This window comes from Ornithinimicrobium sp. CNJ-824 (assembly GCF_001942405.1).
GTDB classification, from domain to species: domain Bacteria; phylum Actinomycetota; class Actinomycetes; order Actinomycetales; family Dermatophilaceae; genus Ornithinicoccus; species Ornithinicoccus kibberensis.
Genome location: NZ_MKKA01000062.1, coordinates 1 through 115,343 on the forward strand (window position 1 = coordinate 1; position 115,343 = coordinate 115,343).

Sequence of the window (115,343 nt, forward strand, 5' to 3'; positions counted from 1 at the left end):
GCTGGGCTGCTCGTCGACCACACCAACATCATCCCGGCCAACCGCCCACCAGCCCCGCACGCCACCCCGGCACCGCGAAATGATCAGCGCTTCCCTAGCCATCGGCGGGTAGCCTGCGGCAGGTGGAGGACCGGACCGACGACCTGCGGCGGGCGCTGCGTGCTGCGCTGCACGAGGACCCCAACGTGCGGCAGGAGGCGGCGCTGCGGCTGGGCACCCTCGCTGGTCCGGACACCGCCGGCGAGCTGGTCGCCCTCCTCGTCTCCGAGCCGGACCTCGGTGTGCGGGAGACCCTGACCTGGGCCGTCGTCCGTCAGGCCGACGCCGCCCTGCCCCACCTGCTCGCCGCCCTGGAAGGCGAGGAGCCCTCCCGGGTCCAGGTGCTGCACGCGCTGAGCAAGATCCAGGACCCGACCGCCGTCGCCCGGATCCTCCCGCTGGCCGACGACCCCGACCCGGCCGTGGCCGCCAAGGCCTGGTGGGCCCTGGGGCGCACGGGCGTCCCCGAGGCGGTCCCGGCGCTGATGGCCCATCTCGGCGACCCCGACGAGGCCCGCCGGCACGAGCTGACCCGGGCCCTGGAGCAGCTGGGCGCCCCGGCCGTGGACGCCCTCGCGCACCGGTTGCGTTCCGGCGACCCGGTGGAGCGACGGCACGCCGCCGAGGTGCTCATGGTCGTCGGCGACCCCGACGCGCGCCCCGCCGTGGACGCCCTCGTCCACGCCGTGGAGCACGACGACAAGGACGTCGCCCTGGTCGCGGTCGAGGCGCTGGCCCGGCTCGAGGTGCCCGAGGTCGACGAGGCCCTCCGCCAGCTGCGCGGCTCCTCGGACCGCTGGCTGGCGATCATCGCCGACTGGCTGCTCTTCGACCGGGCCGAGCGGCAGTAGGTCGTTCGCCCCACCTGTCGGAGGCTGCTCGTAGCGTGGGGCCCGTGTACAGCACCGTGGCGATCAGCGGCTACCGCTCCCTGCGCGACGTCCGCCTGCCGCTGGGCCGGCTGACCGTCGTCACCGGGGCCAACGGCTCGGGCAAGTCCAGCGTCTACCGGGCGCTGCGCCTGCTCGCCGACTGCGGTGACGGACGGGTCGTCGGCTCGCTGGCCCGCGAGGGCGGGCTGGGCTCGGCCCTGTGGGCCGGCCCGGAGACCCTCGGCGGCGCGCGCCGGGGCCACGACGTGGAGGGCACCGTCCGCAAGGGCCGGATCTCCCTGCTGCTGGGGGTCGGCGGCGACGAGCTGTCCTACCTGGTCGACCTCGGCATCCCGGTGCAGGGCGGGTCGGCCTTCGACCGGGACCCGGAGGTGAAGCGGGAGGCGGTGTGGACCGGGCCGGTGATGCGCCCCTCCACCCTGCTGGCCCGACGGCGGCACCACCGGGTCGAGGTCCGCGACGACAGCGGCAGCTGGGTTCAGGCACCGGTCAGCGTGCAGGCGTGGTCGAGCATGCTCACCGAGGTCGTCGACCCGGTCGCCGCGCCCGAGCTGTGGGCGGTGCGGGAGCAGCTGCGCTCCTGGCGGTTCTACGACGGCTTCCGCGTCGACGCCGCCAGCCCTGCCCGGCAGCCGCAGGTCGGCACCCGCACCTGGGCGCTCGCCGACGACGGCGCCGACCTGGCGGCCGCCCTGCAGACCATCGCCGAGGACGGCCGGGCGGCCCTCGACGACGCGGTCGCGGACGCCTTCGACGGGGCCCGGCTCGAGGTCGCCGCCCAGGACGGCCTGTTCGACGTCCGGCTGCACCAGCCGGGCATGCTGCGGCCGCTGCGCACCGCCGAACTGTCCGACGGCACGCTGCGCTACCTGCTGTGGTTGGCCGCCCTGCTGACGCCGGTGCCGCCCCGCCTCATGGCGCTCAACGAGCCGGAGACGAGCCTGCACCCCTCCCTCCTGCCGGCCCTGGCACGACTGGTCGCCACCGCCTCCCGTCGGACCCAGGTGGTCGTGGTGACCCACTCCGAGGCCCTCGTCGAGGAGCTGGCCGGTGCGCTGACGGTGGACGGCGAGGACCCGCGGGACATGGACCCCGTGCCCGGGGAGGTGCCGCCGCTGCGGCTGGTCGAGCTGGCCAAGGACCTCGGCGAGACCCGGGTGGAGGGCCAGGGGGTGCTCACCACGCCGGCCTGGGAGTGGGGCCGGCGCTGACCGGGTCCGTCAGCCGGCGACTGCGAGCGTCGGCACGGGCCGGGCCCGCGGTCGAAGCACCACCCGGCGCGGGTCAGCCGGGCCGGACACCCGAAGATGCCGTGAGGACCCAGATATTTGGGGGGTCTCACGTCTGTTCGGGGGGTTCACCGATCTCCGCGTGTTTCACGGACCTCCGGCGGGAGTGCGCGGCGCCCCGGCGCGGTCACCCGCCGTCGAGGTCCTCGGCGGCCGGGTCGACGGGCGCCAGGTCGGGACGCTTGCCGGTCCGGCCGTCGCCGGAGCTCTGCCCGCGCAGCCGCCGCCCGACCCACGGGCCGAGGTGCTGCGACGCCCACGCCCGGTGCTCGCGCAGCGCCTCGCGCTGACCGCGCAGCGCCTCGCGCCGCCCGTGGGCCGGCACCGCCGCCGGCGGGTCGACCCAGCCGTGCTGCCCGACGGGCACCCCGAGCGTCCAGAGCACCTGCGCGGCCACCAGCCGGTGGCCCTCCGTGCTGAGGTGGATCCGGTCCTCGGCGTACATCCGGGGATGGCGCAGGGCACCCAGGGTGTAGAGGTCGACGACGAACGACCCGGTCCGCTGCCCGATGGCCCACAGGTGGGCGTTGTGCTCCACGAGCCGCGGGGTGATCCGGCTGACCACCGGGATCCACGAGACGTTGGCCGAGGTGAAGAGCACCACGTCGGCCCCGTCGGCCCGCAGCCGCTCCACGGCCCCCTCGAGCCTGGCCATGACCTCGGGGATGGAGACCCGGGGACGGAGCACGTCGTTGCCGCCGGCCGACAGGCTGACCAGGTCGGGCCGCAGCTCCACCGCGGCGGGCAGCTGCTCGGCCAGGACCGCGTCGATCCGTCGCCCGCGGACCGCGAGGTTGGCGTAGCGCAGGTCGAGACCCGCCCGCGCGTTCCGGGCCGCGAGCGCGGCGGCGACCCGGTCGGCCCACCCCAGGTGCTCCCCGGGCCGTGAGGGGTCCTCGTCGGCCAGCCCCTCGGTGAAGGAGTCGCCGACCGCCACGAACCGCCGCCAGGTGCGCAGCTGCGGAGGGTCGGGACGGACGGGCACCGCGCCAGCGTATGCCGCCCGCCCTCGAGGATCCTGCGCGGAGGTGCCCATCCCTGCCAGAGTGGCCGGATGAGGATCGCCGTGCCGACCGAGGTCAAGAACAACGAGTACCGGGTGGCCATCACCCCGGTCGGGGTGCACGAGCTGGTGCGCCGCGGCCACGAGGTCCTCGTCCAGCGGGGACCGACCGAGGTCAAGAACAACGAGTACCGGGTGGCCATCACCCCGGTCGGGGTGCACGAGCTGGTGCGCCGCGGCCACGAGGTCCTCGTCCAGCGGGGAGCCGGGGAGGGCTCGTCGATCCCCGACGACGACTACGTCGCCCAGGGGGCCACCCTCGTGGACGGGGCCGAGGACACCTGGGCCGCAGGCGAGATGGTGCTCAAGGTCAAGGAGCCGGTCGAGGAGGAGTACGGCTTCCTGCGCGAGGACCTGACCCTGTTCACCTTCCTGCACCTGGCCGCCGACGAGCCGCTGACCCGACGCCTGCTCGAGGCCGGCACGACCGCGATCGCCTACGAGACGGTCCAGCTGCCGGACCGCAGCCTGCCGCTGCTGTACCCGATGTCCGAGGTGGCCGGCTGCCTGGCGCCCCAGGTCGGTGCCCACACGATGATGAAGGTCAACGGGGGACGGGGCGTGCTCATGGGCGGCATCGGCGGCGTGGCCAACGCCAAGGTCCTCGTGCTCGGCGGCGGCGTCGCGGGGCAGAACGCCGCCAACATCGCCCTCGGCATGGGGGCCGATGTGACCATCCTCGACACCGACCTGGCCAAGCTGCGCACCCTGTTCTGGCGGTTCGACAACCAGGTGCGCCAGCTGGCGTCCAACACCCTGACCATCTCCGAGCTCGTGCCCGAGGCCGACATGATCATCGGCACGGTGCTGGTGCCCGGCGCCCGCGCCCCCCAGCTGGTCACCGACGAGATGGTCGCGTCCATGAAGCCGGGGTCGGTGCTGGTGGACGTGGCGATCGACCAGGGCGGCTGCTTCGAGGGGTCCCGTCCGACGACCCACGCCGACCCGACCTTCCCGGTGCACGGGTCGATCTTCTACTGCGTGGCCAACATGCCCGGCTCGGTGCCGCACACCTCCACCTGGGCGCTGACCAACGCCACCCTGCCCTACGCGGTGCAGCTCGCCGAGAAAGGGTGGGCGCAGGCGCTGCGCGACGACGACGCCCTGGCCCACGGCCTCAACACCCACGCCGGGCAACTCACCTACGCAGCGGTCGGGGAGGCGTTCGGGATCGCGGCCACCTCCACGGAGGAGGTGCTCGCCTGAGGCAGGTCGGCCCGACGGTCCCTGGACGACGGCCCTGAGGATCCCGGACGACGGACCGGATGGTCCCCGACACCGACGACGCCCGGCCCCTGGCAGGGGACCGGGCGTCGCGACGTGTGCGGGACGTCAGCCGTTGACGCGGTCCTTGAGCTTGGAGCCCTGCTTGAAGCCGACGGACTTGCTCGCGGCGATCTGGATCTCCGCGCCCGTCTGCGGGTTGCGACCGGTACGGGCGGCGCGCTCGCGGACCTCGAAGGTGCCGAAGCCGGGGAACGAGACCTTCTCGCCCTTGGCCAGCTCGGCGGAGACGGCGTCCAGGACAGCGCTGACGACCTTGTCGGCAGCAGCCTGCGTCATGCCGGCCTCGCGGGCGACGGCCTCGACAATGACCTTCTTGCTCATGGGTACAGCCTTTCATCGCATGGATGGGTCGCCTCACGGTAGGCAGATGGCGGGCCGGATTGCCAAGCAACACGCCCGAATCCGCGTCGTGGAGCGGAAAAACGGCCCCAGAAGCCCCCCCCCCCCCCAGCGACCCCTCGCGGGGCCTCCGCGGGGCCTCCGCCGGGCCCGACGACCTCCCTCGGCGGGCATCCACCGGCCGGGGGGCGGTCGCCCCGGGGGTGCGGTGACGAGGTCGCGCAGACGAAGTCCGGTGACAAACCGGCACTGTCCCGCAACGGTGGAGCCCCGCAGCACCTGCTGACGGAGCCGAGTCCGGTCAAACTGCACGGCGATCCGCACCACACGCCCTCGAGGACCCAGGCCGGTTCGGACGACGGCCCGCTGGATCCCAGGCCCCGTCGCTCGAGCGAAACCCCACCTCGACCGACAGAAGGACCTGATGACCGACCCGCGCCCACCGCATACCCCCCACGCCCCCCTGCCCGCCCGCGCCCACCGCACCCGCAGGGTGCTGGCCGCCTCGGCCGTCCTCGGGCTGCTGCTGGCCGGCTGCACCACCGGCACCGACGACGACGCCTCCGCAGGGCGACGGCGACCGGCCCGGACGACGTGGAGAGCGGCTACGACGACATCGCCGCCTACGGCCTGCTCACCGGGCACGTGGACGAGACCGCGGACGTGGTCGCGCAGATGCGCGCGGAGCTGGAGGAGGCGTATGCCTCCGCGCCCCAGGACGCGGGCGTGCGGGTCTACCACGAGGTGGACGACACCTTCTTCGCGGCCAGCAGCAACAGCTTCATCGGCTCGGTCTACGCCGAGCTTGGCGCCGAGAACGTCGCCGACGAGGCGGACACCGACGCCAGCGGCTACCCCCAGCTGACCGAGGAGGCGGTCGTGGCCGCCGACCCCGAGCTCATCGTCATCACCGACGAGATCGGCTACGGTCCCGAGGACGTCGCGGCGCGCCCCGGCTGGTCGGAGGTCACCGCCGTGCGCAACGACGCGATCGTCGTCGCGGACGCCGACATCGCCTCCCGCTGGGGGCCCCGCCTGCCGCAGCTCGTGCAGACGCTCGCCGACGCGGTCGCCGCGGCGGCCGCGGTGCCCGCCGGACGCTGAGCCCGATCCGCAGCACCCCGACGAGTCCGAGGAGACCGTGGCCACGACGACCGCACACCGCCCGGGCGACCCCCTGGACCAGGCGGCCGCCCGGGCGTTCCGGCTGACCTGGCCGGCCGTCCTGGGGGCCGTCGCCCTGCTGGCCCTCGCGGCGCTGGTGTCGGTCACCCAGGGCGCGGCGGGGCTGTCGGTCGAAGGTGTCCTGCGCTCGCTCGTGGGAGCCCTTCCAGGTCTGTCGGTGGAGCAGACGCTGACCGACCAGCGGCAGGCCGTCCTGTGGCAGATCCGGCTGCCCCGCACGGCGCTGGCCGCGCTGGTGGGGGCCTCCCTGGCGGTGGCCGGGGCCGGCTACCAGGGGGTCTTCCGCAACCCGCTGGCCGACCCCTACCTGCTCGGCGTCTCCGCCGGCGCCGGCCTGGGGGCCGTGCTCGCGCTGGGCTTCGGCCTGGACCTGTCGTGGGGGCCGGTCGGCGCGCTGCCGGCGGCGGCCTTCGTCGGGGCGCTGCTGGCCGTGACCGGGTCCGTCGTGGTGGCCCGCGGGTCCTTCCGCGACCCGGCCACCCTCCTGCTCGCGGGGGTGGCCATGGCGGCCCTGTTCTCCGCCTCGCAGACCTTCGCGCTGCAACGGTTGGACCAGACCAGGGCACGGGAGGTGCTGTCCTGGCTGTTCGGCCGGCTGGCCACCCACGGCTGGTCCCCCGTCCTGCTGCTGCTGCCCTACGTGCTCCTCGCCGGGCTGGTGCTGCTGCTGCACGCACGGCACCTCGACGTGCTGCGGCTCGGCGACGACGAGGCCCGGGCCCTGGGGCTGAGCCCCGCACGCTCCCGGCTCGTGGTCGTCGGGGCCGCCACCCTCATCACCGCGACCGCCGTGTCGGTCAGCGGGCTCATCGGCTTCGTCGGGCTCGTCACCCCGCACGTGGTCCGGCTGCTCGTGGGCCACTCCTACCGCGTCCTCGTGCCGCTGTCGGCCCTCGTCGGCGCGGCCTTCCTCACCATCGCCGACGTCGGTGCCCGCACCCTGGCCGCCCCGGCCGAGCTGCCCGTCGGGGTCATCACGGCCTTCGTCGGCGCCCCGTTCTTCTCCTTCGTCCTGTGGCGCGGAAGGCAGGATCCATGACCCCCGCGAACCCTCCGTCGTCGACGTCCCCGCCCACGACCGCGGTGTCGCGGCCGTCGGCCCTTCCCCCGACCACCACGGCGGTCCCCCTGCGTCCGGTCGACGCCCTCCGGGTGCGTGACCTGCGGGTCGTCTACGACGGCACCGAGGTGCTCGGCGGCACCGACCTGGACCTGCGGGCCGGCGAGTGGCTGGGGCTCATCGGGCCCAACGGCTCGGGCAAGTCCACGCTGCTGCGGGCCCTGGTCGGGCTGGTCCCCTCCACCGGCACCGTCGAGCTGGGCACCGGGTCGCCCCCGGGCCCCACCGACCTGTCGCACATGCCGCAGAACCCCGAGCTGCCGCCGGGGATGACCGTCGTCGAGTACGTCCTGCTCGGCCGCACCGCCCACGTGGGCTGGCTGCGCTCGGAGTCGGCCACCGACCGCAAGGTGGCCACCGACGTGCTCCGCCGGCTCGGGCTGACCTCCTTCGCGGGGCGGTCGGTCCGCCGCCTCTCCGGCGGGGAGGCCCAGCGGGTGGTCATCGCCCGCGCCTGGCCCAGCAGTCCCCGGTCCTGCTCCTCGACGAGCCGACCAGCGCCCTCGACCTGGGTCACCAGGTCGAGGTGCTCGAGCTGGTCGACGAGCTCCGCCGCGAGGACGGGCTCACCGTCGTCGCGGCCATGCACCACCTGGACTCCGCCGCGCGCTACTCCGACCGGCTGGCGCTGCTCGACCGTGGTCAGCTGGTCGCGCTGGGCACGCCCGCCGAGGTGCTCGAGCCCGCCCTCCTCTCCCGGGTCTACGGCCACGGTGCTGCTCGAGGAGCGGCGGACCGAGCGGACCCGGACCATCTCGTGAGGCTCACCACACCGTGGGGACGGCGGCGAGCGCCGTCAGGGCCGGGTCGGCGGTGACCAGCACCCCGGACCGGGTGAGCGCCTGAGCGGCCAGCATCCGGTCGAAGGGGTCACGGTGGCTCCACGCGAACCCCCCGGCCAGGATCGCGTCCTGGGGGGTGATGTCGACGAGCGTGGCGCCGAGCGCCGCCACCTGCTGCTCGAAGGTCGCCACGAGCAGCTCCCCGCCCGGCAGCTTGCCCACCCGTGACTTCGTCGCCAGCTCCCAGGCGGACGCGGCCGAGACGAGCAGCTCGTGGCGGACGTCGGTGATGAGTGCTCGCGCGTGGGTGGACAACCGGTCCGGCTCGTGGACCGCCCAGACGACGACGTGGGTGTCCAGCAGGAAGGGGGCGCTGCCGCTCACCGTCCCTCCCAGGCGTCCAGCTCCTCCCCCGGGAGCTCGTCGAAGAAGGTGGCGGGGAGCCGGTAGGACCCGAAACCCAGCCGTCGGGGGCGGGGGGTCACGGGGACGAGCCGGGCGACCACGCGGTCCGCCCGGGCGATGAGGACCTCCTCGCCCTCCTCCACGCGCGCCAGCAGCGCCGACAGGTGGGTCTTGGCCTGCTGCACCTTCACGACCTCCATCGTCTGAGACTAGGTTGGTCGACCAGGTTGGTCAACACCTCGACACCAGTGACCGTCGCCGTAGGAGCGGATCGCCGCCAGCGGCGGCTCAGGCGCGCCACCCGGACGCCGGTGGCTGCCGCCAGCGGCCCGGATCGTGGCCCTCGTCCTCCGGGAACCGCCCGGCCGCGTCCGCCCAGGTCAGCTGGGACGCGGGTATCGGCTCCCACGGCGGGCGGTCGTAGTAGTCGTGCGCGGCGAGCAGGACCATGCCGGACATCGGCAGCTCCTCCACCCGGACCGTCCGCCCGGCGACGTCCAGCTGCTCTCCCGGGGCCAGGTCCGAGCCACGCTCCAGGACGCGCTGCGCCGCGCCGTTCAGCACGGCGGACGCCTCTCGAGGTGGAAGACCCAGCACGACGAGCTCGGCGTGGCCGGCACCGAACAGGCCGGTCGTGTAGCAGAACGGGACGCCCACCCGCGGGGGCAGGAGGGCCGGATCGCCCCCGGCCGCCACGAACAGGTCGCGGACGCGTCCTGCGCGTCCTCGGCCTCCTCGGGGCCGGTGCCGAGCGCCCGGCAGCACGCACAGGCCGGCTCGTCCCCCTCGGCCGCCGCGACGGCCACGTAGGTCAGGTGCACGCCCGTACGGCGGATGTTCTCGGTGATCGCACGTCGCTCCTGCTCCAGGAACGCCTCCATGGCAGAGGTGATCTCCATGCCAGCTCCCTCCCCGTGCACCGCTCGCCCTCACGCCCTCCCCCGGCGCGGGCCCCGGACCCTCCGGCCGGTGCACGTCGAGCACGGTACGCCGACCCGCCGACGGAACAGGCCGCCTCGTCCACAGGTCGCGGTAGGTTGCCGCACGTGCCGATGACCTTCCTCACCGGCGGCGCCCGCAGCGGCAAGTCGTCGATCGCCGTCCGCCGGGCGCAGGCCGTCGGGGGACCCGTCGTGCTCGTCGCCACCGGGCAGGCCGACGACGGGGACGTCGAGATGGCCGACCGGATCGCCCGCCACCGGGCCGAGCGCCCCGCGGGGTGGCGCACGGTCGAGGAGCCGACCGAGCTGGTGACCGCCCTCCGAGAGGTCGCCGGTCCCGGAACCGACCCCTGCCCGACCATGGTCGTCGACTGCCTCTCCCTGTGGGTCGCCAACCTCATGGCCCGCGGCGACGACGAGGCCACCACCCTGGAGCAGGCGCACGCCCTCGGCCGGTGGGGCGCGGCATGCCCCGGGACCGTGCTGGTCGTGACCAACGAGGTCGGCTCCGGCATCGTCCCCATGCACCCGCTCCCGCGGGACTACCGCGACCGGCTGGGCCGGGTCAACGCCACCGTCGCGGGGTATGCCGACCTCGCCCAGCTCGTCGTCGCCGGCCGCACCCTGACCCTCGACCCCGTGGAGGGGACATGAACGACCACCCCACGTCCCGCCCGCACCGGGAGGACCACGTGACCGGCCCGTCCGACCCGGAGGCGCTCGCGGTCGTCGAGCGCACGGTGGCCGCCGTCCGCCCGGTGGACGCCGAGGCCGCGGCCGCCGCGGCCGGGGCGATGGACGGCAAGGTCAAGCCGCTGCGCAGCCTCGGCGAGCTCGAGCGGCTGGCCGCCCGGCTCGCCGGCATCCAGGGCACGGCGCAGCCGCACGTCGACCGGCCCGCGATCGTGGTCTGCGCCGCCGACCACGGGATCGCCCGCAGCGGGGTCAGCGCCTACCCCCAGGAGGTCACCGGCCTGATGCTCCAGGGGTTCGCCGCCGGGACCGCGGCCGTGGGCGTGCTCGCCCGCCAGGCCGGCGTCCGGCTGGTGGTCGCCGACCTCGGTGTCGTCGACCCGCCGGCGACCGCGCCGGGGGAGAACGAGGTGCTCGACCGCCGCGTGCGGGCCGGCACCGCCAGCAGCCTGGACGGACCGGCGATGAGCCTGGCGGAGGCCCAGCGGGCCGTGGCGCACGGCATCGCCCTGGCCGACGACCTCGTCGACGACGGGGTCGACCTCGTGGGCCTGGGCGAGATGGGCATCGGGAACACGACCACCGCGAGCGCGCTGACCGCCGCCCTGCTGGGCCGGGACCCGGCCCGGGTCACCGGACCCGGCACCGGGGTGAGCGGCGACGTCCTCGCCGCCAAGGTGCGGGCCGTCGACGCGGTGCTGCGGCGGCACGAGGGAGCCGAGGGCACCTGGGCGGTGCTGGCGCGGATGGGCGGGCTGGAGGTCGCGGCCCTGGCCGGGGTCGCCCTCGGCGCCGCGGCCCGCCGGGTCCCGGTGCTGCTCGACGGCTTCATCAGCACCGCCGGGGCGGTGGTGGCGTCCCGGCTGGCCCCGCGGTCGGTCGACGCGATGGTGGCCGCGCACCTGTCGCCCGAGCCCGGGCACGCGGTCCAGCTGGAGGAGCTCGGCCTGGAACCGGTGCTGCGCCTGGGGATGCGGCTGGGCGAGGGCACCGGGGCGGCGCTGGCCGTGCCGGTGCTCCGGTCGACGGTCGCGCTGCTGCGCGAGATGGGCAGCTTCGCCGACCTGGGCCTGCCCCAGGACCGGCCGACGGTCTGAGCGCGTGCGCACCGGGTTTCTCGACGCCGTCGCCCTCCTCACCCGCCTGCCGGTCCGGCAGGCCGGTGGTGACGGCGCCGACCTCGCCCGGGCGGCGGTCTGGTTCCCCGTGGTCGGGGCGCTGCTGGGCGGCGCTCTCGTGGGGACGGGCCTGCTGCTCGTGGCGTGGGCCGGGCTGCCGGTGCCGGTGGCCGTGCTGCTCGTCGTGTCCCTCGAGCAGCTGGTGACCGGGGCCCTGCACCTCGACGGGCTGGCCGACCTCGCCGACGCGTCCGGCGGGGCGGACCGGCAGGCGCGGCTGCGGATCATGAAGGACCACGCCACCGGTGTCTACGGGACGGCCGCCGTGGTGCTGGCGCTGCTGCTCGAGGGAGCGCTGCTGGTCGAGCTCGTGCCGACGGCGGACCCGGGCGCCGCCGGGATGACCTCCGCCGTCCTGCTCGGCGCGGCCGCGTGGTCGCTGTCGCGGGCGGCCATGCTCCCGGTCGCCCTGGCGCTGCCCTACGCCCGGGAGGACGGCACCGGCCGGGCCGTCGTGGACGGGCTGGCGCGACGGCATACCCTCCTCGCCTGGGTGGCCCCGGTGGTCCTGTGCGCGCTGCTCGGGTGGACCGGGGCGGCGATGCTCGGCGGCGCCCTCGCCGCCGCCCTGCTGGTGGGGGCGCACGCCGGGCGGACCCTGGGAGGAGCCACCGGCGACGTGCTGGGCGCCACCGCGCAGGCCGCACTCCTGGCCGCGCTGCTGGGGGCCGTCGCGGCGCTCTGACGGGGTCCCCGGGGTGACCGTTCGTCCCGTGAGGACGACCGTTCGTCGTCCGGTCGGCGCCGCCGGACGACCTGCCCTCCGCGGGGACTGACGCCGACGACGACGCTGCCCATACCGTGGCGCGGGTCACACCGCCGTGACCCCGGCGGACCGCCCCCGTCCACGAGGAGAACACCCGTGAGTCCCACCCTTCCACCAACGTCGGAGGTCATCTGATGGACATGCAGCAGCGCCAGGCGTACTGGCGACGCAACCTGCGCCTCATGGCCGTGCTGCTCACGATCTGGGCCCTCGTCTCCTTCGGGGCGGGCATCCTGTTCGTCGAGCCGCTCAACAACGTCGACTTCATGGGGGTCCCGCTCGGCTTCTGGTTCGCCCAGCAGGGTTCGATCCTGACCTTCCTCATCCTCATCGCGGTCTACGTGTGGCGGATGGACAAGCTCGACGCCGAGTTCGGGATCACCGAGTACGAAGAGGAGGTGCACCACTGATGGGTGCCGTTCAAGCCTGGACCCTCGTCTTCGTCGTCATCACCTTCAGCCTGTACATCTACATCGCCTACGCGAGCAAGGTGAAGGACACCGCCGGGTTCTACGTCGCCGGCGGCGGCATCCCGGCACCGGCCAACGGGGCGGCGATCGCCGCCGACTGGATGAGCGCCGCGTCGTTCATCTCGATGGCCGGCATCATCGCCTTCAGCAGCAACGGGTACGCCGGGTCCGTCTACCTCATGGGGTGGACGGGCGGCTACGTGCTGCTGGCCCTGCTGCTGGCGCCCTACCTGCGCAAGTTCGGCAAGTTCACCGTCCCCGAGTTCGTCGGCGACCGGTTCTCCGAGACCGCGCGGATCATCGCCGTCATCTCGGCGATCGTCGTCTCCTTCGTCTACGTCGCCGGCCAGATGGCGGGCGTCGGCCTGGTCTTCCAGCGCTTCCTGGGCGTCAACCAGACGCTGGGCGTCGTCATCGGCATGGCGATCGTCTTCGCCTACGCCGTCTTCGGCGGCATGAAGGGGATCACCTGGACCCAGGTGACCCAGTACTCCGTGCTGATCGTGGCCTACCTCATCCCCGCGGTGGCCATCTCCCAGAAGCTCACCGGGATCCCGATCCCGCAGATCGGCTTCGGCCAGATCATGGGCGAGCTCAACGCCCTGCAGACCGAGTTCGGCCTGGACGCCTACACCGGGGCCTTCACCCAGATGAACATGCTCAACATGTTCCTCATGACGGCCACGCTGATGTTCGGCACGGCCGGCCTGCCGCACGTCATCGTGCGCTTCTACACCGCGCGCAGCGTGCGGGCGGCGCGGTTCTCGGCCCTGTGGGCGCTGTTCTTCATCTCGCTGCTCTACCTGACGGCCCCGGCCATCGGCGCGTTCAGCAAGTTCAACGTCCTCAACCAGATCCCCGGCACCGGCGTCGACGACGTGCCGGACTGGTTCGCCTCCTGGCGCGACGTCGGCCTCATCACCGTGGACGACCTCAACGGCAACGGCATCATCGACGTCGTCGGTGGCCTGGGCGAGGGAACCGAGCTGGCCATCAACAACGACATCGTGGTGCTGGCCGCGCCGGAGATCGCGGCCCTGCCGGCCCCGATCATCGGCCTGGTCGCCGCCGGCGGTCTGGCGGCGGCGCTGTCCACCGCCTCCGGCCTGCTGCTCGTCATCAGCTCGGCGGTCGCCAACGACGTCTACTACAAGCGGATCAACCCGCAGGCGACCGAGGCCCGTCAGCTGATGGTCGGCCGGTTCGCCATGGGTGGCGCCATCCTCGTGGCCGGCTACCTGGGCATCAACCCGCCCGGGTTCGTGGCGCAGGTGGTCGCGCTGGCGTTCGGCCTGGGAGCGGCGAGCTTCTTCCCGACCCTGTTCCTGGGGATCTTCTGGAAGAAGTGCACCGCCAAGGGTGCGGCGGCCGGCATGGCGGCCGGTCTGCTCATCACCTTCGCCTACATGATCTGGACGATCCCGATCTACGGCGGCAGCGAGGGCATCTTCGGCATCGCGGCCACCAGCTTCGGGTTCGTCGGCATGCTCATCAACTTCGCCGTCACGATCGTGGTGTCGCAGTTCACCGAGAAGCCGACCGAGGTCATGCAGCAGCTGGTCGAGGAGGTCCGCTACCCCGGGCGCAGCGAGCTCGTCGCCGCGCACGCCACGGGCGCCCTGGACGAGGAGCTCCTCCACGGGGAGCACCACGACCACGACCCCGACGCCCGTCACCCCTGACGGACGTGCGACCGGTCCGACGTCAGCACGAGGACCGGTCCTGCACCGGTCAGCGTCGACCGGTCCCGTCCGGCCGGCACGGTCGCCAGGCCTCGCGCCTGCGGCCGTGCGGCCCGGACCGGCGGACGACCCGGCCCCCGCCCCAGGTGGGCGGACCGGCCGCCCCGCCCCGCTCCATACCCCTGCAGCACCCTCCGCGTTAGGCTGATCCCGATGGCGACCCAGACCGCCCCCGTCCGCACCCGCAGCCGCAGGATGCCCGGGCAGATGCGCCTGCTCGCCGCCAGCCTGATGATCCTGCTCGGGGCGTTCGTCCCGTGGCTCTACACCCCGCTCGGCACCATCACCGGGATGCGCGGTCCCGGCCTGTGGACCGCCACCGTGGCCATGCTCGCCCTCGCCGGCGCCCTCGTGCCGGCCAAGCTCCGGATGATGGCGATCCTGCAGGCCCTCGTCGCCGCCGGCATCAGCATCGTGCTGCCGGTCTGGCAGTTCGTCCACATCTTCAGCCTCGTCGGGATGAGCGGGTGGATGCCCGGCCCCGGCCTGCTGCTGACCTTCGCCGGCGGCATCCTGTCCGCCGTGGCCGCCTGGCAGCTCTGGACGATCCGCCCCGTGCAGGCCTGAACCGACCTCCCGGCCGGTTCGCCCCGACTCTCGGCCGGTTCTTACAGAACCCCGTGAGCTGACCTGCGGAAACGCGCACCGGCCCTGCACAAACCGGACGACAGTGGGCGCCGCGCCGGCGTCGACCGGTCCCGTCAGCCGCGGTAGCGGTGCTGACCCGGCTCCCCCTCGCCGGCCGTGCCGGTCGCGTGCTCGGCGTGCGAGAGGGCCTCGGTGAGCAGCCGGCGGACGTGGTCGTCCTCGGCCCGGTAGAAGACGTACGTCCCCTCGCGGCGGGTATGCACCAGCCCCGCCAGCCGCAGCTTGGACAGGTGCTGGCTGACCGCCGTCGGGCCGGCCTCGACCAGCTCGGCGAGCGCCCCCACGCTGTGCTCACCGTGCAGCAGGGCCCACAGCAGCTTGACCCTCGTGGGGTCGGCCAGCAGCCGGAAGGTGTCCGTCACGGCACGGGCGTGCAGGTCGTCGGGGACCTGGACCGTCCGGACCGGTTGCTCGTGCACGAGCCCACCCTAGCGAATTCACTACCTTCGCAGGTATGCAGATATGCTGGGCGGGTGCGAAGGGACCAGGAGGAGCCGGTGACCGGGGTCGACCCCGCCCCCGAACGGCCGGTCGTCGGCGAGCGCCACGACCACGACCACGACCACGACCACGACCACGACCACGACCACGACCACGACCAGAGTCTGCTCGGCCGGCTGCGGCACGCGGTCACCCCGCACAGCCACGACCACGCCGAGACGATCCAGTCGGCGCAGGAGTCCAGCGCCGAGGGCATCCGGGCGGCGTGGATCAGCCTGGTCGGGATGGGGATCACGGCGGTGGTCCAGGTGGCCATCGTCTGGATCTCCGGGTCGATCTCGCTGCTGGCCGACACCGTGCACAACCTGGGCCACCTGGCCACGACGATCCCGCTGATCATCGCCTTCCGGATCGGCCTGCGGGCGCCCACCCGGCGCTACCCCTACGGCTTCCGGCGGGCCGAGGACCTCGTGGGCCTGTTCATCGGCCTCATCATCGCCCTGTCCGCCGCCCTCATCATCTGGGAGTCCGTCCGCGCGATCGGGCAGCCCCGGGAGCTGACCAACCTCGGCTGGGTGGCCGCGGCGGCGCTGGTGGGGGCGGCCGGCAACGAGGTCGTCGCGCGCTACCGCATCCGGGTGGGCCGGCGGATCAGCTCGGCGGCGCTCGTGGCCGAGGGGCAGCACGCCCGCACCGACGCCCTCACCTCGCTGGCGGTGCTCCTCGGCGTGGGCGGCGCGATGCTGGGCTACCCCCAGGTGGACGCCGTCGTCGGCCTGCTCATCGCCGCGGTCATCCTTCTGGTCCTCTGGGCCTCGATGCGCACGACGCTGCACCGCCTCATGGACGGCGTGGAGCCGCAGGTGCTGGCCCGCCTCGAGGAGGTCGCCGGCTCCGTCCCCGGCGTGCGGACGGTGCGCCGGACCCGCGCCCGCTGGTCGGGCCACCGGATGGAGGCCGACCTGGAGGTCGACGTCGACCCCGCCCTCACCGTCGGCCAGGCCGACGAGGTGGCCCACGAGGTCCGGCGGGCCCTGACCTCCACGGTCCCCAACCTCGACGGGGTCGCCGTGCACGCCTGCGCGGCTCCCGACACGGCGGTGTGAGGCGGCAGGCCCAGGACGACGCCGACGTCAGCCGATGACCGGGACCTTCCCCCCCTCCGGCTCCTCCTCGGGGTCGCTGGAGGCGATGTGCACCAGCGCGTCACCGCTGTTGACCAGCGGCGCCTCGGTGCGGCCGATGACGATGCCGTCCCGGTCGGCCTTGACGATCGCCAGCCGCCGGCCGAACGAGTCGTGCAGCTCCCCCAGCCGCTCCCCCTCGACGACCCGCTGACCCAGGGAGGCCCCCAGGCCGAGGATGCCGGTCCGCCGGGCCCGCACCCAGCCGCTGCGCCAGCAGACCACGCTCGGACCGCCCGGCGGGACCACCTGCTCGTCCTCGGGCAGCATGCCGAGGGCGTGCAGGACCCGCAGGACACCGTCCACGCCGGCGGTGATCGCCCACTCGTCGAACCGCCAGGCCTCCCCCGCCTCGTAGAGCAGCACCCGGGCCCCGCGCTCCCGGGCGGCCGAGCGCAACGACCCGTCCCGCAGCCGGGCGTGGTAGAGCACCGGGGCGCCGAAGGCCTCGGCCAGCTCCCGCGTGCGCGGATCCTCCAGGTCGCACCGGACCTGGGGCAGGTTGGAGCGCCGGTCGGAGGCGGTGTGCAGGTCGATCCCGACGTCGCTCTTGGCCACGATCTCGGTCATCATCAGGTGCGCGATCCGGGCGGCCAGCGAGCCGCGGGCTGCGCCCGGGAAGCTGCGGTTCAGGTCGCGCCGGTCGGGCAGGTAGCGGTCCCGGGACATCACGCCGAGGACGTTGACGATCGGCACCGCGATGAGCGTGCCCCGGATCCGCCGGGCGGACACCTGGGCCAGCACCCGCCGGATCACCTCGATCCCGACGACCTCGTCGCCGTGGATCGCCGCGTCCACCCACACCGTCGGGCCGTCCTCCCGGCCGTGCAGCACGTGCACCGGCAGGCTGACCTCGGCCCCGGTGACCAGGCGGCTGATCGGCAGGGACACCTCCTGCCGCGAGCCGGCGCGGACCCGGACGGACCCGATGGCGAAGGAGGGACGGGGCCGGCGGCGCGCGGCGGCCACTACCGGCCCCAGTTCCGGCGGCGCACGGTCCGCTCGGGCCGCCCGCCGGCGTAGGAGAGCACCGGGTCGACGAGGAAGCCCTGGACGAGGGCCTCCCGCCCGACGAGCATCCGGAAGCCCATCTCGTCGCGGTCGGTCAGCGTCACCTCGGCCTCCACCGAACGGTGCCCGAGGACGAGCTGGAGGAGCACGACATACCGGGTCTCCTCGTGGCCGGAGCTGCTGCGCACGACCCGCTCGTCGTGGACGGGCAGCTCGACCGTGACCGCGTCGTCGGCGCCAACCTGCCAGGGGTGGACGTCGAAGCGGACCCATGGACGCCCCTCGACCTCGTAGGTCCTCAGGTCGAAGGCGTGCAGCGAGGAGGTGCGCGCACCGGTGTCCACCTTGGCCTTGATCCACGGCACACCCACGGCGTCGATGCGCACCCACTCGCGCCAGCCGACGACGACCTTCGGCGGGGTGGTTTCATGGGTCTGCCCAGGCACGTCCCCATCTTGTCAGGAACACCCGATGAAGCTCGCCATCCTCTCGCGGTCGCTGCGCGCCTACTCCACCCAGCGGCTGCGCACGGCCGGCCTCGACCGCGGCCACCAGGTCAAGGTCCTGGACACGCTGCGCTTCGGCATCGACCTGTCCGGCCTCGAGCCGGACCTGCACTTCCGCGGCCGTCCCCTGTCGACCTACGACGCGGTGCTGCCCCGGGTCGGCGCGTCGGTGACCTACTTCGGCACCGCCGTCGTGCGGCAGTTCGAGCAGATGGACGTCTACACGCCCAACACCGCCAACGGCATCATGAACAGCCGGGACAAGCTGCGCGCCAGCCAGATCCTCTCGCGCCACGGCATCCCGATGCCGGCGACCGTGCTCGTGCGCAACCGCTCGGAGATCCCGCACGCGATCGAGATGGTCGGCGGGGCCCCGGTCGTGCTCAAGCTGCTGGAGGGCACCCAGGGGATCGGGGTCATCCTCGCGCCGGAGGCCAAGGTCGCCGAGGCGATCGTGGAGACGCTGCACGGCACCAACCACCAGGTGCTCATGCAACGCTTCGTCAGGGAGAGCAAGGGCACCGACGTGCGGGCCCTCGTCGTCGGCGACCGCGTGGTGGCCGCGATGCGCCGGCGGGCCACGGGCGAGGAGTTCCGCTCCAACGTCCACCGCGGCGGGTCCGTCGAGGCGGTCGACCTCGACCCGGCCTACGCCGAGATCGCCGTCCGCAGCGCGCACATCATGGGCCTGCGGGTGGCCGGCGTCGACATGCTCGAGGGCCGGGACGGGCCGCTCGTCATGGAGGTCAACTCCTCCCCCGGCCTGCAGGGCATCGAGACCGCGACCAGGCTGGACGTCGCCGGCGCGGTCGTGGACTACATCGCCGACCAGGCCGACTTCCCCGACATCGACGTGCGGCAGCGGCTGGCGGTCTCGACCGGCTACGGCGTGGCCGAGATCGCGGTGCTCGCCGGCTCCGAGCTGGTCGGCCGGACCATCGGCGACTCGGGGCTGCGGGAGAAGGACGTGCAGGTGCTCACCCTGCACCGGGGCACCCGCGTGGTGCCCAACCCCGGGGCGACCAAGGTGCTGGAGGACGGGGACCGGCTGCTGTGCTTCGGCCGCCACGAGAGCATGCGCTCGCTCATCCCCGCGCGTCGGCGCCGCCCCAAGCGGGTGCGCCGCCTGCCCAAGGAGCCGATCCACGACGTCGTCCCGGAGCTGCCGGCCGGTGGTTGATCCGCCAGCCCCGTCGCCGCGCAGCAACCGGGGACCGGCGGTCGCCGGACGCAACCGGGCGGCGCTCGTCGACGCCGCCGAGCGGCTCTTCTCCGAGCAGGGGTATGACGTGCCGCTCTCGGCGGTCGCGCGCGCCGCGGGGTGGGTCAGGGCAGCCTGTACCGGCACTTCCCCACGCGGCAGGACCTGGCCGCCGCCGTCGTGGCCCGGAGCATGGAGCGGCTGCGCACCCTGGCCGCCGACCACCCCGGGGCCGACGGCTTCGCCGTGCTGTGGCGGGCGGTGGTCGACCAGCTGGTCCACACCGGCGGCTTCCTCGACGCCGCGCTCGGCCCCCGGGGCGAGGTGGGCGGCACGGTCCCGGCCGAGGAGCTGGCGGCGCTGCTCGCCGAGCCGCTCGCGCTGGCCGCGGCGGAGGGCCGCGTGGACGCGGGCCTGACGGTCCCGGACGTCATGCTCGTGCTGACGATGGTCCACGGCGCGGTGCACCGGCTCGGCGACGAGCGGGAGCGGCGCGCCACGGCATACCGCGCCCTGGCCCTCGTCGGCGGGGACTGGCCCCGCCCGACGGGCCCCAGGTCTGACCGGCCGGGTCAGGCGGAGGCGACCAGGTCCTCCGCGGCGACGGCCATGTGGCGGGCGCCCCGCAGGCCGAAGACCGAGGCGGGCGCGATCGTCGAGCCCGGCCCCGGGTAGGTGCGGCCCATGACCGAGGCGGAGACGTTGCCGGCCGCGTAGAGACCCTCGACGACCGAGCCGTCCTCGCGCAGCGCCCGGGCGTGCTCGTCGGTGAGGACCCCGCCCTTGGTGCCGAGGTCGCCGATGACGACCCGGTAGGCCGAGAACGGGCCCTTCTCGATCGCCCCCAGGCACGGGTTGGGCCGCACGGTCGGGTCGCCGTAGTAGCGGTCGTAGGCCGAGTTGCCCTTGCCGAAGTCGCCGTCGACGCCCGAGCGCGCGAACCCGTTGAACCGCTGGACCTGCTCGCGGAAGACCTGCGGGTCGAAGCCGGCCTTGTCGGCCAGCTCGGCCAGGGTGCGGGCCTTGACGAGCAGGCCGGCCTCCTCGAGCTTCTTGTTGGCCCGCGGGTCGAGGGCGTAGTTGCGCAGGTACCGACGGGCGTGGCGGGCCTCGCTGATGATCCAGTAGGCACCGTCCTTGTCGTGCTCGAGCATGTGGTGGCCCAGGTCGACGTAGGACTCCGCCTCGTTGGCGAACCGCCGCCCCTGCGCGTCGACCATGATCGTGTAGGGCAGCGCCCGCTCCCCGACGATGAAGCCCGGGTCGTGGTCGCCGACGGGGGCCACCGAGGCGCCCCACCAGGCGTCGTCCATGAGCTCCAGCGCCGCCCCGTGGCGGGCGGCGAGCGCGTGGACCTGCCCCAGGTTGCCGGGGGCGCCGGAGGGGTCGCCGTCGATGCCGTGGTGCTTCTGCCGCCAGTCCTCGTTGTGGTCGAAGCCGCCCGCGGCCAGCATGACGCCGCGCCGGGCGCCGATGCGCACCTCCGCCCCGTCCCGCCGGGCGACGACCCCGACGACGCGGCCGTCCTCGACCTCCAGGTCGACGACCGGGCTGTCGAGCCACAGCTCCACGCCGAGCTGCTGCACGGCGACGTCGTAGAGCGAGGCCGCCAGGCCGGCGCCGATGCCGGCGAGCTTCTTCCCGCGGACCAGGCCGCCGAGGATGCGGCCCACGACCCGCACGCCGCGGGTCATGCCGCCCACGGTCGACCAGGCCCGGCCGATCTGCCACACGTCGTCGGTCATCAGCGGCAGCGCCATGAGCAGCCGCAGGGTCTTGGCCGCGTCGCCGATGCGGTCCAGGTCGAAGGGCCGGGCCTCGATGCCGCGGCCGATCTTCCCGCCGGGCAGCTCGGGGTAGTAGTCGGGGTAGTCCTTGGCCCGCGCCCACTGCACGCCGTAGCGCTCGGTGAGGTCGACGAAGTCGCCGACGCCGTCGACGAAGGCCTCCTTGCGCTCCCGGGAGGTGGCCCGGCCCTCGTCCCCCACCGTGGCCTCCAGGTAGGTCAGGGCCTCCTCGCGGGAGTCCCCGGCGCCGTCGCGGCGCATGAGCGGGTTGTCGGGCATCCACAGGCCGCCGCCGGACATGGCGGTGCTGCCGCCCCACTTGTCGGTGCTCTCGAGCATGAGCACGGTCAGCCCGCGGTCGGCCGCGCCGATCGCGGTGGCGAACGCGGCGGCGCCGGAGCCGACCACGACGACGTCGTAGCTGTGCCGGCGCGGGCCCCGGTCTTCAGGTGCGGTGGTGTCCATGGGCGCTTCTCCTCGGGTCGACCATCCGGACAGCCGTGTCCGGATGGTCCACTCTACCGAGGAACGCCGCCGGCCGGGAGGGCGGGGAGGGTCTGCTCCCACGGGGCGGAGGGAGGGACCGCCGGCACCACGGCATACCCCTGGCCCGGGGCCGGCCGGGTGTCGGGCTCGCCCCGGCAGGGCCACATCGACATCGCCCGTTCGGCCTGCGCGGTGATCGTCAGCGAGGGGTTGACGCCGAGGTTCGCCGAGATGGTCGAGCCGTCGACGACGTGCAGCCCGGGGTGGCCGTGGACCCGGTGGTAGGGGTCGACCACGCCCGCGGCCGGCGAGTCGCCGATGACGCAGCCGCCGAGGAAGTGGGCGGTCATCGGCACGTCGAGGACGTCACCGACGGCGCTGCCGGGCCGGCCGGACAGGTGCCGGGCCATCCTCCGCACGGCCTCGTGGGCGACCGGGATCCAGGTCGGGCTGGGCGCCCCGTGGCCGGGGCCCGAGGTGAGCCGGTAGCGGCCCAGCGGACCGCGCCCGGCCCGCACGGTGATCGAGTTGTCGAGGGTCTGCATGACGAGCGCGATCGTCGTGCGCTCCGACCAGCGGGACAGCCCGAGCACGTGGTCGACGAGCCCCCCGGGGTCGGCGGCGGCGGCGCGCAGCCACCGGCCGGCCCGGCGCACCCGGGCGGCGGTCCCCGAGGTCCCGGGGTCGGCGTCCCCGTCGGCCAGGAACGGGGTGCTGAGCAGGCCCATCGCGTTCTGGCCGCGCCCGTAGCGGCACGGCTCGACGTGGGTGTGCTCGTCGGGGTGGAAGCTGGAGGTGATCGCCACCCCGCGGGTGAGGTCGGGTCCGGCGGCGTCCCGCGGGCGGGTGGCACCCAGGAGGGCCTCGGAGTTGGTCCGGGTCAGCTCGCCCAGCCGGTCGGACAGGTGGGGCAGGTCCCCGTCCCGCCGCAGGCGGTGGAGCAGGTGCTGGGTCCCCCAGGCGCCCGCGGCCAGGACCACGTGGTCGGCGGTGCGGGTATGCCGTGCTCCCGGGCGCAGGCGCGTCAGCCGGGTCCCGGTGGGCACGGTGGTGACGACGTAGCCGCCCTGCGGCCGGGGCCGGATCCGGGTGACCGTGGTGTCGGGGACGATCCGGGCGCCGAGCCGCTCGGCGAGGAAGAGGTAGTTCTTGACGAGGGTGTTCTTGGCCCCGTGCCGGCAGCCGACCATGCACTCGCCGCACTCCAGGCAGCCGCGCCGGCGCGGGCCGGCCCCGCCGAAGTAGGGGTCGTCGACCTCCACGCCGGGCTCGAGGGCACCGTCCCGGCCGAAGAAGACGCCGACGGGCGCGGCACGGAAGGTCTCGCCCACCCCCATCTCTTCGGCGACCCGGCGGTAGAGGGCGTCGATGGGCGTGAGGGTCGGGTTGGTCACCACGCCCAGCATCCGCTCGGCGGTGTCGTAGTGGGGGTCCAGCTCGGCCCGCCAGTCGGTGACGTTGGCCCACTGGGGGTCGCGGAAGAAGGCGTCCGAGCGGGGCCGGTAGAGCGTGTTGGCGTAGTTCAGCGAGCCGCCGCCGACCCCGGCGCCGGCCAGGACGAGCACGTCGCGCAGCAGGTGGATGCGCTGGATGCCCCGCAGGCCCAGCGCCGGGGCCCACAGGAAGCGGCGCAGGTCCCAGGAGGTGGCCGCGAAGTCCTCGTCGGCGAACCGGCGCCCCGCCTCCAGGACGGTGACGGCATACCCCTTCTCGCGCAGCCGGAGCGCGGCGACCGAGCCGCCGAAGCCGCTGCCGACGACGAGGACGTCGGTGTGCTCGGGCGTCGGCGCCGGACGGGTCACCGCTGGTGCCCGTCCGCGACCACGGCCTCCAGGCGCTCCAGCGTCCGCTCCATCGACCGGCGCGTGCTGTCGGCCAGGCGACGGACGGCGGGGCGGCCGAGCGGGGCCTCGGTGCTCACGTCCCAGGTCTCGGTGACCTGGGTGCCGCCCTCGACCGGGCGCAGGTCGTAGCGCCAGGTCCGGCCGGTGAACAGCAGCCGCAGCGGGAACGGGGCCAGGGTCCGCCAGGCGATCACCCGGTCGGGCTCGAGCTCGACCACCTCGTTGCGGGTGGCGTAGCGCAGGCCCCACCGCATGTCCATGCCGAAGCTGTCGCCCTGCCGGAGGGTGCGCGACCCGCCGCGGGCGGCGGTGACGGTGCCCGACCCGTCGATCTCGGCGTGGCGTGCCGGGTCTGCCAGGACGGCGAAGATCCGGTCGGCGGGGGCGGGGATGGTGCGGGTGACGCTGACCCGGTCGGTGCTCATGGGTCAAGGGTCGCACCGGCGTCCCGGGTGGAGGTCGTCGGCCCGCTGCGCCACAGTGGAGGCATGGCCGAGAAGAAGAAGGACCAGGACCCCGGGCCCAGCGTCAAGGACCCGGAGATGTACGAGTCGCTCCGCGAGGACGGCGCGAGCAAGTCGAAGGCGGCGGCGATCTCCAACGCGGCGGCCAACAGCTCCCGGGAGGAGGTGGGGCGCCGGGGCGGCGAGAGCGAGGCCTACGAGGAGTGGACCGTCGACGAGCTGCAGGAGCGCGCCCGCGAGCTCGACGTCGAGGGGCGGTCCTCGATGACCAAGGACGAGCTGATCGAGGCCCTGCGGAAGTAGCGCCGGGACGACGGGACCGGCGCCGTCCTCGTGGTCGAGGACGACGCCGGTCGCGTCGGGGCCGGGCCCGTTGCGGGCCCGGTGCGGCTCAGCCGCGCAGGTGCTCCACCGGGCGCCAGGAGGCGCCGGTCCGGGTCAGCACCTGGGTGCCGCGGGCGACGCCACGCCCGAGACCGGCCGGGGAGTGCTCACGGGCGCCGGCGGCGTGGCCGATCGCGAGCAGGGCGACGAGGGACAGGACGACCAGCAGGGTCAGTTCGAGCATGGGTCAACCTCCTTGGAGATGGTCGGGGACGACGGTCGACCACCTCCCGGACCGGCCGGGCGGGTGATCTGTCACCAACCTGACAGGGGTCTGACGTAAGGACAAGTCACGGTTTCTGGTCGGTACCTGTCAGAATCGCTACATGTTCAACCCGGACCACCTCCGCACGCTGCAGGCCGTCGTCGAGGAGGGCACCGTGCTCGCGGCGGCGACCGGCTGCGGCTGACACCTTCGGCGGTCAGCCAGCAGCTGAGCCGTCTGCAGCGCGAGGTCGGACAGCCCGTCATGGTCCGCCAGGGCCGCAACCTCGTGCCCACTGACGCGGCCGACGTCCTCGTCCGGCTGGCCGAGCGGGTGGTCGACCTCGACGAGCGGGCCCGGGCCGAGCTGGAGACCCTGCAGGAGGAGGTCTCCGGCCCGCTCGTGGTGGCCGCCTTCGCCACGGCGCTGCGCGGCCTGGTCGCCCCGGCCGTGACCCGCCTGACTGAGCGGCACCCCCACCTGGAGATCACCCTGCGCGAGCACTCGCCCGAGGAGTCGATCCCCGCGCTGCTGCGCGGAGAGGTCGACCTGGTCGTCGTGCACGACTGGACCGACCGGCACGCCTCGCCGCGGCGTGGCCTGCAGGCCCACCTGCTGGGGCTGGACCCGGTCGACCTGGTCACGCTCCGGGACGAGCCGCTGGAGCTGGGCCCGGACGGCGTCGACCTGGACGACCTCGGCGGGCGCGTGTGGATCGACGACACCCCCGGGGTCTTCAGCGACTGGCTGCTCGAGGCCTTCGCCCAGCGCTCGCTCCCGCACCGGATCGGGGCGACGGTGGACAGTGTGAACACCCGGGTCACCCTCGTGGCCGAGGGGTTCGGCATCTGCCTGCTGCCCCGGCTCGGCCGGGAGGTGCTGCCCGACGAGGTGGTCGCCACCCCGCTGGTGGAGGCGCCGACCCGTCGGATCCACGCCGTCCACCGCGAGGCCAGCGCCCGCCGCCCCGCGGTCGAGGCCGCGGTGGCGGCCCTGGACGCGGTCTGGCAGGAGCGCGAGGAGCTGCCCAACTCGCCGGCCCGCGACGACGGCTGAGGCGTCCCGCCGGCGGCGGTCCCTGCGCCGGGCCGGCCGGGCCGGGCCCACGGCCCCGGGTCCGCGACTCAGGTGGGGTCGGCCACCCGCAGCACCACCAGGGTGTCCAGCGCGGGCCGGGCGGCGTCGGCCACGGGCCGCTCGCGGAGCTCGGCCCGCTCCACCTCGACCTCGACGGGCAGACGGCCCGCCTCGGCCACCACGTGCTCCGGGTCGCGCAGGACGGCCGGGTCCTGAGGTCCGCCCGTGCCCTCCTGCAGGTTGCGGCGCGCGTGCAGCACGACCACGACCCGCCCTCCCGGGCGCGTGGCCGCGACCGCGTGGGCCAGGGCCGCCTCCCACGGCCCCGGGAGCAGCTGGAGGTAGACGAGCAGGACGAGGTCGTAGCCCCCGCCCCCCGTGTCCGCCGGCTCGGTCGCGTCGCCGACCTCCGTGCGCAGGCGGTCCTGCTCCTCGGGGGCAAGGACCTGCCCGGCCAGCTCGCGCATCCGGTCGACCGCCACCGCGGAGAAGTCGACGGCGTCCACCGTCCATCCCCGCCGGACCAGCCAGAGGGCGTGCCGGCCCTCGCCGGCGGCCACGTCCAGGGCCCGGCCGGGCGGCCACGGCCCCACGACCTCCTCGACCCACGGGTTGGGGTCGCTCGTCCACACCTGGTCGGACGCGGCATACCGCTCGTCCCAGTCCTTGGCCTCCACCTCAGTCCTCCTTCTCGGGTCCGGCGGCACGTGGGTCCCGGCCGGCGCCGACCGCGGCCCGCAGGTGCTGCGCGGTCAGCGTGTCCGAGCCGTCGACCATCTCCTGCGGGGTGCCCTCGAAGACGATCCTGCCTCCCTCGTGTCCGGCGCCGGGACCCAGGTCGACGATCCGGTCGGCCTGGGACACCACCGCCAGGTTGTGCTCCAGGACGATGACCGAGGTCCCCGCGTCGACGAGCCCGTGGAGCATCTGCACGAGCCGGTGGGTGTCGGCCAGGTGCAGCCCGCTGCTGGGCTCGTCGAGCACGACGACCTCGGCCTCCCGCAGCTGGGCGGCCAGCTTGAGCCGCTGCCGCTCGCCGCCGGAGAGGGTGGTCAGCGGCTGCCCGAGACGGACGTAGCCCAGCCCCACGTCGAGCAGCCGGCGCAGCACGGTGGCGGCCTTGCCCGTGGTGAACACCGCCGAGGCGTCCTCGACCGAGAGGTCCAGCACCTCGGCGATCGTCAGCCCGTGCAGGCGGTGCTCCAGCACCTCGGGCCGGAAGCGCCGGCCGCCGCACTCCTCGCACGGCGTGCTCACCCCGTGCACCATGACCAGGTCGGTCCAGATGACCCCCTGGCCCCGGCAGACGGGGCAGGCCCCCTCGGAGTTGGGGCTGAACATCGAGGCCGGCACCCCGTTGGCCTTGGCGAACGCCGTCCGGACCGGGTCGAGGAGCCCGGAGAAGGTCGCCGGGTTGGACCGTCGCGACCCGCGGATCGCGGACTGGTCGACGATGAGGACACCCTCGCGCCCGGAGAGCGACCCGTGCACGAGCGACGACTTGCCGGACCCCGCCACCCCCGTGACCGCGACCAGCACCCCCAGGGGGACGTCGACGTCGACGTCGCGCAGGTTGTTGGTGGTGCGCCCCGGATCTGCAGGTATGCCGTGGGCTGGCGCACCTGGGTGCGCAGGCTCGGATGGTGGTCCAGCCACTCCCCCGTCACCGACCCGGAGGCGGACAGACCGTCGGGAGCACCGGCAAACACCACCTGTCCGCCGTCGTCCCCGGCGCCGGGGCCGATGTCGACGACGTGGTCGGCCAGGGCGATGACCTCGGGCTTGTGCTCGACGACGAGGACGGTGCTGCCGCTGTCGCGCAGCTGGAGGAGGAGCTGGTTCATCCGGGCGATGTCGTGCGGGTGCAGCCCGACCGTGGGTTCGTCGAAGACGTAGGTGACGTCGGTGAGGGCGGAGCCGAGGTGGCGCACCATCTTCACGCGCTGACCCTCCCCGCCCGAGAGCGTGCCGGTCGCCCGGTCGAGCGAGAGGTAGCCCAGCCCGACGTCGATCATCGAGCGCAGGACGCCGGCCAGCCCCTTGGTGACCGGGGCGACCGAGGGCTCGTCGAGTCCTTCCACCCAGGCGAGGAGGTCGCCGAGCTCGTCCGAGGAGCACTGGGGCAGGGTGCGGCCGTGCACGGTCGCGGTGCGGGCGGCCTCGTTGAGCCGGGTGCCGTCGCACTCGGGGCACGGGCCGGTGGTGGCGATCCGTTCCTTGAACCGGCGCACGTGCGCCTGTTTGGGCTCCACGTCCCCGAACCAGCTGCGGCGGAACCGGGTGACCAGGCCCTCGTAGGTCATGTTGATGCCGGCGACCTTGACCTTGGTCGCCGGCTGGTGCAGCAGCCAGTCCCACTCCTGGTCGGTGTAGTCGCGCAGCTTCTTGTCGGGGTCGATCCGCCCGCTCTCGGCGTAGCTGCGCCACATCCAGCTGCCCACCCCGAGGTTGGGCGCGTCGATCGCACCCTCGTTGAGCGAGCGGTCCCGGTCGAGGAAGGTGTCGGGGTCGATCCGGGCGATCGTGCCCAGCCCCTCGCAGGCCGGGCACATGCCGCCGATCGTGGAGAACTCGCGGACCTCGGCCTGGGCCTCGCCCTTCTCGACCGTCATCGTGCCGCGGCCGGACGCGGAGGCCAGGTTGAATGAGAAGGCCGAGGTCGGTCCGACGTGCGGCTCGGACAGCCGGCTGAAGATCACCCGCAGGTAGGTGAGGGCGTCGGTGGCGGTGCCGACGGTGGAGCGGGCGCTGGCGCCGATGCGCTCCTGGTCGACGACGATGGCGGCGGTGAGGTTCTCGAGGTGGTCCACCTCCGGCCGGGCCGACGGCGGCATGAAGGACTGCACGAAGGTGGAGTAGGTCTCGTTGATGAGCCGCTGGGACTCGGCGGCGATCGTGCCGAAGACCAGGGAGGACTTGCCCGAGCCGGAGACGCCCGTGACGACGGTCAGCCGTCGTTTGGGCAGGTCGACGTCGACGCCGCGCAGGTTGTTGACACGGGCGTTGCGGACGCGGATCGTGTCGTGGGAGTCGGCGGGGACGGTCATCCCCCGATCATGGCAGCCGGCACCGACGGACGAGGGAGTCAGAGATGTCCGGGACGAAGGACCAGGCCGGAGGCTTCAGCGAGGCCGAGCGGGAGGCGATGAAGGCGCGCGCGGAGGAGCTGCGGGCCGAGAAGGGTGGCCGCAAGAAGGCCACGGACCTGGAGAAGCTGCTCGAGGTGATCGAGGAGATGCCGGGGCAGGACCGCGCGATCGCGGCGGGACTGCATACCCTCGTCTCCCGGACCGCGCCCGAGCTGGACGGCCGCACCTGGTACGGCATGCCCTCGTGGGCGAAGGACGGGGAGATCCTGCTGTTCATGCAGCCCGCGGGCAAGTTCGGGACGCGCTACTCCACGGTGGGGTTCAACGACGGGGCGGCGCTGGACGACGGGGACATGTGGCCCACGTCGTTCGCGGTCACCCGGCTCACGCCGGAGGTCAAGGAGCGGATCACCGAGCTGCTGCGGAGGGCGCTGGGCTGACTGCGTCCCGGCGACGGCGCCACCAGACCAAGAGCTTGTGCCCCTCGGGCAGGACCATCGCGGTGGCGCCGAGGACCGCGCAGGCGGCCCACTCCTGGGCGGAGAGGGGGACGAAGCCCAGCAGTCCGGCCGCAGGACCCCACTCGGTCGCGCCCCAGTGGAGCAGCAGGGCCCCGAGCGCGCTGGCGATGAGCACCCGGTTGCCGACCGGGTTCATGGCGAGGATCGAGTGGTGCTCCGAGCGTGCGGTGCCCACGAGGTAGAAGTTCATCCACACGAACAGGGTGATGGCCAGGGTGCGGGCGTGCTCGAGGTCGTAGCCCTGGGCCAGGGCCCACTGGAAGGTCACCAGGATGGAGGCGGCCAGCCACAGCCCGGTGACGAGCAGGCGCTGCCACAGCGCCGCGGACAGCACCCCCTCGTCCCGCGGCCGGGGCGGTCGGGCGAGCTCGTTGCCCTCGGGCGGCTCGAAGGCCAGGGCGATGTCCTGCAGCCCGTTGGTGACGACGTTGATGAACAGCAGCTGCACGGGCAGGAACAGCAGGGGCCCCTCGGCCACGACGTTCGTGGACACGGCCACGAGGGAGGCCAGACCGGTGGTGAGCAGGAAGAAGGTCGCGTTGCGGATCGCCGCGAAGGTGACCCTCCCCTGCCGGACCGCTCCCACGATCGTGACGAAGTTGTCGTCGGTCAGGACGATGTCGGCGGCCTCGCGGGCGACGTCGGTGCCCGAGCGCCCCATGGCCACCCCGATCGAGGCGGCCTTGAGGGCGGGGGCGTCGTTGACCCCGTCGCCGGTGACCGCGACGACCTCGCCCCGCTCCTCGTGCAGCCGGGTGATCCGCAGCTTGTCCTGCGGGGTCACCCGCGCGGCGACGTCGCTGACGCGCAGGCGGTCGGTGAGCGCGGCGTCGTCGAGCTGGGCGATCTCGTGGCCGGTGACCGGCGGGTGGGTGGTGTCCAGCCCGACCCGGGCGGCGATGGCCGAGGCCGTGCTCGGGTGGTCGCCGGTGATCATCGTGACCCGGACGCCGGCCCGACGCACCTCGCGACCGCCTCCGGCACCCCCTCCCGAGGAGGGTCCTCCAGGCCCGCCAGGCCCAGGAAGGTCAGGCCCTGCGGCCAGGGCAGGTCGGCGGGCACCGGCTCGTCGGCGGCGAGCACCCGTCGCGCCGTGGCGATCACCCGTAGGCCCTCCCGGGCCATCCGTTCGTTGACCTCCTCGACCAGACCGGTGTCCAGGGGCACCGGGCCGTCGGGTCCTGCCATCCGGGTGGAGAGCCCGACCAGGACGTCGGGCGAACCCTTGACGTGCAGCACCCGGCTGCCGTCGTGCGCGGTGCGGACCGTCTGCGACAGCCGCAGGTGCGGCTCGTAGGGCAGGTCGGCCAGGGGTGCTCGCGACCGTTCCTCCTCGGTGACGGCACCGGACCGCAGGGCGGCGAGCGCGAAGGCGACATCGACCGCGTCCCCCTGCAGGTGCCCGGCGTGCTGCTGGTCGGGGACGGCCTCGTTCGTCAGCGCGCCGGTGCGGAGCACGTCCTGCGCGCCGGCCCGGACGGCCGGTGAGGCACCCTGCAGGGCGTGCGCGCCGGCCCGTCCGTCCACGGTGCCGGCCGGGGACCAGACGGCCTGGACGGTCAGCCGGTTCATGGTCAGGGTGCCGGTCTTGTCCGAGCCGATGAGGGTCGTCGAGCCCAGGGTCTCGACGGCCGGCAGGGAGCGGACGATGGCGTTGTGCCGGGCCATCCGGGCCACCCCCAGGCTCATCGCCACGGTGAGCACGATGGGCAGCGACTCGGGGACGGAGGCCACCGCCAGCGCCACCGCGGTGCGGAACATCTCCGAAGGGGTGTAGCCCAGGAGCACGCCCAGGGTGAAGACGACCACGGAGGCCACGGCCACGACCAGGCCGATGCGCCGCTCGAGCCGGTGGGTCAGCACCTGCAGCGGGGACACCGTGTCCGTGATCTGCACGAGCTCGCTGATCTGGCCCAGCTCGCTCCGGTCCCCCGTCGCCACGACGAGACCCCGAGCCCTGCCGGAGGTGACCAGCGTGCCACCGTAGGCCAGGTTGGTGCGTTCGGTGCGTTCGCTGTCGGGCAGCGCCTCCACGCCCTTGCCCACCGGATGCACCTCGCCGGTCAGCAACGACTCGTCGACGCGCAGGTCGGCGGTGTCGATGAGGCGGAGGTCCGCCGGGACCCGTTCCCCGCTCTCCAGCGGGACGACGTCCCCGGGCACCAGCTCGGCGGTCTCGACTCTCCGGACGACCCCGGCCCGGACGACCCGGCACGTGGGGACGGTGAGATTGCGCAGCGCCTGGACGGCCTTCTCCGCCCTGCGTTCCTGCCAGAAGCCGATGCCGGCGTTGAGCAGGAGGATGAAGAGGATCGCCCCGGAGTCGACCCACTCGCGCAGGAGGGCGGTGACGACCGCCGCGATGACGAGGATCCCGATGAGCGGACTGACGAACTGCCGCAGCAGGACCTTCCACCAGGGCGTGGCCTCGGCGACGTCGATGACGTTGGCGCCCCACTCGTCCCGGCGACGGGCGGCCTCGCCGTCGGTGAGACCGTCCGGCGTGGAGGCCAGGTGCACGAGCGCGTCCTCGGTGCCGACCCCGTGCCAGCCGGGCCCAGGAGGGACGGGGGACGGGGCGGACTGCGTCGTGTCGGGCACCGGGCTCAACTCCTCGGGCCCCATTCTTCCAGAGCAGGGTTCGGCGGCGGGCGGCACCCGTCTCGATGGAACGCAATCGGCAGGCCCCTGTCGAGGCCCGCTGGAGACGCGCGACCAACCTCCGCCCACGGCCCCGGGCTGCGCTGTTTGGTCGCCGCGTCGTGGAACCCGTCGGGCGGCCTGCCGCCCCTGGGCCCGCCGTCCCGTCCCTGTGAGTTCCGAGGAGTGCCCCCATGTCCGCATCTGCGCCCGAGGCCCAGAAGAGGAGTTCCGCCCCGCTCGCCCGGGTGATGCGCCCGGTCAACTCCCTGGTGGAGCGGTTCATCCCGAGCGCGTTCGTCTTCGCCGTCGTCCTGACCTTCGTCGTGGCGGTCGCTGCCCTGCTGCTCACCGACGCCGGGCCGGTCGACGTCATCACGGGCTGGGGCGACGGCCTCGCCGGGCTGCTGGCCTTCATGACGCAGATGGCCCTGATCCTGCTGCTGGGCCACACCCTGGCCAACACCGGCCCGGTCCGCAAGCTGCTGGGCCGGCTGGGCGGGGTGCCGAGGACGGTGCTGCAGGCCTACCTCTTCGTCTTCGTCGTCGCCTCCCTCGCTTCACTGATCACCTGGGGACTCGGTCTCGTCGTCGGAGTCCTGCTCGCCAAGGAGGTAGCCGCCCAGGGCCGTGAACGTGGCCTGCGGCTGCACTTCCCGATGCTTGTCGCCGCCGGCTACTCCGGCTACGTGATCTGGCACATGGGCTACTCGGCCTCGGGCCCGCTCACCGCGGCCACCGAGGGGTCCTTCATCGCCGAGCAGCTCGGTCGGACCATCCCCGTCGGGGACACGATCTTCACCTGGTGGAACATCGCCGCCGCCGCCGCGACCATCGTCGTCGTCGGCATCGCCCTGGCCCTGGTCGCACCGCGCGAGGGCGAGGATGTCATCGAGCTGGGGTTCGACGCACGGGACGACGACGCTGACCTGGACGACGAGGTCGTCACGCCGGCCGACCGGGTCGACGCGAGCCGGGTGGTGACGCTGCTGGTGGGTCTGGCTCTCACCACCTACCTGGGACTGCACTTCGCCAACGGCGGCACGCTCACCCTCGACATCGTCAACTGGACCTTCCTGGCGCTGATCCTCCTGCTCGTGCGCAACACCTTCGAGCTGATCGCGCTGGTCAAGAACGCCGCCTCCAACGTCGGCGAGATCCTCCTGCAGTTCCCCCTCTACGCCGGGATCATGGGCATCATGGCCACGACCGGCCTCATCACCGTCTTCTCCGACTGGGTGGTCAGCGTCGCCAACCCGACCACGTTCGGCGTGCTCGCCTTCCTGTCGGCGGGAGTCGTGAACTTCTTCGTCCCCTCCGGGGGCGGCCAGTTCGCCGTGCAGAGCCCCGTCATGCTGGACGCCGCGGCACGCCTGGGCGTGGACCCCTCCGTCGCGATCATGGCGATCTCCTACGGCGACCAGTGGACCAACATGATCCAGCCGTTCTGGGCGCTACCGGTCCTGGCGATCGCCAGCCTGAAGATGCGCGACATCCTCGGCTACACGATGGTCACCCTGATCGCCTCCGGACTCGTCTTCGCCACCGTTCTGCTGCTCATCGGCGCCGGGGTCTGAGAAGGGCGACCGGCTGGCCGGTCGATCAGTCGCCGTACGGCCTCGTCGGGGCGACCGCGCTCAGAAGTTGCTGGCCATGTTCGTGAACCGGGAGTAGTGACCCTGGAACGCCACGACGACCGTGTCCGTGGGGCCGTTCCTGTGCTTGGCCACGATGACGTCCGCCTCCCCCTCGCGGGGTGACTCGCGCTCGTACATCGACTCGCGGTGGAGCAGGATGACGACGTCTGCATCCTGCTCGATCGAGTTGTGGACGGCGATGCCGTTGGCCACGAAGTTGTGGTTGCCCAGGACCGTCGCGTCGAAGACCTCCTCGACGCCGTCCAGCTCGACGGACACGACGTCGTCGAAGAGGACGTCGTTGACGGCGGCGAGATCCAGGTCTTCGCTGTCCAGGACCTCAGCCACCGTCCTCAGCGCGCCACCATCCGTCTCCAGCTGCAGGATCTGGGCCATCTCCTGCCACAAGGGAGCGGGCTCAGCTAGGACCGGGCGCGGTTCCGCCCGGGTGTCGCCCGCTTCGACGAATGCCAGTGCGGGCGCAACGTCCGGCCCGAGGTCGACAAGCGGCGCGATCTCGCGCAGGAACCGCCTCTGGTCGTCCTTGTCCTGGACGGACAGGACCGTCAGTCCTGCCCGGGTCGACAGCCGGGTGCTGATGCCGAACCTCAGCAGCTGTCTGGACATGTCGTCGGCGAGGCCCCGTTCCCCATGCCACTCGACCACGATCCGTGCGTCTTCCAGGCGCACCGACCCGCCCCTCGCCCAGAGCGAACCGATGAGCAGCGCGATCTGGCGTTTCGACATGTGCGCGGCGTTGTCGGGCAGCGCGTCGAACCGTCCGCTGTCGAGGTCTCGTGCCATCGCCAGGACCTGGTCGTCGTGGCTCCACGGCTCGTGCTTGTCGGGGGCGGGCAAGTGCCTGGGCACCGCGATCTTGTCGCACGCACGGAGGTCGCCCAGCTGCTTCCAACCGTCGTAGGTCAGGAACGGGTGGTTCTCGGTGGCGCGGACGGTCTTGCCGGAGGTCAGCGTGAGACGGAAGACCGGCCGTGTGCCCGTCGGGAAGACGTGGGTCAGGTGCCGCCGGACGTAGCGCAGCGACTCGTCCAAGGACCACACGGGCACGTCCCGCTCACCAGACTCGTAGAGCTCGCCCATGGTCACCTCGGCCCCGGTGTCGGCCCGGAGAATCCTTGTGTCGGCCGTCAGGCACCCCGACTCACGAAGGTCGCTCATCTGGGGCTTCTTGTCGGTCCGCTGCTCAGGGCCACGGTTGAGCTGGGACAGGGCGATGAGCGGGACCTCGAGCTCCTTGGCGAGCAGCTTCAGCGCCCGGCTGAACTCGGCGACCTCCTGCTGACGGGACTCGACCCGCTTGCCCGAGCTCATCAGCTGGAGGTAGTCCACGACGACGAGCTTGAGGTCGTTGCGCTGCTTGAGGCGGCGGCACTTGGCACGGATCTCCATCAGCGACATGTTGGGCGAGTCGTCGATGAACAGGGGCGCACCGTGGATGCGACCCTGGGTCTCCGCCAACCGCGTCCAGTCCCGGTCGCGCATGTTGCCCTTGCGCATGTTCTGCAGCGGGATCTCCGACTCGGCCGAGAGCAGGCGCATGGTGATCTCGGTGCGGCTCATCTCCAGGGAGAAGACGACCGTCGGGAGGCTGTGCTTGATCGCCGCAGCCCGGGCGATGTCCAGGGCAAAGGTCGAGTTGTGCGTCGGGATCATCGACCGGCCGGCGAGGAATAGTTGCCGGTCGTTGTCGACCTGCACGCACCGGACGGGCACGCTGCCCACCCGACGGACCGCGGTGATGAACCGGGAGTCGCGACGATGGAACGACCGTGCCCTCCGGTCCTTGTGAGCGAGCCGCTTGCGCTCGAGCCGGAAAACGTCCTCATCAGCGGAAAAGGTCAGCGTGTGGGCCGTCGACGACTGGACCGACCGACCCCGAACCGACTTCCTGCTCCGGCCGCAGCGGTAGCCCAGCCCCACGACAAGTTCGTAGACGTCGTCCGCGAGACGATCGGACGTCGTCGTGAATTGCGGGCAACCTTGGGCCGACACCGTCCCGTCAGTGTCCAGCAGGCCTGCGAGGAGGGCACGACGCTGGGACTCACTCGCCCGCTGGTAGCACGTGGGAATGTGCTTGTTCCCGAGCACGCCAGCCTTGCGAAGGAGCGCCTTGACGGAGCCATGGTCGTGGTAGCACGAACGGCAGCGCCCAGTTCCACTGGATGGCGATCCACAGTCCGGGCAGGAAGGTTCGCGCCGGGGAGCCAAACCTTTAGAGCGGCCACCGCAGCTTCGACCGCAAGTGAGGACGTGCGTCGCACGAGGCACGAACGAGGACCCACACACCAGGCAGACTCGCGGCAGGACCGCTCCCCGGGGCAGGACCATCGAGTAGAGCATGTTGCCTTGAGGACGTACCTCGACGCCTTCGGCTTCGAGATGCACCAGGATCTCGGGGTCGTTGCTGGTGATCCGGGCACCGGCACTCTCACCGTCTCCCAGCCACGCGCCAAGAACATAAGGTGACAGAGGCAGCTCGGCTTGAGGGAGATCCAACGGCCCACCTAGGGCGACGCTGTGGTTGAGCCTGGAGTCCGCCGTCTCACACCTCAAGGTGCGCTCGATCTCAGCGGTCGTTCGGACGCTGCTCGAATGCTCACGCAGACCGCGACGCTCTGCCCGGGTGCTGGTCTCCCACAGGTGCTCGGCGTCGGCCGTGATGACCGACCCGTCCGAGAACTCCACCTCGTAGCAGGGCCGGTCGTGCATGACCTCGGTGGCGGCCACTACGGTGGTCGGTCGCCCATCGGCTCCGAGCAGCTGGTCCCCCACCCGCACCTCGCCCATCGTTGTCCAGCCGGACGGCGTCGGCAGCGGCGTGTCCAGCGCCAGGGCCTTGCCGACAGCCGGCCTGGCCGCCACGATCACCATCTGCCCCGGGTGCAGGCCGTTGGTCAGCTCGTCCAGCTCGTTGAACCCGGTCGGCACACCCACCATCTCCCCGGTGGAGGAGGCGTTGTGCTCGATCTCGTCGGTCGTGGGCTGGATGAGGTCGGCGAGCGCGTGGTAGTCCTCACCGCCCCGCTTGTCGGCGACCGCGTAGATCTCGGCCTGCGCGGTGTTGACGATCTCCTCGACGTCACCGCCGCCGTAGCCGATCTGCACGATCCGGGTGCCCGCCTCGACCAGGCGGCGCAGGACCGCCCGCTCGGCGACGATCTCGGCGTAGAAGGCGGCGTTGGCCGCGGTGGGGACCCCGGCGATGAGCTGGTGCAGGTATGCCGTGCCGCCGATCCGGCTGAGCTCGCCCCGCTTGGTCAGCTCGTCGGCGACGGTGATCGCGTCGACCGGCTCCCCCCGGGAGAACAGGTCGACGACCGCCTCGTAGATCCGCTCGTGGGCCGGGCGGTAGAAGTCGACGGGCTTGATGATCTCCGAGCACTCGCCGATGGCGTCCTTGGACAGGAGCATGGCCCCCAGGGCGCTCTCCTCCGCGGCCACGTCCTGCGGCGGGAGCCGCTCCTCGGGCGACCCCTCCCCCGGAGCCCCGTACGCCCGTTCCAGCTCGCTCAGCGACATGTGCCCTCCTGCTCTCGCCCGTCCGGCTCTGCGACCACGTCACCACGACCCACCGACAGACCCACAGCGCGCCACGGTACGCCGGACGCGGACCTCCCCCAAGACGCCCCTGTGGACAGCCTGTGGAGGGGATGTGGAACGCCGGTGGACGACACGCGACGGGCCTGCGCACAGCTGTGGACGAGGCCTGTGGACGACGGTGCGACACAGCATCCCCACACCTGTTGACCAGCGCCTTCTCCACCCACACCCTGTGGAGAAGAACTCGGCCCAGAAAGTTTCAGGACCGCCCTCCGGCACCACCTCGGGCGTGTCGCCCACACCACACCAGCGGCCGGGAAGAGATGCGCACCCCGCCGACGTTTGGCACTCTAGAAGCAAGAGTGCTAATCCATCGGGAAGCACCCGCACGGTGCAGCACTCACCACCAGGACCGAGGGCGGACCGGTGCCGCCGGACCTCCCTCGACCGCACAGAAGGAGGAAGCATGAACCGTTTCGACCCGTTCCGCGAGATGGACCGCCTGATGTCGGAGACGATGCGCACCCCGGCGGCCTCGGCGATGCCGATGGACCTGTTCCGCTCCGGGGAGACGTTCGTCGCCAAGGTGGACCTGCCCGGCGTCGACCCGAGCTCCATCGACGTCGACGTCGAGGACCGCACGATGACCATCCGTGCCGAGCGGCGCGAGGAGCCCGACGCCGAGCAGTGGCTCTCCCACGAGCGGCCGGCCGGCACCTTCGCCCGGCAGCTCACCCTGGGCTACGGCGTGGCCCTGGACCGCATCGAGGCCGACTACACCGACGGGGTGCTCACCCTGACCATCCCGGTGGCCGAGGAGGCCCGGCCGCGCAAGATCCAGGTGGCCCACCGCTCCGGCCTGGGCGGTGGCGACAGCGTCCGCGGCGAGGTCGCCGAGCACTCCGACGACACCTCCGGCGAGGAGCAGTCCCAGGACGCCTGACCCGTCCTCCGCGCCCCGGCGCACTCCCGACCTCGGCGCACACCTCGCGCCCCGCGCGATCCGGGCCCGGCACCGCCACGGTGCCGGGCCCGTCGCCGTCGGCTGGCACACTTGCCGCTCGTGAGCACCCCCGACCAGCCCTCCCTGCGCCGGGAGGTGCTGCGCCTGGCGGTTCCCGCCTTCCTCGCGCTCGTCGCCGAGCCGCTCTTCCTGCTGGCCGACTCGGCCATCGTCGGCCACCTGGGCACCGCGGCCCTGGCCGGCCTGGGGGTGGCCAGCGCCGTCCTGCTCACCGCGGTCAACATCTTCGTCTTCCTCGCCTACGGCACGACCGCTGTCGTCGCCCGCCGCCTGGGCGCCGGCGACCAGCGCGGGGCGCTCAGCGCCGGCATCGACGGCATGTGGCTCGCGGTGCTCCTGGGCGTGTTCGCCGCGGCCGCCACCGCCCTCTGGGCCCAGCCCGTCGTGGAGGTCTTCGGCGCCACCCCGGGTGCCACCGCGGAGGCGGTGACCTACCTGCGCGTGTCGACGCTCGGCATACCCATGATGCTGCTCGTGCTGGCCGCGACCGGGGTCCTGCGCGGCCTGCAGGACACCCGCACCCCGCTGGTCGTCTCGGTCGTGGGCTTCACCACCAACGCCCTGCTGTCCCTGCTGCTGGTCCACGGGGTGGGCTGGGGGATCGCCGGCGCCGCGTGGGGCACCGTGCTGGCGCAGACCGGGATGGCGGTGGCGATGACCGCGGTCGTCGTGCGCGCCGCCCGACGCCTGGACGCCCCGCTGGGCTTCGCCGCCTCCGGGGTGCTGCGGGCCGCGGCCGGCGGGGTCCCCCTCCTCGTGCGCACCCTGTCCCTGCGTGCGGTGCTCCTGCTGACCACCTGGGTGGCCGCAGGGCTCGGCGAGCCCGAGCTGGCGGCCCACCAGGTGGCGATGACGGTATGGAGCTCGCTCGCCTTCGCGCTCGACGCGCTGGCGATCGCGGCGCAGGCGCTCGTGGGCAAGTCGCTCGGGGCCGGCGACGTCGCCGGCACCCGGGCCGCCACCGCGATGATGGTGCGCTGGGGCGTCTGGTTCGGGGTGGTCCTGGCGGTCCTCATCGTGGCCACCCACCGCGTCGTGCCGCTCGCCTTCTCCACCGACCCCCGGGTGCACGCGGCCCTCGGTGCCGCGCTGCTCGTGGTGGCCCTGGGCCAGCCCGTCTCCGGGATCGCGTTCGTCCTCGACGGGGTGCTCATCGGGGCCGGCGACGCCCGTTGGCTGGCGTGGGCGCAGACGGTGTTCCTGCTGGCCTACCTGCCGCTGGCGCTGGCCGTGCGGGCCCTGGACCAGGTCGGGATCACCGGGCTGGTCTGGTTGTGGCTGGCCTACACCGCGTGGATGGCCGTGCGGGCCGCCGGGCTGACCTGGCGGTCCCGGCAGGACGCCTGGATGGTCACCGGCGCCTGAGCCTCCGGCACCGGTCAGCCACCCTCGGCGCCGGTGCCCGACCGTCGGGCCAGGTGGATGTCGGCGGGCTCGACCTGGCCGGTCCGGAACCCGGCCCGGCCGACCATGTGCGCGCCGGCCGGGATGGTCAGCAGCTGGAAGACGCCGATGAGCAGCAGCATGCCCACGTCCAGGCCGGATCGGGTGCGCAGCCCCACCCCCAGCAGGACGAGCAGCACGCCGAGCACCTGCGGCTTGGTGCCGGCGTGCATGCGGGTCAGCAGGTCGGGGAAGCGCAGCAGGCCGATGCCCGCGGCCAGGCACAGGAGGGCCCCGACCAGCAGCGCGGCCAGGCCGAGCAGGTCGGCGACGTCGGTCCAGCTCACGGCTCCAACCGTCCTTCCTCCGAGCCCGGGTCACGGTCCTTGGCGACGAACCGGGCCACCGCCACCGAGGCCAGGAAGCCCACGAGCGAGAGCGAGATGAGCAGCGGCAGGGTCGTCGACCCGCTCGTGAGCGCGGCCTGGGCCCCCAGCGCGCAGACGACGATCGAGACGAGCACGTCGGTGGCGACCACCCGGTCGAGCACGCTGGGTCCGATGGTGATCCGCACGAGGGTCAGCGCCGCGGCCACCGCCAGCACCGCCCCGACGGTCCACGCGAGCACGCCCTCCAGCACGTCCAGGCTCATCGGGCCTCCTTCCGTCGGCGCGGGTCCAGCAGCTCCTCGGCGCGCGGGTCGAAGGCCCGCAGCACCCGGGCCTCCTGGCCCAGCACCCGGCGGCGGACCGCCTTGGCCTCGCGCGGGGTGGAGACGTCCAGCGCGTGCAGGGTGAGCAGCCGGGTGGACGGCTCGAGGTCGACGACGACCGTCCCGGGCACCAGGGCGGTCATCTCGGCGGTGATCGTCTGCAGCAGCTCGTCGTCGCCGGCCAGCTCGAGGTCCATCACCACGCCGCGCACCGGCGGGCCCGGCCGCACGGTCAGCCAGGCCACCTGGAAGGAGGCCACGACGACGTCGGCCAGGAAGCGGGCGACGAGCACGACGAACGCCCACGGACGCAGCCGCAGCCGCACCCGCACCCTCGGCAGCGGGAAGACGACGAGCACGAGCACCGCGGTGAGCACCCCGCCGGCGACGACGACGGCCGAGGGGCTGCCCCAGAGCAGGATCCAGACCGCGGTCAGCCAGAAGACCGACCACCAGGACAGCCGTCGGGGGGTATGCCGTCGCGCTCCGCCCCTGCTCGTGCTCACGGGCTCACCCCGGGGCCGAGGACCGCGTCCAGGTAGGGCGTGCGGAGCATGAGGTCGACGGCCGCCCGGGTGGTCACGTCGTAGAGCGGTCCGGCCACGACGACCAGGCCGACGCCGACGGCGACGAGGGCGCCGGTCGGCAGCAGCACGCCCAGGCCGAGGGCGCCGTGGTGCCCGCCGCGCAGGGGGCCGCTGCCGGTGATCCCCTCGGGGTTCTCCGACCAGAACGCGCGCCCCCAGACCCGCGCGACGGCATACAGGGTGAGCAGGGAGGTGACGACCGAGGCGACCACCAGGGCCCAGGCCAGCCACCGTCCGTCGTCCACGCCCGCCTGGATGAGCCCGACCTTGCCGAGGAAGCCGGTGAACGGGGGGATGCCGGCGAGGTTCATCGCCGGGACGAAGAACAGCACGCCGACGATCGGGCTGATCCTGGCCAGGTCGCCGAGCCGGGCGGTGTCGGTGGAGCCGCCGACCCGTTCGACGAGACCGGTGACGAGGAACAGCGTGGTCTGCACGAGGATGTGGTGGGCGACGTAGAAGATGGCCGCCGCCAGCCCGATCGTGCTGCCCAGGGCGATGCCGAAGAGCATGTAGCCGATGTGGCTGACCAGCGTGTAGGACAGCATCCGCTTGATGTCGTCCTGCACGATCGCGCCGAGGATGCCCACGACCATCGTCAGCAGCGCCGCCCACAGCAGCAGGTCGTCGAACCGGGTCTGGGGGAACAGCAGCGTCTGGGTCCGGATCATGGCGTAGACGCCGACCTTGGTCAGCAGGCCGGCGAAGACGGCCGTCACCGGCGCCGGGGCGGTGGGGTAGGAGTCGGGCAGCCAGCCGGACATGGGGAAGACGGCGGCCTTGACCGCGAAGCCGATGAGCAGCATGACGTGCAGCAGGGCGGCGGTCCCGGGCTGGATCTCGCCCAGCCGCTGGGCCAGCAGCGCCAGGTTGACCGTGCCCGCGGCCGCGTAGACGAGGGCGATGGCGGTGAGGAAGATCATCGAGGACAGCAGGCTGACCAGCACGTAGGTGGTGCCCGCCCGGACACGCTCGAGCGTGCCCCCGAGGGTGAGGAGCACGAAGCTGGCCGCCAGCAGCATCTCGAAGCCGACGTAGAGGTGGAACAGGTCGCCGGAGACGAAGGTGGTGGTCACGCCGGCCGCGAGGACGAGGATCGAGGGGTGGAAGACCGGCAGCGGCGAGTGGCCGTCGGACTCGTCGTCGAAGGAGCTGGCCCCCTGGCCGACGGAGTAGGCGAGCACCCCCATCGTCACGGTCGTGGAGACGATGACCATGAGTGCGGCCAGCCGGTCCACGACCAGGACGATGCCCTCCCACGGCATCCAGCCCCCGACGAGCATGACCTGGGGGCCCTGGGTGTCGGCCGCCCACAGCAGCCAGCCGGCGAGCACGAGCATGGCGGCCAGCACCGTCATGCTGACGACACGCTGGACGCCGGTGCGGCCGGTCGCGGCGAGCGTGATCCCCGCGCCGATGAGGGGAAGCACGACGAGGAGGGGCACCATCCAGGCCCAGGTGGTCGTCACCGCCGTTCCCCCCTCTTGTCGTGCCCGTGCCCGTGGTGCCGGTCCTCGTCCTCCACGAACTCGTCGTGCGCGTGCTCCGCGCCGGTCTCGTCGTGGTGGCTGCTCTCGGTCCGGTGCCCCTCGGCCTCGATCTCGTCGCTGGTCTCCCGCGCGGACGGCCCGGGGCCGAGGTCGTCGGCCTCGGCGCGCGCGTGGATCCGGGCGGACTCGGTGTCGTCGTCGACGAGGTCGACGCCGGAAAGCTGACGTCCCCGGTGGGCGAGCGCGAGCACGAAGGCGGTCATCCCCAGGGTGATGACGATGGCGGTGAGCACCAGGGCCTGCGGCACGGGGTCCGCCATCCGCTCCCCGGTCGGGGAGGCCCCACGATCGGCGGGGCCCCGGGGGGTCCGGAGGCGATGATGAACAGCAGGTTGATGCCGTTGCCCATGAGCAGGAAGCCCATGAGCGCGCGCACGAGCGAGCGGGACAGGAACAGGTAGGTGCCCGTCCCGACGAGGGCCGCGGAGGTGAGCACGAGGGTGAGGTTGGGGGTCATCGGCCGGCCACCCGTTCCTTCTCGTCGGCGGCGATCTCGTCGATGCCCGAGCCGAAGCTGCGCAGGATGTCGAGCATCAGGCCCAGCACGACGAGGTAGACGCGACGTCGAAGAGGAGCGAGGTCACCACGTGCACCTCGCCCAGCAGCGGCACGGGGACGTCGGTGATCCAGGTGCGCAGGGCGGGCGAGCCGAAGAGCATCGGCAGGACGGCCGAGCCGCCGGCGATGAACAGCCCGGTGCCGAGCAGGGCGGCGGGGCGCACCGGCAGGGCCGCGCTGAGCTCGGCGCCGTAGCCGGCGAGGTAGCGCAGGCACAGCGCCAGCCCGGCCACGATGCCGGCGGCGAACCCGCCGCCGGGCTGGTTGTGCCCGGACAGGAGCAGGTAGATCGACCAGAGGACGATGGTGTGGAAGACGAGGTGGGTGACGATCTCCAGGATCGTGGAGCGGCGGTCGGGGTCGAGCAGGTCCACCCGGGCGATCCACGGGGTGACCGCGTCCTGCCGGTCGCGACGGGGTCGACGCCCGGTCGGGCCCACTGGTCCCGGGCCCGCAGGATCCCCTCGGCCGCCCTGCGCAGGTTCTCGTCCCGGAGGAAGATGAGGCTGGCCACGCCGGTGGCGGCGGCGAGGATGACCGACAGCTCGCCCATCGTGTCCCAGGCGCGCACGTCCACGAGGATGACGTTGACGATGTTCTTGCCGCCGCCGTAGTCGACGGCCCGGTCGGCCAGGCCCGCCCCGGCCGGCTCCTGGACCCGCGACCCGGACGCCACGACCGCGGCGGCCCCGACCACGGCCGCCGCGGCCGCGCCGATGACCGCGCGGACCCGCCGGTTGGCCCGGGTGGGGTCGTCGGGGAAGCGGCCGGAGAGGCGCCGCAGCACGAGGACGAGCACGACGAGGGTCACCGTCTCCACGAGCAGCTGGGTCAGGGCGAGGTCGGGGGCCCCGTGCAGCAGGTAGAGGTAGGCCGTGCCGTAGCCGGTCACCCCGACGAGGAAGACCGCCCGCAGCCGACGCCGCGCCCGGGTGGCCAGGAAGGCCGCGGAGACCACCAGCGCGGCCGTGGCCACCTGGGCGGCCGAGTCGGTCAGCCGCAGGGCCGGCCAGCTGACCTCCCGGGTGACCATCGTCGCGGTCGGGACCACGATGATGACGGCCACGATCGTGCCGAGCAGGACGGGCAGCGAGCCGCGCTGCAGGAACCCGGTGACCTCCAGGGCCACCCGGTCGACCCCCCGCATGAGGTGGTGGTAGCCGCGGCCCGCGTCGAACGGGGAGAGGGGGACGGGCACCTCGACGGGGCGGCGCGACTGCATACCCCACCAGAGGGCGCCGAGCACCCAGACGAGCACCGAGACCCCCAGCGCCGGGGTGAGCCCGTGCCACAGGCCCAGGTGCACCTCGGGGCCGGCGACGTGCGTCACGAGCGCGGTATGCGGTGCCAGCACCTCCTCGAGCACGGTCGAGGTGAGGCCCAGCGCGAGCCCGGCGACGCCGAGGACGACCGGGACGGCCACGAGCACCCAGGTCGGGCGGTGCCAGTGCGGGGGCGCGGGGCGGCCCACCGGGGGGCGGGAGGAGTCGGTGAACGCGCCCCAGAGGAAGCGGAAGGAGTAGGCGGCCGTCATCACCGAGCCGAGCACGACCGCCACGGCGGCACCGCCCTGCAGGGACCACCAGCCGTCGGTGGGGTCGAGCACGGCGCTGACGGCGGCCTCCTTGCCGACGAAGCCGAGCAGCACGGGCAGCCCGGCCATCGACAGCGCCGACAGGGTGGCCCCGGCCGTCAGCCAGGGCATCCGGGCGCGGACCCCGGTGAGGCGGCGGATGTCACGGGTCCCGGTGGCGTGGTCGATCGTGCCGACCGCCAGGAAGAGGGAGGACTTGAACAGCGCGTGGGCCACGAGCATGGTCAGCCCGGCCAGCGTCGCCCCCGCGCTGCCGTAGCCGAGGAGGAGGATCAGGAATCCCAGCTGGCTGACGGTGCCGTAGGCCAGCAGCAGCTTGAGGTCGTTCTGCCGGGTGGCACGGAAGGCGCCCAGCAGCATGGTGGCGCCGCCCAGCACGAGCACGGTCACCTGCCAGGCCGGCAGGGCGGCGTAGGCCGGGGCGAACCGGGCGACCAGGTAGACCCCGGCCTTGACCATGGCGGCGGCGTGCAGGTAGGCGCTGATCGGGGTGGGGGCGACCATGGCCCCGGGCAGCCAGAAGTGGAAGGGCACCAGGGCCGACTTCGTGATCGCGCCGACGAGCAGGAGCACCACGCCGACGCTGGTGGCGGTGCCGGCCGTCGGGAAGGCCACCAGCTCGCTGATCCGGTAGGTGCCGCCCGCCGTGCCCAGGACGACGATCCCCACGAGCATCGCCAGCCCGCCGGCCGTGGTGACGATGAGCGCCTGCTTGGCCGCGCGGGTGCTCGCCGGGCTGCGCGAGAGGTAGCCGATGAGGAGGTAGCTCAGGATCGTGGTGAGCTCCCAGAACACGTAGAGCAGGAGCAGGTCGTCGGCGGTGACCAGGCCGAGCATGGCGCCGGCGAAGGCGGTGAGCGAGGCGGCCAGCAGGCCGACGTTGCCGCGGGTGTCGTCGCGCAGGTAGTGCGCGCAGTAGACGAGCACGAGGGCGCCGACGACGGAGACGACCATGGTGAGCACCCAGGCGAGGGTGTCCACCCGGAAGGTCAGGTCCATGCCGAGGTCGGAGACCCAGCGGACGCGCTCGGTGTGCGGCTCGGCGCCGCCGGCGCCCCCACCTGGGTGGCGGCCCACACGGCGGTGGCGGCCGGGACCAGCGCCAGCCCCCAGAAGACCCCCGTCCCCAGCCGGCGCACGAGGCTGGGGGCGACCAGCGCCGCCCCCAGGTGCAGCAGCAGGAGGGCAGCGATCATGCGGCGGCCCTCCCCGGGTCGGTGGTGTGCGGTCCGCAGAGTCTACCGGCGGACGCACGTCGCCCCGGTCCCGCTGCTGCGGGGCCGAGGCCGTCGGTGCGGCGCGGCGTGCGCCGGGTGGTGCGTCGGGCCTCAGGAGGCGACGACGGTCACCGTGACGTCCGCGGAGACGTCGTCGTGCAGGCGCACGTGGACCGGGTGGTCACCGACCGTGCGGATCGGGGTCGGGACCTCGATCTTGCGCTTGTCGACCTGCGGGCCGCCGGCCGCGACGATCGCGTCGGCGATCTCCGCGGGGGTGACGGCGCCGAAGAGCCGGCCGCCCTGGCCGGCCCGGGCCGAGACGGTGATCTCGGCGTCCTGGAGCCGGGCCTTGGCGGTCGAGGCCTCCTCGGCGGTCTTCACGGCGCGCTTCTCGCGGCCACGGGTGATCGCGTCGACCTGCTTCTGCCCGCCCTTGGTCCAGGGCATGGCCACCTTGCGGGGCAGCAGGAAGTTGCGGGCGTAGCCGTCCTTGACCTCGACCACGTCGCCGGCGGTCCCGAGACCCGAGACCGGCTGGGTGAGAATGAGCTTCATCACTTCTCCTGTCGTCGGGTGGTCAGCGGGCGGAGCTGGAGTAGGGCAGCAGCGCCATCTCACGCGCGTTCTTCACGGCGTTGGCGATGCGGCGCTGCTCCTGCACGGTCACGCCGGTGACGCGCCGGGCACGGATCTTGCCGCGGTCGGAGATGAACTTGCGCAGCAGCGCGGTGTCCTTGTAGTCGATCGCCTCGATCTTGGCGGCCTTGAGAGGGTTCGCCTTCTTCTTGGGCTTGCGCACAACGGGCTTGGCCATCGTGGTGCTCTCCCCTTTCGTGAGAGCCCGAGCGGTGCTCGGGATGGTGTGGTTCTTCAGGTATGCAGCCGGCGGGCGGCGGACCGTCCGTCCGGTGCGGGTGGGGCCGGGTCGCGGGCGACCCGGTCCGGTGCGGCGTCGGTCAGAACGGCGGCTCGTCGTAGGACGGCGCGCCGCCCCAGCCGCCGCCGGACTGCTGACCGCCGCTGGTCGCCCCACCGGTGGCCCACGGGTCGGCGTCGGGCTGACCGCCGGCCTGCTGACCGCCTGCGGGCTGCGCCTGCGGCTGACCGCCGGGCTGACCCTGGGGCTGGCCCCAGCCGCCGGCCTGCTGACCGCCGCCGGGCTGACCGCCCTGCTGGCCGCCCCAGCCGCCGCCACCCTGGCCGCCGCTGCCGCGCTGGGTCTTGGTGACCTGGGCGGTGGCGTAGCGCAGGGAGGGACCGACCTCGTCGACCTGCATCTCCATGACGGTGCGGTTCTCACCCTCGTTGGTCTGCCAGGAGCGCGAGACGAGCCGTCCGGTGACGATGACGCGCATGCCCTTGGACAGCGACTCGGAGGCGTTCTCCGCCGCCTCGCGCCACACCGAGCACCGCATGAACAGCGTCTCGCCGTCCTTGAACTCGTTGGCCTGGCGGTCGAACTGGCGCGGGGTGGACGCCACCGTGAAGTTGGCGACGGCCGCTCCGCTGGGGGTGAAGCGCAGCTCCGGGTCGGCGGTCAGGTTGCCGACGACGGTGATGGGGGTCTCTCCGGCCATGTCAGATCATCCTCGGTCCGTGGTCCTTCGATGGGGGGTGTGCGGGCGACTCAGGCGTCGCGACGCAGCAGCTTGGTCCGCAGGACGGACTCGTTCAGGCCCAGCTGGCGGTCCAGCTCCTGGGCGGTCGCGGGCTCGGCGGTCAGCTGGACCACCGCGTAGATCCCCTCGGCCTGCTTCTTGATCTCGTACGCCATCCGGCGACGGCCCATGACGTCGATGGTGTCGACGGTGCCACCGTCCTTGGGCACCACGGCGAGCATCTTCTCCAGCGTGGGCTGGAGGTTCCGCTCGTCGGTCTCGGGGTCGAGGATGATCATCAGTTCGTACTGACGCATGCGTGAACCCACCTCCTTCGGTCTCGTGCGGTCACGGTCTCTCCGTGACAGGAGGGCTTCATACGTCCCACCTCCCCGAGCCTGCCACGGTCGGTGAGACCGGGACCGGCGTCGTCCACAGGCGGGCCTGCGACGGGGCGGTGAACCCGTCCACGGTACCGGGGACCGCGCGCGGCGGCCTAATCCGCCTCTCACGGAAGGCACGCCATACTGGGGCGGTTCGTCCGAGCTAGGAGTCTGTATGAAGATCGCGATCGCCGGGACCGGGTACGTCGGGCTGTCCAACGCCGCCGTGCTGGCCCAGCACCACCAGGTCGTGGCCCTGGACATCGACCAGGCCAAGGTCGACCTCATCAACGAGCGGCGCTCCCCGATCGTGGACCCCGAGCTGTCGCACCACCTGGCGACCAACCATCTGGACCTGCGGGCCACCACCGACCCGGCCGACGCCTACGACGGCGCCCAGGTCGTGGTCATCGCCACCCCCACCGACTACGACACCGAGACCAACTTCTTCGACACCTCCACCGTGGAGAAGGTCGCCACCGACGTCCTGGCCCACGCCCCCGGCGCCACGGTCGTCATCAAGTCCACGATCCCGGTCGGGTTCACCGAACGTCTGCGCACCGAGCACCCCGGAGCGACGATCCTCTTTTCCCCCGAGTTCCTGCGCGAGGGCCGCGCCCTGCACGACAACCTGCACCCCTCCCGCATCATCGTCGGCGACACCGGCCAGGCCGGCCGGCTGGTGGCCGACCTGCTCCTGGAGGGAGCCCTCGACAAGGACGTCCCCGTCCTGCTGACCGGCTCCACCGAGGCCGAGGCGATCAAGCTGTTCGCCAACACCTACCTGGCCATGCGCGTGGCCTACTTCAACGAGCTGGACACCTACGCCGCCACCCGCGGCCTGGACACGAAGCAGATCATCGAGGGCGTGGGCCTGGACCCCCGCATCGGCGCCCACTACAACAACCCCTCCTTCGGCTACGGCGGGTACTGCCTGCCCAAGGACACCCGCCAGCTGCTGGCCAACTACGGCGACGTGCCCCAGACCCTCATCACCGCCATCGTGGACGCCAACACCACCCGGATGGACTTCATCACCGCCGACATCCTGGACCGCCGTCCCAGCACGGTCGGCATCTACCGGCTCATCATGAAGGCCGGCTCGGACAACTTCCGCGCCTCCTCCATCCAGGGGGTCATGTCCCGCCTCCAGGCCCGCGGCGTGGACATCGTCATCCACGAACCCGCCCTGGACGAGGCCACCTTCCAGGGAGCGACCGTCGTCGACGACATCGCCGAGTTCGCCCAGACCGCCGACGTCATCATCGCCAACCGCCTCGACGACACCGCCCGGTCCTTCGGCGACAAGCTCTACACCCGCGACCTCTACGGCCGAGACTGACGGGATGACGGCTGGTGGGGCGCGCCTGCGCGGGGGCCGGTGGCGGGGTCGGTGCGCCCGGACGGGCGCCGCCCGGCACCGGGTGTGCTCCGGGGAGACATCGAGGGACTGCGCGCGATCGCGGTGATGATGGTCCTGCTCTACCACGCCGGCCTGCCGGGCGTCAGCGGCGGCTTCGCCGGCGTGGACGTCTTCTTCGTCATCTCCGGCTACCTGATCACCAACCAGCTGGTCCGCGAGGCCAGCACCAACCGGCGCATCTCGCTGACCCGCTTCTACGCCCGCCGGGCCCGCCGGTTGCTGCCCGCCGCCACCCTGGTGCTGCTGACCACCACGATCGCGGGCTGGTGGCTGCTGCCCCGCGGCCGGCACGCCGAGCTGGGCATCGACGTCCTGGCCGCCACCGGCTACGTGCTGAACTGGTCCCTGGCTGCCCGGCAGGTCGACTACCTGGCGGAGGACGCCGCCCCCTCCCTGGTCCAGCACTACTGGTCGCTGTCGGTGGAGGAACAGTTCTACGTCCTGTGGCCCCTGCTCATCATCGCCGTCCTGTGGGCCACCCACCGCTACCGGCTGCGGCTGCTGCCCATGCTGGCCCTGGCCCTGACCCTGGTCGTGGCCACCTCCCTGGCCTGGTCCGTCACCAGCACCGCCAGCTCGCCCCAGACCGCCTACTTCGTCACCACCACCCGCGTCTGGCAGCTAGGCACCGGCGCCCTGCTCGTCCTGGCCACCCCCCTGCTGGCCCGCCTCCCCCGCCCCGCCGCAGCCACCGCAGCCTGGGCCGGACTGGCGCTGATCGCCACCACCCTGTTCACCACCACCACAGCCACCCCCTGGCCCGGCACCGCCGCGCTCCTGCCCACCCTGGGCACCGCCGCCGTCATCGCCGGCGGCGCGACCTGGCCCACCAACCCCGCCGCCCGCCTCCTGTCCCACCGCCCCATGCTCTTCCTCGGAGCCATCTCCTACGGCCTCTACCTGTGGCACTGGCCCGCCCTGCGCCTGCTCGCCGAGACCCACCCCGACGCCACGCTGCCCACCCGCCTGGCCGTCGCCGCCGCCAGCATCCTGGCCGCCTGGGCCACGCTGCACCTCGTCGAGAACCCCATCCGGCACCACCCCGCCCTCACCACCGACCACCGCCGCACCCTCCTGCTCGGCGCCACCGCCATGGCCCTCACCGCCACCACCGCCACCACCCTCTGGGCCACCGCCCCCACCCTCGACACCCAGCAGGTCCCCGTCGAGCAGGTCGGGGCGATCACGCTCGTCGACCCGCTCAGCCGCACGGACGACGACCTCCGGCTGGTCGCCGACTGGCGGGCCACGACGGCAGTGGTGGACCAGCTGGTCCCGGATCCGGCGGTCGCCGACGAGGACCTCTCCGTGGCCTACCGGGACGGATGCCAGGTCAACACCGAGGGGACCGAGCTCAAGGACGACGAGGTCTGCTGGTTCGGCGACCCCGACGGCACCGTGACGGTCGCCCTCGTCGGCGACTCCAAGATGGAGCAGTGGAGCTCGGCCCTTCACGCCGTGGGGCTCCAGGAGGGTTGGCGCATCCGGGGTTACACCAAGTCTGCCTGCGGGTTCGTCACCGAGGGAAGGTCGGAGTCGTGCCACTCCTACAACCGGGTCCTGGCCGAGCGGCTCACGGAGGACGAGCACACCCCCGACCTGATCTTCACCTCCCTGGGGTCGGGCTACGACCCCGAGATGGTGGACTCCGCCCTCAGCCTGCTGGAGCCGGTGCTCGACCGGGGTGCGCAGGTCGTCGTCCTGGCGGACAACCCGGGACCCCGGCCCCAGGGGATGCCCGAGGGCACGTCGGTCTACCAGTGCCTGGACGTGCACCGGGACGACTACGGCCCCTGCTGGGCGACCCTGACCAGCTCCGGCAACCCCACCCTCACCGAGCTGGCGGACCGGCTGGAAGCCCCGCTGGTGGACCTCAACCGCTGGGTCTGTCCCGATCCGGGTGAGCCGCAGGGCTGCCCGCCCGTCGTCGGGGGGACGGTCGTGTACCGGCAGGGCAGCCACCTGTCGGGCAGCTACGTCCGCTCCCTCACCCCGGTCCTGCACCATGAGCTCGTCGTCGCGGACGTGGCGACGACCCCGCTGGACCAGATCCGGTGGACCGTGCCCCAGGACCCGCCGCCGAGGGGCTAGCTGTTCTGACCGGCGGCGACCCGGCGGAGCAGGGCGACGAAGCGCGGTGCCTGGACCGCCCAGTCGTGCTCGGCCGCCACGGTCCGGTGCCCGGCACGCCCGGCCACGACGGCCTCCGTCGGGTGCTCGTGCCAGCGCACGATCTGGTCGACGACGGCGTCCACGTCCCCGAACGGCACGACCACCCCGCCGTCGCTGCGGCGGACGAGTCCGGCCGCCACCGGCAGCGGGGTGGTGATCGCCGGGACGCCGTGGGCGAGGTACTCGACCACCTTGGTGGGCATGCTGGGGCGGAAGTTGGCCACGTCGTGCAGCAGTGACAGCCCGGCGAGGGCGCCGTCGAGGCGGGCCAGCGCCTCGTCGTTGGGCACGAAGCGGACCAGGTCAGCAGTCCCTCCTCGGAGGCGCCGCGCAGCAGCGCGGTCGCCGGGCCGTGGGCCGGACCCAGCACCTCCAGCCGGACCCGTCGACCCGTGCGGGACCGGAGGCGCCCGGCCACCTCGATCATCTCCTGCACCCCACGCTCGAGCGTGACGCTGCCCAGGTAGACGACTCGGTGCGGATCCCCGGGGCGGGAGCCGGCCGGCGGGGGGTCCGCCGGGACCCACGTCGTGTTGGGGACGACGGGGTGGGAGCGGCGGAACCGGTCCGCGTACTGGGCGTCGGCCAGGATGAGGGCGAACCGCTTCTCGGCCCAGCGTTCCAGGCTCCGGACACCGGCAGCCGCAGGTCCCCGCAGGCGCTCCGGGAGCCAGCTGCGGACCTCCACAGCGGCCGACGTGTCCTCGTGCACGTCCCACACCACGGGGGGCAGGGACCGGATGCCGACGGTGGCGAGCAGCAGCTCCGGGTCGTGCAGGACGACCACGTCGTGCCGGGGCCCCAGCCTGCGCAGCACCCCTCGGGCGGACCGGATGGCCGCGACCCGGTGGCGACCGACCGCCCGCACGGCCTCGACCGCGCGCAGGCCCGGCACCTCCGACGGGCGGGGGAGGTCGTAACCGGCCCACGGCGCCGCGTAGGTCACCTCCCAGCCGGCGTCGAGGAGCGCGGCGATCTGCCGATGTCTGATGCGCGCGTCGGCGGGATGGTGCACCACGGTGAGGACCAGCGCGCGCAGTGGCCGGCTCACGGCTTCTCCGGTGGGTCCTCGGGTGCTGGCTTCCCCTTGCCGGGCTTCTTGCGCGGTCTGCCGTACTTGGCCGTGTAGGCGTCCACGACCGGCCCCGCGGGACCGTCCATGACGAGCTCGCCGTCGTCCAGCCAGAGCGCGCGGTCGCACATCTTGACGATGGTCCCCGGGTTGTGGCTCACCATGAAGACGGTCCCCGCTGCCCCGCGGATCTCGGCGATCCGGTCCTGGGCCCGCTCGCGGAACTGGGCGTCACCGGTGGCCAGCGCCTCGTCGACGACGAGGATGTCAGGCACGACAGCGGTGGAGATGGCGAACCGCAGCCGGGCCGCCATGCCCGAGGAGTAGGACTTCATCGGCAGGCCGATGAACTCGCCGAGATCGGCGAAGTCGACGATCTCGTCGAACCGCGCCCGCACCTCCTTCGGCGTCAGCCCGAGGGCCTGGGCACCGATCCAGATGTTGTCGCGACCGCTGAGGTTGGGCAGCAGCACGGCGTTGACGCCGAGCAGGGCTGCCTTGCCCCGCAGCCACAACCTGCCCCCCGTCGGCGGGACGAGGCCGGCGATGCTGCGCAGGAGCGTGGACTTGCCGGACCCGTTGCGCCCCACCAGGCCGATCGACTCACCCTCGTAGGCCACGAGCGAGACGTTCTTGACCGCCTTCACCTCGCGGACCCCCACGTTCTGCGTGCTGCGCTGCAAGACCCGCTTGAGCACGCCCATCTCGTCGTCGTCGTCGACCGCTCGTCCGCTGCCGTAGATCCGGTAGGTGATGCTCACGTCCGAGGCGATCACGGTCGGGATCCGGTCCTCCGCGGGACCGGCCACGCTGGTGGTAGGCGGTTCAGGAGCGGCCATAGGTCCCCTCCCCCCGCCAGAACACGACGAACCCGACGACGAACAGACCGACCGCCCACCCGCCGGCCACCGCCCAGGTCTCCCCACGGACGGGATACTCCTGCATCAGCGTCTCCCGCACGAGGGTGAGGAGCACGGCCACAGGTTGATACTGGAGGAGGGCGGCGACCCAGGGTTCCGGGTCCCCCATCCGGGCCAGGGCGGCGTCGACGCTGAAGAAGACGCCCGAGACGTAGCGCAGCAGACGGACCAGCAGGGGCACCAGGTTGGCCGTGTCCCGGACCGCGTTGACGATACGCGCCGTCAGCATCGCCATCCCCAGGCTCACGACGAGCACCACCAGCAGCGCGACCGGGAAGAGCAGCCAGGTCAACGACGGCGGTTCCTTGCTGATCAGGGCGATCAGCAGCAGGATCATGAAGGCGGGCAGCGACGCGACGAACTGGGACAGCACGGTGGTGATGGGCAGCAGGACCCGCGGGAAGCGCAACGAGCGGATCATGCTGGACTTTCGCAGCACAGACTTGCTGCCGCCGGTCAGTGCCGCGGCCACCGGGATGTAGGTGAACAGCCCGATGGTGAGGAAGGCGACGAAGTTCTCGATCCCACCGCGGGTGCCGATGAGCACGCCGAAGATGAGGTAGTAGGCCACGCCTAGGAGGATCGGGTTGAGGATCGACCACAGCAGCCCCAGGTAGTTGTCCTGGTGGGTGGCCACGAAGTCGCCCTTGGCCATCGCCCACATGAGATGGCGATGACGCCAGACGTCACGGACGTAGGCGAGCAGGCCAGGGCGCTGCCCCACCAGTTCCAGTCCGTACCGTCGGGCGAGCTCCTCCGCCTCCTGGGGGGACAGGGTGGGGGAGAGCGGCCCGCGGGGGCCGCCCTCGCTCACAGCCGGGTGACCTTCTCCCCCTCGGTGGCCTTGCCGCGGGTGTCGAAGAAGGCCTGCGAGGCGGAGGCGAGGGCGTCGACGTCGTACTCGCGGTGGTTCTGCACCAGGATGCTCAGGTCGGCCTGCCCCACCCCCGCGGCGGCGTCGCTCACCCGGACGGCCTCGGGCACCGAGGTCCAGTCGCCCACGTGCGGGTCGTGGTACTGCACCACCGCACCCTTGGCCATCAGCCCACGGGCCAACGGCACCGCCGGCGACTCCCGCTGGTCGGCGATGTTCGGCTTGTACGTCACCCCCAGCAGCAGCACCGTGGAGCCGTTCAACGGCTTACCCTCGGTGTTCAGCACGTCCTGGGCCCGCGAGACCACGTACGCCGGCATCTGGGAGTTGATCTCCTGGGCCAGCTCCACGAACCGGAACGGATACCCCAACCGCGCCCGCACGTTGTGCGACAGGTAGTTCGGGTCGATCGGGATGCAGTGCCCACCCACCCCCGGACCCGGGTAGAACGCCTGGAACCCGAACGGCTTGCTCTTCGCCGCCTCGATCACGTCCCACAGGTCGATCCCCAGCTCGTGGCAGAACCGGGCCATCTCGTTCACCAGCGCGATGTTGATGTGCCGGTAGGTGTTCTCCAGCAGCTTGGCCGTCTCCGCCTCCCGCGTCCCCTTGGCCCGCACCACCGAGTCCACGAACGCCCCGTAGAACCCCGCCGCGGCCTCGGCGCACGCCGGGGTGTGCCCACCCACGACCTTCGGGGTGTTCTTCGCCCCGAACTTCTCGTTGCCCGGGTCGATCCGCTCCGGGGAGAACGCCAGGTGGAAGTCCTCCCCCGCGACCAGCCCACCGGCCTCCAGCGCCGGCCGCACCACCTCATCCGTCGTGCCCGGGTAGGTCGTGGACTCCAGCACCACCAGCATCCCCGGCCGCAGGTTCCGCGCGACCGCCGCGACCGCCGACTCCACCGCCCGCAGGTCCGGACCACCATCGACCGACAACGGCGTCGGCACGCAGATCACCGCCGTGGCAGCTCCCCAATGCGCGACTCGTCCGTCGTGGCCTCAAAACCCCCCTCCACCATCTGCCCGATGTCCGCGTCCGAGAGGTCGTCCACATGCGAACGACCCGAGTTCAACGCATCCACCACACCCTGGTTGATGTCGAACCCCACGACCTTCTTCCCCGCCCGGGTCGCCTCCTGCGCCAGCGGCAGACCCACATACCCCAGTCCGATGATGACGGCATCCACTGACACGCTGGTCGACTCCTCGTTCGTCGGCGTTGAGCCGTCCCGGCGGCACGGCGCGCCCGTCATCATAGCGGCCGGAAGGGCGGCGCCGGTGCGGCGGGCCGACAGGCCCGGGGCCACCGGCCGGTCCGTGGGCCGGTCGCCGTGGCATCATCGGCACATGTCCGCCGAGCCCTCCGTCCTGCTGGTGTCCAGCAACGGCGCGGGGATGGGCCACCTGACCCGGTTGCTGGCCTACGCACGTCGCATGCCGCCGGGCACGCGCAGACACGTGCTTTCCCTGTCTCAGGCGGCCCCGGTCGTGACCACCGAGGGTCTGACCTGGGAGTACCTGCCCAGCCAGGGGGCCACCGGGCTCCGGCCGGCCGCGTGGCGCGCGCTGTTCGCCGAGCGGCTGGGCGAGGTGCTCTCCCGGGTGGACCCGGACGTCCTCGTCTTCGACGGGACCCACCCCTACCGAGGTCTGGACGAGGCGCTGGCGGCCCACCCGCGGACCCGTGCCGTGTGGTCCCGCCGGGGGATGTGGAAGCCGGGTCGCAACACCGACCAGCTGGCAAAGTCCACGTGGTTCGACGAGGTACTCGAGCCCGGTGACCTCGCCGGGGCTGCGGACCGCGGCGCGACGACGGCGGTCGAGAACGCCGTCCGGGTCCGCCCCGTAACCCTCCTCGACCCGCAGGACCTGGTGCCTCGCGAAGACGCCCGGGAGGCGCTCGGGCTACCGCCCGACGGACCACTGGCCCTAGTGTCGCTGGGCGCCGGGAACATCAACGACACGGACGACGAGGTCGGTGCGGCCGCGGCCGCCCTCCGTGCCCGGGGGGTGGGGGTCTGCGTCACCGCCCCGTCGATCGCTGCGCGGGCCTATGCCGGGGAAGGGGTCCATCTCGTGCGTCACTTCCCGCTGTCCGAGCACTTCGCGGCATTCGACCTGATGATCGCCGCGGCCGGTTACAACTCCTTCCACGAGGCGCTGCGCCTCGGCGTCCCGACCCTGTTCGTGCCCAACGCGGACACCTCCCTGGATGACCAGGTGACCCGGAGCAGGTATGCCGCCCGCGCGGGCTGGGCCTTCAGCGTGCCCACGCTGACCCGGGGGCAGGCGTCCGCCGCCGTTGACGAGCTGCTCAGCGACGGAGAGGCGGCGGCCCGGCGAGCCGTGCGGGCCGACCCGGGCAACGGTGCCCGGGACGCCGCCGACCTGATTCTGCAGCTGGCTGTCCGCTCCCGCCGGGCACCGACGGCGGCGGGGGCTACGTGAGCCCGCCGGGAGGCGGACAGGCCGTGCAGCAGCGCCTGGCGCGGTGGGCACGGTCGGCGCCCGGCTACCGGTGGGCCCTGACCGAGGTGCTGCCGCGCGTCCGCTCCAGCGCGACGCTCTCGGACCTCGCCTGGCGCGTCTTCGCACCCCGGCACACCGCCGGGCACGTCGACGTCCCCCTACACGGTGGAGTCCACCTGACCGGCCCGGACGTCTCCCGGGTCCCGGTCGTGGGCGTGGTGGCACTCGGGCTGGACGACGAGACGCTGGCCGCGCTGATGGAGAGGGTCGCCAGGCTCCAGCGTCAGCTGGCCAGCTTCCGACCGGTGTTCGTCGTGGACCGCCCCGTCTTCGCCGCCGCACGTCCCCACGGATACGTCCTGGACCTCGTGGTGCCGAGGGTGGAGTGGCTGGGGGAGGAGGGAGACTACCTGCTGCACGTCGCATCTCGGGTGGCTGCCCTGCGGGACCACTACCAGGTCTGGCACGTCATCCTTGCCGACGGGCCGGACCTCGACCCGCTGGACGAGGCGCTCCTGACGCACCTGGTCCGACGGCTGCCGGCCGACCTCGACGTCAGGGTTGCGACCGTGGACGGGAGCGCGGAATGAGCCGCCCCCCGCAGCAGACCACCGGTCCGGTCGCGCCGGCGCTCGATCTGGGGCTCTACGCCGACGAGAGCGACCCGGACCGCGCCCGCTCCCTCGTCGACGGAGCCTTCGGACACGGGTACCTCGTGCACGGCCCCGGGTCCGTCGAACTCCCCGGGTTCCTGCGCCGATGGTCGCTCTACACGGTCGGACCGCTCGACCTGCTCACCGCACCCAGGACAGTCGTCGCGGTGGCGGAGGGTGCGACGGGCGCGGCCGTGGTAATCCTGGGCCACCCCGTCGATGTCGACCACGGTGTGACGGATCCGCATCTCATCGCGGGTCACCTACTCCGACGAATGGTCCTGGGCGGCGAGGGTGCTGCGGTGCTAGAGGCCGCCTACCTGGGTGGCCGCTGGACCATCCTCCTGCTCCACCCAGGACGACCGGGGAGCGTGACCGTGGTGCCGGACACCATGGGCACGCAACCGATCTTCTGGGCGTCGAACAACGCCTCCGTGACCATCGCTTCCTCCAGCGCCCTGGTCGCCCTCGCGCGCGGCCTCGCTCCGGACGAACGGCACCCCAGCTGCATGCGGCTGCACGCACGGTGCGACCCACGGGCGTCTTCTTCCTTCCGGGGACCGTCACCCAGTTCGAGGGCGTCCGGCAGGTATCGCCCAACTGCCTGCTCCGCGCGGACCTGTCTGCGCCAGGACAGGAGTCGCACGATCGCTTCTGGCCGACCGAACCGAGGGTGGAGAGCCCCGACGTGGAGGGAGTCTCGGCCGAGTTCCGCGACCGTATGCGCGAGCACATCCGCCTGATCTCCCGGTTCGGACCGGTGGCATGGAGCCTGACCGGGGGCCTCGACAGCCGGGGGACCCTGGCCACCGCCGCCGATTCCCTGCCTGCGGGAACCGTCGCGTTCACCTACTTCAACCCCCGGGACGGCGTGCGCTTGCCCGAGGCTGCGCAGGACGTTTTCGACGCCAACCAGATCGCCTACCAGATGGGAGTTCCGCACCGGGTCCTCCGCTGGCGGCAGGCACCGCGCGATCACGTCTTCGCCCGGATCCACTCCGCCACGCATCCGGTCAGCTACTCATCTCACGGCGCCGGCTTCGCGATGTGGGCCGACCTGCCGCACGACATCGTCGAGATGCAGTCGATCGGAGGGGAGATCGGGACGGTGTTCGGACGGCGACGCAGCCCCACACCGCTGACTCCGGAGAAGATGTCGGCCCTGTGGATGGGTGACGGGTTCGAGGGCCGTGATCCCTACACCGCCTTGTTCGCGGAATACCTCGAGTACGCTCAGCTGACGGATGAGCGTCTCCACGGCTATGACCACCACGACGTCGTGTACTGGGAACTGCGCCTGGGCAAGTGGGGCTTCACGAAGTACCTGCTAGGAGACTACTCGCACCGCACCATGCTTCCCTTCAACGACCGCCGCCTGATCGAGACGATGCACCGAATGCCCGAGAAGGACCGCCTGTCCAAGACGCTCTACCAGTCGATCCTCGCGACAGAACCACGGGCCTGCCTCCCTGAGCCCCGCTGAGAGAGACCCCTCCCGTGGGCGCCTGTCACGTGAGGAGGGAGCCTCACTCCTGCGGCTGTCCGCACCACTGCTCGCACGGCACCACGTGCGGGCGCCAGGCCCAGGGTCCGCGGACCGGGAGACGTGGTCGGCAGGGTACAGGTCGGGTGCCGGGTGGCTGCCGTGCAGGATCCCAGGGGGGCGGCCGTCCATCAGGTCGAGGTCCAACCGGTACGACGCCCGCTCCCAGGCCAGACCCATCGCCTCGTCCTGGTCCGGGCGCAGACGCTGGGAACCCCCGGGCGACCGGGTGATCTCACCGAGCACCACTCCGTCCGTGGTGTCGAACAGGTCGACGCGCACGAACGGCAATCCGACGGCTCTGGACAGGTGCCGTGCGATCTGCGCCATCTCCGCCAGGTTCTGCGGGACCGGGACCGTGCTGTCCGTGGTGGCCCCGACGAGCACATCTCCCAGGTCGCTGCCATCGGCACGCAGGTAGCGCCGACGCAGGGAACGGAGGTCTCCGTGCCGACCGACCCGCCGCAGCAGGACCTGCTGGACGTCCCCGTAGCAGGCGTAGATCTTGATGTCGTCGGGGATGGCCCGCCCGGCTGCGCCAGCAGCTCCTCGGCGAAGAAGGGTCCGCTGATCCGGCCTTCCCGCGCCCGGGTGACGAAGTGGTCACGGACCTCGACCTCGTCGAGCCTCCGGTGCCCGTCCACGGTTTCCAGACGCCCGCCGACGGTGCGTCGCAGCGGAAGGACACCGTGGCTGCCGGCCCCGCCGTCCGACTTCAGCACGAATGCTGCAGGAAGCCCGGCAAGGTCGATCTCCTCGGCCTCGGACCACACCCGGAGCACCGTGGGGACCGCGATGCCGTGGCTGGCTCCCAGTCGGTAGTTGCGCAGCTTGAACGGCAGGTGACGCAACGGGTGCCGCAGGTCGGGGTCGAGCTGGCGCAGGTCCACCTGGGTCCGCCGCAGCGTCAACAGCTGCCGATAGTACGACGGCCTGGCGAGCTGCTCCTCCACCTGGGCGGCGGCGGCCGAGGACAGCCTCTCGATCTCCTCTTGCTGTCGCGCCACCTTGCGTTCCAGTCGTCCGACCTTGCCCCGAAGCCGGTCGATCCGCTCCTTGCGGCGGGCCAGTTCCTGGTCGCGTCGGGCGACCGGGGGCACCTTGGCGAGGATGCTGCTGCGCAGGCTCATGGCTTCCTGGGGTGAGACGGGCCGACAGCCAGGTCGACGGACTGTGGGGGACGGTGCTGCCACCACGCGAGGTCGGACCAGCCTGGGCGGATCTCGTGGCGCTCGCGGTCCGGGTGGCGATGTTCGGTAGAGCCTCCTGCGGAGGCGAGACGGCACAGCTCCTCGTGCCGCGGGTGCCCGCCCCATCGGCCCCGTCCGGCGGCCCATACTAGCCCGTCCCGCCACACAAGGACGGCCACCACCTCCTCGGGCACCCCGAGGAGCAGGTCGCCCGGGTTCCACGTCGGCGAGGCGGAGTGCAGGGCCACCGGATGCAGCCACGCACGGAGCGTCTCCTCGCCGGCACCGCGGTGAAGGACCGTGAGACCGTCGGCCCGCTCCGCGTCGGCTGCGGACCGCAGGGGGATCTGCTCGACCTGGGCACCGTCCGCCTGCGGTCCCCTCCGCCTGACGGTGTCCACCGGGACACGACCGGGGCGGATCGTCACCGTCTCGGTCGGGGAGCCCTCGGCACCTCCCGCCGACGGCAACGGGAGGGCCTCGTCCGTCGTGGTCCCCCGGCCACCGTGCCCCAGGGCGTGACCGGTCCCCAGGGAGCGCAGCTTCTGCACGAACGAGGGGTGGCCGTAGCGCCTCCGCACCTCGTCGAGCGTCCTGGTCACGCGTGCGGCGTAGGCCGCCGGATCGGCCACATAGCGGGCGACCAGGTCCTGGGCCTCGCCCGGGAGCGCGTAGTCGAACGCCTCGCCGAAGGTGGGGCGGTGCTTGGGGTGCGCGATGGTGAGCACCCCGCTCGCCGCCGCCTCCAGGAGGGTGCGGCCGAAGGACTCGTGGGCCTCCGTGTTGTCCAGGTAGAGGTAGAAGTCGAGCTCGCGGAGAAAGTCCCGCACGTCGGCGGCCCCGTGCGGCATTACCTGCCAGTTGTCCGGCAACGGCTCGTCGGCGCGGGCGGTGGCGCGCAGCTCGGCGACCGTCCTCTCGGCCCCGAGCATCCTGACCTCGTAACCATCCCCGAAGGCGTAGCCGCGGAGCAACTCGGCCCAGGTTCCCGGGAACTTGATGCGGTCGTCTCTGGAGTGCCGACCGACCACCACGGGGCGACCGTCCGCCCCGGGAGGTACCGGCGGGCGCACGGCCCACTCCTCGACGTCGATCAGACCAGGGTTGTCCCAGTCGGTGAGCCGCACGTCCGGATCCTGCTCGACCAGGAGGCGGCGGATCGTCGGACTCTGCGGGACCCACGTGGCGGAGCCGTCGAAGAGTTGCTCCGCGCGCGCACTGACGTCCCGCACCACATACCTCTGGTCGCTGCCGTCTGCCTCGACCGGGCCCTGGTTGGCCATGACCAGGACGTGTCGCGCCCGGACACGACCGACCGTGGCCGGTGGATACTGCAGGATCGGGGGGTAGCGCACCAGCAGGACCTCGACGTCCACGTCGTCGTCCGGCAGGATCCAGTCGACCTCGCGGCTGGTGACCAGGCCCACCAGCTCCGGGGACACCGGCACGTCGCGGTTGCCCATGAAGCGCAGCGCCTCCAGGTGCATCACCGCGACCCGCAGGCCGGCCTCCCGGGCAGCGCGGACCTCCTCGACCATCGAGCGCTGCGGACCGCCGTGCCGGCGCCAGTCACCGGCCAGGCAGAGGTCGTAGTGACGGGAAGGAGCCAGCAGAGGGTGGGTGGGCCTGCTCCACCGGCGCGGCTCGGGAAACCGTCGAGGTTCCTCCGGGTCGAGGAAGGGGGTGGCCTCGCCGGCGGCGATCTGTTCGTGCCACGGCCCGTAGAGGGACTTGTGCTGGTGGCGGGCCGGATGCCGCCACCCGTTGCCGAACTCGTCCGACGACAGGCTCTCGCCCCCGCCCCGCAGCAACGTCGTCACGGCCCGGACGTCGCGCAGGACGTGCTCGCCGAAGGCCGCCTGCATCCTGCGGGTGTGCTCGGTGTCGGCCCCCTTGCGGGTGGGATCGTAGAACCCGATGCGCGAGATCACCGGGCGCAGGCGGTAGAGCACCGTCGCTGCGGAGACGAAACGGGGGCGGTAACCCGGGCGGGTCAACACCAGCTCGGGCGTGACACGTACCCCCTCGGCCCGGGTCGCCAGCAGACGCGGGTCCGCCAGGAGGGGTGCGGCCAGCAGCTCCAGCGTCTGCGGGTGCCACCAGTCGTCGGAGTCGACCACCACGGCCCAGTCCCCCCGGGCCCGGCGGAGCGCGGTGTTGCGGGCCCGATAGGTCCCCCCGTTGACGGCCTTGCGCACGACCTGCACCCGGGGGTCCAGCCGGCACGCCTCGTCGAGAAGGCGCGACCATGCGCCGCCCTCTCCCGGGCCGGACGCGTCGTCGACCACCAGCAGCTCCAGGTTCTGCCAGGTCTGGGCCAGCACCGAACGCACCGCCGTGAGCAGCGCGGGGCCCGGCCGGTAGGCGCTCATGATGACGGTGACAAGCTCGGGTCGGCGCACGGCGGGCGTGTCCTCGACCCGGAGCCGGTCGAGGCTGGGACGTCCGTCGGCCGTGGGCGGAAGGTATGCGGCCGTCATCCCCCCGTCGAGGGCCCGGGTGAAGGCGGCGGCCCAGGCCGCACCGTCCGTCGCCGCACCACCCAGCGCGGGATTGAGCGCGTCCGCCCGGATGGCGTCGGCGACGTCGGTGCGCATCCGTCCGTCGTCGGCGAGCTCGAGCGCGCCAGCGGTGTCTCCCCCCAGCACCCGGAGGTGGCCGAGGAGCTCGACGTGCTCGCGAAGGGCCACAGACCACCCGTCCGAACGGTTCAGCGACTCCAGCACGGTCCGCGCCCGGGCGACCTCCTCCTCCAGGCCGGTCTGCACCGCGAGCACCCGTGCGTAGTCGGCGAGCCTGGCCGGGTCGGATCCAGGTGGCAGGAATCCCGGAGGATGTTCCCGGAACCACCCTTCGAGCGCCCCTGGGTCGTGGCCCGGCCACGCGGCCTCCGCCAGCACCTCACGCGCGTGTACGGACCGGGTCCGGAGGGCCGTGCTGACCAGGGCGCGCGGCCTGCGCGCCGCGATGCGCGCGTGATCCGCCGCGACCCCCGAGGTGGTGGTCCGTGGCGCGGCGGGAATGCTCACCGGCGGTCGGTGTCCGGCGGGGCTCCCGCCGCCGAGAGACGGTCCAGCGCATCGTCCAACGCCCGCTGCATGCGGTCCAGCCGTCCGGTGTACTGGGCCTGCATCAGGCGGACCGCACCCATGACGTCGTCCTCGGTGACCGAGGAGGCCCGGGCGTAGGTCAGCCCCACCTGGGCGTTCTCCGCCTCTCGGCCAGCGGTGCGCCGGATCTCGGTCTTGACGAAGGCACGGAGGCTGCGCGTGCGCCGCCAGGTGTCGAGCTGGACAACGAGGATCCCCAGGGCGAGGACGCTGCCGGCCGTCGCCGCGATGGTCCAGACCTCCTGGGCGACCCCGACGATGACGAGCGCGGCCAGGACGAGACCGACGACGGCACCCGCGGCAGTGACGAGGTGGTGACGCACGACCGGACCTTTCGGACGGGTTTGGGCGGCGTGCCGACTCCGCAGCGGCACCCTGGACGGTGTTCACTGTAACCCGCAGGGACAGGCGCCTCCCTGCGCCACGCCCGACCGACCAGCCGAGGAGGACGCCATCCAGACCCCCGCAGGCCCGGTGAACCTCCCCCTCGACGCCGGGCGGCCGGGCCTGTGGACCGCCGTGTCCTTGGTGGGTCCGGCCCGGAACCGGCCGGTGGCGGTCGCCCACCTGGGGCTGCGCACCCGCTCCACGGTGGTCGCGGACGCCCTGTCCCTCGCGGCGACGAGGGGATGCTCGGTCGAGGACCTCGCCAGGCTGATCGACGAGGACGTCGATCGGTTGGACGCCGTCGTGACCGACGACGCGGCGCTCGCCGGTCTGGCACTGCTGTGGGCGGGCCAGGGGGACCCCGCCTGCGCGGACCGGGGCGCCCTGCTCTACGGGTGGCTCGCGGCCTCCGGTCGGTTGCCGGAGCTGCCCGTCCATCACCAGGCCACGGCCCAGGCGCTGCTGCTGTCCGGCCGCGCGCGCGAGCTCAGGGACCTGCTCCCGATCCTGACCCGGATCCCGGCCCCCGTCCGGCACGACGTCGAGGTCGACTTGACCCGCCCGGGACCGGGGGATCCGCCCGGCGGGGAGCGATGGCTGGCCTGGGAGCGGCTGCTCTCCGCCCGCTTCACCGACCGAGGACTGGTCCCCGTGCGCGTGCGGGCGGAGGGTCCGGAGCCCCACCTCTTCGACCGGCTGACCGCCGCGGCCCCCCAGGGCCCCGGTGGAAAAATTCTCGTGACGGTGGTCGTCCCCTGCTGGCGGCCCGACGAGGGCCTGCTGAGCTCGGTGGCCTCCCTCACTGCCCAGAGCTACCCCGACCTGGAGATCGTCGTCGTGGACGACGCCTCCGGCCCCGGCTACGAGCACCTCTTCGACGCGGTTCTCCGCAGCGACGACCGGGTGACCCTGCTGCGCCTGCAGGCCAACGGTGGCAGCTACCTGGCCCGCAGGGCGGCGCTCGAGGTGGCCCGGGGGAGCGTCTTCACCACCCAGGACGCGGACGACTGGAGCCATCCGCAGCGCATCGAGCACCAGCTGAGGACGCTGGAGGAGCACCCCTCCGCCCCGGCGAGCAGGTCCCTGGCCGTGCGGGCCAAGGACGACCTGACGCACCAGTGGTTCGGCTACCGCGCGGTGAGGGACAACGCGTCGTCCCTCATGGTGCGCCGGGACGTGGAGGAACGCGCCGGCACCTTCCTCCCGCTGCGCAAGAGCGCGGACTCGGAGTATGCCGAGCGGCTGCAGGTCCTGGTGGGACCGGTGGTGGACACCGGGTCCCCGCTAGCCGTGACGAGGTTGCGCGCGGCAGCCTCAGCCGGGGGGACTTCACCTTCCAGTGGTCCGACCCCGACCGCATCGCCTTCAGGGGGACCTACCGCGCCTGGCACCGGAGCCTGGGTAATCGTCCCGACCGGGCCCCGGCCGACGCGGACATGCCCGAGGTTCCGCCTGCCTTCGTCAGAGGTCTTCCGGACGCACCGGTCGGACCGGCGTCCGTCGAGCTGGCGGTCCTGGGCGACTTCTCTCCTCCTCCGGGTCGCGCGGAGGAGGATGCGCGCCTCCTGTTCGCCCGGCGGCGTGGCCGTGGCGCCGTGGCGCTGTGGCACCTCGAGTGCCCCTCCGCGGCCGCACCGTCCCGCCCGGAGATGCATCCCGCCTGGTACGACCTGGTCGTCGAGCTGGACCACCTGCACCTGCTCACCCGGACACGGCCCCTGCGCGCGCGGACCCTCGTCGTGCTGGAGCCGACGGCCCTGACGGTAGCCACCGACCAGCCCACGCGGACGACTGCGACCGGGTGCTGGTCGCCCTGCGCCCGGCCGACGTCGAGCCGACGTCGACCGGGGACCGTGCTGCCCTCCCGGGCCCCCTGCCCCTCGACCTCCTCGCCGTGTCCGACGCGTGCCACCGCTGGTGGGGGGCCCGGCCCGAGTGGGTGGTCAGCCCCGGCAGCTCCGACGACGACCTGCGACGTCTCGAGGCGGCCCTGCCCGGTCTGGTCGTGGACCCCGCGGCGGTCGCGGCCCCATGGTCGGTGGAGGCAGGGTGATGAACCGCGTGCCCGCTCGCCCACCCGGGAGCGCCGACCCGGTGTCGGGAGACCCGACCACCACCTGGCGCCTGCTGCACACCTCGGCGATCCGCCGGCCCGAGGCGCTCGCCCGTCAGGCCCTGCGCCACCGGTCCCGTGCCGTGCTCGACGCCCTGGCCCGGGCTGCGACGCGCGGGCAGGACGACGCGGCGGCCCTGAGGGCACAGGTCCTGGACCAGGGTGGGCCCCCGACAATCAGCCTCTCGCCCACACGGGTCCGCGCACTCACCAGCGTGGCGACCGTCTGGGCTGGGATGCTGGGGGACGAGGACGAGCTGCAGGCGGCGGCCACCGTGTTCGTCCGCCTCGTGGGTGACGGCCCCTCCGAGCACCTCACGGCCGAGGGACACCTGCTGGCGGGCCAGACCCTGTTCCTGGCCGGTCGGTTCGGCGAGCTGGAGCAGCTCCTCCCCCGGCTGGACCAGCTCCCCGCCGACGCGGCGCACTACCTCCGGACGGATCTGGCGCACCCCGGTCTGGGGCGTCATGGCGCCGACCCGCAGCGCTGGCACCAGCTGATCGGACAACCTTTCGCCGACCACGGGCTCGCCCCGGTCACCGTGACCGGGGACCACCTGACCGGCGCGGCCACCGTCGGGGGGACGGCGAGGCTGTTCGACCAGCTGAGCGCGCCGGGCACCGTGGCCGGTTCGGCCGGCGGCGAGCTGGTCACCGTGGTGATGCCCTGCTACCGGCCCGACCGCGGTCTGCTGGCGTCGGTCCGGTCCATCGTCGAGCAGACCTGGGCCGACCTGGAGATCCTGGTCATGGACGACGCGTCGGGTCCAGCGTGGGCCGGGCTGTTCGAGGAGGTGGCCGACCTGGACGAACGGGTGGAGGTCGTGCACCTTGAGCGCAACGGCGGCTCCTACCTGGCGAGGGAGGCCGCGATCGCCCGGGCCAGCGGGCGCCTGATCACCTTCCAGGACGCCGACGACTGGAGCCATCCGCGGCGGGTCGAGGACCAGGTCGCGGTCCTGGCGGGCTCCGATGCCCCGATGAGCCGCAGCCGCGCCGTCCGGGCCAGGGACGACCTCACCCACCAGTGGTTGGGCTACCTGCCGACCAGGCCCAACGCCTCCTCGCTCCTCGTCCGGCGGGAGGTCTTCGACCGGTGGGGCGGTTTCATCCCGGTCCGCAAGGGGGCGGACTCGGAGTTCGCCGAACGGATCCACGTCCTCGCCGGCGAGGTGGTGGACACCCACACCCCGCTGGCGGTCACGCGCCTCAGTGCGGGGTCGCTCTCGCGCGGCGACTTCACCCACTCCTGGATGGCGCCCGACCGGTTGGCCTTCCGGGGTGCCTTCATGGCGTGGCACCGCCAGCTCGTCGCGCGCCGGGACGCGGGGAACGAGCTCGGGCTCACGACCGAGGCCCTCCATCACCTGCCGTTCCCGGTGCCGACCAACTACACCGCCGGTCTGCCCGCTGCCCGCCACACCCCGGACCGGCTGGTCGGCGCCTACCTGGGCGACTTCTCCCGGGGCGGTTCCTCCCCGTCGGTCCGGTGGGTGCGTGAGCTGCTGGAGGCGGCACCACCCGTGATCGAGCCGGTCGGCCTGTGGACCCAGGAGACTCCCTCGGCCAAGGACCTGCGCCGCCCCCGGATGAGCGACGCGTGGTTCGACCTGGTCCAGCTCCATCCCGGGCTTCGACCGCTGAGCCGCACCGACGACGTGCAGGTGGGGCGGGTCGCCGTCGTCGATCCCGACACGCTGGCACTCGCCGGCGGACAGGAGTGTCGGGTGCGGGCCGACGTCGTGGAGCTGTGGCTGACACCGAAACTCGTGCTCCCCGACCGGTCGATGCTGCCGGCAGACCTGCTCGGGCTGTCCGACGCCTGCGCCGCCTGGTTCGGCGTGCGGCCGACCTGGGTCACCGCGCCCCACCTGGACGAGACCGACCGTGACGTGGTCCTGACGGCCCTGCCAGCCATGGAGATCGGACGGGCGACGACGGTGCCGGCGCCCCCGCCCGTCCCCGGCCGGGGGGCGTCCTGGTCCGACCGTCTTGACGTGGCTCCGGACGAGGACCTTCTCTACACCGGGGATGAACCCTTCGACGTCCCCGACCCGGACGCCTCCTCCGGCGAGGCCCGGGCGGTGCGGACGGCGCCCCCGGACCGCCCAGCAGCACCCGCCGGTAGTCCTCTGCGACCCGGTCAGGATCGAAGAGGGCGACCGCCTGCTCCTGGGCGCTGCACCGCTCCCGCTCCCAGGCTTCCTCGGCCGTGCACCGCCGGATGCGGTCCTCCGCGGCGTCTAGGTCCGGCACGACCCACTCGGGGGGGTAGAGGGACGCCGGGCCCCCGCGTCGCGACAGGAGGGGCCAGTCACGCACCACGGGGACCGCTCCCGAGCAGGCCCCCTCGACCAGGCCGAGGTGCCACCCCTCGCGCACGCTCGTCGAGAGGATCACCCCCACCCGACGCAGGTGCTCGGCCACCTCGCCGGTGCGGCCGACCAGATGGACGCGGCCACGGACCGACGGGGAGGCCAGTCGACGGTGCACCTCCTCGACGTAGGGGGCCGTCGCGGGCACCGGGTTCGGCGCGAAGTCAGGTCCGATGAGGACGAGGTCCCACGTGGGGTCTCTCTCGAGCAGGTCCAGCGCCCAGAGCGGGTCCTTGACCTGCCGTCCCCAGCCGACCATCCCCAGGGTCGTGCGGGCCCCTGGCTCCTTGGGCAGATCCATCTCCCGCAGCGGGGTGAGCACGTGCATCGTCTCGACGGGGATCTCCACGCCCCACGCCCCGAGGAGGTCACGGACCAGGCTGTTCATCGCGGGGCTGACGACGAGCACCCGCTCGATCCGCTCCCAACGCATCAGGTGCAGCCACGGGTCGAGCGCGTCGAGCGCGTGCACCCGGAGGATCAGGCGCGTGCCCTCGGGACAGACGTGGGAGGCCCAGACGCTGGCCCGGTCCGCCCAGTCCAACAGGGCGACGTCGGCCCACCTCAACATGGCCGCCACGCCGTCGGCCGCCGCGAGTCCCTGGAGGCGGGGGTCGACCGGGTGCTCGCCCTCCTCCCCCGACAGGTCCGCGTCGGAGATGGACGACGGGTCGGGGCGGGCGCTCTCCCGCCGGACCACGGCCTGGAGAGCGTCCAGCACCTCGTCGTCCATCACCTTCGGACGCAACAGGGGGTGGCGCCGTGCGAAGTCCCTGGTCCTGACGTCGGCCACCTCCCGCAGGGCCCGGACGACGGGTCGGTGGAAGTCTCCGTAGGCCCCCGTGACGACCAGCACCCGCGGTAGACCGTCCCGGGCCAGCAGCACGTGCGACGGTGAGGGCGACGCCGCGTCCTCGTACCGTCGCTGCTGATCGGCCTCCTCCCCCCGGTCGAGCAGCGCCCGGAGCGCACGGCTCCCCACCAGGGGTGCCAGCGTGCTGGCGGGTTCGTCGACGAGGCGGGAGGAGGGGACCTCCGAGTGCAGAGCCCGGTGGAAGAGCACAGACATGGCGTCCGCCAGCAGCCCCAGGGACGTCGAGGGATCGGTCGCGAGCGCGTCGTCCGCGGCCGAGACCGTGCTCGCCACCAGTTCGGCGAGGGCACCGTCTGAGGTGTCCACCGGGCGCCCCGGGACCACGCCCGAGTCGTTCCGCGCCGGCAGTCCGGGCCAACGCCGGGCTCCCAGGGTCAGTTCTGCCGCCGCCCGGCGGGCCGCCAGGCCCGACGTGAGGCGTTGCTCGCCGTCCCAGGGCAGCGCGTCCAGCCGGGTCGTGAGCTCGGCGGCACCGACCATGCCTACCGTGGAACGCACCTGACGCAGCACCTCGACGACCCTTCGCGGGACGTCGAGCACGGCGGGCACGGGGAGTGGTCCGGCGGCGGCGGCAGCGTCCTCGAGGGTGGTCGTCCACCGGGGGAGGTCGTCCACCGCCCCCGGCGCTCCGTTCCGCTCACGCAGCTCGTGCATGGTCCGTCCGACCGCAACCAGCGCGGGGCCGCAGGATTCCCACGTGGGCGACTCGAGGACCACGGCTCCCGCGGTGAGGTCCGCGAGCGCGGAAAGCGCCGCGTCGGTGTCGGTGTCCAGCGACCACAGGACGTCGGTCTCCTTGACCTTCTCCCGGAACCAGGTGCTCCGCTTGAGCGCCCACAACCAACCCGGGGGAGCGGCGTGCCGCACCCCCAGGTACAGCGTCCGCGCACGGGTCAGGAGGGTCGGGGGGCGGCCGAGGCCCTCCGGACGCACGACCACCGGAGCCCCGTGCACGCCGGACTCGTCGACACCGGCCGCCGTCTCGCCGCACGCGGTCGTGACCGTCCACCAGGGCAGGTGACCCAGGCCGGCGGCGCGGTCCTGCGGCAGCGCCTCCACCCCGCGGGACAGGAGCAGGACCTGCAGAGGCGCCGTCTCCGTGGCGGCGATGGCAGATCCGAGCATGCGGTCATTCTGTCAGGCGGACGACCGACGGCTCAGGACGTGGTGGGCCTGGCGGCTGGGCCGCCGCTCGCCGTGCGGACCGACGCCTAGGAGGTGACCGCCTCACCGCGGATGAACGCCTCGACCTCGGCGCGTCCCAGGTCGTCGTGCATCTGCACCGGCGGGGACTTCATCAGGTAGGCCGAGGCGCCGATGACCGGGCCGCCCTCGCCGCGGTCCTTGGCGATCTTGGCGGCGCGGATGGCGTCGATGATGATGCCGGCGGAGTTGGGCGAGTCCCACACCTCGAGCTTGTACTCCAGGCTCAGCGGCACGTCCCCGAAGGCCCGGCCCTCGAGCCGCACGTAGGCCCACTTGCGGTCGTCCAGCCACTGGACGTAGTCCGAGGGGCCGATGTGCACGTCGCGGTCGGCGAACTGGTGGGCCACGTTGGAGGTGACCGCCTGGGTCTTGGAGGTCTTCTTGGACTCCAGCCGCTCGCGCTCGAGCATGTTCTTGAAGTCCATGTTGCCGCCGACGTTGAGCTGGTAGGTGCGGTCCAGCGCGACGCCACGGTCCTCGAACAGCTTGGCCATGACCCGGTGGGTGATGGTCGCCCCGACCTGGCTCTTGATGTCGTCGCCGACGATCGGCACGCCCGCGTCCTCGAACTTCTTGGCCCAGACGGGGTCGGAGGCGATGAAGACGGGCAGCGCGTTGACGAAGGCGACCCCGGCGTCGATCGCGCACTGGGCGTAGAATTTGTCCGCCTCCTCGCTGCCGACGGGCAGGTAGGACACGAGGACGTCGACCTGGGCGTCCTTGAGGGCCTGCACCACGTCGACCGGCTCGGCGTCCGACTCCTCGATGGTCAGGCTGTAGTACTTGCCCAGGCCGTCCAGGGTCGGGCCGCGCTGCACGGTCACGCCGGACTGCGGGACGTCGGCGATCTTGATCGTGTTGTTCTCGCTGGCGTCGATCGCGTCGGCCAGGTCGGAGCCGACCTTCTTGGCGTCGACGTCGAACGCGGCGACGAACTCCACGTCACGCACGTGGTAGTCCCCGAACTGCACGTGCATCAGCCCCGGCACCGTGGCCGAGGGGTCGGCGTCCTTGTAGTACTCGACACCCTGGACCAGGGAGCTGGCACAGTTGCCCACACCGACGATCGCCACGCGCACGGACGTCATACATCTCTCCTCGAAGCTCACTGCACGGGGCGCCCGACGGGACGACCCGGGTCTCGACTCTGCGGGGCGCCCGACGGGACCCCGGCACGGTGAGGGCGGTCCCTGTCCGGGGCCGCCCACCGAGAACGATCAACTCCCCAGGGTACCCCTCCATTCCGGCAGACCCGTCAGCCGGCCCAGGCACAATGGTCCACGTGAGTCCCTCCCGCACCCGCACCGCCCGCCGCCCCGCCAAGGGGCGCCGCCGTCGCCGACCCGGCCGCCTGCGCCGCGTCCTGCTCTGGCTGGTCGGCCTGGGCCTCCTCGTCCTGGTCCTGCTGACGGCGGCGCTGGCCTGGGCCTACGCCCGCACGGACGTGCCCGAGCCCAACGACTTCGCCGAGGCCCAGAGCACGATCCTCTACTACGCCGACGGCGAGACGGAGCTGGCCCGGTTCACCGGCGGCTTCGACCGCGAGTCCGTGCCGCTGGACCAGGTGCCCGAGCACGTGCAGCAGGCGGTGCTCGCCGCCGAGGACCGGTCGTTCTACGAGAACGAGGGGATCTCGCCCACCGGCCTGGCCCGGGGCGCCTGGCGCACCCTGCGCGGGGAGGGCGTGCAGAGCGGCTCGACGATCACCCAGCAGTACGTCAAGAACTACTACCTCACCCAGGAGCAGACCCTGGAGCGCAAGCTGCGCGAGCTGATCATCTCGGTGAAGATCGACAACGAGCAGTCCAAGGACCAGATCCTGGAGAACTACCTCAACACGGTCTACTTCGGTCGCGGCGCCTACGGCATCCAGACCGCCAGCCGCGCCTACTTCGACAAGGACGTCTCAGACCTAACCGTGGGCGAGGGCGCCCTCCTGGCCGCCGTCACCAACGCGCCGTCGCTGTTCGACCCCGACTTCGCCGACGGCAACGAGGAACGGGCCCGTGACCGGGTGGCCTACGTCCTGGGCGGGATGGTCGAGGAGGGCTGGCTGGGCGAGGGCGAGCGCGACGCCACCGAGTTCCCCGAGGTCGGGCCGACCCCGCCGTCCACCGCGGTCCAGGGGGTGCAGGGGTATGTCGCGCAGCAGGTCCGCGAGGACCTGCGCGACCTCCTGGGGCTCGAGGACGCCGCCATCGACTCCGGCGGTCTGCGGGTCACCACGACCATCGTCGAGCAGCACCAGGACGCCGCCGTCGAGGCCGTGGACGCGTTCGCCCCCACCGGGGACAACGCCGACGACATCACCACCGCGCTGACCGCGGTGCGCCCCGGGGACGGGGCCATCACCGCGATGTACGGCGGGGCGGACTACCAGCAGACCCAGCTCAACGCGGCCACCGACGCCCAGGTCCAGGCCGGGTCGCTGTTCAAGCCGATCACGCTGGCCGCGGCCGTGGGCGAGGGCGTCTCGACGACCACCGAGCTGCCCGGCCCCAGCCCGATGACCTTCGGCACGCCCGGTGGCGAGGTCGAGGTGCGCAACTTCCGCGACATCTCCTTCGGCGTGCTCGACCTGCGGGTCGCCCTCGCGGAGTCGGTCAACACGACCTACGTCCAGCTCAACGAGCAGGTCGGGCCCGAGAGGACGGTCGAGACGGCCGTCGACCTGGGCCTGCCCGAGGACACGCCAGGCCTGGGCGCCGACCTGACCAACGTCCTGGGCACGGCCTCGCCGACGCTGGTGGAGATGACCAACGCCTACGCCACCATCGCCGCCGAGGGCGAGCGGGCCGAGCCCTACCTCGTCGAGCGGGTGGTGACCGCCGGCGGGGAGACCACCTACGAGGCCGAGCCTGAGACCGAGGAGGGGATCGAGGCCGACGTCGCCGCCGACGTCATCGACGCGATGACCTACGTGATGACCCAGGGGTCCGGGACCACCGCCGGGGACCTGGGTCGGCCGAGCGCCGGCAAGTCGGGGACGAGCGAGAACAACGTCTCCGCCTGGTTCGACGGGTTCGTCCCGCAGCTGGCCGCCGGTGTGGTGATGTACAAGGGCGACGGCACCGTGCCGATGCAGGACGTCGCCGGGCTCGACCAGGTCACCGGCGGCACCTTCCCGGCCCAGGTCTGGGGCGAGTTCATGCGCCTGGCCCTGGAGGGCGAGGAGGTGCTGCCCTTCCCGGAGCGTGCGGGGGTGGGCGACCAGGCGGTCGTCACGCCCGAACCCACCCAGGAGGTCGCCCCGACGACCCAGGAGCCCGCACCGGCCCCGTCGCCGACGGAGGAGGAGACCGAGGAGCCCACGACGGAGGACCCCACGACCGAGGAGCCGACGGAGGAGCCCACCGAGGAGCCGGAGCCGACCACCCCCGAGCCGACCACCCCGGAGCCCACGGAGCCGGAGCCCACCGAGCCGGCCGACCCGGCCCCGCCGACCACCTCGGCCCCGCCACCGGGGGACGGTGGAGGCGACGGCGGAGGCGAGGGTGACGCCGGCGGGAGCGACGGCGCCGGGAGCGACGGCGGCGGCTCCGGGGATGGGAGCGCCGGCGACGCCGCCGGGCCTCCCGGCGACGGGGCGCCCACGTCGGCGAGGGCCACCCCGGACGCGTGACCGCCGTCCCGCCCCGTGAGGGTCGACGCCGCGACGTGCCCTGGCGGGTCCCGTCCTGGCGGGACCCGGTGGTCGCCCGGGCGACCGGCGTGGTGGGCGGACCGCTGGGACGGCACGGCGTGGTCGGTCGTCGCGGGCTGGCCGGGGTCGCCGCTGCGCTCGTCGTCCTGGGGGCGGGGATGCTCGCGCTGGGTGTCTGGCAGAAGGGGCACTGCCTGCTGAAGGGCTGGAGCACGCCGGACCAGTTCTGGCGGGCCTGCTACTCCGACGTCCCGGTCGTGCACGTCAGCTCGCCGCTGGCCGACGGGCTGCTGCCGTGGAGCGGCGAGGTGCCCTCGACCCAGCCGCCCCTGCCCGGCCTGGTGCTGTGGCTGCTGGCCCGGGTCTCGCCCCAGGCCGGCACCGGCCTGGGGGCGCAGCAGGGCGTCTTCGTCGCCTGGGCGCTGCTCGCCACGGCCCTGCTCGCGATCGGCGTGATGGCGGCGGTCGCGCTGCTCCCCCGGAGCCCCTGGCGGGCCGCCCACCTCGCGGTCAGCCCGGTGCTGGTGACGCTGGCCCTGGTCTCGGTCGACCTGCTCGGCGTGGTGCTCACCCTGGTGGCGCTGTGGGCCTGGCAGCGCAGGCATCCGTGGCTGGCCGGTGCCCTGCTGGGCTGGGCCGTCCTCGTCCGGCCCTTTCCGCTCCTCGTGCTGCTCGCCCTCGTCCTGGTCGCCCGGCGCGAGGGCCACCTCCTGCGCGCCGCCCAGGCCGTGGTCGGCGCCGCCCTGGGCGCCCTCCTGCTGCTCGTCCCCCTCGTCGCCGTCGAGCCCCAGGCGCTCACCGCCGCCGAGCAGTGGTGGTCGCAGGGCGCCGGCTACGGCGCGGTCCAGATGCTGCCCCGCCTCGCGGGCTTCCCGCTCGGGACGACGGCCTCCACGTGGGTCGCCGTCGCCGGCTGGGTGGCCGCCGTCGCGCTGGCCGTGGTCCTGGCACGCCGCCCGCGGTGGGGCCTCGTCCAGGTCGCGGCCGCCACCACGGCGGTGGTGGCCCTCACCGCCCCCTCGCTGTCGGTGCAGTCGGGCCTGTGGGTGCTTCCCCTGCTCGTGCTGTCGGCGCGTCCCTGGTGGGAGCACCTCGTCTGGGCCGGCGTCGAGACCCTGCACTTCGTGGCCACCTGGCTGCACATCGCCTTCGACAGCGACCCGGGCCGCGGGCTGCCGCCGCTGGCCTACGCCGTCGTCGTGCTGCTGCGCGCGGCCGCCTGGGGATGGCTGCTCTGGCGGATCACCGACGAGAGGGCGACGACGAGGACTGCCCGAGCCTGGTCCCCTCCAGCAGCACGGTCCGGGCCGGTTCCGGCAGCCGCGACGCCTCCACCAGCGGGGTGACCTGCTCCTCGACCAGGTCGCGCAGCGAGCGCACATAGGTGGCCGACAGGTGGTTGGAGTCCCGCCAGACCACGACGCCGCCCAGGACGGGTGAGCAGACCGGGCCGGGGCACACCGCGTCGTTGAACTCCAGCACCGGCATCGCGGGGCGCAGGGCGGCCAGCTCGTCCTGCCCCACCCCGGACCGGACCAGTCCCTCCTCCCGCGGGAACGCGCAGGCGCTCGCCTCGCCGGGGTTGTCGAGGAGGCACTCCGGCATGTCGAACGGCACCCGTGGGACGTCCCGGACCATCCCGACGACGGCGCCGGCCTCCCGCAGGCTGTCCACCCGCCGGGCCATGGCCGCGGCGAGCTCGTCGGGCGGCACGTCGTAGGCCGCCGAGGACAGCAGGACGACGTCCGGCTCCAGCTCCTGCAGCCGCTCGTCCACGTCGGACTGGTAGGCCGTGCACTGCTCGTAGGATCCCCCCCTCTCACCGGGACGCTGGACCTCGACGCCTGGGGCGGGAGGGCAGGAGGACTTGGTGAGCGAGACCACCTGCCAGCCCCGGTCCCGCCCGATCTCGTCGAGGGCGGTGATCCACATCCCGGCGTGGCTGTCCCCGTTGAGGGCGACCAGGACGTCCCCGTCGGGGTCACCGGCCCGGCAGACACCGGCGGACGTTCCCCTGATGTCGGTGTTGCACCCCTCGGGGTCCAGCACCGGCTGATCGTCGGCCACCTGCTCCAACGGGACGGCCAGCGTGGGCAGGACGTCCGGAATCTCCGGCTCCACGGCGTCCTCGGCCCCGCCTCCCTCCGGCAGCGCCGTCGCGCCTGCGTCACCACCCGTCGTGCCGTCCTGCCCGGGCCCCCCGAGGGCGGCCGAGCTGAGGGCACCCTGCTCCCCCGTGGTCCTGCCTCCGTCGTCGGGGCCGGCGTCCAGGGCGCCGGCCCCCACCGGAGCCCGCACGTCGTCCACCACCTGCGGTGTCCTCCACGCCACGGTCCCGGACGTCACCGAGGCGGGGCTCAGGGCGACGAGGGCCAGGCCCGCGAGCACCCCCGCCAAGGTGCAGTTGAGCCCCAGCCCGAACCCCCGCTGGGTCACGACCCCCGGTGCACCCGCCTCGCGAGCACGCGGCCGTGCGCCCGGACGGGCTCCTCCACGTAGCGGAACGACAGCCAGGCCGGCACCACGGAGACGAGCACGGCGGCCAGGCCCCAGGCGACGGGCAGGGAGTCCGGGCCCCCGCTGCCCACCCCCGCGAGGGAGGCTGCGGCCGCGACGAAGGGCCAGTGCCACAGGTAGAGGCTGTAGCTGATCCGCCCGACCCACTGCAGCGGCCGGGCGCGCAGCAGCCGCTCCGGCCCCCAGCCCCCGGCCGCGGCCCCGGCGACGATGACCAGCGCCGTGCCCACGGTGGGCAGCAACGCCCAGGTGCCGGGGAAGGGTGTGGTGAGGTCGATGACGAGCAGGGCCGCCACGATCATCCCCAGCCCCAGCCAGCCGACCGCCGCCGCGACGAACCGGGGCAGCCGCGGCCACGCGGCCGCCCCGAGCGCCACGACGGCCCCGAGCATGAGCTCGTGCACGCGGGTGAAGGTGACGAAGTAGGCCTGCGAGGGGTGCGCCTCGGTCCACCACCAGGACAGGCCCAGCGAGCCCAGGAGCAGCACCGCGGTCAGCGTCCAGACCCACGTGGTGAATACCCGCGCCCGCCCGTGGGCCACGAGCAGCACGACGAGCAGGAGGATCGGCCAGAGGATGTAGAACTGCTCCTCCACCGCCAGCGACCAGTAGTGCTGCACGGGCGTGGGTGCGCGTTCCAGGTCCAGGTAGTCCACGGACCGGTCGGCCAGCCGCCAGTTGATCAGGTAGGCCGCCGACGCCACGAGGTCGCCGCCGATCTCCCCCCACCGGGTGCGCGGGATGAACGCGACGGTGAGCAGCGCCGTGCCCACGAGCGCGGTGAGGGCCGCCGGCAGCAGCCGCCGGGCGCGACGGGCGTAGAACCGGCCCAGGTCGACCCGGCCGCGGGCGCGCGCCTCCTCCAGGAGCAGGGCGGTCATGAGGAAGCCGCTGACGACGAAGAAGACGTCCACCCCGACGAAACCACCGGGCAGCAGGGTCACCCCGGCGTGCCAGAGCACGACCCCGATGACGGCGATGGCCCGCATGCCCTCGATGTCGGCGCGGAAGTCGCGCGGCACCGGGGGGACCCGCAGGGCGTGCCGGTAGGCCCGCATCGCCCGCAGCCGCGCCCGGGTCGGCAGGGCGTCGGGCGCGGCCGCCGCGGCGCCTCCGCTGCCCGCCTCGGTCACCGGCGGGGGGGATCCGGGGTATGCCGTGCCGCTCACGTCGCGCCCCGGACCGGCCGGCCCGGTCCTCCGCCGCCCGCCGCCTGCTCGGTCTCCCGCCGGGCGCGGACCTGCTCCGCGAGGACGGCGAGCACGAGGAGCGGGAGGGAGGCGATCACCCACCACCGGGGGCCCTCGCCCTCGGGGCGCGTCGGGACGGCCGCTGCTTCGCTGAGGGCCAGGTCGTCCGGTGCGTCGGAGACCGCGAGCGCCGCCGCGGTGTCGGCGGCGAGGGCCGCGAGGCGCGGGTCGGCGGCCCGGGCCCGGACCAGCACCTCGTCCTCGGCCCCGGTCCGCTGCACCGTGACCTGCACCCTCCCGCGCCAGTCGTCCTCGAGCTCGATCCGGTCCTCGACCCGGTCGACGACGTCGGCGCGGGTCAGGTCGACGGCGGCCCGGGCGGCCACGGCCTCCGAGGTCGCGGTGACGGTGGTGGTCGCGGCGTAGACGGCCGGCCGCAGCAGGTCGACCGCGGCGACCGGCACGAGCACGAGGAGCACTACCGTGACCCAGGGGACCGCGAGCAGCGCCGTCGTCAGCGAGTCGGCCCGGGCCCGACGCCGTCCCCGCCGGCCGGACCGGGCGGCCGTGGCACCGCCGCCACGCCGGGAGCGCGCGACCTGCGCCGCCGAGCGGTGCCTAGCCATCCTCCGGCTCCGGGACGTCGGCGGACTCGGGCTGCTCGGCCCACCACCGCAGCAGCTCGGCCCGGGCGGCCTCCTCCCCGAGGGGCCCCTGGTCGAGCCGGACGGCGAGCAGGTGCTGGTAGGCCCGGCCCAGCACCGGGCCGGGCGGGATGCCCAGGACCTGCCCGATCTGGTGGCCGTCGAGGTCGGGCCGCACCGCCCGCAGCTCCTCCTCCGCGCGCAGCCGCTCGATGCGGCGCTCGAGGTCGTCGTAGGCGGCGGCCAGTCGGGCCGCCTTGCGCCGGTTGCGGGTGGTGCTGTCCGAGCGGGTCAGCCGGTGCAGCCGGCCCAGCAGCGGGCCGCGTCGGTGACGTAGCGGCGCACCGCGGCGTCGGTCCACTCCCCGTCGCCGTAGCCGTGGAAGCGCAGGTGCAGCTCGACGAGCCGGCTGACCGCCTTGACGGTGTCCTTGTCGAAGCGCAGCGCCCGCAGCCGGGTGCGGGCCATCCGGGCACCCACGAGCTCGTGGTGGTGGAAGCTCACCCCGCCGCCGGGCTCGAACCGGCGGGTGGCCGGCTTGCCGATGTCGTGCAGCAGCGCCGCGAGCCGCAGCACCAGGTCGGGCCCGGGCACCCGGTCCTCGTCGGCCTGGTCGGAGCCGCCGGCAGGACCGTCCTCGAGGTCGATGGCCTGCTGGAGCACGGTGAGACTGTGCTCGTAGACGTCCTTGTGGCGGTGGTGCTCGTCCACCTCCAGGCGCAGGGCGGGGAGCTCGGGCAGCACCTCGTCGGCCAGGCCGGTGTCCACCATGATCTCCAGGCCGGCCCGCGGGTCGTCGGCCAGCAGCAGCTTGACCAGCTCGTCGCGCACCCGCTCGGCGGAGACGATCGACAGGCGCGACGCCATACCCTCCATCGCCGCCAGCACCTCGGCGGCCGGGACGAGCCCGAGCTGGGCGGCGAACCGGGCCGCCCGCATCATCCGCAGCGGGTCGTCGCCGAAGGAGATCTCCGGGGTGGTCGGCGTGCGCAGCCGCCCGGCCGCGAGGTCGGCGAGCCCGTCGTAGGGGTCGACGAAGGCCATGTCGGGGAGCCGCAGCGCCATCGCGTTGACCGTGAAGTCCCGGCGCACGAGGTCGTCCTCGAGGTTGTCCCCGAAGGCCACGAGCGGCTTGCGGGAGTCCGGCTCGTAGGCGTCGGCCCGGTAGGTGGTGATCTCCAGGGTGTCCGGCCCGCGGCGGGCCCCGATCGTGCCGAACTCCCGGCCCACGTCCCAGGTGCTGTCCGCCCAGCCGGCCAGCACCGCCTCGATCTGCTCGGGCCGGGCGGAGGTGGTCAGGTCCAGGTCCGGGGAGGAGCGCCCCAGGAACGCGTCACGCACGGGTCCGCCCACCAGCGCCAGCTCGTGGCCGGCGTCGTCGAAGCGCCGCCCGATCTCGGTGAGCAGCGGCAGGGTGGGGGTCAGGTGGCGCAGGGCGCGCAGCAGCAGCGCCCCGTCGGTGGTCGGCGGAGTGGACATCGCCCCCCAGGGTAGGGGACCGCGCTGGGGGCCGGGCGAAGCTGTGGGCAGCCTCTGGGGCGGGTGGTTACAGTGTGAGGATGACCACCACTCCCCGGCACCAGGGCGTCACCCGACGCCTGCCGTCGGTGAGCGAGACGTCCGCGGGCGGGGTGGTCATCGACGTCCACGAGGGACGGGCGCGCATCGCGATCATCGCCCGGCGCAACCGGTCGGGTCGGGTCGAGTGGTGCCTGCCGAAGGGTCACGTGGAGCCGGGCGAGACCCTCGTCCAGACCGCGGAGCGGGAGGTCGAGGAGGAGACCGGCATCCAGGGGCGGGCGCTGATCACGCTGGGCACGATCGAGTACTGGTTCACCACCCCCTCCCACCGCATCCACAAGATGGTGCACCACTACCTGCTCGAGGCCACCGGCGGCTACCTCACGGTCGAGAAGGACCCCGACCAGGAGGCCATCGACGCCGCCTGGGTGCCGCTGGACGAGGTGCACCGCACGCTGACCTTCCCCAACGAGCGCCGGATCGCCCGCGAGGCGTGGCAGCGCCTGACGCGGAGCTCCTGAGCGCGACGTGACCCGCCCAGCCCGCCGGGACGCGTGGGCGGCCCGTCCCCGCGCGGCCGCCGCCCGCGTCGTCGCCGCGGCGCGACGGGTCCGTCGGGCCGGCACGGGGGCGACGACCGGGCTGGTCGCGGCCGCGCTGCTGCTGCCCGCCGCGGCCGCCGGCACCCCCGCTCCCCCCGTCCCCGCGGGCCCACCGGGGGCGCGGGACCCCCGGAGGTCGTCGTGGGCCAGGAGGCTCCCGCCGAGGGGATCAGGATCGTGCTCGACGAGGTCGACCCGGTGGTGCCCCGGGCCGGAGAGCCGTTGGAGCTGAGGGGCCGCGTGGTCAACGACGGGGACTCCCGTCGCCGGCTGACCAGCCTGACGGCCTCGACCACGTGGCAGCCGCTGGGCTCCCGGGAGGCCGTCACCGACTGGGTGGAGGCCACCGACCCCTCGCTCGTGGCCGGGCACGTCATCGGGGACGACACCATCGGGCCGGTCTTGGCCCCCGGCCGGGAGCTGCCGTTCACCGTCCGCGTGCCCGAGGGTTCGCTCGCCGGCCTCGTGGCCGACCGGGGGGTCGTCGGCCTGCAGCTGCGCGCGGACGATGCCGGGGCCGAGGGCGTCCCGGAGGGGGTCGAGCCGGTCGGCCTGCGCACCGTGCTGACGGTCTCGGCGGCCGAGGACCCGCCGGAGGTGCCGCTGGGGCTGTCCTGGGTGGTGCCGCTGACCCTCCCGCCCGACCCGGGGCTCGTCAGTCCGGACCCGGAGGTCCGCAACCCCGCGTGGTATGCCGCGGCCGGCCCCGGCTCCCCGGCCCGCACCTGGCTCGACGGCCTGGACCTGCCCGGCATCACCTGGATGGTCGACCCCGCGCTGCTGCGGATGCTCTCGCCCGCCGAGACCCTCACCGGCCCGGGGGAGGGCGTCCTGGGCGAGGAGCCCGAGGCACCGGAGGAGTCCGAGCGGCCCGACGAGTCGGAGGCCCCCGAGGAGTCCGACGGGCCCGAGGAGCCGGAGGGACCGGTCGACGACGGGGCGACGGCCACCGCGGTCCCGGCACCGGCCCCGACGGCCGACCTGGGCGCACCGTCGCCGGAGGAGGACGGAGGCCAGGCGGGGCCCACCGACGGTGCGCCGACGACGGCGGCCCCCGCGCCCGCACCCGCGCCGGAGGAGGAGCCGGCCTCGGACGACGACGCCGGCGAGGACGGGGCCGGCGAGGACGAGGTCGATAGCCTGGACACGGACGACGTCGAGACCGCCCTGGTGGAGCTGCGTGGGCGGCTCGCCCGGGTCGACGGGCCCCGGCTGTGGTGGCTGCCGACCGACGACCCGGACCTGTCCGCGCTCGTCGACCTCGAGGTGGACGGCGAGACGGCCCACCGGTTGCTGACCCGCCGGCCGGTGGACCCGCCGGCCCAGCTCGTCCGCCTCCTGCGCCGGGGCAGCTCGACGGTGGCCTGGCCGGCGGCCCCGACCCTCCGGACGGGGCAGGTCGCCACCGTCGCCGACTGGTTCGACCGCCGCGAGGACCCGGAGGACGGCCCCGGCTCGGGCAGCGTGCTGGACCGGACGGACGAGGACCACGTGCTCGAGGCGGTCGTGGTTCCACGTGAATCCGTCACCGGCAGCACGGGCGCCCCCGTCGGTCCTTCGGCCGTGCCGCTGGCGGACGTCCCCGGTGTCACGGCCCTGGGCAGCGACTCCGGGCTCACCGGGCTCGTGGCCGACGCCGGGGCGGACGCCGCCCTGGTCGGTCGGGCCGCGGTGACCCAGCGGCTGCTCGCCGACACCCTGACGGCCCACCAGGAGGCCCCCTGGGAGGCCCGGTCGTTGCTCGTCGCGCCGCCCCGCGGCACGACGCTGCCCGCCGACCTGCTCGAGCAGCTGTCGGAGGGGCTGGCGTCGGCCCCCTGGCTGGCGCCGGTGCCCGCCGCCGACCTGCTCGCCCGGGCGGACCGGGTGGCGCCCGCGACGTTGACCGGACAGGCCCCGGACGGGACCGTCCTGGGCAGCCTCACGGCATACCTCGACCCCCCGCCCTCGCCGCTCGACCCGGGACGGGTCGCCAGCCTGGGACGGATCGAGGGCGAGCTAGACGGGCTCGCCGAGGTGCTGGCCGACACCGAGGCGCTCCGGTCCTGGCAGCCGGTGCTGCCCGGGCTGTGGTCGACCCGATGGCGGGACGCGCCGGAGGCCTGGTCGCGCACCTGGCGGGCCCTGCGCGACCTCAGCGCCCAGACCCGGTCCCAGGTGCACGCCAACCCCAGCACGATCAACTTCCTGTCCGACCAGGGCCTCATGCAGGTCACCGTCCTCAACGACCTCCCCGTCGCGGTGCACGACGTCCAGGCCCGCCTGGCCCCCGACCGGGCCGTGCTGCGGATCGTCGACCAGCCCGGCCCGGTGTCCATCGGGGCCGGCAGCCGCGCGACCGTCTCCTTCAGCGCCCGTGCGGTCACCCGGGGGCAGACGCAGGTCACCGCCGAGCTGACCACCCCCAACGGGACCGTGCTGGGCGACGACGCGGTCGTCGACGTCCGCGTGCAGCCCACGGGCACCTGGATCTACTGGGTGCTCGGCGGTCTCGCCGGGGTGCTGCTCGTCCTGGGCGTCGTCCGCGCCCTGCGCCGCCCCGGTCCCGGCGGGACGGCGCCGGCGTCGACGACCCCGACGTCGACGACCCCGGCGAGCGCCCCGAGCACCTCGAGCACGACCACCACCCCGAGCCCCACCCCCAAGGAGCAGCGTCCGTGAGCGGTACCTCCTCGGCGTCCCTGGCCCGGTCCAGCGCCGTCATGGCGAGCGCACCCTCGTGTCCCGGGTGCTCGGCCTGGCCCGGGCCTCCCTGCTCGCCGCGGCCATCGGCATCTTCACCCCTGCCGGCAACGTGTGGCAGGCGGCCAACACCCTGCCGAACACCATCTACGTGCTGCTCGCCGCCGGCGTGCTCAACGTGGTGCTCCTGCCGCAGCTGATGAAGGGCATGGTGCGCGGCGACGCGGGCCGGGACTACACCGACCGGCTGCTCACCCTGGCGGTGTCCATCCTCGTGGGGGGCACGGTCGTCTTCGTCGCGCTGACCCCGTTGGTCACCAAGCTCTACAACATGTCCTGGGAGTGGGGCGGCCCCGAGCTGTCGTTGGCCATCTTCTTCGCCTACCTGTGCATCCCGCAGATGCTCTTCTACGGCCTGCACACGCTCCTGGGCCAGGTGCTCGCGGCGCACCAGCGGTTCGCCGCGTTCATGTGGTCCCCGGCCCTGGCCAACGTCGTGGCCATCGCCGGGATCGTGCTGTTCATGCGGCGCTACCCGCAGGCGGCCGACCCCGAGGCGGTGCCGCTGGAGACGTGGACGTCGGGGATGGTCTGGCTGCTGGCCGGCTCGGCGACGCTGGGGATCGTCGTGCAGGCGGCCGTCCTCGTCCCCGCCGTCCGCCGCACCGGCTTCCGGTGGAGTCCCCGCTGGGGGTTCCGGGGCGTGGGCCTGGGCTCGGCCTCCCGGATGGCGGGGTGGTCCCTGGCCGACGTCGGGGTGAGCCAGGCCGGGCTGCTCGTCGTCTACAACCTCATGGCCTGGGTGACCGTGGCCGCCCCGACCGCTCCCGCCCGCGCGGCCTACGACAACTCGTTCCTCGTCTTCATCCTGCCCCACTCGCTGGTCGCGCTGTCGCTGCTGACCGCGATCTACCCGGTGCTGTCCCGGGCGGCCGCGCAGGGCGACCTGGCCTCGATGGCCGACAGCACGGCCCGGGGCCTGCGGCTGCTCGGGACCGCGATGGTGCCGATCGCCGTGGGGATGATCCTGTTCGCCCCCCACCTGATCAGGATCATCTTCCCCAGGAACGCCGACCCCACGGCCATGGCCCCCATCGTCATGGTGCTCAGCCTCGGCCTGGTGCCCTACGGCGTCTACCTCCTGTGCGCCCGCGTCTTCTACTCCTTCGAGGACGGGCGCACCCCCTTCGGCTTCCAGCTGTCGATCACCGCCGTGCTCCTCGTGGTGCTCGCCGTGGCCTTCACCGGCCCGCCGGAGCGGGCGGCGGTCACGGCGGCCGCCGGCCAGGCGCTGGGCCAGCTGACCGCCGCGGTCCTGGGGCTGAGGGCCGCCCGCGGCCGGCTGCCGGGACTGGGCCTGCGCGAGGTGGGGCGCACCTTCCTCGGGGCGGCGGGGGCTGCGGTGCTCGCCGCGGTCCCGACGTGGCTGCTCCTGCGCCGGCTGCCCAGCGGGTCGCTGGACTCGCAGAGCGTCGGTCTGACCGGGTGGGCGGTGACCGCCGTGTCGCTCGGTGCGGCGGGGGTGCTGTTCCTGACGGTGTATGCCGTGCTCGCCCACCTCCTCGGGGTGCGCGAGCTCGGCGAGGTGGCCCGGCCCGTGCTCGCGAAGGTCCCCGGGGCGTCCCGGTGGCTGGGCCGTGGGCGACCGGAGGGGGCGGTCGCGGCCCAGCAGGCCACGCCGGACGTGCCCGCGGCTCCCGGGACGGCGGCCCCCGGCACACTAGGCTGGGACGACGACGTGGCCCCGTCCGGGGTCGAGCACCGGAAGGACAGCGACATGGACCGGCTCGAGGTGGGCACCGTGCTCGGTGACCGCTACGCGCTCGAGGAGCTGCTGGCCCGTCGTGAGGGCGGCACGCTGGACTACTGGTCGGCCCGGGACGTCACGCTGGGCCGGCTGGTCGCCGTCACGGTGCTGCCCGCGGGCGGCGGGCACGCCGACACCGCCCAGGCGGCCCTCGACGGCGCCCGCCGGGTCGCCTCCGTCGACGACCCCCGGCTGGTCCGCGTCCTCGACGTCGGCAGCGGGGACGGCCTCGCCTGGATCGTCGAGGAGGGCCTGAGCGAGGCCGAGTCGCTGGCCTCGCTCGTCGCCGAGGCGCCGCTGCCCGCCGAGGAGGCCCGCCGCATCGTCGGCGAGGCCGCCGCCGGGCTGGAGTCGGCGCGACGCCGCGGGCTGCACCACCTCTACCTCAACCCCCACTCGGTCCTGCGCACCAGCGACGGCACCGTCAAGGTCTCCGGGGTCGGGGTCGCCTCCGCGCTGGAGGGCACCGACGACGTCACGGCCGACGAGGCTCCATCATCGACACCGCGGACCTGGTCAGCCTGCTCTACACCGGTCTCACCGCGCGGTGGCCGGGCGAGGAGATGCCCGGGGTGAGCCTGGCCCGCCGGCTGGCGGACGGCTCCCTGCCCGCACCCTCCGAGCTCGTCGGGGGCGTCCCCGGCGACCTCGACGCCCTCTGCCGGCTGGTGCTGGGGTCCGGGGCCGACCTCGGGCGGGCACCGCACACCCCCGGCGAGCTGGCCCGGCAGCTCTCGCCCTGGGCCTCGGAGATGGTCCACGCCCGCCGGCCCCCGTCGCTGGGCGCACCGTCGTCCGGCACCGGTGGCGACCCCTCCGCCGGGCCGCTGACGGGCGCGGCCGGAGCGACCGCCGCCGCCGCGGCCGCGCACCCCGCCGACACCGAGCACCTGCGCTCGGCCGGTGCCGACGCCACCGGCCCACGTCCCTACTACCGGGTCGACGACGGCGACGGGATGGACGACCTGCTCGACGCCGGCGCGGACCGGACCGGGCCGACACCGGTCCAGGCGGGGACCGACCCCTCCGTCGAACCGGACCGGGACCGGCCGTCGACCGCGGAGATGCTTGGTATCCGCAGCACCGGCGAGCGGCCCGGACGCCGGTCCTCCTCCCCGGGTCGACGCCCCGTGGACGACGGTCCGCGAGGGCTGGAGGAGGAACGGTCCACCGGGGCCCAGACGGCCGTCGTGGCCCTGGTCCTCGTCGGTCTCGTCGGCCTGGCCGCGGTGCTCGGCTGGAGCGCCATCCAGGGGATGGGCCAGGACGACCCCGACGATCCCGCCGCCCCCGTGGCCACCGCGCCCGAGGATGCCGCCGGTGCGACCGGCGACGGGACCGACGGCACCGCGAGCACCGGCGCCGGGGAGGACACGGACGACACCGCGACGCAGACCGCGGAGAGTGAGGACGAGGAGGGCGGCGAGGCCGCCCCCGCCCCCGCCCCGGGCGACGACGGCACCCTTCCGGTCCTGGGCATCACCTCCTTCGACCCCGAGGGCGACGGGGACGAGCGCAACGACCTGACCCCCCTGGCCGTGGACGGGGACCCCGAGACGGCGTGGACCTCCCACACCTACCTCTCGCCCGGCTGGGGCAGCCTGAAGTCCGGCACGGGGCTGGTCCTGGACCTGGGCGAGGACGCCGAGGTGTCCGAGGTCGTCGTCGACCTCGCCGAGGGTGACATGGGGGCCACGCTCTACCTGGCCGACGAGCCCACCATCGACGGGGCCACCGAGCTGGGCAGCGACGACGAGGCCAGCGGCACCTGGACCGTGACCCCCGAGGACACGGCCACCGGCCGCTACCTCGTGCTGTGGTTCGACCGCGCGTGGACCTCCCCGGACGGGGAGATCGTCGGCGTGCGGGAGATCACCGTCGGCTGACCGGGCAGGAGCTGGCCGGTGCGGGGGTGGACCGAGGTCGACGACGCGGAGCTCATGCGGCTGCACCAGGCCGGTGACCCGGACGCGTTCGGCGAGATCTTCCGCCGGCACCGGGACCGGATGTGGGCGCTGGCGCTGCGCACCACCCGCGACCCCGAGATGGCCGCCGACGCGGTCCAGGACGCCTTCCTCAACGCCTTCCGGCGAGCCTCCTCCTTCCGGGGCGAGGCCAAGGTGACGACCTGGCTGCACCGGATCACCGTCAACGCCTGTCTCGACCGGCTGCGCAGGGTGCGTCCGACGGCCGACATCGACGACCACGAGCCCGTCGAGCCGCGGGACGGCCACCGCGCCGTCGACGTCCGCCTCGACGTGCGGGCCGCCCTCGCGCAGCTCCCCGAGGGCCAGCGGCTGGCGCTGGTCCTGGTGGACATGCACGGCCTGTCCGTCGCCGAGGCCGCCGCCGTCCTCGACGTCGCGGAGGGCACGGTGAAGTCACGCTGCTCCCGCGGACGGGAGGCCATGGCCCGCATCCTCGGCGCTGCGGGCCACGACCCCGACGGGGGCGGGTCGTGAGGGCGCCGGCGACGCGACCCGGGCGGGCCGCAGGCCGGTGCCGTGCCGCGGGAACCCTTCCGACGGGCCGCTCGTCCTACACCCGTGGGCACGATCGGGCCCACCAGCACCGGGCCGGTCCCTCCGGCCGGTCCGCCGCCCGCCGGGACATCCCGGCCCGTCCGTCGCGCGAGGAGGTCGCCCTGTGACGCCCACCGACGCGTCGTCCTCCCGTCCCTCCGACGGGTCCGGGTCCGAGCCGGACCCCACCGGGATGCGGGCCCTGCTGTCCTCCCTGCCCGACCCCGGGCCCATGCCCGAGGACCTGGTCCGTCGGATCGAGGCCAGGCTGGCCGTGGAGGCCCACGCGGCCTCGGCAGCCGGCTCCGGGGACCGGTCCGCCGACCGCCTGGTCGACCTCGCCGCGGAGCGTTCCTCCCGCCGTCCGGCCAGAACCGTTGCGCTCCTGGGGGTCGCCGCCGCGGGTCTGCTCGCCACCACCCTGGGGATCGGGCAGCTGGTCGACGGCGGGCTCCTGGGCTCCCGGACGGCCCCGGACAGCGCTGCGAGCTACCCGACCGGGACCAGCACGCTCGCGGACGACGACGAGGCGATGGACATGGCCGGGGCGGGGGCCGACGATGCGGCCGACGGGGCCGGGCCGGAGCAGGCCGGCGGCGACGTGGCGACCGAGGAGATGGGGGCCGCCGGGTCGGCCGCGGACGACGGGTCCGACGCCGACGCGGGGTCGGAGGAGGCCGCAGCGGCCCTGGCCGCACCCGCGGGGATGCCCGGAGAGCTCGTGGTCCTGCCGGCGCTGGGCGAAGTCACCACCGAGGACTACCGCGAGCGGCTCGAGGCACGGGCCGGCTCCCCGGCCACCCCCTCCGCCGACCTGACCAGGGAGGAGGTCGAGGCCTGCTGGTCGGCGACCGGGTCCCCCCACCGCTGGGACACCCTGCACGCCGCCCGGGCCGACCTCGACGAGCAGCCGACCGTCGTGCTGGTCGCCCGATCCGGGGACCGGGGCGAGTCCTTCCTCCTGCCGTTCGACTGCACGTCGCCCCCGGGCACGGGAGACCCCCTGCACACGACCGTCCCGCTCGACCACGTCGTCTGGGACGCCGACGACTGACCTCTCTGGCCGGGCACGCCGCGCTCCCCGGGCGGCTCCACGGCCCCCGTCGGCCCCCGGGGACGCAGGGAACAAACTCGCGCACCCCGGCGGTTTCGTCAGTACACGATCCGTTCGGCCCGGCGCCTCAACGTGCCCTCAGGAAGGACCCATGACCAACTTCATCGACCCGGTCGGCCTCACCCCCACCACCCAACCAGCCGGTGACGGTCTGCGCGAGGTGATCATCATCGGCTCCGGCCCCGCGGGGTACACCGCAGCCGTCTACGCCGCCCGCGCGAACCTGGCACCGCTGCTCTTCGAGGGCTCCGTCACCGCCGGGGGCGCCCTGATGAACACGACCGAGGTGGAGAACTACCCCGGCTTCGCCGACGGCATCATGGGCCCCGAGCTCATGATGAACATGCGCGAGCAGGCCGAGCGGTTCGGCGCCGAGATGGTCCGGGACGACGTGGTCGAGGTCGACCTCGCCGGCGACGTCAAGACCGTCACCGACGGTTCCGGCCAGGTCCACCGCACCCGCTCGGTCATCCTGGCCATGGGCTCGGCCTACCGGGAGCTCGGCCTGCCGGACGAGCACCGGCTCTCCGGCCACGGCGTCTCCTGGTGCGCCACCTGCGACGGTGCCTTCTTCCGGGACGAGGACATCGTCGTCATCGGCGGCGGCGACTCCGCGATGGAGGAGGCCACCTTCCTGTCGCGGTTCGGCCGCAGCGTGACCGTCGTCCACCGTCGCGACGAGCTGCGCGCCAGCAAGATCATGGCCGAGCGGGCCATGAACGACCCGAAGATCTCCTTCATCTGGAACGCCGAGGTGACCGACCTGCACGGCGACCCCAAGCTCACCTCGATCACGTTGCGGGACACCGTGACCGGAGAGACGCGCGAGGTCGCGACCAAGGGCCTGTTCATCGCGATCGGGCACGACCCCCGCAACGAGCTGGTCGTCGGTCAGGTGGCCCTGGACGACGAGGGCTACGTCCAGGTCCAGGGGCGCACCACCGCCACCGACGTCCCCGGCGTCTTCGCCTGCGGCGACCTGGTGGACCACAGCTACCGGCAGGCCATCACCGCCGCCGGCACCGGCTGCTCGGCCGCGCTCGACGCCGAGCGCTACCTCGCCGCCCTCGACGCCAACCAGCCCGAGGTCGCCGTCGGCGTGTGAGCGGACCGGTCCCCCGCCCGGGGACGTCCCGACGCACGACGGCGACTACCCTCGCTCCCGTACCCCCAGCCGGAAGGAACCCCCACATGGCCATCATCCAGACCAGCGACGCCACCTTCACCGAGGACGTCCTCCAGCACGACGGTCCCGTCCTCGTCGACTTCTGGGCGCCCTGGTGCGGCCCCTGCAAGATGATCGCACCCGTCCTGGAGGAGCTCTCCAAGGAATGGGGCGACAAGCTCACCATCGCCAAGCTCAACACCGACGACAACCCGGAGACCACCCGGGCCTACGGGATCACCGGGATCCCCACGATGAACGTCTACCAGGGCGGGCAGGTCGTCAAGACCCTCGTCGGTGCGCTCCCCAAGAAGAAGCTGGCCAAGGAGATGGAGCCCTTCACCTCCTGACCCGGCCCGCACCGAGGCCGTCCACACGGGTTGTCCACAACCCTGTGGACGGCCTTCGTGTTTCTGTGGACAACATTGAGCCGTGACGGGGCCCGTCCTAGGGGCGGGCGAGGGCCTCCAGGATGCGCGCCAGGTCGTCCTGGCCGGCGAACTCGACGGTGATCTTGCCGCGACGTCGGCCCATCGTCACCTGCACCCGGGTCTCCAGGCGTTCGGACAGCGACGCGGCCACCTCCTGCAGCTCCGGCGGAGGCGGGGTCCCCGCCCTGGTCCGGGTCCGCCGGGGCGTCTGGTCGTCGCCGAGGACCACGATCTCCTCGACGGACCGGACGGACAGGCCCTCGGCGACGATCCGCTGGGCGAGCCGCTCCATCGCGGCGCCGTCCTGGAGACCGAGCAGGGCGCGTGCATGGCCGGCGCTGAGCACCCCGGACGCGACGCGACGCTGCACCAGCGGCGGCAGCTTGAGCAGTCGCAGGGTGTTGGAGATCTGCGGCCTCGAGCGCCCGATCCGGCCCGCCAGCTCCTCGTGCGTGCAGCCGAAGTCGTCGAGGAGCTGCTGGTAGGCCGCGGCCTCCTCCAACGGGTTGAGCTGGGCCCGGTGGAGGTTCTCCAGCAGCGCGTCCCGGAGCATATTCTCGTCGTCGGTGCTCCGGATGATGGCCGGGATGGTGGCCTTCCCGGCCTCGCGGGTCGCCCGCAGCCGACGCTCCCCCATGACCAGCTCGTAGGCGGGTGCGTCGCCCGACGTCGTGCCCTCCGCCGGCGGGACCGCCCGCACCACCACGGGCTGGAGGACCCCCAGCTCGCGGATGCTGGCCACCAGCTCGGCCAGCTCGTCCTCGTCGAAGACCTGGCGGGGCTGGCGCGGGTTGGGACGTACCGCATCGACGGGTACCTCGGCGAAGGTGGCCCCGGGGACCGGTGCCAGCTCGTGCGGCGACGAGGCGACCTGGCGGTTCCCCGCATCGTCGCCGACGCCCGGATCGTCCCCGCCGCCGGGAGCACCGTTTCCCGTGAAACCAGGTGCGTCGGCGTGCTCGTCCGTGAGCCGCGAGGGTGCGGCTCCGAGCTCGCCTCCGGCAGGTGAGATCGTCCCATCACCGTTGCCGGGACGGGACTCCTCCTGCGGGCGTGGGAAGAACACGTCGGACGGACGAGCACCTCCGGGGGCGGACGGGATGAGGGCTCCGAGGCCCTTCCCCAGGCCTCGACGACGGTCACTCATACGGACACCTCCTGCTGCCGCATCTGCGCGGCAGCTTCGACATAGGACAGGGCACCCGTGCTGGTCGGGTCGTAGGTGATCACGGTCTCGCCGTGGCTGGGCGCCTCGCTGATGCGGACCGAACGGGGGATGGCAGCCCGCAGCACGCGGTCGCCGAAGTGCTCCCGGACCTGCTGAGCCACCTCGGCCGACAGGCGTGTCCGGGCGTCGTACATCGTCAGCAGGATGGTGGAGATTCGCAGACCGGCGTTCAGGTGCTGCTGGATGAGCTCGACGTTCTTCCCCAGCTGGCTGAGCCCCTCCAGCGCGTAGTACTCGCACTGGATGGGGATAAGGACCTCGTCCGCGGCGACGAACGAGTTGACGGTCAGCAGGCCCAGGCTCGGCGGGCAGTCGATGAGGACGAGGTCGAAACGCTCACCCTCCGGCCGGTCCTGCAGGAACGTGGTCAGCGCCCGACGCAGCCGGTTCTCCCGGGCGACCAGGGGCACCAGCTCGATCTCCGCGCCCGCCAGGTCGATGGTGGCCGGAGCGCCGAAGAGACCAGGAACGTGGGGGGACTCCACGACGACGTCCGCCAGGGGCACCCCGTCGATGAGCACGTCGTAGATGCCCGTCGTGCCGCTGGAGTGGGGGATGCTCAACGCCGTGCTGGCGTTCCCCTGGGGGTCCATGTCGACCACCAGGACCCGCAGGCCCGCATCCGCCATGGCGGCCGCGATGTTCACCGCGGTCGTGGTCTTGCCGACGCCACCCTTCTGGTTGGCCACCGTCATCACCCTCGTGCCGGCCCACGGACGGGGGCGGTCTGCCGCGCCGGGGCTCGATGACGGCACCGGCGGGACGCGCCTGGAGAGAACGGGTACGTCCCCTGTCGCCCGTTCCGGCTCGGGTCCGGCGGCTCGGACGCCGTTCACCTCGGTCGACGTTTCACGGGAAACGACGTCTTCGTCCGTCGTTGTTTCACGGGAAACATCATCGATGGGAGCCGCCAGCGGCTGTTCGTCGCCTGGCTCTCCGCCCTGGACGGCCAGTCCGGTCGCCGTCAGGGGCCAGCCCAACCGCGGCTGCTCGTCGAAGAGCGACGCCCACGTGGGGTCGTCCCAGGTGTTCCGGACCGGATGTCGGGGCCATCCCAGGGCCTCACCATGAACGCTAGACATGAGGTCCACATCATCGCCGACGAGCCCGCCCTGACCAAGCCGCCACCCACAGGTTCACCAGACTCACCCGGCGCCGGACCAGGAGTTCTCAACGACCGGGCGCAGAGCCTCCTCGGGAGGATCGGCCACGGCGGCCCCGGCGCCCACGTCGGCCCACGCCTCGCCCCGGGCCGTCGTTACCCCCCGCCCGTCCTGCCGCTGCCCGGGTCGGAGCCCGCACGACCTCCGGCCGGAGGACCTCGACGACGTTGACCGGGTCGACCCCCTCGGCCTCGAGGGTCAGCACGCGCGCCTGCGTGACCCCCAGCTGCTCGAGGACCGGGTGCGCGTCGGCCAGCTCCTCGGCCGCGGTGGTTCCCTTGAGCGCGAGCAGCCGACCCCCGGGCTCGAGGAGCGGCAGGGTCCATCCCGCCAGCGTCCCGAGCGCGGCGACCGCCCGGGCGGTGACGACGGGGGCGCTCAGCTCGACCTGGTCCGCCCGGCCCCGGTGGACCACGACGTTGTCCAGGCCGAGCCGTTCCACGGTGCGGTCCAGCCAGGTCGTGCGCCGCAGCAACGGCTCGACGAGGTGCACGTGCAGGTCGGGCCGGGCGAGCGCCAGGACGATCCCCGGCAGACCCGCACCCGAGCCCACGTCGACGACCGTCGCCCCCTGGGGGATGGCCGACTCCAGGAGCAGGCAGTTCAGCAGGTGCCGGTCCCACAGGCGGGGTGCCTCCCGCGGACCGACGAGTCCGTGCTCGATCCCCGTCGTGGCCAGCTCCTCGGCGTAGCGCACCGCCAGCGGCAGTCGTTCGCCGAACAGACGGACGGCGGCAGGTGGGGGCGGCGGCAGCCCGGCAGCCGTCGCCTCCGGTGCGGGCCTCGCCCCCTCCTGGTCCGTCATCCCGTCGGGCCCGTCCGGGTCAGCGGGGCAGCACGACGACGTGCCGTGCGGGCTCGACCCCGGCGGACTCCGAGCTGAGGCCGGCGGCGAGCACCTCGTCGTGCACCACCTTGCGCTCGAAGGCGGTCATCGGCTCCAGCTCCTTGGGCTGGCCCGACTCCTGCACCTCCGCCACGGCCCGCCGGGCCGTGGTCACCAGCGCCGCCCGCCGGTCGGCGCGGTAGCCGGCCACGTCCAGCATGAGGCGGCTGCGTTCGCCCGTCTCTGCCTGGACGGCCAGTCGGGTGAGCTCCTGCAGGGCGTCCAGCACCTGCCCGCCCGGTCCGACGAGCCGCCCCGGGGCGACGACGTCCTCGGAGTCGACGATGGCCACCGCCGCACGGTCGTTCTCGATGTCGACCTCCAGGTCCCCGGACAGGTCGGCGATGTCCAGCAGCCCCTCCAGGAAGTCGGCGGCGATCTCTCCCTCGCGCACCAGCTCGTCGGTGCGCTCCTTCGCCGCTCCGGCGCCGGCGACCGGCCGGTCCTCCGCACCGGCCTCGACGACCGCCTCCTCGGTGGTGTCGGTGGCGACGTCCGTGGTGGCGTCGTTGGCCGCGTCCGTGGTGGCCTCGGTGACGTCGATGTTCTCCTGGGTGCTGCTCATGTCTCTCCTCGGGTGCTCCGTGCGCCTCCGCGGCGCCGCAGGACGTGGAACTGGTCTGGGTGGCCCGGGTGGGCCGGGGTCGTGCGGTCAGCGCTTCTTGGCGCGCTTCTTGCTCTTGGGCTGCACGCGCTGGCCGGCCTTGCGCTGCTGCTCGGTCTGGGCCGCCGCCTCGCGCTCGGCCAGGAGTGAGGGGTTCTTCAGCTGGATCCCGGTGGCTGCCTTGCCCTTGCGGGCCATCCGCTCGCGGTACTTCTGCTCCGCCGGCGAACCGGGGGCGGGCATGTTGCGGATGACGAAGAACTGCTGGCCCATCGTCCAGAAGTTGCTGACCGTCCAGTAGATGAGCAGGGCGATCGGGAAGTTCACCCCGGTGACGGCGAAGACCACCGGCAGCACGTAGATGAGCATCTGCTGCTGCTTGGCCATCGGGCTGTTGAGCGCCTCCGGCGACATGTTCTGGCGCATCAGCTGGTGGCTGGTGATGAACTGGGGTGCCGGACATGACGAGGATCAGCACGAGCGAGAGGATCTTGGCCTGCAGGTCCTGGTCGTGCAGGAAGGTCGAGGTCAGCCCGGCGCCGAAGATGTCCGACTCGGCCATCTTGGTGGCCAGCTCCCGGGTGAACAGCCCGAGCGGCTCGGCCCGCCCCTGCGAGACGTTCTCGGCACCGTTGAGCAGCCGGAACAGCGCGAAGAAGAACGGCATCTGGATGAGGATCGGCAGGCAGGCGCCGAAGGGGTTGGCCCCCGCCTCCCGGTACAGGCCGAAGGTCTCCTCCTGGAACGCCTTCTGGCTGGCCTGGTCCTTCTTCCCCTTGTACTTCGCCTGGATCTTGGCGAGCTCGGGCTGGACCATCTGCAACCGGCGCTGGCTCTTGATCTGCCGGATCATCAGCGGCGTCAGCAGGGCGCGGAGGGTGACGACCAGGCCGATGATCGCCAGCACCCAGGTCCACCCGCTCGTGTCCGACAGCCCCGCCTGGGTCAGCAGCCACTCGAAGCCGACCAGGATCGCGGAGTCGAACCAGATGAACGGGAAGAGGATCGTGTCGAAGAATCCCATGGGGTCCTCAGTCTCGGCGGTGGGGCTGGCCCACCGGTGGGGTGGTCCGGTGCCGGTCCTCGTGGTCCGGTCCGGAATGGGTATGCGGCGTGCCGGCGCCCTCCCGCGCCGGCACGTGGTCGACGCCGCCCCGGGCCCAGGGGTTGCACCGCAGCAGCCTGGTGACCGTCAGCCAGGTCCCACGCAGGGGGCCGAACCGTTCCAGGGCGGTGACCGAGTAGGCCGAGCACGAGGGGTAGTAGCGGCACACCGGTCCCAGCAGCGGCGACACCGTGCGCTGGTAGAGCTGGACCAGCCACACGAGCGGCCGCGCCAGGACGCTACGGCTCTCCCCGGCCGGCACCCCTCCGCGGTGCACGTCGCGCATGGACCCCTCCGTCATCCGGCATCCTTCCCGGCGGCGCCCGCCTGCTCGTGCGCGGCCGAGGGCGTCCCTTCCGCGGGCAGCACGGTGGTCAGGGCCCGGTCCAGGTCGCGGCCGAGCGCCTCCGACGTGGCGGTCGCCGCGGCCGGCTGCGCCCGGACCACCAGGTCCCATCCCCCCCGGCACGTCCGGCAGCCGGCCGGCCACGAGCGCCCGCAGCCGACGGACCACCCGGTGGCGGACCACGGAGTTGCCGACCGCCTTGGACACCACAAAACCCACGCGCGGCGGGCGCGTGGGTGTGGTCGGTGCGGCGTGCACGACGAGCAGCTCGGTGCCGGTCCGACGCCGCCGCCCGCCCTGTCGTCCCCGGAGCACGGCCCGGTAGTCCTCGGGCCGGATCAGCCGGTGACGGCGCGGCAGCATCGACAGCGCCGGGACGGCCGTCGGGCTCAGGCCGACAGGCTGCTGCGGCCCTTGGCCCGGCGCGAGGCCAGGATGGCCCGGCCCGCACGGGTGCGCATCCGCAGGCGGAAGCCGTGCTTGCGGGCGCGACGACGGTTGTTCGGCTGGAACGTGCGCTTGCTCATCGATGTGCTCCGGTGGAGACGGGGACGTCCTGGGGACGCCCGTGGATCAGGGTGGCCCGGGCGATCGAGGCCCTGGGGCAGGCGGAAAGGGCCGACAGAACGGCCTCTTCCAACGGTACGGGAGCCTCCCCCCACGGTCAAACCCCGTCCGACGGCGGACCCGCCGGTCGGTCCGGCCGGGATGAACCTCCCATGGTCGGGCCTGGGGCACCGGAGCGCCGGCACGACACGCCGGGAACCTTCCGGATCGGTCCGACCCCCACTTGCCCGCCGCGCGACCGGCCTGTTAGCGTCGCGCTTCCGACCCTCGTCGTCCACGGCTCATCCACAGCTGTGGACAACCATGTGGACAACGACAGGGGACCCACCGAGCATGAGGGGATGAGCAGGTCGATGACAAGCGGTGGCTCCCCGGTCGACACCACCGAGGTGTGGCGGCGGGTGGTCTCCGAGCTCGAGGACGGGGGGCTTCCGGCCCGCGAGCGCGCCTTCCTCCGGCTGACCCAGCTCGTCGGGATCCTGGACTCCACCGTCCTGCTCGCCGTTCCCTACCAGCACACCAAGGACACGCTGGAGACGACGCTGCGCCGCCCCATCGTCGACTCGCTGTCCGCCCAGCTGGACCAGGACGTGCGGCTGGCCATCACGGTCGACGAGGACCTGCGTCAGCACGTCGAGGACGAGAGCGACGAGCTGGCCGGCGGGTCCACGGACGCGCACGACGGGACGGACGCGGCATACCCCAGCCCCACCGGGGGGCACCCCGGGCGGGAGGGGACCGACCCCTCGGCGGAGGACGGCACCGCCGTGCAGGGCCGGCCGACCGGCCTCGGCGGTCACCCCGACCGGGCGAACGGGCACGGCGGGGGCGGGCGGAGCCACGCCGGGGGCCGGAGCCTGGACCGGGCGGCCCTGGAGGAGGCCCGGCTCAACCCGAAGTACACCTTCGACACCTTCGTGTCCGGATCGTCCAACCGGTTCGCCCACGCCGCCTCGCTGGCCGTGGCCGAGTCGCCCGCCCGCGCCTACAACCCGCTGTTCATCTACGGCGAGTCGGGGCTGGGCAAGACCCACCTGCTGCACGCGATCGGGCACTACGCCCGCACGCTGAACCCCGCGGCCCGCGTGCGCTACGTGAACTCCGAGGAGTTCACCAACGACTTCATCAACTCCATCCGCGACCAGAAGGCCGGCGCCTTCCAGCGGCGCTACCGCACGGTCGACTTCCTGCTCATCGACGACATCCAGTTCATGCAGGGCAAGGAGCAGACGGTCGAGGAGTTCTTCCACACCTTCAACACGCTGCACAACAGCGAGAAGCAGGTCGTCATCACCTCCGACCAGCCGCCCAAGCGGCTGTCCGGCTTCGCCGAGCGTCTGCGGAGCCGGTTCGAGTGGGGGCTGCTCACCGACGTCCAGCCGCCCGACCTGGAGACCCGCATCGCCATCCTGCAGAAGAAGGCCGCGCAGGAGGGGATGCAGCTGCCCGACGAGGTGCTCGAGCTCATCGGCACGAAGATCACCACGAACATCCGCGAGCTGGAGGGGGCGCTCATCCGGGTGATGGCCTTCGCCTCCCTCTCCGACCGTCCCCCGGACGCCGACCTGGCCGCGCACGTGCTCAAGGACATCATCCCCAGCGCGGAGTCGGCCGCGATCACCGTGCCGGTCATCATGGACGAGGTGGCCTCCTACTTCCGGATCACCCCCGAGGAGCTGTGCGGCTCGTCCCGGTCCCGGACCCTGGTCAACGCCCGGCAGATCGCGATGTACCTGTGCCGCGAGCTCACCGAGCTGTCGTTGCCCAAGATCGGCCAGGCCTTCGGCGGCCGCGACCACACGACGGTGATGCACGCCGACCGCAAGATCCGTCAGCTCATCGGAGAGCGACGGGCGCTGTTCGACCAGATCACCGAGCTCACCGGCATCATCCGCAAGGCTGCCTCCATCCGCTGAGCCACCGGCCCCCTGCCCGGCACACCTGCCCCGGGAAGTCTGCTCCGGGAAGTCTGCTCCGGGAGTCTCGCCCGGAACGCCCGTAGGGAACCCCGTTGTCCACAGGTGTGGACAGACCTGTGCGTCGTCACCGTGCGTTCACCGACGTCACACCCGCCCCGCCCGCACGGCCCTCGACCGACGAGACGCGTCCGTTCCCCGCGGGGCCTCGGGGTGTGGACAACCTGGGGACGGACGGTGGATCGCCGCAGGTCAGCCTGCGGACGACGGGTGGACGGACCCGGTGCGCCCTGGGGACCGGCCGACGGCGTCCACACCGGTGCTGCCGCGTCCACCGACGCGTCCACGTCGTGTACACAGGGTGAACGACACCTCCGCCACGCCGTGGGACCTGCGGCGACACCCCTCCACCCGGGTGGTTGTCCACAGCGTCCACAGGCCCGATGACGATGACGAAACTCTTCTACCCCGACTCGATCCGTCCTGCGTCCCTGGGGATGCGCCCCGAACGGGCACGGCACCGCGTGGCAAAGTGGTCCGGGTCGGGACCCCCCGGGGACCCGCGGGTGCAGGGGCTGGCCGGACGTGTCATGCTTCTTCTCCGCGCGCCGCCCCGGGGCGTGCCGCTGGTCGTGAGTTCCTGGAAGCCGAAAGGCCGTGTGACGTGAAGTTCCGTGTCGAGCGCGATGTCCTCTCCGAGGCCGTGGCCTGGGTGGTCCGTGGCCTGAGCAACCGTCCGCCGGTGCCCGTCCTGGCCGGTGTCCTGCTCACCGCCGACGAGGAGGGGACGCTGACCCTGTCGGCCTACGACTACGAGGTCTCGGCCACCGTCACCGTCGAGGCCGAGGTCACCGAGGGCGGGCAGGTCCTCGTCCTGGGCCGGCTCCTGGCCGACATCGCCCGCAACCTGCCCGACCGCCCGGTCGACGTGGCCACCGAGGGCGCCAAGGTGCAGCTGACCTGCGGGTCCAGCCGGTTCGCACTGATCCAGATGCCGGTCTCGGACTACCCCCAGCTGCCGGCGCAGGTCGAGCCGGACGGCACCATCGAGGGCGACGTCTTCACCCAGGCCGTCCACCAGGTCTCCATCGCCGCCGACCGCGGCGACACCCTGCCGATCCTCACCGGGGTCCGGGTGGAGATCGACGGCGAGAAGGTCACCATGCTGGCCACCGACCGCTACCGCCTGGCGATGCGCGAGCTGACCTGGAACCCCCGGTCCTCCGACGCCTCCCACGTCACCCTCATCCCCGCCCGCACGCTGTCCGAGACCGCCAAGTCGCTCGGCGCCTCGGCCTCGGTGGGGGTCGCCTTCGGCGACGCCGCCCGCGGGGACGGGCTCGTCGGGTTCGAGGCCGGGCGTCGCCGCAGCACCACCCGGCTGCTGGACGGGGAGTACCCCAAGGTGACCTCGATCTTCCCGACCAGCGTCGACAGCGTCGCGGTCGTGGACACCCAGGCCCTCGTCGAGGCCGTCCGGCGCGTCGCCCTCGTGGCCGAGCGGAACACCCCCGTCCGGCTGCGCTTCTCCGAGGACCAGGTCGCCATCGAGGCCGGCACGGGCGACGACGCCCAGGGGTCGGAGGCCGTCGAGGCCACGCTCACCGGCCCCGAGATCGAGATCGCGTTCAACCCCCAGTTCCTCCTCGACGGGCTCGGCGTGCTCAACGCCCCGTTCGCCCGGCTGTCCTTCACCCAGCCCTCCCGCCCGGCCGTGCTGTCCGGGCAGGCTGCGGTCGACGGGGAGTCCGACGAGTCCTACCGTTACGTCCTGATGCCGGTGCGCACGTCCTGAGCGTCCGTCCCACCGCGCAGCCTGCCAGCAGCACCCGACCCACGAGGAGCAGCAGATGAAGATCGGCATGATCGGCCTGGGCAAGATGGGCGGCAACATGCGGGAACGGCTGCGCCGCGCCGGTCTGGAGGTCGTCGGCTACGACCTGGACGAGGACGTCCGCGACGTCGACAGCGTCGAGGCCCTCGTGGAGGCCCTGGAGGCCCCCCGGGTCGTGTGGGTGATGGTGCCGCACGGCGACCCCACCCGGTCGACGGTCGAGACGCTGGGCGAGCTGCTCTCCGAGGGCGACATGGTCATCGAGGGCGGCAACAGCCACTTCAGCGAGGACCGTGAGCTGGACGCCATCCTCGAGCCCAAGGGCATCGGCTACGTCGACTGCGGCGTCTCCGGCGGCATCTGGGGCCTGGACAACGGCTACGGCCTCATGTGCGGCGGGCGCACGGAGCACGTCGAGCTGGCGATGCCGGTCTTCGACGCGCTGCGTCCCGAGGGTCCTCGCGAGGAGGGCTTCGTCCACGCCGGCGACGTGGGCGCCGGCCACTACGCCAAGATGGTCCACAACGGCATCGAGTACGGCCTCATGCACGCCTACGCCGAGGGCTTCGAGCTGCTCACCGCCAAGGACATCGTCAAGGACGTCAAGGGCTGCTTCCAGGCGTGGACCCGCGGCACGGTGGTGCGCTCCTGGCTGCTGGACCTGCTCGTCAAGGCCCTGGACGAGACCCCCGGCCTGGAGGGCATCAGCGAGTACACCACCGACTCCGGCGAGGGCCGCTGGACGGTCGAGGAGGCCATCGAGATGGCCGTGCCGATGCCGGTCATCAGCGCCGCCCTGTTCTCCCGGTTCGCCTCACGCCAGGAGAACTCCCCGGCCATGCAGGCCGTCGCGGCGCTGCGCGGCCAGTTCGGCGGGCACGCGGTCGAGATGCTCGACGACCCGGACACCCGCACCGAGGGCGAGGTCGAGGTGCACGGCGGCGCGGAGCCCAAGCAGGACGACGCGGGCGAGCGCCGGGTCGGCGCCGACGACGGGTCCGGGTCCTCGGACGAGGCGGCCACCGAGGCCGGTCCCTCCTCGGGCACCGGTTCGACCGAGGACGGCCAGGGGCCCACCTCGGGCAGCGGCGACACCGACCCCGCCTGAGCGGGCCAGGGTCCTCCCACCGGTGCACCTGCGCGAGCTCTCGGTCACCGACTTCCGCAGCTATCCCTCGGCCACCGTCGAGCTCGGGCCCGGGGTGACGGTGCTGCTCGGCCGCAACGGGCAGGGCAAGACCAACCTCGTCGAGGCCGCCGGCTACGTGGCGACCCTCGGCTCGCACCGGGTCGCCCAGGACGCCCCGCTCGTGCGCGCCGGGGCGGACAGCGCCGTCGTGCGGGCCACGGTCGTCCAGGACGGGCACGAGACCCTCCTCGAGCTGCAGATCGTGCCGGGACGCGCCAACCGGGCACGGGTCAACCGGTCCCCCGTCGGCCGGCAGCGCGAGGTCCTCGGCCACCTGCGCACGGTGCTCTTCGCCCCCGAGGACCTGGCCCTGGTCAAGGGCGACCCGTCAGAACGACGGCGGCTGCTCGACGACCTGCTCGTGGCCCGGCAGCCCCGCTGGGCCGGCGTCCGCGCCGACTACGAGAAGGCGCTCAAGCAGCGCAACACCCTGCTGCGTCAGGCCTCGGGACTGTGGCGCGCGCCCCGGCGGGGACAGGGGCCACGGCTGGCCCCCGGGGAGAGCGTGGAGGAGGCCCGCGCCTCGGCGTCGGCCACGCTGGCGGTCTTCGACGACCAGCTGGCCCGCATCGGCGGGGCCCTCGTCTACGCCCGGCTGCGGCTGCTGCGCGACCTGCGGCCCTACCTGGCCGACGCCTACCGCACCATCGCCGACGCCGACACCCTGGCCGACGCGACCTACCGCTCGTCCCTGCGGGCCGAGGTGGCCGAGGCGGTCGCGGGCGGGGAGGTGCCCGACCAGGAGGAGCTCGTCGCCGCCCTCCTCGCCACCCTCGAGGAGGCGCGCGAGCAGGAGCAGCAGCGCGGGGTCAGCCTCGTGGGCCCGCACCGGGACGAGCTGGTGCTGACCCTCGGCGACCTGCCTGCCAAGGGCTACGCCAGCCACGGGGAGTCGTGGAGCCTCGCCCTGGCGCTGCGGCTGGCCGGGTTCCACCTGCTGCGGCACGACCTGGGGACCGACCCGGTGCTCGTCCTCGACGACGTCTTCGCCGAGCTGGACACCGGGCGGCGCCGACGGCTCGCCGACCTGGTCGCCGACTGCGAGCAGGTCCTCGTCACCGCGGCCGTCCCCGACGACGTGCCCGCCGGCCTGGTCGCCGACGGACGGGTCCTCGACGTCACCCTGGGCTCGGTGGTCCCCCGGGCCACGACGGAGGATCGCGGGTAGCCTGGGAGGTGCGGACGCCGCCGTCGGCGGTCCGCCGTCAGGGAGTGGTGGAGCATGGCTGGTCCTCGGGTGACGCCTGCGCAGGCGGGCATGATGTACGGCATCGTCGCCGGGGCGGGGATCGGGGCGGTGATGTTCGCCATCTCCGGGGACGTCCTCTGGCTGGTCCTCGCCGGCGTCGGCGTGGCGCTCGGGCTGGGGATCGGGGCCGCGGTCGAGCAGGGCCAGGCGCGGGGCCGGCGGCAGACCGGTGGGATGATCGAGGACGACGGGCACCGGAACGACGCAGGAGCAGGCGATGGACAGCGGAACGACCCCCCCGGGGGAACCGGCGTTGCCCGGTGACGACGAGCCGGGACCGCTCGACGCCGCCCACGAGGCGCTGGCCCGCGCCCGGAGGGCGGCCAGGGCCAGGGGGCTGCGACCCGGCTCCCCGGCGGGCAGCCGCCGGCAACGGCGCTCCCCGACGACCACCACGACCTCGCGCGACGACCGCGACCCCCACCCCGTGGGGGCCGAGATCGACCGTCTCGTCGCCGCCCGCGGCTGGGACACGGACGTGCAGGTCGGCTCGGTCGTGGGCCGGTGGCGCACGATCGTCGGCGACCGTGTGGCCGACAACGTCGAGGTGGTCGCCTTCGAGGGGACCACGCTGACGGTCCGGGCCGCCTCCACGGCCTGGGCCACCCAGATGCGGCTGCTGGTCTCCACGGTCCTCGGCCGGATCGAGCAGGAGGTCGGCGGCGGCATCGTCACCGAGATCGTGGTCCGCGGGCCGGGGGGCCCGTCCTGGCGCAAGGGGCCGCTGTCGGCCGGTGGGCGGGGACCGCGGGACACCTACGGTTGACGGCCTCGCAGAGGCCCGGACACCCCCGGTGACGTGGAGGGGGTGGTCCGGCCGTCCGTTCCGTCGCCAGACGGGCGGGGAAAGGCCGCGAAAGAGGCTGTGGAATGCGGTCTTCGCACCACCCAACGGGTAACATCGACCTGTTGTCCGTTCCACGTCCCGTGGTCCACCTTCCACCCCGAGGAGCACCGTGCCCCAGGTCGGTCCCGAGATCCCTGACGAGCCGGCGATGCCGGAGCTGCCGGAGGCGACACCGACGGAGGGGGATCCCGGGTCGTTGGCCACGACGCCGGCCTACGACGCCTCGGCGATCACCGTGCTGGAGGGCCTGGAGGCCGTCCGCAAGCGGCCGGGCATGTACATCGGCTCCACCGGCGAGCGAGGGCTGCACCACCTCGTCTACGAGATCGTGGACAACTCGGTGGACGAGGCCATGGCGGGGTATGCCGACGGCGTCCAGATCACCCTGCTCGCCGACGGCGGGTGCCGGGTGGTCGACAACGGCCGCGGCATCCCCACCGGCATGCACGAGGGCGAGGGCCGCCCGGCGGTCGAGGTCGTCCTGACCGTGCTGCACGCCGGCGGGAAGTTCGGCGGCGGCGGCTACAAGGTCTCCGGCGGGCTCCACGGCGTGGGCTCCTCGGTCGTCAACGCGCTCTCCGACCGGCTCGAGGTGGAGGTGCGCCAGAACGGCCGGGTCCACCGCCAGGCCTACGAGCTGGGCGTGCCCGTGGCCCCGCTGTCCGTGGACGAGCAGATCCCCGAGGACGAGACCGGCACGACGATCACCTTCTGGCCCAGCCCGGACATCTTCGACACCGTCGTCTTCGACTTCGAGACCCTCCGCGCCCGGCTGCAGCAGATGGCCTTCCTCAACAAGGGGCTGTCGATCACGCTCACCGACGAGCGGCCCGTCGAGACCGACGAGGACCCCGAGGCGGTCGCCGAGGCCGAGGACGAGGCCGCCCGCGCCGAGAAGGACCGCAGCGTCACCTACCGCTACGCCGACGGCATCCTCGACTACGTCAAGCACATCAACCGCTCCAAGCGGGCCGAGCCGATCCACGAGGAGGTCATCGCCTTCGAGCTGGAGGACACCGAGCGCGCGCTCAGCCTCGAGGTCGCCATGCAGTGGACGGCCGCCTACAGCGAGTCGGTGCACACCTACGCCAACGCGATCAACACCTACGAGGGCGGCACCCACGAGGAGGGCTTCCGGGCCTCGCTGACCCGGCTGGTCAACGACTTCGCCCGCACCAACAAGGTGCTGCGCGACAAGGACGACAACCTCACCGGCGACGACGTGCGCGAGGGCCTGACCGCCGTCATCTCGGTCAAGCTCGGCGAGCCGCAGTTCGAGGGGCAGACCAAGACCAAGCTGGGCAACTCCGAGGTCAAGGGCTTCGTCCAGGCGGCGATGACCGAGCGCTTCGGCTCCTGGCTGGACGCCCACCCCCGCGAGGGGCGGGCCATCGTCAACAAGGCGGTGCAGGCCGCGCACGCCCGGATGGCCGCCCGCAAGGCGCGCGACGCCACCCGGCGCAAGGGTCCGCTGGAGAGCCTCGGGCTGCCGGGCAAGCTCAAGGACTGCCAGTCCAAGGACCCGGCCACCTCCGAGGTGTTCATCGTCGAGGGCGACTCCGCCGGCGGGTCCGCGGTGTCCGGGCGCGACCCGCACCACCAGGCGATCCTGCCCATCCGCGGGAAGATCCTCAACGTCGAGAAGGCGCGGCTGGACAAGGTGCTGGCCAACCTCGAGGTGCAGGCCCTCATCAGCGGCTTCGGCACGGGCATCGGCGAGGAGTTCGACATCACCAAGGCCCGCTACCACAAGATCGTGCTGATGGCCGACGCCGACGTCGACGGCATGCACATCCGCACCCTGCTGCTGACCCTGCTGTTCCGCTTCATGCGCCCGCTCATCGAGCACGGCTACGTCTACCTGGCCCAGCCGCCGCTCTACCGGCTCAAGTGGACCAACGCCGACCACCAGTTCGCCTACACCGACCGGGAGCGCGACGCCCTCTACCGCGAGGGGCTGAGCAAGGGCTGGCGGCTGCCGAAGGACTCCGGCGTGCAGCGCTACAAGGGTCTGGGCGAGATGAACCCCCAGGAGCTGTGGGAGACGACCATGGACCCCGAGACCCGGGTGCTGCTGCAGGTGACGATCGACGACGCGGCCGCGGCCGACGAGATCTTCGCGGTGCTCATGGGCGAGGACGTGGAGTCCCGGCGCGGCTTCATCCAGCGCAACGCCAAGGACGTGCGGTTCCTCGACATCTGAGCCCCCGGCGCCCCCGCCGCAGGCATACCGGGGGGTGGTCGGGGGGGGCGAAGCCCCCCTGACTGACGGCATACCCGACCTGATCCGACCGACAGGACCGAAGAGAGACGATGGCTGACGACCAGACCCCCGACGACGTGACCGGCGACCTGCCCCAGGCGCCGGCGTCGACGCGGAGAACCCGGACCCCCAGACCGCGCCGGTGGACCGGTCCCCGGGCGACAGCGACCGGACCGAGGCGATCGACCTCAACGCCGAGATGCAGCGCAGCTACATCGAGTACGCGATGAGCGTCATCGTCTCGCGCGCGCTGCCGGACGTGCGGGACGGCCTGAAGCCGGTGCACCGCCGGGTCGTCTACGCGATGTTCGACGGCGGCTACCGCCCCGACCGCGGCTTCAACAAGTGCGCGCGCGTCGTCGGCGACGTCATGGGCCACTACCACCCGCACGGCGACAGCGCGATCTACGACGCGATGGTGCGCCTGGTCCAGCCGTGGTCGCTGCGCTACCCGCTCATCTCCGGGCAGGGCAACTTCGGCACGCCCGGCGACGAGGGGGCGGCCGCCCCGCGGTACACCGAGTGCCGGATGGCCCCGCTGGCGCTGGAGATGGTCCGCGACATCGAGGAAGGCACCGTCGACTTCGTCGACAACTACGACGGCAAGACCAAGGAGCCGTCGGTGCTGCCGTCGCGCTTCCCCAACCTGCTGGTCAACGGTTCGGCCGGCATCGCCGTCGGCATGGCCACCCAGATTCCCCCGCACAACCTGCGCGAGGTCGCCTCCGCCGCCCAGTGGCTGCTGGAGCACCCCGAGGCCAGCCGGGAGGAGCTGCTCGAGAAGACCCTCGAGCTGGTCCCCGGGCCGGACTTCCCCACCGGGGCGCTCGTCCTGGGCAAGAAGGGGATCGAGGAGGCCTACCGCACCGGTCGCGGCTCGATCGTCCAGCGCGCCGTCGTCGAGGTCGAGGAGATCCACGGCCGCCAGTGCCTGGTCGTCACCGAGCTGCCCTACCAGGTCAACCCGGACAACCTCGTGCGCAAGATCGCCCAGCTGGTCAACGAGGGCCGCCTGGCCGGCATCGCCGACCTGCGCGACGAGACCTCCGGCCGCACCGGCCAGCGCCTCGTCATCGTCCTCAAGCGCGACGCCGTCGCCAAGGTCGTGCTCAACAACCTCTACAAGCACACCCAGCTGCAGGCCAACTTCAGCGCCAACATGCTCGCCCTCGTCGACGGGGTGCCGCGCACCCTGCCGATCTCGGCGTTCGTGCGGCACTGGGTCGACCACCAGGTCGACGTCATCGTCCGGCGCACGCAGTACCGCCTCGACGAGGCCGAGAAGCGGATCCACGTCCTGCGCGGCCTGCTCAAGGCCCTCGACATGCTCGACGAGGTCATCGCCCTCATCCGGCGCAGCCCCTCGGCCGACGAGGCCCGCGATGGGCTGATCGAGCTGCTCGGCATCGACGACGTGCAGGCACGCGCGATCCTCGACATGCAGCTGCGGCGGCTGGCGGCGCTGGAGCGGCAGCGCATCATCGAGGCGCACGACGAGCTGCAGGCGCTCATCGAGGACTACCACGACATCCTGGCCCGGCCCGAGCGGCAGCGCTCGATCATCGCCGACGAGCTGGGCACCATCGTCGACCGCTACGGCGACGACCGGCGCACCAAGATCGTCCCCGACGAGGGCGACATGTCGATGGAGGACCTCATCCCCGAGGAGGACGTGGTCGTCACCATCACCCGCGGCGGCTACGTCAAGCGCACCCCCGTCCGGGAGTACCGCCCGCAGAACCGCGGGGGCAAGGGCCGCCGCGGCGCCGCGCTGCGGGCCGACGACGTCGTGGACCACTTCTTCATCACCAGCACCCACCACTGGATGCTGTTCTTCACCAACAAGGGCCGGGTCTACCGGGCCAAGGCCTACGAGTTCGCCGAGGGCGGCCCGACCGGCAAAGGCCAGCACGTGGCCAACCTGCTGGCCTTCCAGCCCGACGAGCAGATCGCCCAGGTGCTCACGGTGCAGGACTACCAGCAGGCGCCCTACCTGCTGCTGGCCACCCGCAACGGGCTGGTCAAGAAGTCCCGCCTGGGCGACTACGACTCCCCCCGCTCCGGCGGCCTCATCGCGGTCAACCTGCGCGAGGGAGACGAGCTCGTCGGGGCCCAGCTGGCCTCGGCCGAGGACGACGTGCTGCTCGTCTCCCGCCAGGGCCAGTCCGTGCGCTTCACGGCCACCGACGAGCAGCTGCGCCCCATGGGGCGCGCCACCTCCGGCGTCACGGGTATGAAGTTCCGCGGCGACGACCACCTGCTGTCCATGTCCGTGGTCCCCTCGGGCGAGGACCCCTACGTCTTCGTCGTCTTCGAGACCGGGATGGCCAAGCGCACGCCCGTGTCGGCCTACCGGGTCCAGGGCCGCGGCGGGCTGGGCATCAAGGTGGCCAGGGCCAGCGAGCGCGGCGGCGACCTCGTCGGTGCGCTCACCGTCGACGAGGGCGACGAGGTGCTCGTCGTCATGGAGCGCGGCAACGTCGTGCGCTCCTCGGTCGACCAGGTGCGCGTCACCGGCCGGGACACCTCCGGGGTGCAGTTCGCCAAGCCGGGCCGCAACGACTCGATCGTGGCCGTGGCCCGCAACACCGAGAAGAACGCGGTGGAGAACGTCGAGGAGATCGCGGCCGACGTGGACGACCTCGACGTCGCCCCCGCGACGGCCCCGAACGGCGCGGAGGATGTCGCCGCACCGGCCGATGCCGTACCGTCGGAGCAGGAGACGCCCGCCGGCGGCGGCCGGACCACCGGCAGCAGCACGACCGAGGGCGGCACCGGGACCGACGACACCGGCACGGGAGACGACGCATGAGCACGACCCACGGCGCCCAGCCGGGATCGACCACGTCCGGCGACGAGACCCAGGTGCACCCCCGGGTCCGGCCCGACGAGACCGGCGACCGTGGGTCGGGACGGCCCGCCGAGGCGGGACCGGCGCAGGACGCCCCCGCCAAGGACGCCGAGGGCTCCGGGGCGAAGGCGCCGGCGACGGCTCCGACCAGCGCTCGACGGCCGAGAAGATGCGCGACGGCGCCCTGGCCCGCACGGCCCAGGGCCGGGACCTGGCCGCCCGCAAGGCGCGAGCGCTGCGCGGGGCCACCGCCGGCCTGGCCTCCGGGTCGGCCGCCGGCGCTACGGCAGGCCGGTCCTCGGCCTCGCGTCAGCCCGGCGGCCCCGGCACCGGGACCGCCCGCACGACGGGCAACGCCCGCCCCGGCGCTGCCCGGGGCGGTCGACCGGCCCCCCGGCGCACCGGGCCCCGCCGGGTCCGGCTCACCGCCCAGCGGATCGACCCGTGGTCGGTGCTGAAGATCAGCTTCCTCGTCTCGGTGGCGCTCGGCATCGCCGGCGTCGTCATGGTGGCGGTGCTGTGGACGGTGCTGTCGGGGATGAACGTCTTCTCCACGATCAGCGACTTCTTCGTCCAGGTGACCAGCGGCGAGGCCGGCGGCCCCTCGTTCGACCTCATGGACTACTTCGGCTTCGGGCGGGTGGTCTCCCTGGCGGCGGTGCTGGGCGTGCTCAACGTCTTCCTGCTGACCGCCCTGGCGACGCTGACGGCCTTCCTCTACAACATCTGCGCCGCCCTCGTCGGCGGTGCCCAGGTGACGCTCTCCGACGAGTGAGCTGACGGCATACCCCGGAGGAGGCCCTGGTCCCGTCACCACGGTGACGAGGAAGGATGAGCCCATGGAGTCCACCCTGCCGGCCTGGCGGTCCGTGCTGGCCGTCGTCGCCCACCCCGACGACGAGTCGTTCGGCCTGGGCGCCGTGCTCACCGCGCTGCGGGACGCGGGCGCTGGCGTCTCGGTGCTCTGCCTGACGCGCGGGGAGGCCTCGACGCTGCACGGGGTGCCGGGCGACCTGACGGCGCTGCGGGCCGGGGAGTTGGCGGCCGCGGCGGAGGAGCTGGGCGTCGACGACGTGGCGCTGCTGACCTACCCCGACGGTGCCCTGGGCGAGGTGGACCCCGAGGAGCTCACGCAGCAGGTGGTCACCGCCGCCCGGCGCACCGGGGCCGACGCGCTGGTCGGCTTCGACCTCACCGGGGTCACCGGCCACCGGGACCACGCCGCCGCGACGGAGGCGGCCGTGCGCGCGGGCGACGTGCTCGGCATACCCGTCCTGGGATGGACCCTGCCGCTCGCGGTGGCGACCGGCCTGCGCGAGGAGTATGGCGCACCCTTCGACGGGCACGAGGAGGCCGACGTCGACCTGGTGCTGACGGTCGACCGGGTGCGCCAGCTGCGGGCGGTGCGCTGCCACGCCAGCCAGGCCGTGCCCGGGTCGGTGCTGTGGCGCCGGCTGGAGTTGCTGGGGGACAACGAGCACCTGCGGTGGCTGCGGCGGTAGGGGCGACGGCCGTGCCCGGTTCCCCGCGTTTTGGAGCCGCGCGCGTTGGTACGGTAACCTCGTGCGTCGCGTGCTGCGCTCCTCGGACCTGCACGCACGGGCCTATAGCTCAGACGGTTAGAGCGCTTCCCTGATAAGGAAGAGGTCACAGGTTCAAGTCCTGTTAGGCCCACCAGACCATCCTCGACATCCCGGGAGGGACGAGATGAACCGCTTGCTCGTGCTGGCAGCTGCGGCCTTCGGGCTGGCGGCGCTGAAGAAGATGCAGGACACCCAGGCCGAGCGCGACCTGTGGGCCGAGGCCACCGACGAGGTGGACACCAACCCCGGTCAGTAGGTCGCCGGACCTGCCCGGTCCGGGGCGGAGGACAACACAAGACGGTGGTCCCCGCGGCTGCGGCCGCGCACGGGGGCGTGGCGCAATTGGTAGCGCACCTGCTTTGCAAGCAGGGGGGTTAGGGGTTCGAGTCCCCTCGCCTCCACCCAGGTCAGAGGCCCTTCCCGCTCGTCGGGGAGGGCCTCTGTCGTGCCCGTACCCCAGCAAAGTACGGCTGCAAACGTGTCGATCATGGGCCTGACCTGCACGTATTTGGTCAGCAGGGCATCGGGCAGAGCGACACGGGTCCTGTCCCTGGACATCAATCTGCAGCAGGGGGTCAGGTCGACGGCCAGACGGAGCAGGGCGGTGAGGTCGCTTGTCTTATGGCTCAGCCGACTCCTCAGGTGCCGAGATCGACGCGCTGGGACCGCCGCGGCCGGGCCTGGCGGCGGACCCACCATGGGGGCGCCGTTCCCGGACGCCCCGGCGTCCTCGATGTCCATGAAGACGCGGGTCATGGACCGTGTCGGCCCACGTTGTGCCATTTCTGAGCACTTCGGCGCCACAATGTCTGCCATCGCCTACATCCCTGCAATTGTCCTGGTTAGAGGCACACTCACACAGCCGACTCGTCCCCCAACCGTCCGCCGAGCTGGCTCAAGGCCTCGCGCGTCGCCCGGGACGAGACCTGGGAGTAGACCTCCATGGTCATCGAGATCCGGCTGTGCCGGAGCACGGCCATCGCCACGCGCGGGTGCACGTCGAGCGCGACGAGCAGGCTCGCGCAGGTCCGCCGCGTGGCATGGACCGGGACGATTGGGACGCCGGCCTTGCCCGCCCGGGTCTGAACGCCGTGTGGAAGTTGCGCGGGTCGAGCGGGTCGCCGAGACGGGTCGTGAAGAGGAGGCCGCAGTCGCCCCACATGTCGCCGGCGGCGAGCCGTCGCCGGTCCTCCTCGGCCCGGTGCCGCTCGAGGGCCCGCACGGCGATGTCCGGCAGGGGCAGCGGCGCGTCCGACGACGGTGTCTTGGTCCGCCGCCGCAGCAGCTGGCCGTCGACCCGCTGGACCTGCCAGGCGATGTAGGCCTCGCCCTGCTCCAGGTCGACGTCCTCCCACGCCAGGCCGAGCACCTCCCCGCGCCGCAGCCCGAGCACGAGGAGCAGCACGTAGGCCGCATACATGGCGTCCCCGGCGTCACGTGCCGACTCGAGGAAGCGCCGGGCGTCCTCCACCGACCACACGGCCGACCGCTTCGCCCGGGGCACGGGCACGCGCACGAGCGCGGCCACGTTCCGGAAGACCTGCTCCTCCCGCATCGCCTGGGTCAGTGCCCCGCGGAGCACCCGCCAGGCCTGGTGGACGGTCCACTCGGAGGCGACCTCGTGGCAGCACTGCCCACGTGCGCAGCACTGCGGCTCCGGCCGGGCGGCGTCCTTGCCCTGGAAGCAGCACTGGCACCGAACCCGCAGCTCGTTGACCCAGGTCTGGACGTCACGGACCGACAGCTTCTCGAGCTTGCGGTCCCCCAGGTCGGGCACGATGTAGAGCCGGGAGAACATCTCGTAGTTGCTCGCCGTGGCCGGCGAGAGCCCGGGGCGCACGGTCTCCGTCAGCCACTGCTCCAGGAAATCGCGCAGGCGGGGCGAGACCGGCACGACCGGTCCGCGCCGCGCCTGCTCGTGCAGCCGCAGCCACTTCTCGTGGACCTCCGCCCTGGTCTTGCCGTAGACGGACTTGCGCTGGCGCCTGCCTGCGGGGGTGGTGATCCACACGTGCGCTGCGAAGCCGTTCCGGTAGGGGTAGATGGACCCCTCGCCGTTCGCCCGCCTGCTCACGGCCAGTCCGCCTCCGCCTCGGCCGCCCGCTTGGCGACGTACTCGTCGACCCACGCCGGCAGGATGCGCCGGGACCCGCCGTCCTTGAGCGAGCGCAAGTCGCCGGAGATGCACATCATCCGCACCTTGGTCGGCCCGTAGCCGAGCATCTCCGCCACCTCGGGCACGCTGTACCACCGCCGCTGCAGCGGCCCGACCGGTGCCTTGCTCCGCTGCCCCGGACCTCCGCTGGCCATCGTCGACATGTCTACTCCCTTCGTCAGGGCTGACCTCCAGTAGGCCAGATCCCGTGCGGACCAGACAGGCACTCGACCGTCCCTGTGGATAACCACCGGACGACGAACCCGTCTACCCCCTAAAGCGTCCGAGACCCCCCCTCCGGGACTCACTTTCTTGAACTTTTTTCTGAGCAGCTCCGAGACCGACCGACACTGAGCAGCAGCAGATCGAGGACACACCTGGTGCACTCGGCGAAACTCGTGAACCCCTGAGGCTCGCTCGGCCGCCTTTGGTATACGTGATGACGTTGCACAAGCTCGCCGCCGGTAGCGGGTACACGTACCTGACGCAGCAGGTCGCTGCCCACGACGCCACCGAGCAGCGGCAGGTCGGCCTCGCCGCCTACTACGAGGAGAAGGGCGAGGCGCCGGGTCGGTGGCTCGGCACCGGCCTGGCGGGGCTCGACCTGACCGAGGGTGACGTGGTGACCGAGGAGCAGATGAAGCTGCTGTTCGGGCAGGGTCGCCACCCCCGCTCCGGCGAGCCCGAGGCGGTCGCCCGGGGGTGGGGCGGGCTGGGGCGGGCGTTCCCGACGTTCGACGCGACGACCCTGCGGCAGGTGACGGCCCGGGCGTTCAGCGAGCACAACACCAGTCAGGGATTGGCGTGGAACGCACCCATCCCGGTAGAGGAGCGGTCCCGGATCCGCACCGAGGTCGCCCGGGAGGTGTTCGAGCAGCGCCACGGCCGCGCACCGGTGGACGAGGGCGAGCTGACGACATTCGTGGCCAAGGCGTCACGGCCGGCACAGGTGCCGGTGGCGGGGTTCGACCTGACGTTCTCGCCGGTGAAGTCGGTCTCGACCCTGTGGGCCCTCGCACCGGCCGAGGTCGCCACGCAACTGGAGGCCGCGCACCAGGACGCGGTCCGCGCGACGCTGGCGATGCTGGAGAGGGAGGTCGCATTCACCCGCGTCGGGAAAGGCGGTATGCGCCAGGTCCCCGTGGTCGGGTTGGTCGCGGCGGCGTTCGACCACCGCGACTCGCGCACCGGGGACCCGGACCTGCACACCCACGTCGTCGTCTCGAACAAGGTGCAGGCGCTGCCGGACGAGGGAGGACGGTGGTTGACGCTGGACGGGCGGATGCTGTTCAAGGCCAAGGTGATGGCCTCCGAGCACTACAACACCCACCTGGAGGCCGGGCTCGTCGAGCGGCTCGGCGTCCGGTTCGTAGACCGCCCGGGGCAGGAGGGCAAGCGGGCGGTACGGGAGATCACCGGCATCGACCCCGCACTGCTGGCCACATGGTCGTCTCGGCGGCAGGCGATCGAGGCGCGGCAGCGCGAGCTCGCCACGGTCTTCCGGGCCGACCACGGCCGGACCCCCACGACCATCGAGTCGCTGGCCCTGGCGCAGCAGGCAAACCTGGAGACCCGCCCGGGCAAGCACGAACCCCGCTCCGAGGCCGAGCAGCGCCAGGCGTGGCGGGAGCAGGCCACGGCCGTGCTCGCCCGAGACGGACACCGCCCGGAGGAGATGGTCGCCTCGGCTGTCGGGGAGGGGTGGGGACGCAACCGGGGACGTGCCAGAGACGCGGGCAACGCCGCAGGTCACGGGGTGGGGACGCTCCAGGGACGCCTCCGCGCGGTGCGGAGTGGGGGCGTGCGTCCCCAGGTCGTCGCCGCGCGGGTACTGTCGGTGCTGGAGGGGTCGCGGGCGACGTGGCAGGTGTGGCATGTGCGGGCTGAGACGCTGCGTCAGCTCCGCACCGCCCAGGTCCCCCTGGACAAACTCGAGGCGTACCAACGTGACGTCGAGCGTTGGGTCCTACAGGGCTTCTCGGTTCCCGTCGGGGTACCGCCGCAGCTGGGCGAACCGGAGGTGCTGCGCCGCCCGGACGGGCAGTCCGCCCACACGGTGCACGGCAGCCAGGCCTACACCTCCAGGGCGATCCTGGCCGCCGAGGACGAGCTGCTCGCGCTGGGGCTGCGCCGCGACGGCCGCCCTGCCGCCCCCGCCGTGGTCGAGACCGTCCTGGCCGCCCAGAGTGGAGACGGTCCGAGTTTGGACCGGTCGCAGGCGGCGATGGTCCGCACCCTGGCAACGAGCGGATGCCGCCTGCAGGTCGCCCTCGCCCCGGCCGGCGCGGGCAAGACCGCCGCGCTGCGCGTGCTGGCCCGGGCGTGGGAAGCATCCGGCGGCACCGTCCTCGGCCTGGCACCCACCGCCGTCGCGGCCGAGGAACTGGGCCGCGCCACCGGCGTCCGCGCGGACACCCTCGCCAAGTACCTCCACCAGGCCACCGCGGCAGGTGCTTCACCGGAGACTGGGACGACCACTGCCGTGGGCGGAGCGGTCGGCTCGGGCACGCTGGTGGTGATCGACGAGGCCGGGATGGCGGGCACCCGTGACCTTGCAGCGGTGGTCCGACAGGTCGTGGACGTCGGAGGCAGTGTCCGGTTGGTCGGGGACGACCAGCAGCTGGCCGCGGTGGCCGCTGGCGGGCTCTTCCGTGACCTGGCCGAGCAGGGCCACGCGCACGGCACCACCGCCACGCTGACCGAGCTGCACCGGTTCACCGACTCCGCCGAAGGCGCCGCCACCCTCGCGATCCGCGACGGCGACCCCGCCGCCCTGGACCACTACCTCGACCACGGCCGCGTCCGCACCGGCGATACAGGGGACGTGGTCGATGCGGCGTACGCCGCCTGGGCAGCCGACCAGCAGGCCGGGCTGTCCAGCCTGCTGCTGGCCGCGACCCGAGACACCGTCCGCGAGCTCAACCAGCGCGCCCGGACCGACCGCCTCGACGACACCGGTCGACCGCCCGGACGCGAGGTGACCCTGGGCGACGGCACCCATGCCAGCGCAGGTGACACGATCATCACCCGCCGCAACGACCGCCGTCTGCGCGGCGCGGACGGGTCCTGGGTCAAGAACGGCGACCGGTGGCACGTCCTCGCCGTCCACCCCGACGGCGCTGTCTCCGTCAAGTGCCACCGCGACTCGCGCGGGAGCAGGCCGGGTCAGGTCACCCTGCCGGCCGAGTACGTGGCCGAGCACGTGCAGCTGGGGTACGCCAGCACGATCCACGGCGCCCAGGGCGCCACCGTCGACACGACCCACACCGTCCTGAACGGCACCGAGACCCGCCAGGGCCTGTACGTCGCCCTCTCGCGCGGCCGGGAGACCAACCACCTCTACCTCGGCACTCCCACCGCCTCCCTGGACGGTGTCGGGCCCGAGGTCCAGGACACGGCCGTGGAGCTGCGGCAGATGCTCACCGACATCCTCGCCCGCGACGGTCGCGCACAGTCGGCCACGACGGTCGAGCGCGGCGACGCAGCCCAGCTGCTGCGGCATGCCGTGCTCGCTTACCAGGACGCCCTGCCGGTGCTGGCCCAGCAGCACCTCGGGCACGAGCGCATGGCGGACCTGGACGCCGCGCTCGAACGGTGGCTACCGGGCCTCACCGGGCGACCGGCCTACCCGCACTTGCGCGGCCAGCTCGCGCTGCGCTGGGTCGACGGCGCACCACCGCAGCAAGTGGTCGAGGAGACGACCTGGTACCGGGGCACCCAGTCCCTCACGGAGGCCGACGACCCCGCCGCCGCCCTCGCCTGGCGCGTTGCTGGGGCCACCCCTCCGGCCTACCGAGACGCGCCCTTGCCCTGGCTGCCTGACGTCCCACCGGGACTACGGCAGGACGA

At 73.2% G+C, this 115,343-nt stretch carries 100 protein-coding genes, 2 tRNA genes and 8 pseudogenes (1 of these 110 running past the window's edge); 53 read left to right on the top strand and 57 right to left on the bottom strand.

Translation table 11 applies throughout. From position 1 onward, the window contains the following. Positions 1-122: 122 nt before the first annotated feature. Positions 123-890 (top strand): HEAT repeat domain-containing protein, encoded by a 768-nt coding sequence (locus BJF81_RS16025; RefSeq protein WP_237770303.1) that lies wholly within the window; start codon positions 123-125, stop codon positions 888-890. Positions 891-934: 44 nt separating this feature from the next. Continuing rightward, positions 935-2,143 (top strand): AAA family ATPase, encoded by a 1,209-nt coding sequence (locus BJF81_RS16030; RefSeq protein ID WP_075959178.1) that lies wholly within the window; start codon positions 935-937, stop codon positions 2,141-2,143. Between the two features lie 205 nt (positions 2,144-2,348). Here BJF81_RS16030 and BJF81_RS16035 read toward each other — a convergent pair whose 3' ends face one another. Next, complete coding sequence (locus BJF81_RS16035; RefSeq protein WP_075959179.1) at positions 2,349-3,206, bottom strand: SGNH/GDSL hydrolase family protein; 858 nt, start codon at positions 3,204-3,206, stop codon at positions 2,349-2,351. A 69-nt stretch (positions 3,207-3,275) separates the two neighbouring features. Here BJF81_RS16035 and ald point away from each other — a divergent pair, with 69 nt between their 5' ends. Then, positions 3,276-4,490, top strand: a complete 1,215-nt coding sequence (gene ald / locus BJF81_RS16040; RefSeq protein ID WP_075959180.1) for an alanine dehydrogenase — start codon at positions 3,276-3,278, stop codon at positions 4,488-4,490. Positions 4,491-4,616: 126 nt separating this feature from the next. On the opposite strand, the gene BJF81_RS16045 is transcribed toward ald, so the two are convergent. Beyond that, positions 4,617-4,892, bottom strand: coding sequence for an HU family DNA-binding protein (locus BJF81_RS16045; protein ID WP_075959181.1), 276 nt, complete (start codon positions 4,890-4,892; stop codon positions 4,617-4,619). A 612-nt stretch (positions 4,893-5,504) separates the two neighbouring features. Here BJF81_RS16045 and BJF81_RS17070 point away from each other — a divergent pair. From BJF81_RS17070 to BJF81_RS16060, 3 genes are read left to right on the top strand one after another with little or no spacing between them, the layout of a single operon-like run. Next, complete coding sequence (locus BJF81_RS17070; RefSeq protein ID WP_075959182.1) at positions 5,505-6,014, top strand: ABC transporter substrate-binding protein; 510 nt, start codon at positions 5,505-5,507, stop codon at positions 6,012-6,014. A 37-nt stretch (positions 6,015-6,051) separates the two neighbouring features. Further along, positions 6,052-7,134, top strand: coding sequence for a FecCD family ABC transporter permease (locus BJF81_RS16055; protein WP_187345530.1), 1,083 nt, complete (start codon positions 6,052-6,054; stop codon positions 7,132-7,134). Then, on the top strand, positions 7,131-7,976 hold the full coding sequence (locus BJF81_RS16060) for an ABC transporter ATP-binding protein (RefSeq protein WP_075959183.1): 846 nt from the start codon (positions 7,131-7,133) through the stop codon (positions 7,974-7,976). The genes BJF81_RS16055 and BJF81_RS16060 overlap by 4 nt, the downstream gene beginning before the upstream one ends. A 3-nt stretch (positions 7,977-7,979) precedes the next feature. Here BJF81_RS16060 and BJF81_RS16065 read toward each other — a convergent pair whose 3' ends face one another. The 4 genes from BJF81_RS16065 to BJF81_RS18225 form a co-directional block, all read right to left on the bottom strand. Further along, positions 7,980-8,381: a type II toxin-antitoxin system VapC family toxin gene (locus BJF81_RS16065; protein WP_075959184.1), complete on the bottom strand. Its 402-nt coding sequence runs from the start codon at positions 8,379-8,381 to the stop codon at positions 7,980-7,982. After that, complete coding sequence (locus tag BJF81_RS16070) at positions 8,378-8,602, bottom strand: type II toxin-antitoxin system Phd/YefM family antitoxin (protein WP_075959185.1); 225 nt, start codon at positions 8,600-8,602, stop codon at positions 8,378-8,380. The genes BJF81_RS16065 and BJF81_RS16070 overlap by 4 nt, the downstream gene beginning before the upstream one ends. 88 nt (positions 8,603-8,690) lie before the next feature. Next, positions 8,691-9,059 (bottom strand): DUF4262 domain-containing protein, encoded by a 369-nt coding sequence (locus BJF81_RS18220; RefSeq protein WP_158068712.1) that lies wholly within the window; start codon positions 9,057-9,059, stop codon positions 8,691-8,693. Beyond that, positions 8,960-9,301: a hypothetical protein gene (locus BJF81_RS18225; RefSeq protein WP_158068713.1), complete on the bottom strand. Its 342-nt coding sequence runs from the start codon at positions 9,299-9,301 to the stop codon at positions 8,960-8,962. The genes BJF81_RS18220 and BJF81_RS18225 overlap by 100 nt, the downstream gene beginning before the upstream one ends. Before the next feature lie 153 nt (positions 9,302-9,454). Here BJF81_RS18225 and BJF81_RS16080 point away from each other — a divergent pair, with 153 nt between their 5' ends. From BJF81_RS16080 to BJF81_RS16110, 6 genes are all read left to right on the top strand, one after another. Beyond that, positions 9,455-9,997 carry a bifunctional adenosylcobinamide kinase/adenosylcobinamide-phosphate guanylyltransferase gene (locus BJF81_RS16080; RefSeq protein ID WP_075959187.1) on the top strand — a complete coding sequence of 181 codons (543 nt, stop codon included), beginning with the start codon at positions 9,455-9,457 and terminating at the stop codon, positions 9,995-9,997. Then, positions 9,994-11,133: a nicotinate-nucleotide--dimethylbenzimidazole phosphoribosyltransferase gene (cobT, locus tag BJF81_RS16085; protein WP_083664322.1), complete on the top strand. Its 1,140-nt coding sequence runs from the start codon at positions 9,994-9,996 to the stop codon at positions 11,131-11,133. Before BJF81_RS16080 ends, cobT begins: the two co-directional genes overlap by 4 nt. A 4-nt stretch (positions 11,134-11,137) precedes the next feature. Then, on the top strand, positions 11,138-11,899 hold the full coding sequence (gene cobS, locus BJF81_RS16090) for an adenosylcobinamide-GDP ribazoletransferase (protein ID WP_075959188.1): 762 nt from the start codon (positions 11,138-11,140) through the stop codon (positions 11,897-11,899). Between the two features lie 215 nt (positions 11,900-12,114). After that, entirely contained in the window at positions 12,115-12,390 is a 276-nt protein-coding gene (locus BJF81_RS16095) for a DUF4212 domain-containing protein (protein WP_075959189.1), read from the top strand. Then, positions 12,390-14,132 carry a sodium:solute symporter family protein gene (locus tag BJF81_RS16100; protein ID WP_075959190.1) on the top strand — a complete coding sequence of 581 codons (1,743 nt, stop codon included), beginning with the start codon at positions 12,390-12,392 and terminating at the stop codon, positions 14,130-14,132. The genes BJF81_RS16095 and BJF81_RS16100 overlap by 1 nt, the downstream gene beginning before the upstream one ends. A gap of 213 nt (positions 14,133-14,345) precedes the next feature. Then, a complete protein-coding gene (locus BJF81_RS16110; RefSeq protein ID WP_202817511.1) occupies positions 14,346-14,759 on the top strand; it encodes a hypothetical protein in 414 nt (137 codons plus the stop codon). A 134-nt stretch (positions 14,760-14,893) separates the two neighbouring features. On the opposite strand, the gene BJF81_RS16115 is transcribed toward BJF81_RS16110, so the two are convergent. Beyond that, the gene (locus BJF81_RS16115) at positions 14,894-15,259 is read right to left on the bottom strand and encodes an ArsR/SmtB family transcription factor (protein WP_083664323.1); all 366 of its coding nucleotides are present in this window, start codon (positions 15,257-15,259) and stop codon (positions 14,894-14,896) included. Between the two features lie 54 nt (positions 15,260-15,313). On the opposite strand from BJF81_RS16115, the gene BJF81_RS16120 reads away from it, so the two are divergent. Beyond that, positions 15,314-16,387 (top strand): cation diffusion facilitator family transporter, encoded by a 1,074-nt coding sequence (locus BJF81_RS16120; protein ID WP_237770304.1) that lies wholly within the window; start codon positions 15,314-15,316, stop codon positions 16,385-16,387. Between the two features lie 27 nt (positions 16,388-16,414). Here the strand turns inward: BJF81_RS16120 and BJF81_RS16125 are convergent, their stop codons facing one another. Together BJF81_RS16125 and BJF81_RS17795 are read right to left on the bottom strand one after the other, a co-directional pair. After that, complete coding sequence (locus tag BJF81_RS16125; RefSeq protein WP_075959193.1) at positions 16,415-17,434, bottom strand: succinylglutamate desuccinylase/aspartoacylase family protein; 1,020 nt, start codon at positions 17,432-17,434, stop codon at positions 16,415-16,417. Further along, entirely contained in the window at positions 17,434-17,922 is a 489-nt protein-coding gene (locus tag BJF81_RS17795; RefSeq protein ID WP_075959194.1) for an ATP-dependent zinc protease family protein, read from the bottom strand. The genes BJF81_RS16125 and BJF81_RS17795 overlap by 1 nt, the downstream gene beginning before the upstream one ends. A gap of 25 nt (positions 17,923-17,947) precedes the next feature. Here BJF81_RS17795 and BJF81_RS16135 point away from each other — a divergent pair, with 25 nt between their 5' ends. Continuing rightward, the gene (locus BJF81_RS16135; protein ID WP_075959195.1) at positions 17,948-19,162 is read left to right on the top strand and encodes a RimK family alpha-L-glutamate ligase; all 1,215 of its coding nucleotides are present in this window, start codon (positions 17,948-17,950) and stop codon (positions 19,160-19,162) included. A gap of 141 nt (positions 19,163-19,303) precedes the next feature. Next, positions 19,304-19,858 carry a hypothetical protein gene (locus BJF81_RS20065; RefSeq protein ID WP_075959196.1) on the top strand — a complete coding sequence of 185 codons (555 nt, stop codon included), beginning with the start codon at positions 19,304-19,306 and terminating at the stop codon, positions 19,856-19,858. On the opposite strand, the gene BJF81_RS16145 is transcribed toward BJF81_RS20065, so the two are convergent. From BJF81_RS16145 to BJF81_RS16155, 3 genes are read right to left on the bottom strand one after another with little or no spacing between them, the layout of a single operon-like run. Next, positions 19,756-21,435: an FAD-binding protein gene (locus BJF81_RS16145; protein WP_075959197.1), complete on the bottom strand. Its 1,680-nt coding sequence runs from the start codon at positions 21,433-21,435 to the stop codon at positions 19,756-19,758. The genes BJF81_RS20065 and BJF81_RS16145 overlap by 103 nt on opposite strands. Positions 21,436-21,488: 53 nt before the next feature. Next, positions 21,489-23,258, bottom strand: a complete 1,770-nt coding sequence (locus tag BJF81_RS16150; RefSeq protein ID WP_075959198.1) for an FAD-dependent oxidoreductase — start codon at positions 23,256-23,258, stop codon at positions 21,489-21,491. Continuing rightward, positions 23,255-23,725 carry an SRPBCC family protein gene (locus BJF81_RS16155; RefSeq protein ID WP_075959199.1) on the bottom strand — a complete coding sequence of 157 codons (471 nt, stop codon included), beginning with the start codon at positions 23,723-23,725 and terminating at the stop codon, positions 23,255-23,257. The genes BJF81_RS16150 and BJF81_RS16155 overlap by 4 nt, the downstream gene beginning before the upstream one ends. Positions 23,726-23,788: 63 nt before the next feature. On the opposite strand from BJF81_RS16155, the gene BJF81_RS16160 reads away from it, so the two are divergent. After that, on the top strand, positions 23,789-24,067 hold the full coding sequence (locus BJF81_RS16160) for a DUF7218 family protein (RefSeq protein ID WP_075959200.1): 279 nt from the start codon (positions 23,789-23,791) through the stop codon (positions 24,065-24,067). A gap of 88 nt (positions 24,068-24,155) precedes the next feature. Here the strand turns inward: BJF81_RS16160 and BJF81_RS18230 are convergent, their stop codons facing one another. Then, positions 24,156-24,332, bottom strand: coding sequence for a hypothetical protein (locus BJF81_RS18230; RefSeq protein WP_158068714.1), 177 nt, complete (start codon positions 24,330-24,332; stop codon positions 24,156-24,158). Between the two features lie 126 nt (positions 24,333-24,458). On the opposite strand from BJF81_RS18230, the gene BJF81_RS16165 reads away from it, so the two are divergent. Then, positions 24,459-25,409, top strand: coding sequence for a LysR substrate-binding domain-containing protein (locus tag BJF81_RS16165; protein WP_269087357.1), 951 nt, complete (start codon positions 24,459-24,461; stop codon positions 25,407-25,409). A 68-nt stretch (positions 25,410-25,477) separates the two neighbouring features. Here the strand turns inward: BJF81_RS16165 and BJF81_RS16170 are convergent, their stop codons facing one another. Both BJF81_RS16170 and BJF81_RS16175 read right to left on the bottom strand, forming a co-directional pair. Then, on the bottom strand, positions 25,478-26,107 hold the full coding sequence (locus BJF81_RS16170; RefSeq protein ID WP_075959201.1) for a class I SAM-dependent methyltransferase: 630 nt from the start codon (positions 26,105-26,107) through the stop codon (positions 25,478-25,480). A 1-nt stretch (position 26,108) separates the two neighbouring features. After that, positions 26,109-28,477 (bottom strand): annotated as a pseudogene (locus tag BJF81_RS16175) (excinuclease ABC subunit UvrA). Between the two features lie 44 nt (positions 28,478-28,521). Between BJF81_RS16175 and BJF81_RS16180 the strand changes: the two are divergent. Next, the gene (locus BJF81_RS16180; protein ID WP_075959202.1) at positions 28,522-28,959 is read left to right on the top strand and encodes an iron chaperone; all 438 of its coding nucleotides are present in this window, start codon (positions 28,522-28,524) and stop codon (positions 28,957-28,959) included. On the opposite strand, the gene BJF81_RS20070 is transcribed toward BJF81_RS16180, so the two are convergent. Together BJF81_RS20070 and BJF81_RS20075 are read right to left on the bottom strand one after the other, a co-directional pair. Next, on the bottom strand, positions 28,928-30,004 hold the full coding sequence (locus BJF81_RS20070; RefSeq protein ID WP_237770305.1) for an HAD-IC family P-type ATPase: 1,077 nt from the start codon (positions 30,002-30,004) through the stop codon (positions 28,928-28,930). The genes BJF81_RS16180 and BJF81_RS20070 overlap by 32 nt on opposite strands. Continuing rightward, a complete protein-coding gene (locus BJF81_RS20075; RefSeq protein WP_237770306.1) occupies positions 29,974-31,641 on the bottom strand; it encodes a cation-translocating P-type ATPase in 1,668 nt (555 codons plus the stop codon). Before BJF81_RS20075 ends, BJF81_RS20070 begins: the two co-directional genes overlap by 31 nt. A gap of 233 nt (positions 31,642-31,874) precedes the next feature. On the opposite strand from BJF81_RS20075, the gene BJF81_RS16190 reads away from it, so the two are divergent. Continuing rightward, entirely contained in the window at positions 31,875-33,257 is a 1,383-nt protein-coding gene (locus BJF81_RS16190) for a short-chain fatty acid transporter (protein ID WP_075959203.1), read from the top strand. A gap of 60 nt (positions 33,258-33,317) precedes the next feature. Here the strand turns inward: BJF81_RS16190 and dnaB are convergent, their stop codons facing one another. Continuing rightward, positions 33,318-36,857 carry a replicative DNA helicase gene (gene dnaB / locus BJF81_RS16195; protein ID WP_075959204.1) on the bottom strand — a complete coding sequence of 1,180 codons (3,540 nt, stop codon included), beginning with the start codon at positions 36,855-36,857 and terminating at the stop codon, positions 33,318-33,320. A 487-nt stretch (positions 36,858-37,344) separates the two neighbouring features. Between dnaB and BJF81_RS16200 the strand changes: the two genes are divergently transcribed. Together BJF81_RS16200 and BJF81_RS16205 are read left to right on the top strand one after the other, a co-directional pair. Continuing rightward, complete coding sequence (locus tag BJF81_RS16200) at positions 37,345-37,821, top strand: Hsp20/alpha crystallin family protein (RefSeq protein WP_075959205.1); 477 nt, start codon at positions 37,345-37,347, stop codon at positions 37,819-37,821. A 120-nt stretch (positions 37,822-37,941) separates the two neighbouring features. Further along, entirely contained in the window at positions 37,942-39,267 is a 1,326-nt protein-coding gene (locus BJF81_RS16205; protein WP_075959206.1) for an MATE family efflux transporter, read from the top strand. A gap of 14 nt (positions 39,268-39,281) precedes the next feature. Here the strand turns inward: BJF81_RS16205 and mnhG are convergent, their stop codons facing one another. The 13 genes and pseudogenes from mnhG to rpsF all read right to left on the bottom strand — a co-directional run bounded on the left by mnhG (position 39,282) and on the right by rpsF (position 47,421). Next, on the bottom strand, positions 39,282-39,632 hold the full coding sequence (gene mnhG / locus BJF81_RS16210) for a monovalent cation/H(+) antiporter subunit G (protein WP_075959207.1): 351 nt from the start codon (positions 39,630-39,632) through the stop codon (positions 39,282-39,284). Continuing rightward, positions 39,629-39,937 (bottom strand): monovalent cation/H+ antiporter complex subunit F, encoded by a 309-nt coding sequence (locus BJF81_RS16215; protein WP_075959208.1) that lies wholly within the window; start codon positions 39,935-39,937, stop codon positions 39,629-39,631. Before BJF81_RS16215 ends, mnhG begins: the two co-directional genes overlap by 4 nt. Beyond that, positions 39,934-40,503: a Na+/H+ antiporter subunit E gene (locus BJF81_RS16220; RefSeq protein ID WP_075959209.1), complete on the bottom strand. Its 570-nt coding sequence runs from the start codon at positions 40,501-40,503 to the stop codon at positions 39,934-39,936. The genes BJF81_RS16215 and BJF81_RS16220 overlap by 4 nt, the downstream gene beginning before the upstream one ends. Then, entirely contained in the window at positions 40,500-42,032 is a 1,533-nt protein-coding gene (locus BJF81_RS16225) for a Na+/H+ antiporter subunit D (RefSeq protein ID WP_075959271.1), read from the bottom strand. The genes BJF81_RS16220 and BJF81_RS16225 overlap by 4 nt, the downstream gene beginning before the upstream one ends. A gap of 17 nt (positions 42,033-42,049) precedes the next feature. Continuing rightward, positions 42,050-42,394, bottom strand: a complete 345-nt coding sequence (locus tag BJF81_RS20510; RefSeq protein WP_269087355.1) for a sodium:proton antiporter — start codon at positions 42,392-42,394, stop codon at positions 42,050-42,052. Then, positions 42,334-42,591, bottom strand: a complete 258-nt coding sequence (locus BJF81_RS20515; protein WP_269087356.1) for an NADH-quinone oxidoreductase subunit K — start codon at positions 42,589-42,591, stop codon at positions 42,334-42,336. Before BJF81_RS20515 ends, BJF81_RS20510 begins: the two co-directional genes overlap by 61 nt. A gap of 76 nt (positions 42,592-42,667) precedes the next feature. Continuing rightward, positions 42,668-43,132, bottom strand: coding sequence for an MnhB domain-containing protein (locus BJF81_RS20080; RefSeq protein WP_342447174.1), 465 nt, complete (start codon positions 43,130-43,132; stop codon positions 42,668-42,670). Positions 43,133-43,251: 119 nt separating this feature from the next. Next, positions 43,252-45,285 (bottom strand): annotated as a pseudogene (locus BJF81_RS20085) (proton-conducting transporter transmembrane domain-containing protein); the annotation flags it as partial. After that, positions 45,276-45,482, bottom strand: coding sequence for a hypothetical protein (locus BJF81_RS20090; protein WP_143780919.1), 207 nt, complete (start codon positions 45,480-45,482; stop codon positions 45,276-45,278). The gene BJF81_RS20090 and the pseudogene BJF81_RS20085, both read right to left, overlap by 10 nt. Before the next feature lie 132 nt (positions 45,483-45,614). Further along, positions 45,615-46,061, bottom strand: a complete 447-nt coding sequence (rplI, locus tag BJF81_RS16240) for a 50S ribosomal protein L9 (protein ID WP_075959210.1) — start codon at positions 46,059-46,061, stop codon at positions 45,615-45,617. A 22-nt stretch (positions 46,062-46,083) separates the two neighbouring features. After that, on the bottom strand, positions 46,084-46,320 hold the full coding sequence (gene rpsR / locus BJF81_RS16245; protein WP_075959211.1) for a 30S ribosomal protein S18: 237 nt from the start codon (positions 46,318-46,320) through the stop codon (positions 46,084-46,086). Between the two features lie 142 nt (positions 46,321-46,462). Then, positions 46,463-47,083 carry a single-stranded DNA-binding protein gene (locus BJF81_RS16250; RefSeq protein WP_075959212.1) on the bottom strand — a complete coding sequence of 207 codons (621 nt, stop codon included), beginning with the start codon at positions 47,081-47,083 and terminating at the stop codon, positions 46,463-46,465. Positions 47,084-47,133: 50 nt separating this feature from the next. Beyond that, a complete protein-coding gene (rpsF, locus tag BJF81_RS16255; RefSeq protein ID WP_075959213.1) occupies positions 47,134-47,421 on the bottom strand; it encodes a 30S ribosomal protein S6 in 288 nt (95 codons plus the stop codon). Between the two features lie 241 nt (positions 47,422-47,662). Between rpsF and BJF81_RS16260 the strand changes: the two genes are divergently transcribed. Further along, entirely contained in the window at positions 47,663-48,829 is a 1,167-nt protein-coding gene (locus BJF81_RS16260) for a nucleotide sugar dehydrogenase (protein ID WP_075959214.1), read from the top strand. An 84-nt stretch (positions 48,830-48,913) separates the two neighbouring features. Beyond that, entirely contained in the window at positions 48,914-51,001 is a 2,088-nt protein-coding gene (locus tag BJF81_RS16265; RefSeq protein WP_075959215.1) for an acyltransferase family protein, read from the top strand. Here BJF81_RS16265 and BJF81_RS21725 read toward each other — a convergent pair. The 4 genes and pseudogenes from BJF81_RS21725 to BJF81_RS16285 form a co-directional block, all read right to left on the bottom strand. Then, positions 50,998-51,372, bottom strand: a complete 375-nt coding sequence (locus tag BJF81_RS21725; protein ID WP_446740577.1) for a glycosyltransferase — start codon at positions 51,370-51,372, stop codon at positions 50,998-51,000. The two genes, BJF81_RS16265 and BJF81_RS21725, sit on opposite strands and share 4 nt — an antisense overlap. A 757-nt stretch (positions 51,373-52,129) precedes the next feature. Next, the gene (locus tag BJF81_RS16275; protein ID WP_075959216.1) at positions 52,130-52,993 is read right to left on the bottom strand and encodes an ABC transporter ATP-binding protein; all 864 of its coding nucleotides are present in this window, start codon (positions 52,991-52,993) and stop codon (positions 52,130-52,132) included. Continuing rightward, entirely contained in the window at positions 52,980-53,888 is a 909-nt protein-coding gene (locus BJF81_RS16280; protein WP_075959217.1) for an ABC transporter permease, read from the bottom strand. The genes BJF81_RS16275 and BJF81_RS16280 overlap by 14 nt, the downstream gene beginning before the upstream one ends. Continuing rightward, positions 53,885-55,143 (bottom strand): annotated as a pseudogene (locus tag BJF81_RS16285) (nucleotide sugar dehydrogenase). Before BJF81_RS16285 ends, BJF81_RS16280 begins: the two are co-directional and overlap by 4 nt. A 154-nt stretch (positions 55,144-55,297) precedes the next feature. Between BJF81_RS16285 and BJF81_RS16290 the strand changes: the two are divergent. From BJF81_RS16290 to BJF81_RS20095, 3 genes are all read left to right on the top strand, one after another. Then, the gene (locus BJF81_RS16290; protein ID WP_075959272.1) at positions 55,298-56,398 is read left to right on the top strand and encodes a glycosyltransferase; all 1,101 of its coding nucleotides are present in this window, start codon (positions 55,298-55,300) and stop codon (positions 56,396-56,398) included. Between the two features lie 23 nt (positions 56,399-56,421). Next, the gene (locus tag BJF81_RS16295; RefSeq protein WP_075959218.1) at positions 56,422-57,009 is read left to right on the top strand and encodes a hypothetical protein; all 588 of its coding nucleotides are present in this window, start codon (positions 56,422-56,424) and stop codon (positions 57,007-57,009) included. Between the two features lie 736 nt (positions 57,010-57,745). Next, complete coding sequence (locus tag BJF81_RS20095) at positions 57,746-58,555, top strand: hypothetical protein (protein ID WP_237770308.1); 810 nt, start codon at positions 57,746-57,748, stop codon at positions 58,553-58,555. A 294-nt stretch (positions 58,556-58,849) separates the two neighbouring features. Here the strand turns inward: BJF81_RS20095 and BJF81_RS21730 are convergent. The 3 genes and pseudogenes from BJF81_RS21730 to BJF81_RS16315 form a co-directional block, all read right to left on the bottom strand. Beyond that, a pseudogene (locus BJF81_RS21730) lies at positions 58,850-59,137 on the bottom strand (ATP-grasp fold amidoligase family protein); the annotation flags it as partial. A 604-nt stretch (positions 59,138-59,741) separates the two neighbouring features. Then, positions 59,742-62,834, bottom strand: coding sequence for a glycosyltransferase (locus tag BJF81_RS16310; RefSeq protein WP_143780920.1), 3,093 nt, complete (start codon positions 62,832-62,834; stop codon positions 59,742-59,744). After that, positions 62,831-63,238: a hypothetical protein gene (locus BJF81_RS16315; RefSeq protein ID WP_075959223.1), complete on the bottom strand. Its 408-nt coding sequence runs from the start codon at positions 63,236-63,238 to the stop codon at positions 62,831-62,833. The genes BJF81_RS16310 and BJF81_RS16315 overlap by 4 nt, the downstream gene beginning before the upstream one ends. A gap of 151 nt (positions 63,239-63,389) precedes the next feature. Here BJF81_RS16315 and BJF81_RS16320 point away from each other — a divergent pair, with 151 nt between their 5' ends. From BJF81_RS16320 to BJF81_RS21735, 3 genes and pseudogenes are all read left to right on the top strand, one after another. Then, positions 63,390-65,063 (top strand): glycosyltransferase family 2 protein, encoded by a 1,674-nt coding sequence (locus tag BJF81_RS16320; protein ID WP_075959225.1) that lies wholly within the window; start codon positions 63,390-63,392, stop codon positions 65,061-65,063. A 40-nt stretch (positions 65,064-65,103) separates the two neighbouring features. After that, entirely contained in the window at positions 65,104-65,355 is a 252-nt protein-coding gene (locus tag BJF81_RS16325) for a hypothetical protein (RefSeq protein ID WP_075959226.1), read from the top strand. 722 nt (positions 65,356-66,077) lie between these two features. Then, a pseudogene (locus BJF81_RS21735) lies at positions 66,078-66,485 on the top strand (glycosyltransferase family 2 protein); the annotation flags it as partial. Here BJF81_RS21735 and BJF81_RS20105 read toward each other — a convergent pair. The 3 genes from BJF81_RS20105 to BJF81_RS16350 form a co-directional block, all read right to left on the bottom strand. Continuing rightward, entirely contained in the window at positions 66,452-66,706 is a 255-nt protein-coding gene (locus BJF81_RS20105; protein WP_237770310.1) for a hypothetical protein, read from the bottom strand. The pseudogene BJF81_RS21735 and the gene BJF81_RS20105 sit on opposite strands and share 34 nt — an antisense overlap. A 566-nt stretch (positions 66,707-67,272) precedes the next feature. Beyond that, the gene (locus BJF81_RS20110) at positions 67,273-69,789 is read right to left on the bottom strand and encodes a hypothetical protein (protein ID WP_237770311.1); all 2,517 of its coding nucleotides are present in this window, start codon (positions 69,787-69,789) and stop codon (positions 67,273-67,275) included. Positions 69,790-69,875: 86 nt separating this feature from the next. Beyond that, positions 69,876-70,958, bottom strand: a complete 1,083-nt coding sequence (locus tag BJF81_RS16350; RefSeq protein WP_075959232.1) for an inositol-3-phosphate synthase — start codon at positions 70,956-70,958, stop codon at positions 69,876-69,878. Positions 70,959-71,152: 194 nt separating this feature from the next. Here BJF81_RS16350 and BJF81_RS16355 point away from each other — a divergent pair, with 194 nt between their 5' ends. Beyond that, positions 71,153-73,492, top strand: a complete 2,340-nt coding sequence (locus tag BJF81_RS16355; protein ID WP_075959234.1) for a transglycosylase domain-containing protein — start codon at positions 71,153-71,155, stop codon at positions 73,490-73,492. Further along, positions 73,489-74,859, top strand: a complete 1,371-nt coding sequence (locus BJF81_RS16360) for a glycosyltransferase 87 family protein (RefSeq protein WP_083664328.1) — start codon at positions 73,489-73,491, stop codon at positions 74,857-74,859. Before BJF81_RS16355 ends, BJF81_RS16360 begins: the two co-directional genes overlap by 4 nt. Here the strand turns inward: BJF81_RS16360 and BJF81_RS17810 are convergent. The 4 genes and pseudogenes from BJF81_RS17810 to BJF81_RS16385 all read right to left on the bottom strand — a co-directional run bounded on the left by BJF81_RS17810 (position 74,756) and on the right by BJF81_RS16385 (position 79,343). Beyond that, a complete protein-coding gene (locus tag BJF81_RS17810) occupies positions 74,756-75,949 on the bottom strand; it encodes an SGNH hydrolase domain-containing protein (protein ID WP_143780924.1) in 1,194 nt (397 codons plus the stop codon). The two genes, BJF81_RS16360 and BJF81_RS17810, sit on opposite strands and share 104 nt — an antisense overlap. Further along, complete coding sequence (locus BJF81_RS16375; protein ID WP_143780925.1) at positions 75,946-77,163, bottom strand: acyltransferase family protein; 1,218 nt, start codon at positions 77,161-77,163, stop codon at positions 75,946-75,948. The genes BJF81_RS17810 and BJF81_RS16375 overlap by 4 nt, the downstream gene beginning before the upstream one ends. Positions 77,164-77,195: 32 nt before the next feature. Next, positions 77,196-77,846: a hypothetical protein gene (locus BJF81_RS18235; RefSeq protein ID WP_075959239.1), complete on the bottom strand. Its 651-nt coding sequence runs from the start codon at positions 77,844-77,846 to the stop codon at positions 77,196-77,198. Then, positions 77,839-79,343, bottom strand: a pseudogene (locus tag BJF81_RS16385) (CCA tRNA nucleotidyltransferase). Before BJF81_RS16385 ends, BJF81_RS18235 begins: the two are co-directional and overlap by 8 nt. An 80-nt stretch (positions 79,344-79,423) precedes the next feature. Here BJF81_RS16385 and BJF81_RS16390 point away from each other — a divergent pair. From BJF81_RS16390 to trxA, 8 genes are all read left to right on the top strand, one after another. After that, the gene (locus BJF81_RS16390) at positions 79,424-79,906 is read left to right on the top strand and encodes an NUDIX hydrolase (RefSeq protein ID WP_075959240.1); all 483 of its coding nucleotides are present in this window, start codon (positions 79,424-79,426) and stop codon (positions 79,904-79,906) included. A gap of 222 nt (positions 79,907-80,128) precedes the next feature. Further along, positions 80,129-82,648: a DUF6049 family protein gene (locus BJF81_RS20520; protein ID WP_075959241.1), complete on the top strand. Its 2,520-nt coding sequence runs from the start codon at positions 80,129-80,131 to the stop codon at positions 82,646-82,648. Positions 82,649-82,706: 58 nt separating this feature from the next. After that, entirely contained in the window at positions 82,707-85,052 is a 2,346-nt protein-coding gene (locus tag BJF81_RS16400) for a lipid II flippase MurJ (RefSeq protein WP_083664329.1), read from the top strand. Continuing rightward, a complete protein-coding gene (locus tag BJF81_RS16405; RefSeq protein WP_143780926.1) occupies positions 85,049-86,362 on the top strand; it encodes a hypothetical protein in 1,314 nt (437 codons plus the stop codon). Before BJF81_RS16400 ends, BJF81_RS16405 begins: the two co-directional genes overlap by 4 nt. Before the next feature lie 18 nt (positions 86,363-86,380). After that, a complete protein-coding gene (sigM, locus tag BJF81_RS16410) occupies positions 86,381-86,938 on the top strand; it encodes an RNA polymerase sigma factor SigM (RefSeq protein WP_075959244.1) in 558 nt (185 codons plus the stop codon). A gap of 184 nt (positions 86,939-87,122) precedes the next feature. Continuing rightward, positions 87,123-88,052, top strand: coding sequence for a hypothetical protein (locus BJF81_RS16415; RefSeq protein WP_075959245.1), 930 nt, complete (start codon positions 87,123-87,125; stop codon positions 88,050-88,052). 151 nt (positions 88,053-88,203) lie between these two features. Next, entirely contained in the window at positions 88,204-89,217 is a 1,014-nt protein-coding gene (gene trxB, locus BJF81_RS16420) for a thioredoxin-disulfide reductase (RefSeq protein ID WP_075959246.1), read from the top strand. A gap of 86 nt (positions 89,218-89,303) precedes the next feature. Then, positions 89,304-89,627 carry a thioredoxin gene (gene trxA, locus BJF81_RS16425; RefSeq protein WP_075959247.1) on the top strand — a complete coding sequence of 108 codons (324 nt, stop codon included), beginning with the start codon at positions 89,304-89,306 and terminating at the stop codon, positions 89,625-89,627. Positions 89,628-89,724: 97 nt separating this feature from the next. On the opposite strand, the gene BJF81_RS16430 is transcribed toward trxA, so the two are convergent. From BJF81_RS16430 to rpmH, 10 genes and pseudogenes are all read right to left on the bottom strand, one after another. Further along, positions 89,725-90,855, bottom strand: coding sequence for a ParB/RepB/Spo0J family partition protein (locus BJF81_RS16430; protein ID WP_075959249.1), 1,131 nt, complete (start codon positions 90,853-90,855; stop codon positions 89,725-89,727). Beyond that, positions 90,852-91,631, bottom strand: coding sequence for a ParA family protein (locus tag BJF81_RS16435; RefSeq protein WP_075959251.1), 780 nt, complete (start codon positions 91,629-91,631; stop codon positions 90,852-90,854). Before BJF81_RS16435 ends, BJF81_RS16430 begins: the two co-directional genes overlap by 4 nt. Before the next feature lie 475 nt (positions 91,632-92,106). Next, positions 92,107-92,904: a 16S rRNA (guanine(527)-N(7))-methyltransferase RsmG gene (gene rsmG / locus BJF81_RS16440; protein WP_075959252.1), complete on the bottom strand. Its 798-nt coding sequence runs from the start codon at positions 92,902-92,904 to the stop codon at positions 92,107-92,109. A gap of 19 nt (positions 92,905-92,923) precedes the next feature. Next, positions 92,924-93,550, bottom strand: a complete 627-nt coding sequence (locus BJF81_RS16445) for a Jag family protein (RefSeq protein ID WP_075959254.1) — start codon at positions 93,548-93,550, stop codon at positions 92,924-92,926. A gap of 87 nt (positions 93,551-93,637) precedes the next feature. Then, a complete protein-coding gene (locus BJF81_RS21235) occupies positions 93,638-94,015 on the bottom strand; it encodes a YidC/Oxa1 family membrane protein insertase (RefSeq protein WP_342447173.1) in 378 nt (125 codons plus the stop codon). A 118-nt stretch (positions 94,016-94,133) separates the two neighbouring features. Continuing rightward, positions 94,134-94,613: pseudogene (gene yidC, locus BJF81_RS21240) on the bottom strand (membrane protein insertase YidC); the annotation flags it as partial. Between the two features lie 7 nt (positions 94,614-94,620). Continuing rightward, a complete protein-coding gene (gene yidD / locus BJF81_RS16455; protein ID WP_342447175.1) occupies positions 94,621-94,995 on the bottom strand; it encodes a membrane protein insertion efficiency factor YidD in 375 nt (124 codons plus the stop codon). After that, positions 94,992-95,141, bottom strand: a complete 150-nt coding sequence (locus tag BJF81_RS20125) for a hypothetical protein (RefSeq protein ID WP_237770316.1) — start codon at positions 95,139-95,141, stop codon at positions 94,992-94,994. Before BJF81_RS20125 ends, yidD begins: the two co-directional genes overlap by 4 nt. A 76-nt stretch (positions 95,142-95,217) precedes the next feature. Beyond that, positions 95,218-95,403: pseudogene (locus tag BJF81_RS20130) on the bottom strand (ribonuclease P protein component); the annotation flags it as partial. Positions 95,404-95,429: 26 nt separating this feature from the next. Further along, positions 95,430-95,567, bottom strand: coding sequence for a 50S ribosomal protein L34 (rpmH, locus tag BJF81_RS16465; protein WP_075959256.1), 138 nt, complete (start codon positions 95,565-95,567; stop codon positions 95,430-95,432). Between the two features lie 381 nt (positions 95,568-95,948). Here rpmH and dnaA point away from each other — a divergent pair, with 381 nt between their 5' ends. From dnaA to BJF81_RS16525, 13 genes are all read left to right on the top strand, one after another. Next, entirely contained in the window at positions 95,949-97,523 is a 1,575-nt protein-coding gene (dnaA, locus tag BJF81_RS16470; protein ID WP_075959275.1) for a chromosomal replication initiator protein DnaA, read from the top strand. A 664-nt stretch (positions 97,524-98,187) separates the two neighbouring features. After that, a complete protein-coding gene (gene dnaN / locus BJF81_RS16475; protein ID WP_075959257.1) occupies positions 98,188-99,318 on the top strand; it encodes a DNA polymerase III subunit beta in 1,131 nt (376 codons plus the stop codon). A 55-nt stretch (positions 99,319-99,373) separates the two neighbouring features. Further along, positions 99,374-100,465, top strand: coding sequence for a phosphogluconate dehydrogenase (NAD(+)-dependent, decarboxylating) (gene gnd / locus BJF81_RS16480; protein ID WP_075959258.1), 1,092 nt, complete (start codon positions 99,374-99,376; stop codon positions 100,463-100,465). 22 nt (positions 100,466-100,487) lie between these two features. Beyond that, on the top strand, positions 100,488-101,714 hold the full coding sequence (gene recF, locus BJF81_RS16485) for a DNA replication/repair protein RecF (RefSeq protein ID WP_075959259.1): 1,227 nt from the start codon (positions 100,488-100,490) through the stop codon (positions 101,712-101,714). Between the two features lie 69 nt (positions 101,715-101,783). Beyond that, on the top strand, positions 101,784-102,059 hold the full coding sequence (locus BJF81_RS16490; RefSeq protein ID WP_075959260.1) for a hypothetical protein: 276 nt from the start codon (positions 101,784-101,786) through the stop codon (positions 102,057-102,059). Then, a complete protein-coding gene (locus tag BJF81_RS16495) occupies positions 102,013-102,561 on the top strand; it encodes a DUF721 domain-containing protein (protein WP_075959261.1) in 549 nt (182 codons plus the stop codon). The genes BJF81_RS16490 and BJF81_RS16495 overlap by 47 nt, the downstream gene beginning before the upstream one ends. A 229-nt stretch (positions 102,562-102,790) precedes the next feature. Continuing rightward, positions 102,791-104,845: a DNA topoisomerase (ATP-hydrolyzing) subunit B gene (gene gyrB / locus BJF81_RS16500; protein ID WP_075959276.1), complete on the top strand. Its 2,055-nt coding sequence runs from the start codon at positions 102,791-102,793 to the stop codon at positions 104,843-104,845. A gap of 259 nt (positions 104,846-105,104) precedes the next feature. Continuing rightward, positions 105,105-107,717 carry a DNA gyrase subunit A gene (gyrA, locus tag BJF81_RS16505; RefSeq protein ID WP_143780934.1) on the top strand — a complete coding sequence of 871 codons (2,613 nt, stop codon included), beginning with the start codon at positions 105,105-105,107 and terminating at the stop codon, positions 107,715-107,717. A gap of 208 nt (positions 107,718-107,925) precedes the next feature. Next, positions 107,926-108,531, top strand: coding sequence for a DUF3566 domain-containing protein (locus BJF81_RS16510; protein WP_083664331.1), 606 nt, complete (start codon positions 107,926-107,928; stop codon positions 108,529-108,531). 64 nt (positions 108,532-108,595) lie between these two features. Further along, positions 108,596-109,258, top strand: a complete 663-nt coding sequence (locus BJF81_RS16515) for a PIG-L family deacetylase (protein WP_075959262.1) — start codon at positions 108,596-108,598, stop codon at positions 109,256-109,258. Positions 109,259-109,356: 98 nt separating this feature from the next. Further along, positions 109,357-109,433 (top strand) — tRNA-Ile (locus BJF81_RS16520). Positions 109,434-109,463: 30 nt separating this feature from the next. Beyond that, positions 109,464-109,595: a DLW-39 family protein gene (locus BJF81_RS20135; RefSeq protein ID WP_237770312.1), complete on the top strand. Its 132-nt coding sequence runs from the start codon at positions 109,464-109,466 to the stop codon at positions 109,593-109,595. A 71-nt stretch (positions 109,596-109,666) separates the two neighbouring features. Continuing rightward, positions 109,667-109,740, top strand: a tRNA-Ala gene (locus BJF81_RS16525). Positions 109,741-110,285: 545 nt separating this feature from the next. On the opposite strand, the gene BJF81_RS16530 is transcribed toward BJF81_RS16525, so the two are convergent. Next, positions 110,286-111,413: a site-specific integrase gene (locus BJF81_RS16530; protein WP_202817513.1), complete on the bottom strand. Its 1,128-nt coding sequence runs from the start codon at positions 111,411-111,413 to the stop codon at positions 110,286-110,288. Continuing rightward, the gene (locus BJF81_RS16535) at positions 111,410-111,658 is read right to left on the bottom strand and encodes a helix-turn-helix domain-containing protein (RefSeq protein ID WP_237770313.1); all 249 of its coding nucleotides are present in this window, start codon (positions 111,656-111,658) and stop codon (positions 111,410-111,412) included. Before BJF81_RS16535 ends, BJF81_RS16530 begins: the two co-directional genes overlap by 4 nt. Positions 111,659-111,933: 275 nt before the next feature. On the opposite strand from BJF81_RS16535, the gene mobF reads away from it, so the two are divergent. Continuing rightward, positions 111,934-115,343 carry the 5' portion of a MobF family relaxase gene (gene mobF / locus BJF81_RS16540; RefSeq protein ID WP_075959263.1) on the top strand. Its footprint extends 400 nt past the window's final position, so the window shows 3,410 of its 3,810 coding nt (coding positions 1-3,410); the start codon lies at positions 111,934-111,936; the stop codon falls past the right edge of the window.

What these genes read in the sequence shown, in the direction of transcription:
- ald (WP_075959180.1), top strand. Translation starts at nt 3,276, where the DNA reads ATGAGGATCGCCGTGCCGACCGAGGTCAAGAACAACGAGTACCGGGTG.
- BJF81_RS16045 (WP_075959181.1), bottom strand. Translation starts at nt 4,892, where the DNA reads ATGAGCAAGAAGGTCATTGTCGAGGCCGTCGCCCGCGAGGCCGGCATG.
- BJF81_RS16060 (WP_075959183.1), top strand. Translation starts at nt 7,131, where the DNA reads ATGACCCCCGCGAACCCTCCGTCGTCGACGTCCCCGCCCACGACCGCG.
- BJF81_RS16070 (WP_075959185.1), bottom strand. Translation starts at nt 8,602, where the DNA reads ATGGAGGTCGTGAAGGTGCAGCAGGCCAAGACCCACCTGTCGGCGCTG.
- BJF81_RS18225 (WP_158068713.1), bottom strand. Translation starts at nt 9,301, where the DNA reads ATGGAGATCACCTCTGCCATGGAGGCGTTCCTGGAGCAGGAGCGACGT.
- BJF81_RS16080 (WP_075959187.1), top strand. Translation starts at nt 9,455, where the DNA reads ATGACCTTCCTCACCGGCGGCGCCCGCAGCGGCAAGTCGTCGATCGCC.
- cobT (WP_083664322.1), top strand. Translation starts at nt 9,994, where the DNA reads ATGAACGACCACCCCACGTCCCGCCCGCACCGGGAGGACCACGTGACC.
- BJF81_RS16095 (WP_075959189.1), top strand. Translation starts at nt 12,115, where the DNA reads ATGGACATGCAGCAGCGCCAGGCGTACTGGCGACGCAACCTGCGCCTC.
- BJF81_RS16100 (WP_075959190.1), top strand. Translation starts at nt 12,390, where the DNA reads ATGGGTGCCGTTCAAGCCTGGACCCTCGTCTTCGTCGTCATCACCTTC.
- BJF81_RS16110 (WP_202817511.1), top strand. Translation starts at nt 14,346, where the DNA reads ATGGCGACCCAGACCGCCCCCGTCCGCACCCGCAGCCGCAGGATGCCC.
- BJF81_RS16135 (WP_075959195.1), top strand. Translation starts at nt 17,948, where the DNA reads ATGAAGCTCGCCATCCTCTCGCGGTCGCTGCGCGCCTACTCCACCCAG.
- BJF81_RS16145 (WP_075959197.1), bottom strand. Translation starts at nt 21,435, where the DNA reads ATGGACACCACCGCACCTGAAGACCGGGGCCCGCGCCGGCACAGCTAC.
- BJF81_RS16155 (WP_075959199.1), bottom strand. Translation starts at nt 23,725, where the DNA reads ATGAGCACCGACCGGGTCAGCGTCACCCGCACCATCCCCGCCCCCGCC.
- BJF81_RS16160 (WP_075959200.1), top strand. Translation starts at nt 23,789, where the DNA reads ATGGCCGAGAAGAAGAAGGACCAGGACCCCGGGCCCAGCGTCAAGGAC.
- BJF81_RS18230 (WP_158068714.1), bottom strand. Translation starts at nt 24,332, where the DNA reads ATGCTCGAACTGACCCTGCTGGTCGTCCTGTCCCTCGTCGCCCTGCTC.
- BJF81_RS16180 (WP_075959202.1), top strand. Translation starts at nt 28,522, where the DNA reads ATGTCCGGGACGAAGGACCAGGCCGGAGGCTTCAGCGAGGCCGAGCGG.
- BJF81_RS16190 (WP_075959203.1), top strand. Translation starts at nt 31,875, where the DNA reads ATGTCCGCATCTGCGCCCGAGGCCCAGAAGAGGAGTTCCGCCCCGCTC.
- dnaB (WP_075959204.1), bottom strand. Translation starts at nt 36,857, where the DNA reads ATGTCGCTGAGCGAGCTGGAACGGGCGTACGGGGCTCCGGGGGAGGGG.
- BJF81_RS16200 (WP_075959205.1), top strand. Translation starts at nt 37,345, where the DNA reads ATGAACCGTTTCGACCCGTTCCGCGAGATGGACCGCCTGATGTCGGAG.
- BJF81_RS16215 (WP_075959208.1), bottom strand. Translation starts at nt 39,937, where the DNA reads ATGAGCCTGGACGTGCTGGAGGGCGTGCTCGCGTGGACCGTCGGGGCG.
- BJF81_RS16225 (WP_075959271.1), bottom strand. Translation starts at nt 42,032, where the DNA reads ATGGTGCCCCTCCTCGTCGTGCTTCCCCTCATCGGCGCGGGGATCACG.
- BJF81_RS20510 (WP_269087355.1), bottom strand. Translation starts at nt 42,394, where the DNA reads ATGGCGGACCCCGTGCCGCAGGCCCTGGTGCTCACCGCCATCGTCATC.
- BJF81_RS20515 (WP_269087356.1), bottom strand. Translation starts at nt 42,591, where the DNA reads ATGACCCCCAACCTCACCCTCGTGCTCACCTCCGCGGCCCTCGTCGGG.
- BJF81_RS20090 (WP_143780919.1), bottom strand. Translation starts at nt 45,482, where the DNA reads ATGATCGCTGCCCTCCTGCTGCTGCACCTGGGGGCGGCGCTGGTCGCC.
- rplI (WP_075959210.1), bottom strand. Translation starts at nt 46,061, where the DNA reads ATGAAGCTCATTCTCACCCAGCCGGTCTCGGGTCTCGGGACCGCCGGC.
- rpsR (WP_075959211.1), bottom strand. Translation starts at nt 46,320, where the DNA reads ATGGCCAAGCCCGTTGTGCGCAAGCCCAAGAAGAAGGCGAACCCTCTC.
- BJF81_RS16250 (WP_075959212.1), bottom strand. Translation starts at nt 47,083, where the DNA reads ATGGCCGGAGAGACCCCCATCACCGTCGTCGGCAACCTGACCGCCGAC.
- rpsF (WP_075959213.1), bottom strand. Translation starts at nt 47,421, where the DNA reads ATGCGTCAGTACGAACTGATGATCATCCTCGACCCCGAGACCGACGAG.
- BJF81_RS16260 (WP_075959214.1), top strand. Translation starts at nt 47,663, where the DNA reads ATGAAGATCGCGATCGCCGGGACCGGGTACGTCGGGCTGTCCAACGCC.
- BJF81_RS16275 (WP_075959216.1), bottom strand. Translation starts at nt 52,993, where the DNA reads ATGGCCGCTCCTGAACCGCCTACCACCAGCGTGGCCGGTCCCGCGGAG.
- BJF81_RS16290 (WP_075959272.1), top strand. Translation starts at nt 55,298, where the DNA reads ATGTCCGCCGAGCCCTCCGTCCTGCTGGTGTCCAGCAACGGCGCGGGG.
- BJF81_RS20105 (WP_237770310.1), bottom strand. Translation starts at nt 66,706, where the DNA reads ATGAAGGCACCCCGGAAGGCCAACCGGTCGGGCGCCATCCAGGAGTGG.
- BJF81_RS20110 (WP_237770311.1), bottom strand. Translation starts at nt 69,789, where the DNA reads ATGCTCGGATCTGCCATCGCCGCCACGGAGACGGCGCCTCTGCAGGTC.
- BJF81_RS16350 (WP_075959232.1), bottom strand. Translation starts at nt 70,958, where the DNA reads ATGACGTCCGTGCGCGTGGCGATCGTCGGTGTGGGCAACTGTGCCAGC.
- BJF81_RS18235 (WP_075959239.1), bottom strand. Translation starts at nt 77,846, where the DNA reads ATGGCTAGGCACCGCTCGGCGGCGCAGGTCGCGCGCTCCCGGCGTGGC.
- BJF81_RS16390 (WP_075959240.1), top strand. Translation starts at nt 79,424, where the DNA reads ATGACCACCACTCCCCGGCACCAGGGCGTCACCCGACGCCTGCCGTCG.
- trxB (WP_075959246.1), top strand. Translation starts at nt 88,204, where the DNA reads ATGACCAACTTCATCGACCCGGTCGGCCTCACCCCCACCACCCAACCA.
- trxA (WP_075959247.1), top strand. Translation starts at nt 89,304, where the DNA reads ATGGCCATCATCCAGACCAGCGACGCCACCTTCACCGAGGACGTCCTC.
- BJF81_RS16430 (WP_075959249.1), bottom strand. Translation starts at nt 90,855, where the DNA reads ATGAGTGACCGTCGTCGAGGCCTGGGGAAGGGCCTCGGAGCCCTCATC.
- BJF81_RS16435 (WP_075959251.1), bottom strand. Translation starts at nt 91,631, where the DNA reads ATGACGGTGGCCAACCAGAAGGGTGGCGTCGGCAAGACCACGACCGCG.
- rsmG (WP_075959252.1), bottom strand. Translation starts at nt 92,904, where the DNA reads ATGACGGACCAGGAGGGGGCGAGGCCCGCACCGGAGGCGACGGCTGCC.
- BJF81_RS16445 (WP_075959254.1), bottom strand. Translation starts at nt 93,550, where the DNA reads ATGAGCAGCACCCAGGAGAACATCGACGTCACCGAGGCCACCACGGAC.
- BJF81_RS21235 (WP_342447173.1), bottom strand. Translation starts at nt 94,015, where the DNA reads ATGCGCCAGAACATGTCGCCGGAGGCGCTCAACAGCCCGATGGCCAAG.
- yidD (WP_342447175.1), bottom strand. Translation starts at nt 94,995, where the DNA reads ATGACGGAGGGGTCCATGCGCGACGTGCACCGCGGAGGGGTGCCGGCC.
- rpmH (WP_075959256.1), bottom strand. Translation starts at nt 95,567, where the DNA reads ATGAGCAAGCGCACGTTCCAGCCGAACAACCGTCGTCGCGCCCGCAAG.
- dnaA (WP_075959275.1), top strand. Translation starts at nt 95,949, where the DNA reads ATGAGCAGGTCGATGACAAGCGGTGGCTCCCCGGTCGACACCACCGAG.
- gnd (WP_075959258.1), top strand. Translation starts at nt 99,374, where the DNA reads ATGAAGATCGGCATGATCGGCCTGGGCAAGATGGGCGGCAACATGCGG.
- BJF81_RS16495 (WP_075959261.1), top strand. Translation starts at nt 102,013, where the DNA reads ATGGACAGCGGAACGACCCCCCCGGGGGAACCGGCGTTGCCCGGTGAC.
- gyrB (WP_075959276.1), top strand. Translation starts at nt 102,791, where the DNA reads ATGCCGGAGCTGCCGGAGGCGACACCGACGGAGGGGGATCCCGGGTCG.
- gyrA (WP_143780934.1), top strand. Translation starts at nt 105,105, where the DNA reads ATGCAGCGCAGCTACATCGAGTACGCGATGAGCGTCATCGTCTCGCGC.
- BJF81_RS16510 (WP_083664331.1), top strand. Translation starts at nt 107,926, where the DNA reads ATGCGCGACGGCGCCCTGGCCCGCACGGCCCAGGGCCGGGACCTGGCC.
- BJF81_RS16515 (WP_075959262.1), top strand. Translation starts at nt 108,596, where the DNA reads ATGGAGTCCACCCTGCCGGCCTGGCGGTCCGTGCTGGCCGTCGTCGCC.
- BJF81_RS20135 (WP_237770312.1), top strand. Translation starts at nt 109,464, where the DNA reads ATGAACCGCTTGCTCGTGCTGGCAGCTGCGGCCTTCGGGCTGGCGGCG.
- BJF81_RS16535 (WP_237770313.1), bottom strand. Translation starts at nt 111,658, where the DNA reads ATGTCGACGATGGCCAGCGGAGGTCCGGGGCAGCGGAGCAAGGCACCG.